This is a genomic window from Caballeronia sp. NCF2 (assembly GCF_023631205.1).
In the GTDB taxonomy this organism is placed as follows: Bacteria; Pseudomonadota; Gammaproteobacteria; order Burkholderiales; family Burkholderiaceae; genus Caballeronia; species Caballeronia zhejiangensis.
Map to the genome: position 1 here is coordinate 1 of NZ_JALQDN010000045.1, position 115343 is coordinate 115343.

Sequence of the window (115343 nt, forward strand, 5' to 3'; positions counted from 1 at the left end):
ACGTGTGCCCGAAGGGGCTCAACCCGACCAAGGCGATCGGCAAGATCAAGGAATTGATGGTGCGACGGGCGGTTTGAAATGGACGAATCTCACCAGTCCGACCCTCTTCGCCGCGCGCGCCTTCGTTGGCGCGCAAGGCGCGGCCTGCTGGAAAACGATCTGATCTTCGATCGTTTCTTCAGCCGATATGAGCATGACCTCAGCGACGCCGACGTGGCCGCATTGACCCGCCTGCTGGAGCTGAGCGACAACGAACTGATGGACTTGCTGCTGGCGCGCACGGAGCCTGAAGGCGACCTGGCGACGCCGGACGTAACCCGCTTGCTGGAAATGCTGCGCACCGTGTGATTCCAGCAGGAATTCGCGGAGTTTTGCAAAATAGGCCTGTTGCACTGCACACAGGCCGATAAAACAGTTTTGCCGCGCAGCTTCCGTCGTGCAAATTATCGAAAACCTGTATCCATACTTCGATTGAGGATGTGCTATGACCCCGTCAGATGTTAAAGCCACGCTATCGTTCAGCGACAACTCGCCGAGCGTCGAAATGCCGATCTACAAGGGCACGATGGGCCCGGACGTGATCGACATCCGCAAGTTGTACGGTCAGACCGGCAAGTTCACGTATGACCCGGGCTTCATGTCGACGGCGGCGTGCAATTCGGCGATCACGTATATCGACGGCGACAAGGGCGAACTGCTGTATCGCGGCTACCCGATCGAGCAACTGGCCGTGAACGCGGACTTCCTCGAAACGTGCTATCTGCTGCTGAAGGGCGAACTGCCGAACGAGGCGCAGAACAAGGAATTCGTGGACACCGTCACGCGTCACACGATGGTGCACGAGCAGATGCACTTCTTCTTCCGCGGCTTCCGTCGCGACGCGCACCCGATGGCCGTGCTGACGGCTGCGGTCGGCGCGCTGTCGGCGTTCTATCACGACTCGCTGAACATCAACGATCCGCGTCACCGTGAAGTCTCCGCGATCCGCATGATCGCGAAGCTGCCGACGCTCGTCGCGATGGCGTACAAGTTCAGCATCGGTCAGCCGTTCGTGTATCCGAAGAACGAACTGTCGTACAGCGCGAACTTCATGCACATGATGTTCTCGAACCCGTGCGAAGAGTACAAGGTCAACGACGTGCTCGTGCGCGCTCTCGACCGTATTCTGATCCTGCACGCGGACCACGAGCAGAACGCGTCGACGTCGACGGTGCGTCTCGCGGGTTCGTCGGGTGCGAATCCGTTCGCGTGTATCGCAGCCGGCATCGCATGTCTGTGGGGTCCGGCGCACGGCGGCGCGAACGAAGCCGCGCTGAACATGCTCGAAGAGATCGGCTCGGTCGACAACATTCCTGAGTTCATCAAGCAGGTGAAGGACAAGAACTCGGGCGTGAAGCTGATGGGCTTCGGACACCGCGTGTACAAGAACTACGACCCGCGCGCGAAGCTGATGCGCGAGACGTGCCACGAAGTGCTGAACGAACTCGGCCTGCACGACGACCCGCTCTTCAAGCTCGCGATGGAACTTGAAAAGATCGCGCTGGAAGACGAATACTTCGTGTCGCGCAAGCTGTATCCGAACGTCGACTTCTACTCGGGCATCGTGCAGCGCGCGCTGGGCATTCCGACGTCGATGTTCACCTGCATCTTCGCGATGGCTCGTACGGTCGGCTGGATCGCGCAGTGGAACGAGATGATCGCCGATCCTGAGCAGAAGATCGGCCGTCCGCGTCAGCTGTTCATCGGCCAGACGCCGCGTGAAGCGAAGCCGCTGGCAAAGCGCTAAGCTGATCGAGTTTTAGTTGTATCGAAGCCCCGGCGAGAAATCGCCGGGGCTTTTGCTTTTTGCTCGGCGCGCGCAGAGACGGCGCCGGATTCAATCCGCGAACACCTCCTGCAAGGTATGAAGCGCGTCGGTCAGCGTGTTGTCCGCGATGCTGCCTTCCCGCTTGATGAGCCGCAGCTTGTCCACCGTGCGAATCTGATCCAGAAGAATCAATCCCTGCTTCCGCTTGAAAGCAATGGGAATGCGGAAAGGCGCAGGCTTTCCCTTCGACGACATCGGCGCGACGATGACCGTGCGCAGATGGTCGTGCATCTCCGGCGGCGACACCACTACGCACGGACGCGTTTTCTGAATTTCGCTGCCCAAGGTGGGATCGAGCGCGACCGACCAGACTTCTCCACGCACTACCATTCGAGCTCCCCGTCGTCGTCGTTGCCGAATTCGCCCATGACGAGTCCGTCCTCGCCGCTTTGCGCAATCAGCTTGCTGGCTTCGGCCCAACCTTGACGCGCTTTGTCGCGAGGCCGACGCAGGACGATCGCGTCGTTCTCGACCTCCATGTCGACCTCGTTCTCCAAGCCCAATTGCGCGAGCAGCGGCTTGGGAATCAGGATGCCCTGGGAGTTGCCCATTTTTCTGATGGTGGTTCGCATGTCGTCGACTACTGAAGAGTATGGAAGCACGATGTTATTACCTGTCGAAAGGGCCGTCAATACAATGTTATTACTGCGCGGATCGTGAGCGCTGACGACAGCCTATTGCGCGCATCGTGCGGCGAACATTCGGCCAAATGGCATAGGATCTAAGGACAGCGTCGCGATGCGCTCGAGGTTCAGCCGGGTAGTCGTCATCCGGGTACTGGAACCACTACAATAACTATATGTTTTTAATGGGTTTTTCCCGTATCCTAGTATCCAATTCTCATCGGATGGTGGCATAATCGATTCACGAGCCGTACACCGATAAATCCCCGCAGTCACACACGAAAGCGCTCACCATGGCACAGACTCTCTACGACAAACTGTGGAATACGCACGTTGTCCACACGGAAGAGGACGGCACCTCGATCCTCTACATCGACCGTCACCTGCTGCACGAAGTGACGAGCCCGCAGGCCTTCGAGGGCCTGAAGCTGGCCGAGCGCCCGGTGTGGCGCATCAGCGCGAATCTGGCGGTGTCCGATCACAACGTGCCGACGACCGACCGCTCGCACGGCATCGCCGATCCGGTTTCGAAGCTGCAAGTCGATACGCTCGACCAGAACTGCGACGCCTTCGGCATCACGCAGTTCAAGATGAACGACCTGCGTCAGGGCATCGTGCACATCATCGGGCCGGAGCAGGGCGCGACGCTGCCGGGCATGACCATCGTCTGCGGCGATTCGCACACGTCCACGCACGGCGCGTTCGGCGCGCTGGCGCACGGCATCGGCACGTCGGAGGTTGAGCACGTGCTCGCGACGCAAACGCTGTTGCAGAAGAAGAGCAAGAACATGCTCGTGAAGGTCGAAGGCCAATTGCCGCGCGGATGCACGGCGAAGGACATCGTGCTCGCGATCATCGGCAAGATCGGCACGGCGGGCGGCACGGGCTACGCGATGGAATTCGGCGGCTCGACCATCCGCGCGCTCACGATGGAAGGCCGCATGACCGTCTGCAACATGGCGATCGAAGCGGGCGCGCGCGCCGGCATGGTCGCGGTCGACGACACGACCATCAACTATCTGAAGGACCGTCCGTACTCGCCGCAGGGCGTCGAGTGGAATCAGGCGGTCGAATACTGGCGTCAGTTCAAGTCCGATGACGGCGCGCACTTCGATCGCGTCGTCGAGCTGAATGCCGCCGAGATCGTGCCGCAAGTGACGTGGGGCACGTCGCCGGAAATGGTGACGTCGATCGACGGCCGCGTGCCCGATCCCGACAAGGAAAAAGATCCCGTCAAGCGCGACGCGATGGAACGCGCGCTGAGTTATATGGCATTGCAGCCGAACACGCCGATCGAATCGATCAAGCCGGACAAGATTTTCATCGGCTCGTGCACGAATGCGCGCATCGAAGACTTGCGCGCCGCCGCGTACGTCGTGAAGTCGCTGGGCAAGCGCGTCGCGTCGAACATTCGCCTGGCGATGGTCGTGCCGGGATCGGGTCTCGTGAAGGCGCAAGCCGAACGCGAAGGCCTCGACAAGATCTTCACGAACGCCGGCTTCGAATGGCGCGAGCCGGGCTGCTCGATGTGCCTCGCGATGAACGCCGACCGCCTGGAAGCGGGGGAGCGCTGCGCATCGACGTCGAACCGCAACTTCGAAGGCCGTCAGGGCGCGGGCGGACGCACGCATCTCGTGAGCCCCGCGATGGCCGCCGCCGCCGCGATCGAAGGCCATTTCGTCGACGTACGCAAGCTCGCTTAATCGATCGGGACACTGAGAAAGATCATGGAAAAATTCATTGTGCACAGCGGCCTCGTCGCGCCGCTCGATCGCGAGAACGTCGACACGGACGCGATCATCCCGAAGCAGTTCCTGAAGTCGATCAAGCGCACCGGCTTCGGTCCCAACGCGTTCGATGAATGGCGTTATCTCGACGTCGGTGAGCCCGGACAGGACAACAGCAAGCGTCCGCTCAACCCGGATTTCGTGCTGAATCAGCCGCGTTATCAAGGCGCGTCGATTCTGCTCACGCGCAAGAATTTCGGCTGCGGCAGCTCACGCGAACACGCGCCGTGGGCGCTCGATCAATACGGCTTTCGCGCGATCATCGCGCCGAGCTTCGCGGACATCTTCTACAACAACTGTTTCAAGAACGGTCTCCTGCCGGTCGTGCTGACGGAGCAGCAGGTCGACAAGCTGTTTAACGAGACCTACGCGTTCGTTGGTTTCCAGTTGACGATCGATCTCGAAGCGCAAGTCGTGCGTACCGGCGACGGCACCGAGTATGCGTTCGAAGTGCCGGGCTTTCGCAAGTATTGCTTGCTGAACGGCTTCGACGACATCGGTCTCACGCTGCGTCATGCGGACAAGATCAAGCAATATGAGGCCGAACGCCTCGCGAAGCAGCCGTGGCTGAATAACCGGCTCGTTGGATAACCGCGCATAAAGGAAGCGAAAGATGAAAATTGCAGTTCTCCCCGGCGACGGCATCGGTCCCGAAATCACCGCCGAAGCGGTCAAAGTCCTGAACGCGCTCGGCGAGAAGTTCGAGCTGGAAGAGGCGCCGGTCGGCGGCGCGGGCTACGAGGCGAAGGGGCACCCGCTGCCCGATTCCACTCTGGCGCTCGCGAAGGAAGCCGATGCGATCCTGTTCGGCGCCGTCGGCGACTGGAAGTACGACAAGCTCGAACGCGCGCTGCGTCCCGAGCAGGCGATTCTCGGCCTGCGCAAGCATCTGCAACTGTTCGCGAACTTCCGTCCGGCGATCTGCTATCCGCAATTGACGGGCGCGTCGTCGTTGAAGCCGGAGATCGTATCGGGTCTCGACATCCTGATCGTCCGCGAATTGAACGGCGACATCTATTTCGGCGCGCCGCGCGGCTTGCGAGAAGCCCCGGACGGCCCGTTCGCGGGCGCGAAGGAAGGCTTCGACACGATGCGCTATTCCGAGCCCGAAGTGCGCCGCATCGCGCACGTCGCGTTTGCCGCCGCGCAAAAGCGCCAGAAGAAGCTGACGAGCGTCGACAAGGCGAACGTGCTCGAAACGTCGCAATTGTGGCGCGACACGATGATCGACGTCGCGAAGGAATATCCGGATGTCGAGCTGTCGCACATGTACGTCGACAACGCCGCGATGCAGCTCGTGAAGGCGCCGAAAGCGTTCGACGTCGTCGTGACCGGCAACATGTTCGGCGACATTCTGTCGGACGAAGCGGCGATGCTCACCGGCTCCATCGGCATGCTGCCGTCCGCGTCGCTCGACAAGAACAACAAGGGCCTGTACGAGCCGTCGCACGGTTCGGCGCCGGACATCGCGGGCAAGGGCGTGGCGAATCCGCTCGCGACCATTCTTTCGGCGGCCATGATGCTGCGCTACTCGCTCGGCAAGACGGAGCAGGCGGATCGCATCGAAAGCGCGGTGAAGAAAGTGCTCGAGCAGGGCTACCGCACCGGCGATATCGCGACGGCGGACGGCAAGGTTGTCGGCACGAAGGAAATGGGCGACGCGGTGCTGAAGGCGCTGTAATCGCGAGAAAGACGATCGGCGCGCTGAAGCATTAAAGCGGCCGATCGTCTCTTTTTACCGATGTTCGCGCACGATCCGCCCGATTTTCACGCATCTGCAGCATGACGCCGTCGAAAACGTCCGGTTATCGTGTATATTGCTTTGCTATGGCGAAGAACTCTCAATTCTCTCTGGATTCCATCGGACGCGGCTCAAAGTCGCTCGCGACGGAACTCGCCATCAGCACGCGCATCGTGGCCACTCGAGCCACGGCTAAAACGCGCATTACGAAAATCTCCATCAAAGCGATCACGATTCGCTGATCGTCCCTCGTGTCCGAGCGTCTTCCCCGCGCGGCCACGCCGGGTAAAGATGCGGGGAAGCGTCCACAGTTAAAGGTTAGTCATGAACGTAGGTCTCGTTGGTTGGCGCGGTATGGTCGGCAGCGTCCTGATGCAGCGCATGCAGCAGGAAGGCGATTTCGACTTGATCGAACCGGTGTTTTTCAGCACCAGCAATGCGGGCGGCAACGCGCCGTCGTTCGCCAAAAACGAGACGAAGCTCAAAGACGCAACGAGCATCGACGACCTGAAAAAGTGCGACGCCATCATCACGTGCCAGGGCGGCGACTACACCAACGAGGTGTATCCGAAGCTGCGCGCGGCGGGCTGGAAGGGCTACTGGATCGACGCGGCGTCGGCGCTGCGCATGAAGGACGACGCGGTCATCATTCTCGATCCGGTCAACCTGGACGTCATCAAGGATTCGCTCGTGAAGGGCGGCCGCGACTTCATCGGCGGCAACTGCACGGTCAGCCTCATGCTGATGGCGCTCGGCGGCCTGTTCCGCGAGAACCTCGTCGAATGGACGACGGCGATGACCTATCAGGCCGCGTCGGGCGCGGGCGCGCAGAACATGCGCGAGCTGCTTCAGCAAATGGGCGTGCTCTACGGTTCGGCGAAGGAAGACCTGGCGGATCCGTCGTCGGCGATTCTCGACATCGACCGCCGCGTGCTCGCCGCGATGAACGGCGAGCGCATGCCCGTCGACAACTTCGGCGTGCCGCTCGCGGGCTCGCTGATTCCGTGGATCGACAAGGATCTCGGCAACGGCATGTCGAAGGAAGAGTGGAAGGGCGGCGCGGAAACCAACAAGATCCTCGGCAAGCCGGCAATGGGTATGCCGGGCTCGATTCCCGTCGACGGCCTCTGCGTGCGTATCGGCGCGATGCGCTGCCACTCGCAGGCGCTCACCATCAAGCTGACGAAGGACGTGCCGCTCGACGAAGTGCACGGCATTCTCGCGTCGGCGAATGACTGGGTGAAGGTCGTGCCGAACGAGCGCGAAGCATCGATTCGCGATCTGTCGCCCGCGGTCGTCACGGGCACGCTGACGGTGCCGGTTGGCCGTCTGCGCAAGCTCGCGATGGGCGGCGAATATCTGTCGGCGTTCACGGTCGGCGATCAACTCTTGTGGGGCGCCGCCGAGCCGCTGCGCCGCATGCTGCGCATTCTGCTCGACAAGTAAAGTAAACTACGCGCCTGAAGCGCGTGTCTTGCTCGAAAGCGTCGCGTTTCACGCGGCGCTTTTTTGTTTTTGTGGAGCTTTGTTGCAACGCCGTGTTTATCGAGCGGTCTTCGCTTTATGTTTCAATTTTTGCCGCACCCGGAGCCTCAATGATCCATCGAACTCGCCGGTCTTTCGTTTCGTCATCGCGTGCGGCGCTCGCCGCGGCAAGTCTCGCCGCATGCGCGATGTTCTGGGCGAATCCCGGCGATGCGCTCGCGCAGGCCTCCGCCGCCACCGGGCAAACCTACGCGGTCAAGCCGGGACAATCGTTGAGCGATGTCGCCGGCGAACTCACAGGATCCAAAGATCGCGACGTCCGCGCGAAAGCCGCGCGTGCCCTGTTCGACGCCAATCCGAGCGCCTTCAGCAGCCACGACATCAACAAGCTGAAACTCGGCGCGGTGCTGAACGTGCCCGCCGATCTGAGCGGCGCGCCGCCGGCCGCAGCGTCGGCGCCCGAGGCGCAGCAGACCGCGCCCGCCGAAACGTCCGCGCCTGCGTCTTCGTCGGCGGATACCGCCACACCGGCGCCGGAGAGCGCGGCGCCCGCATCGGCTGCGGAGCCGCAAGCCAGTGCGACGGCGGCGCCGGAGCGTGCGACGCCGGAGGCCGCATCGGCAATCGCCGCGCCCGCAAGCGCGCCCGCCACGGCCGCACCGGAACCGGCCAGCCGCAGCGGCGTGGCAGCGGCGACCATCGGTCTGTCGCCCTTCATCATCGCGATCGTGATCGTCGTGATCGGCGTCCTGCTGCTCAGAATGCGGCGCAAGAAGCGAGCAGTCGCGACGAACGACAACGACGTCGATCGCGCGCCCCGTACGTTCGCAAGTCTTGAAGAAGCCCAGGCCGACGCCGACGCCCGCAACGAAGCGCTGCGCAAGGCGCGCGAGGCGGCGGCCGGTGCCCAAGGCAAGTCGCCGGCGCGCGATCAGTCCGGACTGGCTGCGGCCGCCGCGAGCATCGGCAACGCTGAAGTAGCCCAGACGCCCGTCGCTCCGTCCGAAGATGCGTTGCCGCCGACGACCGAGGCAAAGCCGTCGACCGCGGCGGATGAAGCACTCGTCGAGGCGAACCGCTCGCAACCGGAAGAGCCGTTCGTTCCGGTTGCGCCGGCTGCACGTCATCCCGATTTCGTACCGCCAGCCAGCGAACCGGACACCCACGAACAGCGTGAGCAGCATGCGCGCGAGATCGAAGCGCGCGAAGCGGCGCGCCGGGAAGCCGAGAAATGGGAAGTCGAAGAGCGCGAAGCCGCGGCACGCCAGGCCGCCGCGCGCGAGGCCGAGGAGCGTGAAATCCGGGCGCGCGAAGCCGCCGCGCGGGAAGCACTCGCACGCGAGCAGGCCGGTCATGCCGGCGCGGATCGCGAGGCCGAATTGCGTCAGGTCACCGAACGCGAAGAGCTGGCGCGTGAGAACGCGGCACGCGAGATCATCGCGCGCGAGGCGGAACTGCGCGAACTTCAGGCGCGCGCCGCCGAAGAGCAAGCCGCAGAGCAACGCGCCGCCGAGCAGCGCGACATCGAAGAACTGGCAGCGCGCGAGGCGGAAAAATCCGGCATCGCGCCGGACGAAGAGCCGGTGCTCGCGCATCGCTTCCCAATGCCGAAGTTCCCCCAGGACGCAATCCAGGCGCTCGGTTCGCTCGAAATGGAACTGCCGCCGCGTCTGGAACTGACGATCAAGCCGCCCGGCGCGACCGGACCGGAGACGGCTGCATCGTCGCTGAAAAATCCGCCGCTCGAGACGCCTCCCGCAGCGCTGGAACAGCCGCCTGGCGGCACGCAGCCAATCCAGCAGGCGCCGTTCATGCCGCAGCCGGTGGCGCATTTCGAAGCAGCGCGGCAAGGCCAGTCGCAAGCCCAGTCCGTTGCGTCTCAAATCGAAGCGGGTACGGCGGGCGCGGCATCGGTCGCTGGCCTGGGCGCGACAAAATTCGGCCCGCTCAGTCTCGATTTCGATCTCGGGCCGACGTCGAACGCGACGGAGGCTTTGCCTGCCCTGACGCCGGGCCAACTGGCGACCATCGCGCGCAATAAGCTCGAATTGGCAGCCGAATACATCGAACTGGGCGACCTTTCGGGCGCGCGCACGTTGCTCCAGGAAGTGATCGAATCGAACGATCCGGCGACGCGCCAGCAGGCCGCCACGCTCTTGTCGACGCTTGCACCGCATTCCTGAGATGCGTATCGCTTTAGGGATTCAGTACGACGGCGCGGCGTTTTGCGGTTGGCAGTCGCAGCCGCACGGGAAGACGGTCCAGAACGAACTGGAGCGCGCGCTCGCGCAATTCGCGCAGACGCCGCTTCCGACCGTCGTCGCCGGGCGCACCGATACGGGCGTGCACGGTCTCGGTCAGGTCGTGCATTTCGATACCGCTCTGGATCGCGCCGAGTTTTCGTGGGTGCGCGGCACGAATGCGTTCCTGCCCGACACCGTCGCGGTGCAATGGGCGAAGCCGATGCCCGACGATTTCCACGCGCGCTTCGCGGCTTTCGAACGCACTTATTTCTACGTTCTTTACGTCAATCCGGTGCGTTCGCCCATGCTCGCGAAACGCGCGGGCTGGGTGCACACGCCGCTCGACGTGGCAGCGATGCGCGATTCGGTCGCGTGCCTGATCGGCGAGCACGATTTTTCGTCGTTCCGCGCCGCCGATTGCCAGTCGAAAACGCCAGTCAAGCATCTTTATCAGATCGATGTACGCGAGCAGGGCGACTTCGTCCACTTTCGCTTTCGCGCCAACGCGTTTTTGCATCACATGGTGCGCAATCTGATGGGATGCCTCGTCGCGATCGGACGGGGCCGTCATCCATCGTCGTGGATGGCGGACGTGCTCGCCGCCCGCGACCGCCGCGCTGCCGCGCCGACTTTCATGCCCGACGGACTGTATCTGGCCGAGGTCGGCTATCCTGAACACTTCGCGGTGCCGCCGCCGCATATCGCCAGCATGCCCTGGAGCGCCATTTGGGCAGAGCCGAAATGACAGACCGAGATTTGCATCGCACCCGCATCAAGCTATGCGGACTTTCGCGCGTCGAGGACGTGCAGCACGCCGTCGCGCTGGGCGCGGACGCCGTGGGTTTCGTGTTCTATCCGCCGAGCCCGCGTTCGGTGAGCGTCGCACAGGCCGTCGAACTGGCGCGGCACGTGCCGCCGCTCGTGTCGGCGGTCGGGCTTTTCGTCAATGCGACGCCCGAATGGATTCGCGAAGTCACGTCGAACGTGCCGCTCTCGCTGCTGCAGTTTCACGGCGACGAAACGCCGGAACAATGCGAGGCGCTGGCATCGATTGCGGGTTTATCCTATTGGCGCGCATTGCGAATTGGGTCTGATGCGTCCACAAGCCATTTGATAGAATCGTCTCTCAAGTTCAAAGCCGCAGGCGGCCTTTTACTCGACGCGCTCGTCGAGGGCTTCGGCGGCGGTGGAAAGGTATTCGATTGGTCACTTATCCCAACAGATCTCGGGCATCGGGCCGTTTTGAGTGGTGGGTTGAACACGCAAAACGTCAGTGACGCCATTCGGCGTGTGCGCCCGTACGCGGTCGATGTCTCGAGCGGCATCGAACTGCCGGGCGCCAAGGGCGTGAAGGATCCCGCCCGAATGGCGGCGTTCGTGCGCGCGGTGCGCGAGGCGGACGCCGGGTGAATCGAACGTGGGCCGCGCTGCCGGCTACGTAACCGAGAGAGTGACGCAATGTACAACTTGCCAGACGAAAGAGGCCATTTCGGCCAATATGGAGGCGTGTTCGTCTCCGAAACCCTCATCCATGCACTTGACGAATTGCGCGTCGCGTATGACGCGGCACGTCAGGATCCCGAATTCATCGCCGAGTACGAGTACGAGCTCAAGCATTACGTGGGTCGGCCGTCGCCGATTTATCACGCGAAGCGCTGGAGCGAGATGCTTGGCGGCGCGCAGCTCTATCTGAAGCGCGAAGACCTGAATCACACGGGCGCGCACAAGGTGAATAACGTGATCGGCCAGGCGCTGCTCGCCCGCAAGATGGGCAAGCCGCGCGTGATTGCCGAAACCGGCGCGGGCCAGCACGGCGTGGCGACGGCGACCATTGCCGCGCGATTCGGCATGGAGTGCGTGGTCTACATGGGCGCGGAAGACGTGCGTCGTCAGGCGGCGAACGTCTATCGGATGAAGCTGCTCGGCGCAACGGTCGTGCCGGTCGAATCCGGGTCGAAGACGCTCAAGGACGCGCTCAACGAAGCCATGCGTGACTGGGTGACGAACGTCGAAAACACGTTCTACATCATCGGCACGGTGGCGGGGCCGCATCCTTACCCGATGATGGTGCGCGACTTCCAGCGCGTGATCGGCGACGAATGTCGCGTGCAGATGCCCGAAATGGCCGGTCGCCAGCCTGATGCCGTGATCGCGTGCGTCGGCGGCGGGTCGAACGCGATGGGCATCTTTTATCCGTACATCGACGATAAAGACGTCAGATTGATTGGCGTCGAAGCGGCGGGCGACGGCATCGACACCGGGCGCCACGCGGCGTCGCTGATGGGCGGCAGCCCGGGGGTGCTGCACGGCAATCGCACGTATCTGCTGCAGGACGAAAACGGGCAGATCATCGAAACGCATTCGGTGTCGGCGGGGCTCGACTATCCGGGCGTCGGTCCGGAACACGCGTGGCTGAAGGACGCGGGACGCGCGGAATACGTCGGCATCACCGATGACGAAGCGCTCAAGGCCTTCCACGACTGCTGCCGGATCGAGGGCATCATCCCCGCGCTGGAATCGAGCCACGCGCTCGCTTATGGCGCGAAGCTCGCGAAGACGTTGCCGCGCGACAAGGTGTTGCTCGTCAATCTGTCCGGCCGGGGCGACAAGGACATGCATACGGTCGCCGAGCGATCGGGCATTCAGTTCTGAGCCTCAGATAGATGCGCAACGTCATCGACGAGCCGTTGTCCGTCGGCGCCCTGCAGGGCGCCGGCAGCGACATCCGCAACCGCGACTTCTTGGCCGATGCCGAGAATATTCCCGACGCGTCGATCGATCTGATCGTCGCGGATCCGCCTTATGGTCTGGGCAAGGACTACGGGAACGACTCGGACATGTTGTCCGGCGACGCTTTTCTCGAGTGGACTTATCGCTGGCTCGATCTCGCGATTCCGAAGCTCAAGCCGAGCGGTTCGCTGTATATCTTTTGCACCTGGCAGTATTCGCCCGAACTGTTCGTGTTCCTCAAGCGCCGCCTTTTGATGATCAACGAGATCGTCTGGGACCGTCGCGTGCCGAGCATGGGCGGAACGACGCGAAAATTCACGTCAGTGCACGACAACATCGGCTATTTCGCGGTATCGAAGGACTACTACTTCGATCTCGATCCGGTGCGCATCCCTTACGACGCAGAAACGAAAAAGGCGCGTTCGCGGAAGATTTTCGAAGGCAGCAAGTGGCTCGAACTGGGGTACAACCCGAAGGATGTCTGGTCCGTGTCGCGTCTGCATCGGCAGCACGCGGAGCGGGTGGATCATCCGACGCAAAAGCCGCTGGAGATCGTCGAGCGCATGGTGCTCGCGAGCTGTCCGCCGGGTGGGCGCGTGCTCGATCCGTTCATGGGCAGCGGCACGACGGCGGTCGCGTGCGCACGTCATGGCCGGCAATTCACGGGCTACGAGATCAACCCGGATTACTGCGCGATCGCCGAAAGCCGCATTGCCGAAGCGCGCGCTGCACGGCTCGAGCCGGCAGAGCCCGCCCGCGTTCGACGCAAGACACTCGTCGCGACCGGCACCGCCGCCCAAGCCGAATAGCGTCTTTTTCGCTGCTGATCGCGTCAAATGCATTCAAATGCGTCCGACGCCAACGAATACGACTAAGAGAAATCTCATGTCCCGCATCAAGAATACTTTTGCGGCGCTCGCCGCACAGGGCAAGAAAGGGCTGATTCCGTTCATCACCGCGGGCGACCCGAATCCGGAACAAACCGTCGAGTTCATGCACGCGCTGGCGAAGGGCGGCGCGGACGTCATCGAACTGGGCGTGCCGTTCTCCGATCCGATGGCCGACGGCCCCGTCATCCAGCGTTCGTCGGAGCGGGCGCTCGCGCGCGGCGTGACGCTCAAGCGCGTGCTCGCCGACGTCGCGCGTTTCCGCGAAACCGACGACAAAACGCCCGTCGTGCTGATGGGTTACGCGAATCCGATCGAGCGCATGGGCGCCGACGCGTTCGCGAAAGCTGCGAAGGAAGCGGGCGTCGACGGCGTACTGGTGGTCGATTACCCGCCCGAGGAAGCGGAGAGCTTCGGCACGTCGATGCGCGCCGCCGGCATCGATCCGATCTTCCTGCTCGCGCCGACATCGACGGACGAGCGCGTCGCGGCGGTCGGCAAGATCGCGAGCGGCTATGTCTACTACGTATCGCTGAAAGGCGTGACCGGCGCGGCAAATCTGGACGTTTCCAGCATCGCGAGTAAAATCCCGGCCATCAAGTCGCGTGTGCCCCTGCCGGTCGGTGTCGGTTTCGGCATTCGCGACGCCCAGACCGCGCGCGCCGTCGCCGATGTCGCGGACGCCGTCGTCATCGGCAGCCGCCTCGTGCAGCTGCTCGAAGACGCGAAGCCGGACACCGCGGCCGCGTCGCTGACGAGCTTCATCGCCGAAATTCGTCAGGCGCTCGACGCCGCACAGTAAAATACGCGCCGCCGCGGGCCGCCCGATTCGGGCGTGCGCCGCGCGGCAACCGATCAGTCAAGGAAAAACGATGAGCTGGCTCGACAAACTGCTGCCGCCGAAGATCAAGCAAACCGATCCCAAAAGCCGCAAGGGCATTCCCGAGGGCCTTTGGGTGAAGTGTCCGTCGTGCGAAGCGGTGCTGTATCGCAACGACGTCGAGGCGAATCTGCACGTATGCCCGAAGTGCAGCCATCACATGCGAATCGGCGCGCGCGAGCGGCTCGACCGCCTGCTCGATCCGGAAGGCCGCTATGAAATCGGCCAGGAAGTCGTCCCGGTCGACGCGCTGAAGTTCAAGGACAGCCGCAAGTATCCGGATCGCATCAAGGAAGCGATGGAAGATACGGACGAGACCGACGCCATGGTCGTCATGGGCGGCGCGATCCACACGATTCCGTGTGTCGTCGCGTGCTTCGAATTCTCGTTCATGGGCGGATCGATGGGCTCGGTGGTCGGCGAGCGCTTCGTGCGCGGCGCGCGCAACGCGCTGGAGCAGAACGTGCCGTTCATCTGCTTCACGGCCTCGGGCGGCGCGCGCATGCAGGAAAGCCTGCTTTCGCTCATGCAGATGGCCAAAACCACTGCGCTTCTGACCAAACTCGCGGACGCGAAGCTGCCGTTCATTTCCGTGCTGACCGACCCGACGATGGGCGGTGTGTCTGCATCGTTCGCGTTCCTGGGCGATGTCGTGATTGCCGAGCCGAAGGCGCTGATCGGCTTTGCCGGCCCGCGCGTGATCGAGCAGACCGTGCGCGAAAAGCTCCCGGAAGGTTTCCAGCGCGCCGAGTTCCTGCTGACGAAGGGCGCGGTCGACATGATCGTGGATCGCCGCAAGATGCGCGAAGAAATCGCCCAATTGATGGCGCTGATGACGCGGCAACCCGCCGATTCCGTCGCCTGACCCGAATGTACGTAGCGCCGCGCCGCGCGTGAACCCCGCGAGGTTCCGCGCGGCGCTTTTGTTTTTGCGATCTCGAAAATGAACACATTCCCGACTCTCGACGCCTGGCTCGCCCATCTGGAAGCGGCGCATCCGGTCGGCATCGACATGGGCCTCGCGCGCATCGGCAAGGTGAAGGATGCGCTTGGCCTGCGTTTCGACTGCCCGGTCATCACCGTCGGCGGCACGAACGGCAAGGGCTCGACCTGCGCGATCATCGAAACGATCTTGCTGCGCGCGGGGTATCGCGTCGGTTGCCATACGTCGCCGCATCTGCTGACGTTCAACGAGCGCGCGCGCATCGACGGCGCAGAGGCGAGCGACGCCGATCTGCTCGAACATTTCGCGGCCGTGGAAAAGGCGCGCGCCAGCCTGCCCGAGCCGGTTTCGCTGACGTACTTCGAGTTCACAACGCTTGCGATCCTGCATCTCTTCGCGTCGCGCAAGCTCGACGCGGTGATTCTCGAAGTCGGGCTGGGCGGGCGTCTCGACGCGGTGAATATCGTCGATACGGATTGTGCTGTGATCACGAGCATCGACATCGACCATACGGACTATCTCGGCGACACGCGCGAAAAAATTGGCTTCGAAAAAGCGGGCATATTCCGGACGGGCAAGCCGGCAGTGTGCGGAGATCCGTCGCCGCCGCAGACTCTCATCGAACATGCCGAGGCGATCGGCGCGGACCTGTGGCTCGTCGGACGCGATTTCCGCTACGAAGCCCAGCCGGGCAACGAGCGCCAGCAATGGAGTTATATCGGGCGCGAGCAGCGGCGCTCGGCGCTGGCCTATCCGGCGCTGCGCGGCGCGAATCAGCTCATCAACACGTCGGCGGCGCTGGCCGCGCTCGAAGCGCTGCGCGACCGTCTGCCGGTTTCGGCGCAGGACATTCGCCTTGGCCTTGCGAACGTCGAATTGCCGGGACGCTTCCAGGTGCTGCCGGGCAAGCCGCAAATCATTCTCGACGTTGCGCACAATCCTCACGCAGCCGCCGTGTTGTCGCAAAATCTCGGCAACATGGGCTACTTTCCGTACACTTACGCGGTGTTCGGCGCGATGGGCGACAAGGACATCGAAGGCGTCGTGAAGCAACTCAAGGGCGAGATCGATCACTGGAACGTGACCGCGCTGCCCACGCCGCGCGCCGCGTCGGCGGAGCAACTGGAACACGCATTGCGCGACGCCGGTGTCAACGACAGCGCCGACAGCAGCGTTTCTCGCTTTGAAACACCCGCGGCGGCTTTTCAAGATGCGTTAAGCCGGGCGTCTGAAAATGATAGAATTTTGGTTTTCGGCAGTTTCTACACGGTAGCCGGCGTCATGGCCTACCGTCGAATGCAGCATAACTAGCAGCATCATTGAGACGGTCGGCCGTCAGCACCAAGCGATACATGGGACTCTTTTCGTTCGGCAAGAAAGACGACTCCGGTCGCGACGCATATTCCGATTCATCGCGCGGCTCGCGTCACACCGTCCGCACGGAACGCCGCACGCGCAGATCCGAGCGCACCGACGCCGACGCGATGATGCTCGATCCCACCCTGCCCGAGAAGCAGCGCGCGCGCCGCAGGCTCGTCGGGGCGATCGCGCTGGTGCTCGCCGCCGTCATCTTCCTGCCGATGGTGCTCGATTCGCGTCCGAAGCCCGTCACCGACGACATTTCCATTGATATTCCCAACCGCCCGGCGCCCGCCGCGAAGCAGTCGCGCGACGCCAACGACGCCGACACGCAAGCCGGTGTCGCGCACGACGCGCCGTCGGGTGCGTCGGGCAGTGTTTCCGCCGGCGTGACGCAGCCGCAAGCCGCGGCACCTGCCGCAACGGCAAAGCCCGAGCCGAAGCCGGAAGCGAAGCCTGACGCGAAAGCCGAAGCCAAGCCGGAAGCGAAGCCGTCGAAGCCCGCAGCCGTGGCGAGCCAGAACGCGAAGCCGCAAGCGGCCGAGCCTTCCGAACAAGCCAACGCAAATACCGCGGCGAACGCCGCGGCAGGCGCGGCGAACACGCCGTCGTCGCCGGCGGGCAGCCGCTTCGTGCTGCAGATCGGCCAGTTCGACGACGAAACCGCCGCGCAGAATTGGGTCAACAAGTTGAAGTCCGCGGGTGTGCCCGCATATCTCGAACATCGCAAGCAGTCGGACGGCGCGACCAAGTCGCTGTTGCGCGCGGGGCCGTTCCCGGATCGCGCGTCGGCGCAGGCCGCGCTCGTGAAGGTGCGGCAGGCCGGCCTGGGCGGCGGCACCCGGGCATCGAACTAAGCCGGCTCGATGTTCACCGCTTTTGACTACGCCGTGATGGCCGTGATCGGCCTGTCCGCGCTGCGCGGCATGTGGCGCGGCCTGTTGGCCGAAGCGTTCGGTCTGGTCGGCTGGGTCGCCGCCATTCTGATCGCGGGACGGTTCGTCGGGCTCGTCGTGCCGTATATCCCGTCGACGTGGCCCGGCGGCGCGCTTACGCAGTGGCTCGTGGCGTTCGTGCTGGTGGTCGGGGCGGTGCTGCTCGTATCGAGCGTGCTGTCGGCGCTATTGACGCGCATCACGGAAGTCACCGGCCTGCGCGGCGTGGACCGCTCGTTGGGCTTGCTGTTCGGCCTCGTCAGAGGGGCTATATTGGTAGTTATTCTGGTCGCCCTGGCTGGCCTGACCGAACTGCCTCAGAAAGATTTTTGGCGCAATGCGCTGCTGCGGCCGATGGCCGAGCAAGGCGTGCGCGAATTGAAACCGCTGCTCCCCGATACGCTCGCCGCGTATGTGCACGTCGCTCCCGAACCGGGCGGCCTGGCGCCCAACGCCGCACAATAGACGAACGGCCGGCTACACGAGGAACGCGCGACGGCTCGAAGACGCTTCGCCCCGGCCACGTCACGGCCAGTTTTTGAGAGAAGCGTCGAAGAGATCCGGGCAACGCCTTGTCTACCCGTTTCGACTCTTTGAAGGACCATGCCATGTGCGGCATCGTAGGTGTAGTTTCCCAAAGTCCCGTCAATCAGCTGATCTATGACAGCTTGCTCCTGCTCCAGCATCGCGGACAGGACGCGGCGGGCATCGCCACGGCGAACGGCAATAACTTCCACATGCACAAAGCCAACGGCATGGTGCGCGACGTGTTCCGCACGCGCAACATGCGCAGTCTGCCGGGCAACGTCGGCATCGGCCAGGTGCGGTATCCGACCGCCGGGTCCGCATCGAGCGAGGAAGAAGCGCAACCGTTCTACGTGAATGCGCCGTTCGGCATCATCCTCGCGCATAACGGCAATCTGACGAACTGGATGCAGCTGAAGGACGAGATGTTCCGCATCGACCGCCGGCACATCAACACCGCATCCGACACCGAAGTGCTGCTCAACGTCTTCGCGCACGAACTGCAGCTCGCGAGCTCGGGCCTGCAACTCGATGCGACCGCGCTGTGGAAAGCCGTCGCGGGCGTGCATCGCCGTGTGAAGGGCTCGTACGCGATCGTCTCGCTGATCGCGGGCTACGGTCTCGTCGCGTTCCGCGATCCGTTCGGCATTCGTCCGCTTGTGCTCGGCAAGCTCGAAACGTCGACGGGCGTCGAGTGGATGGTCGCGTCGGAATCGGTGGCGATCGAAGGCATCGGCTTCGAATTCGTGCGCGATGTCGAACCGGGCGAAGCGATTTTCATCGACGCGGAAGGCAATCTGCACAGCCACCAATGCGCCGAGAAGCCCGAGCTCAATCCGTGCATTTTCGAGCTCGTGTATCTCGCGCGTCCGGATTCGTGCCTCGACGGCGTGCCGGTCTACAACGCGCGTCTGCGCATGGGCGATTACCTCGCCGAGAAAATCAAGCGCGTGCTGCCGGATGTGCCGATCGACGTCGTCATGCCGATTCCCGACTCGTCGCGCCCCGCCGCGATGCAGGTCGCCGCGAAGCTCGGCGTGGAGTATCGCGAAGGCTTCTTCAAGAACCGCTACGTGGGCCGCACCTTCATCATGCCGGGTCAGGCGGTGCGCAAGAAATCGGTGCGTCAGAAGCTCAACGCGATGGGCATCGAGTTCAAAGGCAAGAACGTGCTGATCGTCGACGATTCCATCGTGCGCGGCACGACCTCGCATGAAATCGTGCAGATGGCCCGCGATGCCGGCGCGAACAAAGTGATCTTCGCGTCCGCCGCGCCGCCGGTGAAGTTCCCGAACGTGTACGGCATCGACATGCCGACGCGCGGCGAACTCGTTGCGCACGGCCGCAGCGATGAGGAAGTCGCACGCATGATCGGCGCGGATTATCTCGTCTATCAGGACGTGGAAGACCTGAAGAACGCGATCCGCGACATCAATCCGGCGTTGAAGGAATTCGAAGCGTCGTGCTTCGACGGCAACTACATCACTGGCGACGTGACGACCGATTATCTCGATCGCATCGAGTCCGCACGTCTTGCGCCGCAATCGCAGTCGGATCGCGATGCTGCGAGCGACGCGCAAGAGGGCGGCATGGCGCGCTCACAGTTGCATTTGCAACTATCGGTCGAGTAAGTTTTCGGCGCTTCGAACGAGCCCGCTTCGTCTGCAAGGACCAAGCGGGCTTTTTTGCGTCTCGAGCCTTCGAGCTTCTGCTTTTCGAGCGCGGCGGAAGCGGCCAAGCGCTTGCGTGGGTGCTGTCGAATGGCATGGAGACGCTCGGGTTGCGCGTCGAGAAGCAATCGGCGAATGCGCTCGAAATCGCGCGCTATCACGCATCCGTCATACGCGCCGGTCTGTCGCGTGAATCGGATGAACCGCCGTTGCGCCATTGCCCCGGCGAGATGCCGAAGCGTTTCGAGAACGCATGCGTGAACGCGCTTTGATCGGCGAAACCGACATCGAGCGCGATATCGGTGAGCGACGCGCGCGAGTCGGCGAGCAACGTCAACGCGGTGTCGAGCCGCAGCCGATGCAGATAGCGATGCGGCGTCTCGCCGAACGCTTCGTTGAAGAGCTGATGAAAGCGCCGCATGCCGAAGCCGCAATGCGCGGCGAGATCGGCGATACGCAGCGGCGCCGATAGTTGCGAACGCAACCATCGGTCGATGCGCGCGAAATCGAGGCCGCGCATCGCGTCGATGGAATCGTCGGTGTCGTGCATCAGCGCGCCGCACAGATGCGCAGCCGCTTGCCATGCGAAGCGGTCCGCGAGATGCGCATCCGCGAGATGCGCGCGACGGGCGACATCGGCGACGGCTTGCGTGATGCGCGGATCGATGACGATCGCGCGCGCCCGTTCGAAGTAGCGCTCGGGCACCGCGACGGACGTGGCGGGCAGATCGAGCACGAGCTGGCGATTGTCGCCCTCGGCCCAGTAATCGTGGCGCGCGCCCGCCGGGATGATCCACGCACCCCTGCAATCGATGCGTGCGCCGTTGCCGTCGACGGCCATCTCCATCGACCCGTCGAGGCCGAGCACGATCTGATGAAAGTCGTGCACGTCCGACGCCTGCGCCGCCTCATAGCGGCGCAACGACACGGCAGGACGATGAAGCGGCGCGCTCATGCGGAAAACGCTCAGACGTCGAGCAGTTCCACTTCGAACACGAGCGTGGCGTTGGGCGGAATCACGCCGCCCGCGCCGCGCGCGCCGTAGCCGAGTTGCGGCGGAATCGTGAGACGGCGCACGCCGCCCACTTTCATGCCCTGCACGCCTTCGTCCCAGCCCTTGATGACCATGCCGCCGCCCAGCACGAAGGCGAAGGGGTCGTTGCGGTCCTTGCTCGAATCGAACTTCTGGCCGTCCGTGAGCCAGCCCGTGTAGTGCACGCTGACGGTCTTGCCGGCGACGGCTTCAGTGCCTTCGCCAACGGTGACGTCTTCGTATTTGAGACCGGAATCGGTCGTGACAGTCGACATGGTTGCTCCCTGGTTGCCCGGTCATCGGCGATGGATGAACCGGTGGTCGAAACCGACATTGTAGAACGTCGCAGGGAAGCGGGCGGCGCCCGGAAGCGCCGCGTCGATTACAGATGACGGCTGTGCGGCCCGAAGCGCGAACCGATGCGTGTGCCGATTTCCGGCCTTACGTGCCGGCCGATCGCGGTGCCGATCGACGCGCCGTCTTGCGAATCATGCATCGCGGCGGCGGCGGCCTGATCGCCGATCTGCTGCCTTGCGATCTTCAGCGCGCGCACGCGGACATAGGCCATCGCGACGAGCGTCCACGGCGCGAGATAGGCGAACTCGGGCACGGACACCATCATCATCGTCCAGGTCGCGGCGCAGCACTGGCGCAGCGCCATGCCGCGCGGATCCCAGTCGAGCTTGAACGCGGGGTACAGCATCAACGCGCTGATGAAGACCGTGCCGATGATGCCGGTATTGACGAGCAGCGTCGAGAAGAGATCGGTCGAGCGCACATAGCCGAAGCCGATGCCGAAGAGCTTATTGAGCGGCGCGAGATCGAGCCACAGTTGCATCGAGTGAAGGAACAGCAGACTGCGGTCGGAGCCCGACTCGGTCTTCGCTTCGAGCTTGTCGGTCACCATCTGCTTGAAGAGCTCGGCGATGTAATCCTGCAGCAGATACCCGATCACGCACAGCACGAAAAGTCCGATCAGCGCCTTCACCGGGTTGATGCCGAGCTTGCGCACGCGGATCAGCGAATACACCGCATAGCCGATCAGCACCGTCGACGAAGTGGTCATCAGAAGCGACAGTCCGATCACCCACACCGGCCAGCGCACGCGCGACGTCGCGTTGAAGTAGACCCAGAACGGGAAGATGGACATGGCGTACATCGACGGCTCGCCTGTCAGCGCTTTCAAGCGCTGGATCGGAAAGCCTTTGATGTCGATCTGCTGGAAGGAACTGCCGTTCACCGTGCCGTCCGAACGCACGATGCCCTTGCCGAACTGATCGCCGAATGCGCGGTTCGAGATGAAGTCGCCCGGCTGTCCCGTCGCGATGAAGTACGCCACTTCGTAAATGCCGTAAATCGCGAGCAGCGTGACGGCCGCGAGAATCCACTGATCCCAGGTCGGCTTGTAATAGTGGTACACATACGCCGCATAGAGCACGACCGCCGCCACGTAAAGCGACTGCGTAAACATGCTCTTGCGCATGATGAACGTGAGGGGATCGGTGTCGTCGACGAGCGAGATCTTGCTGAAGTCGGGATCGAAGGGCGCCATGACGTCCGCGAGCTGGGAGGTGCAGACCATCAGCAGCCAGACCGCGATCGCCGCGATCACGAAGTGCATCCAGTTCTTGCGCGCGCGCCCGCCGAACAGCAGCACGAGCGGCACGGACAGGAAGCACATCAGATAGCCGATCGTCGTGCCCTGAATCGATGGCATGACGAGAAACGACGTCACCGGCATCGCGAAGGCCCAGATTCGGTAGTAGAGGTCGGTCAGCGACGCTTTATCTTTCATCATCGAAGGGTAGGATGCGCCCGCTTCATGACGGGCTGTCGTTCGTTATCGGGAGCAAAACGCCTGCCGGATCGATCGTCGGCACGCTCACACTCTGGGCCGGAGCGTCGCCAGGAGCGCGAGCAGGATCACGAGCGCGGAACGCAGCGACACGAGCGGCGCGCGCCGGATGACGACCGGTTCTTGCACGGGCGGCGGCAACTGCCGCTCGGGTCGCGCCTTTCGCACGCGATGAAAATCGCAATGCGGACACACGCTCAACGTCGCGCCCACTTGCCTGCGGCAACGCGGGCAGTGCACGAGCCGATGCCCGAATGAAAAATGTCCGCTCATATGCGTCTCTCTCATCGACCCGGTTGACGACGTGCTTACATCGAAAGTCCGTGCAGATTCCACCGTTACAACGTGAAGCGCCGCGTGACAGGCACGCGGCGCGATGCTTCATCCGCTGCGCTCGATTATGCGCCGCGGTTAGGTCATCGACTTGAACGTGCTCGTATATGCCGCCGCGTAACCATAACTGCGGCGATTGCTCGGGCGTCGCGGAATCGCGTTGAAGACCGAGCCGACGAGCCTGCCGCCCGAACGCTGCACCTTCTTCACGGTTTCCTCGATCTCTTCCTCGCTCTGGATGCCGGAGCGCAGCACGAGCACGGTCGAACCCGCATCGCTCGCCACGATCGCCGCGTCGGTGACGACGAGGAACGGCGGCGTATCGACGATCACGAGGTCGAACTGATCGCTCATGCGCGCGAGCATGTTGCGGAAGCCCGGCATCATCAAAAGTTCGGAAGGATTCTCCGGATAGCCGCCGCACGACATGAACGACAGTCCCGGCACGCCGACATAACGGATCGCATCGCCGAGCGCGAGTTCGCCCTTCAGCACTTCCGAGAGACCGCCCGGATTCGACTGCTTGAAGAACGATGCGATGTGGCCGCGCCGCATGTCGCCGTCGATCAGCAGCACGCGCAGGCCGATTTCCGCGAGCAGCACCGAAAGATTCGCCGCGACGAAGCTCTTGCCCGCGGACGGAATCGGGCCCGTCAGCATCACGATATTATTCGGCGCATTGGCGAGATCGCGATACAGCTCGGTACGCACCGCACGCAGCGCCTCGACGGCCGGATCGTGCGGGAAGCGCGTCGCCAGCACGCGGGCGTCGCGGTCCGTGTCGGCGACGTGCGGCATCGCGAACGCGTCGTGCTCTGGCAGATGAATATGCGGCAACGCCTTCGGCGCGCCGCCGTCCTGAGCGCCGGAGTAGGTGAGCGGCGCGTGCTCCACGGGCGATACGGCAATCTCGTGATCGAGCATCGCCTGCTGACGGCTATACAGCACTTCGCCCAGTACCGGCACCGAAAGACGGCGCTCGACGAACATCGGATCGGTCACACCGATCATCGCGTGGCGGCGCAGGAAGATGAAGAACGTGCCGATGAAAAAGCCGAGACCCGTGCCCGCGGCGATCACGAGCGCCTTGTTCGGTTTCACCGGACGATACGGACGCAGCGCGTTATCGACGATATGCGCGCCGCCGCTCGTGCTTGCGCGGCGCACGGACAGCTCTTGCGCCTTGTTCACCATCCCCATGTAGATGGTTTCGGCCACGCGCGCATCGCGCGTGAGCGTCGCGTTCTGGCGCTCGGACGAGGGCATGCTGTCGAAGCGCTGCTGAATCTGCTTGTTCGATGCTTCGAGCTCCGCGATCTGCTGATCGAGATTGACGACTTGCGGGCTGGTGGGCTGGAAACGCTGCAAGAGTTGCGTGCGTTGCAGCTTGAGCGTCGCGAGTTGCTGCATCGACGTGATGCTGCCTTGCAGATAGGCCTGCGCTTCGTTGAGCGGCGTCACCGATTGCGACTTCGAACGGAACGCGCTCAAGTTGCTTTCCGCGCGACGCAGATCGCTTTCGAGGCGCGGCAATTCTCCGCGAATGAATTCGAGCGTCTTCGTGTCGTTGGCCTGACGCGCGTGCACGGCTGCCGTCAGATACGCCTGGCCGAGCGCGTTCGCGACATCGGCGGTCAGCGCGGGATCGTCGGCGTTGAACGTGATCTGCACGACGCCCGTGTCTTTCGCGGACTCGGCGACCTTCATCGTCTTCTTCATCATCGCGATCGCGTCGAGCGTGTTGAGGCGCGTCACGTCGAAGTGCACGCCCGGATGACCGAGCGCGCTATTGACGAGAATGGACACGCCGTTCGCCGATGCCGGACGACCGATCGTGCCACGCACGAGCACCGCGCCGTCGGGGTCGCGGAGTTCGTACTGGTTGTTGTCGAGCAGAACGAAGTCGAGCTTCTGGTCTTCGAGCGAAGGCGGCACATCGAGGCGGCCGATCTGCAGCGACTCGCCGCCCCATCCGTACGAATCCATGCCGAACCATGCCGGGGAGAGATGTCCCTTCTTCGCGAACAACGAAGCGATCTGACCGAGCACCGGGAACGTGTCCGGCTTGACCTTGATGTCGAAGTGGAACTGTTTCACGACCGGTTCGAGCACGGAGCGGCTCTGCATCACGGAGATTTCCGCGGGCGCGAGCTGCGTGGCCGTGGGTTGAGCCTGCTGCATCTGCGCCTGGTTTTGCGGCGCGATGCCGAGCGCGTTCGGATCAGGTGGATCGACCCGCACCACGACATCCGACGAATAGATGGGCGTGGCAAGAAACGCATAGGCGGTCGCGAGCGCGGCCGTGATCCCGATGAACAGGAACAGCATGCCAAGGTGATCGCGCAGGAGCCTGAGCATGTCGCCCGCGGTGAATTCGCCGTCGTCCTTGCCAGGGCGCGAGGATCCGGAGTTGACATAGAGGGTGTTCAATGGCGCGTCCTCAGTTCGATAAGTCGATAAGTTGAGCGTTGTTTCCCGGGCCGAGAAAAAACAGAAAGCCCGCGCGACATGTCCGCGGTACGTCTTACGTGTTATTTGATCCGGCGCAGGGCCGTCGGAACTTCCAGACAGACTAAAGACGCGAAAGGCTCTTAAAAGCGGGCGAAGCGCGCGATGCTTCGAGTTCGCGTGACGAAGCGCGTTGGCTCGTCGGAGTGCGATATTCCTTGGAAGCACACTCCGTGCCTCGGAACCGCGTCTCGGGATTCGGCGGATGAAACTCGCGAAGCCCTACGAATCGCTTGCTGTAAAACGATACGTTGAGTCCGGAAAAAACGGTGCTGAATCTATCTTCCGGACACAAACTGCATGCGTCTGTTATGTAGCGAACGTTGCGGGCGTCATAAGGGTGGGGTCCCCCGTTGCGCAAGCCCATTTTCACGCGATAATCGCAAGTTCCGCCCATACTTCATTCGTAACACGAATAGATTGCGGTTTCATGGCATCGGATTGGCCTTGATGAAGTCGCGCACCGTATTGAAGCGCGATTTGCGCGTTTTACCGTCATCGTGGATCACGCCGTAGTTGCCATCGCCGCCAAAGCGCTGATCGTCGTATAGCTCGTACAACGTCACGTTCTGGATGTTGTAGGTCTTCGCGAGCGACACGAATCCCTTCAATGCGTCCTTGCCGATGAGATAGCCCCCCGGGTCCGCGTGCGTGGGCCGCACGCCGTACTCGGTGATCCAGATCGGCTTGCCATAACTGTCGCGCAGGCGTTCGAGCACGTTGACCTTCTTGTCGCCCGCCGCCGTGATCGAACCCATGTTCGAATACCAATGCCATGCAGTGATATCCCACTGCGGAATCGGATGGCCGCGCGAGCCGTCGGGCTGCGTGCCCGCATACAGCATGTCCGTGAAGCCGTAATGCAGCCAGCTGAACGACGTCAGCAGGATCTTCGCGTCGGGATTCGTCTCACGTATGCCTTTGATCAGACCGAGGATCGAGCCGCGCGCTTTCATGAACATCGCGTTGTCGTAGTCCTGCGGATGCTCGCCGCTGCGATCCGAGCCGAGTATCGACCAGTTGTCGTATTCGTTGCCGACCTGGTAGTACGTTACGAGTCCCTTCAGCACGCTTCCCGCCGTCTTGCCGAGCGCATAGCCTCGCTCGAAAGTTTCCTGCTCGTTCGCGCGCTTTTCCGGCTCGAAGGGCGTGACGAGCGCGAGTACGCCGATGCATTGCTTCGCCGCCGCGCGCGCGAAATCCGCCACCATATGCGCGCTTCGTTCACTCGATACATCCTGCGCATACATCGTGACGCCGAGATCGCGGAGCTGTGAAATCTGCAAGTCGTAATCGCTCGTGCCGTAGGCGCCGTGATGTTCCAGATGTCCCGCGATGCCGTAGAACACACCCGTCGATCCGTTTCCGCACGCGATCCTGGGCGTCGCGCTGCTCACGGCGTCCGCCTTGTGCGTTGCCGAGTGCTTGCTGGAATAGGCGTCGGACGTGCCGCTGCGCGCATAGATCAGAACGGATGCGCAGCACAGCGCACCGAAGAGCGAGACGGCAGCCACCAGAGTTCGCATCGACATTCGGCCCTCATGTAAGCGCGCGCCGTGCTTCGGCGGGCGCGTGGGAATGATGTGACGTCGTTGCCATCATGGCTTGTCGATGAACTGCATCAGCAAGCGGGCGCTTTCCGTCCACCGGAAGCGCTCGGCATGCGCGAGGCCGCGACGTCTCAGGTCTTCGCTCAGTTCAGGCGAATCCAGCAGCTCGCGCAACTTGTTCGAAATGTCTTCGACCGAGTACGGGTCGCAATAGATCGATGCATCGCCGCACGTTTCCGGCAATGCGGCCGCGCGTCCGACGAGTGTCGGGCAACCGTTGCGCATGGCTTCGAGCGGCGGAATGCCAAAGCCTTCGTAGATTGAAGGATAGAGGAAGCACGCCGCATTCTGGTAGAGCGCCCGCAGTTTTTCGTCGCTGACATAGCCCGCCTGCTTGATGTTCGGCGCGCTCGACAGATCGTGCGCCTTGCCGAAGATCGCGGCGTTCTTCATGCCGACGATCACGAGATCGATCGACGGATCGCTCAGACGCATGAACGCCTCGACGAGGCGCTTGAAGTTCTTCGTCGGATTCATGCTGCTCACGGCGAGCACGTAACGCCGCTTCGTGAGCTTGAGCTCGTCGATCACCGAAAGATCGGGCGTGATCTGATCGAGGTGATCGGCCGCGAGCGGCACCACGCCGATACGCTCCGCCGGCACGCCGACATGATGCGCGAGCCGGTCGCGCGAGAACTTCGAATTCGTCAGCACGCAGCTCGACGTGCGCGCGAGAATCCAGAACATCACGTGATACCAGGTGCGAAACTTCCACGAAAAATGCGCGGGCGTATCGAACACCGCGGCATCGTGCATGTAGATGATCTGGTTCGGGCGGAAGATGGAACCCGAGTTCGAAAGATTCACGATACGCGAGCGCCCCGCGAAGAGCGGCAGGACGATCTGCTCCCAGAAGACGCCCTTGCCGAAGCCGAGCTTGACGGTCTGAACGCCTTGCACGGGATCGAGTCCGTCCTGCGGCGGCACCGCGAGCGTCACATGCGAGCCTTGCGGCAACTTTCCTAGCGCGGCGACGAGTTCGCGCGCGACGCGTTGCACGCCGGTGGTCTTCTGGCTCGTGAAGCGGCCGTTATAGACGAGCTTGTTCGTGGCGATTGTCGTATCCATGTGCAGGGCGTCAGAACTGTGAATCGGAGCTGGTTTCATACGATGCAACCTCATTCGCGCCGAGCGGCTCGCGCGTGGGCTTGTCGGAGCCGAACTCGTACATCGAAAGCCATTGACGGAAGATCGCGTCCATCGAGAAGCGCTTGCTTGCGGATGCTCTCGCTGCGGCCCCCATGCGTGCGCGCAACGACGGGTCATCGCGCAACATCGCGATGTACTTCGCCATATCCTCCATGTTCGATGCAACGAAGCCGGTCACGCCGTGCTGCACGACATCGCGATTGCCGACCACGTCGGTGACGACGGCGGGAATGCCCGCGACCTGCGCCTCGATGAGTGCGATAGGCATGCCTTCCCACCGGGACGTCTGCACATAGATATCGAGCCCAGCCGTGAGTTCGAGCGCCCGATCGCGCGTGACCCAGCCGCTGCACGCGACGGCATCCTTCGGCGTGCCGGCGGGCAATTCGGTTTCGTTGCCGCCGATCCACAGGAAGCGCACCGAAGGGTTGGACAACTCGCTCGCGAGCTTCACGAACGCTTCATGGTTCTTTTGAAACATCGCACGGCCGCTCATGCCGATGACGATGCCGCCCGCGTTCGTGTCGACGCGCGGCGGAATCTCCGGAACGTTCACGCCGTTTTCGATCATGCGGGCACGTCGCGCATGCATCTTCGTTTCGATCTCGGAGAGCTCGCTTTTCGAACACGCGACGATGGTGCCGCCGAGCTTCGCGGCGATGCGCTCGAAGCTCAGATAAGCAAACTGCTTCGCGGGCGACACGTCGCGGCGCAGGAACGCGAGACCGTGCGGCGAATAGAACACGCGTGCGCGCGGCGCGGCGATGCGCGCGGCCGCGCGTCCGAGAACGCCCGCCTTCGACGAATGCAGATGGATCACCGATGGATCGCACTCCTTCAACTTGCGGACGAGGCTCCAGAGACTCGTCAGGTCATTCTTCACGCTCACTTCGCGGAACATGCTGACGTAGGTTAGCTTTACTGCCGGATGGAAGAGCTTGGCGAAATTATTGGGTGTTTCTTGCCGGATCGAATGAAGGATCGTTACGCCGACGCCAGCGGCCGCCGCGCGATTGGAAAGCTGCGTCAGCATGGACAGTACACCGCCGCCGAAGGCTTCGGTGATATGGACGATCTCTTTCATATTCAACTCTTCGAATGGCGTTGCGCCGAGCGCCCGCGGCGATACGCAATGAGAAGGAATGGTCTAGTCGTTATGGAAAATGACGTGACACGTTCACGCAGGGCGAACGCATCCGAAGCGGCGGTTTATGGCCACTTCGAGGAACGCGTCAAAAAGCCGGGATATGCATGGCGAGTACTAATCGCACGATTTGAATACGCGTCCGAAAAGCACACACGAGATCCGGCATAGCATTACTCGTTCCTTGCGCACGGGGATGCCAAGAGCCCCGTCAAGCCTGATGACAAGCCTGGATTTACCTGCCGCAAGCTCCCGGACCAATCAGCTTTGGTCGGATGGGCGCCCCGATGTCGGTCTTTTTTGGAAACATCGTGAAGTCAGCGAAATCGTGCTGACGAATACGGAAAATAAAGCTTATTTGGCGGCCGCAGCATTCTGCTGAGCTATCGCCGTCTCGCAAATCTGCAGAAGGATCTGCAGATCCTTGAGCGGTACCGCGACCGACTGCATGCGCAGGCTCTCGGCCTGATCGGCCAGCCTTTGTACATGCTCGACCGACATTTCTTCTGTTTCCATTCTGCAGGCTCTCTTAATTAAATGCTGCTCATACCATTAAGATAACGACTCGACCTGCATAGGTCGGTTCGTTGACTCACATACTTAAATGCAACTTTGGAGTAGAGCGCAAGTCGAAAGCATCCGCTGCGCTCTTCGGGTGCAAAACAAAGCTTTGTTAAAGCGCGTGATTCGATAAATGCGTTACCAATTAGAATCACTTGTTACTGTTTTTAACACGCCAGTTTCACATTTATGGAAAAGCGAATATGCAGCCTGGGAAAGCTTATTAGCTACGACGTATTTCCCCATAGGGTTCACGTCGTTTCAGACCCGGCACTTCCTCCCGCGATCGGGCGCTGACGCTTGAGCAACGGCACGCCTTGCAGATGCAGCGTGAAGGCCATGGCCGCAGCAACCAGCGTCTCGACGATCAGCACCGTAGCCGCCGCGCCTTGCTCGCCGAAGAGCTTCGCCAGCACGGCAAGCAAGCTGAAATTCAGTACCGCGGAGGCCATCAGCACGCGGCTGAACTGTGCCTTCATGCCGAGCGGCAGCATCGTCTGAACACCGAACAGATCCGTCAGGCCGACCATCAACGGCACGAATGCCATCCAGCGCAACACCTCTACGGTAGGCAAGAACTTCGGCCCATACAAGAGTTTTACTGCAAGCGGCGCGCCGAAGAAGATGCACACCGAGATCAGCGACACGATCAGGCCTTGCACGACGAACATCTTGCGCAGGAATGCAAACGCATCATCCTTTGCGTGATGCATGAGAAAGCTCACGCGCGGATAGGCCGCGGTCTTGAGCGGCTGAAGCATGTTCAACGCGGCACGGATCAGCTTGTCGGCCGCGGCGAAATAACCTGCTGCAACATTACCCGAAATAAATGTCAGGAGCACGATGTTGCTCGATGCATAGATGTCGACGATCGACGTCGCCATGAATACGCTCCATCCGTCCTTCAGACGAACGACGATGGTACGGAGCGACACGCGCACGAAGTCGAGCTCGCGCCGCAGATAAAGGTACGTGCAAATCGCGATGCCCGACAGCAGCGGCACCAGAGCATTGACGGCCATCGCCTTATGGACATCGTCATGCTCGCGCACGAAGAGATACATCGCAGGAATGCTGAGGGCACGTCCGATGAATACGAACAGGCTCAACATGCCGAGATCTTCGATGCCCTGAAAGTACCACGTCGGAATTAACATTGCACCGACTGCCTGACCATAGCCGATGAGAAGCAACTCGCGGTTCTCTTGCAGATAAGGTACGACCGACGTCAGCGCGATGACAACGAAGAAGCCAGCTAATGCAAGCGCGGCCTGCGTGACGATGGTTTCCCAGAACAGCTTCGAGCGCATTTCGCGGCTCTGACGATTGATCGAGATCTTCGGCGTCGCGGTCAGCGAAAAGCTGTAATTGGTGATTGAGATGAAGTATGCGGTGAAGGCGAGGCCGAACGAAAGGCGTCCGTATTCGCTGGGGCCGAGGACGCGTGCGAGCCATGGCAGCGTCAGCAACGGTGCGAGGTATGTGGATACCTGCAGCGTCATCAATATCGTGAAGTTCTTTCGAAATGAAGCCATTGAACGGTTTTTCCCCGGCTTTAGCGCAGCTTGATTTTATGACTATGACGCAGGGCTACGAACCCTGCATGCTCGCCCGTTACGGGCGGGCCATTGCGTGACAACGCATGAAGCGATTAGTTTCGCTCGTACGTATTGCCGTCAATGCGGCGCGGGCCAAAGAGGTCTGCGCACTTGTGCCTTGGCCTGGCATCAAGCGCGCTGAAGTTGAACGAAATGCGCCGGTTCCGGACCGTCGTACACTTCCGGAGAGTGCGCTGTCTGTGCGACAGAAGCTATTTAACAAGGAAAACCCGTATTTGTCAGTGGGTTTGCACACGTAACACGATGATCGGATGCGATCGTTCGATTGAAATTTTCGCGAAGTGCTGGTAAGCGAAAGGCGCGTGAACCACGAGGCCTTCCCTTCCGACACATGACGTGTCGCAATAGTTCGCCGATAGCATCTTGTGCGAGCGTCGAATGAAAACGCATGCGCATGATGCCGAATCGGTCGTGCACGCGAATTGCTGCGAGCGGCGCAGCGGAGCGCGTTGCGCACCGCTGCCGCAGGCGTGGTAGGCGCTCACATATAATGACTTGCAAGGTTTCTCGCGCGTCCTCGTTCGTCAGGCCAATACGCGCACTGCTACTACGCATCCAGCTTCCGCGACATCAACCGCAACACCGATACACCAAGGATCCACAACCGTGACAACGTCTTTTTCCAGTACGGTCGAACCCGAAGGCGACAAGTCCTTCGATGCGGCCGTCGCAGGAAACGACGGCGTGCTGGTGCTCGACGCCGCCCAGCGATGCCTCTCCGCCGACTCCGTTCTCGCTCATCTCTTCGATCTCGATCCCGCCGCGCTGAACGGCCGCGCACTCGCCGACACGCCGTTGCCGCGGCCGCTCACTGCGGTGCTCGCCGAGGCTGCCGATGCCGCGCTCGCAGGCAACGGCACGCGTCGCGCGCATGTGAGCTTCGGCGAAGACGACGCGCGGCGCGCCTTCTCGATCATCGCGCTGCCGGGCCCGGATTGCGTGACGCTGATCGTATCGCCGGCGAACGCGCCGGACGGCGAGCCCAGCGCAAAGGATCGCATCGCGCATCTGCGAGCCGAGGCTGCGCTTTTCATGCGCGATCATGTGCTGTCGGTCGTATCGCACGATTTGCGCGGCCCGCTCAACGCAATTCATAGCTGGGGTTATGTGCTGGAGCGCAAGGTCGACGCCAACGATGCCGCCGCGCAGCGCGCGCTCGCGGGCATTCGCTCGGGCGTCGAGCAACAGGTGAAGCTCATCGAGCAATCGGTCGATACGACGCGCGCCGAGACCAAGGCGCTACAGGTCGCGCTCGCGCCGGTCGCGTTGCGACCACTTCTGGAAAAGAGCGCGGCGCTCGCGCGTGCCGGCGTCGCGCGCGCGCGTGACGTGACGATCGACATCGATTCGCCGCTCGCGGAAGAACAAGTCGAAGGCGATGGCGAACGTCTGTTGCAGACGCTCTGGCTCATGCTCGCGTTCGCCGCCGAAGCGAGTCCCGCGGGCGCGACGGTGCGTGTGTCGAGCAACGTCGAGGGCAGCATGTGGCGCACGGACGTGCAATTCACGGCATCGGCACAGGCGCTCAGCGATACGGCCTCGCCGCACGTGCTCGAAGCGTTCGCGCGGCGTCAGGCGCTCGAGCCGCGCGAAGGCGGACGCATCGCATGGGGCCTCGCATTGTGCAAGCGCGTGTCGGAGGCGCATGGCGGCGCGTTCGAGCACAGCGATATCGCCGACAACGCCGAAGTGACGTTATCGGTGCGCGTGCCGGTCGCGGGCATGTAATTGACTTTCGATCAGCTGTCACCCATATACTGACGCTTTCCACTTTCGAAGAGAGTTGCTTTGGCTCAGGTTGTCGCGCTGATCGGCGCATTGTTGCTCGTCGCGTTGAATGGTTTCTTCGTCGCGGCGGAGTTCGGGCTCGTCAAGCTGCGGGCCACGCGCGTCAAGGCCTTGGCACGCACCAATGGCTTGCCTGGCCGACTGCTCGCAAAGGTGCACGGGCAGCTCGACGCTTATCTTTCCGCATGTCAGCTCGGCATCACGCTGGCATCGCTCGGACTCGGCTGGATCGGTGAGCCCGCGTTCGCGGCGCTGCTTCATCCGCTCTTTGCACTGCTCGGCGTCGAGTCGGAGAAGCTGATCGACTCGATCTCGCTCTTCTTCGCGTTTTCCGTCATTTCGTTCCTGCATATCGTCGTTGGCGAACTGGCGCCGAAGTCGTGGGCCATCCGTCGCGCGGAACAGGTGGGCCTGTGGCTTGCCACGCCGCTATATGGCTTTTACTGGCTGATGTATCCGTTCATCTGGGTGCTGAATACGAGCGCGAACTTCGTGCTGCGTCTTTTCGGCATTTCGGCCGAACATGGTCACGACGCGCATTACTCCACGGACGAGCTCAAGCTGATCCTGCGCGGGCGCCGTCATGGCGGCGGCTCCTCGTATAACGAGGACGAGTGGAATACGATCGCGCATTCGCTCGATTTTAGTCGCATGACGGTGTCGGATCTGATGCGTCCGGCGCACGAGCTGGTCGGCTTGCGCAATGATCTGCCGATGCGCGACAACCTCGCCGTGATCGCGCGGCATCGTTTCTCGCGCTATCCGCTTTTCGCCGATGCGTCGGGCGAGCGCGTGATCGGCATGATCCATCTGAAGGACCTTCTGCTTTCAGGCGATGGCGGCGCGCGTGGCATCCACTTCAACTTTTCGAAGGATGCGGTCGGGAAGATCGACAAGCTTTCGCGTCATGTGCGGCCGGTGCAGTACGTTGCGCCGAATCTGTCGGCGCTCGAGCTGTTTCGGCGCTTTCGCAAGGGCGCGCCGCATCTGGCGATCGTTGGGCGCAAGGGCGCGAAGCCTATCGGTTTCATCACGCTCGATAACCTGCTTGGCGCGCTCGTGGGGCAGATTCACGACGAGTTTCGTCAGGGCGATGCCGATTGGTCGCGCATGGATGACGGCACGTTGATGGGCAAGGGCAGCTTGCCGGTTGTTTCGCTCGAGCGCGCGTTGGGGATCGATATCGATGAAGGACGCGCGGAGTCGGTTGGCGGGCTCGTTATCAATGCTTTGGGCGATTTGCCCAGTGAAGGGCAGCGGGTGGAGTTCGATCGGTTCGATATCGTCGTGAAGAAGATGAAGGGGCCGAGGATTGTGCTGGTTCGGGTGTATCCGCGGGAGGAGGCGCTTGAGGAAGCGGAATGACCTTTTTGGGTTTTTCTTCGCTTTCGCTAGTGATTTCGCCGGATCCCGTTGTCGTGTCGGTCTATTAGCACTGCCCCTGTGCGGGGCGGCACTCACTTTCTTTGCTGCTGCAAAGAAAGTAAGCAAAGAAAGCAGCTCCCGATACGCCCGCGGTCACACGCAATTTGGGTAGTCCTCTCGTCCATCGTGGGCTGCCTAGAGAGTGCCCTCATAGGCCCCATCGGGCTTGGCTCGCGCACGGTCTGTCACATCGCACCACACAACAAGCTGGTTCAGCACCAAATAGCTCCAGCCCGCTTCGCGGCCGATGGGTCAATCGGGGATGCATGTGCTTCTCTACTAACGTCTCCATCTCACCGCGCGTGGATCACGCCGGTTTCTCTTGCAGACCCGGCGGCAGCGCGTAGCGCTGTGCCGAAGCTATTTCGTGCTGAACCAGCGCGCTCGAAGTTATTGGGCGGCGGACCGCGCGCGATCCAAGCCCCGTTATTGTGATGAGGGCACTCTTTAGGCGAGTGCCACCGTGGACGAGAGGACTACCCAAATTGCGTGTGACCGCGGGCTTAACGAGCTGCTTTCTTTGCTTACTTTCTTTGCAGCAGCAAAGAAAGTGAGTGCCGCCCCGCACAGGGGCAGTGCTAATAGACCGACGCGAAACCGGGATCCGGCGACAAGCGAAAGCAAGAGCGAAAGCAAAAGAAAAAGCGAAAGCAACAAGCGAAAGCGAAAAGCAGAAACCTAAGCCTTAGGCACCCCTTCCTCAACAAGCAAAGCCACCGGCATAACCCCAAGCGCATCGCGCAAAAACAACCTCGCCCCATCGGCTTTAGGCGCACTAGGACTGAGCCAGTCAAACAAAGCCCTTGAATGCAGCGCTTCTGGCAACACGATGGCGGTATCGCCCCAACGCTCGGCCTCGACAAGCGGCACGTCGCGCCCGACGTCCAGCAGCGGCGCTGCAAGCCGCGTCGCAACAACGACAGCAAACGCGCTCCCCGCATGCCGCGCATACGCAATCACGCGCCCCGCATGCTCGCCCTCGACCTCGAGCGGCAAATACTCGCCCTGCGCAAACAACGACTCGCAATGCTTGCGCAATGCCAAAGCTCGCCGCACGATTGCAAGCTTGACGCGCCCATCGCGCCAGTTCGCCAATTGCTCCGAAGGCGGCCCTTGCTCTTCGATCTCGAGAAGCCACTTGCGACGCAACTCATAATCGACAGGCCGACGATTGTCCGGATCGACAAGACTGAAATCCCACAACTCCGTGCCCTGATAAAGGTCCGGCACGCCCGGCGACGTGAGCCGCAAAAGCGTTTGCTGAAAGCTGTTGATCGCGCCGAGCGGTCCGAGCCGCGTGATGAACGCCGATAACTCACGCAGAAAGCCATCGCGGCGCTGCGGCGCGACGATATCGAACAGAAAGTCCCTGCACGCGTTCTCATACGCTTCGTCGGGTGCAAACCAGCTCGTGCGCGTCTTCGACTCGCGCAGCGCCTTCAGTTGCCATCCGGCGACACGTTCGGCGAGTTCGCGAACGCCCGCTTCGTCATCGGGCGCGAGTGTGGTCGGCCAGCATCCGACGAGCGTCTGATACAGCATCGCTTCCGCCGCCGGCCCCGGCGCCCAGTCGTCGATACCGGTGGTTTCGCCATGTCCGCCGCTCGGGCCGCGTCGCAATGGTGTGTTCAACGTCGACCATTGCCTGAGCGTCGCGGCCCATTCGTCGGGAATTTCGCTCAATGCAGCGATGCGCGCGCGCACGTCCTCGCCACGCTTGTGATCGTGCGTCGCCGTGCAAAGCATCGCGTGCGGAAACGCATCGAGGCGTTCGCGATTGCCCGCGTGAAACGCATCGACGGACAACGCGAACTCGCCCGGATCGGCGCCCACTTCGTTGCGCGAAATCAGCCGTCCGTAGCGATAACACGCCGTATCCTCGACCGCCTTCGCCGCCACGGGCGATGTCAGCTGCGAGAACAGCGTCTGCGCCGCGCGACGCTGCGAGCCGCTCGACGACGGGGGATTCGGCCCCGCCTGCGCCTGATTGCGATCGCGCTCACGTTCGCGATTGCGCTCCGCCGCGCGATCCCGGCCGCGTTCGGGACGGTCGTTGCGTTCGCCACGCTCGGGCTGCGGCAGTTCATCGGGCAGCTTGCCGCCGAGCCATTGCGCGACCTGATCCAGCACCACATGGTCCGCACGCGCGAGCACCGCGCGCGCGGCTTCGAGCGCCTGCGCGAAAAAGTGCTCGTCATCGGGGCTGCGCACGCCGCCCACGGGATAGATGCGATACACCGGAAACTGCACGACGAGTTCCGCGACCGCGCGCCGTATCGACGTGAATGTGAAATCGCGCGTGGTCTGCGCATCGCGTGCAATGCGATGCAGCGCGCGCGTCACGCGATCCAGTTCCGCCGCAAGATTCTCCGCGAGGATCTTGCGGCGCGCGGCGAGCGCTTCGTCGGCGAAGCATGCGCTCTTGCCCGTGATCTCGGCCCAAAGCGCGGCAAGCGGCTCCGCGCCCGCCGGATCGTGCAGCAGCGCGCCGACGTCGTTCATGAAGTCGTAACCGGTCGTGCCATCGACCTGCCAGTCGCGGCGCAACGGCTCGCCGCGCGCAAGAATCTTTTCGACGACGAAATACGTGCGCCCATTGCCATGCCGCAACGCCTCGGGCCGTTCCGCCGCCAACTCTTCGAGCCGCGCGCGCAGGCGCTGGCAATACTCGCGCGGTTCGGCGAGACCATCGACGTGATCGACGCGCACACCATCGATCAGACCTTCGGTGAAGAGCCGGAACACGAGCGCATGCGATGCCTCGAACACTTCAGGCCGCTCGACGCGCACGCCGCCGAGCGTGCTCACATCGAAGAAACGCCGCCAGTTCACTTCGTCCGCGGCGGTGCGCCACCATGCCAGCCGATAATGCTGGCGCTCCAGCAGCCGATGCAGCCGGTCGCGACCCGCCGACGTATCCGGCGAATGCGCCGCGAGAATCGCCTCGATCGCGGCCTGGCCGCCTTCCGTCTGCGCGATGGTGATGAGCGCGGTGCGCGCATCGGCGGCGCGCGGCTGATCGGCGGGCTGCGTCGTCAGGCCGACGAAGCGTTGCGCGAGCTCGGGCGCTTCCTGGAACACGGCGGGGTAATCGACCGGACAGACTGGAAACACGTTCGAGTAATACTCGATGACGAAGCGCCCTTCATCCGCGCGATACGCGAGCTTGATCTTGCCGCCCTGCAACTCGTCGCCGTAAGACGCGCCGAGAAACGGCGCGAGCACCTTGCCGCGCAAGGCGGGATCGGGCGAATGCCAGTCGACGTCGAAGAAGCGCGCATGCGCGGCATGCCGTCCCCATTCGAGGATGTCCTGCCACCACGCGTTCTCCGAGCCGCCCACGCCCATGTGATTCGGCACGATATCGACGATCAGTCCCATCTCGTGCGCGCGCAGCTTCTCGACGAAGCGCCGCAGGCCGTCCTCGCCGCCCAGTTCGGGATTGACCGCCGTGTAGTCCACGACGTCGTAGCCGTGCGTGGAGCCGGCGGTCGCGGTCGTGATCGGCGAGACGTACGCGTGACTCACGCCGAGCAGCGCGAAGTAGTCCACGAGCGCGGCGGCATCGTCGAAAGTGAAGCCCTTGTGAAGCTGAAGCCTGAGCGTGGAACGCGGTACGGTCATGGTGATTCGGGTTTCGATTTGGGTTCGTTCGGTTGCGCGGAACGCTTGCGCGCGGCATCGACGGCGAGCAGGCGATCGGCGAAGGCATCGTCGAGAAACAGTTCGTCGACGGGCCGCGTGATGCGCCTTCTCCAGTTCGGATGCTCGTCGATGGAGCCGGGCAGATTCGGCTGCTCCACGAGCGCGAGCAAATCTTCGAGCGGATAGGTGACGAGCGGCGCGGGCGTCGCGGCGACGAAGGCGAGCGCCTCGTCGACGGGCGCATTGTCGATATCGGGCGCCTCCACGTCATCCGGTGCGATGCCCGCGTCCTGAAACGCGCGCCACAGATGCGCGCGATCTTCGCCGCGTTCCTCGAGCGCGGCTTCGACGGCATCGCGACCATCGGCGCGCGCCATCGTCTGGCCGATCTTCGAGCGCCACACGATGTCCTCGCCGCGCCACCATCCGGTGACGGTCGGCAGATCGTGCGTCGTCGTCGTCGCGGTGACGCCGCTGTCCCATTCGCGCGGCGGTTTGAAGCCCGGCCCGTCCACTTCGCGCTCGAACCACAGCACACGAATGCCAAGCAAGCCGTGCTCCTGCAAGCGCTCGGTAAAGCCGGGCGGCACGGTGCCGAGATCCTCGCCGACGACGATCGCGCGATGCCGCCACGATTCGAGCGCGATCAGCCGCAGCATGTCCTCGAGCGGATAGCGCAGATACGCGCCGTCCTTCGCGCTTTCGCCTTCGGGCACGAGCCACAGCCGGCGCAAGCCGAGTATGTGATCGATGCGGATGCCGCCCGCACATTTGAACGCGCAACGCAGCATGTCGATGAACGCGGCGAAGCCTTGCGTACGCATCGCGCGCGGCGAGAACGTCGTGAGTCCCCACGATTGCCCGGCCTGGTTGAATAGATCCGGCGGCGCGCCGACCGACACGCCCGTGAGCATTTCATCGCGATACGACCATGCGTGGCTGCCCGCGCTGTCGCAACCGACGGCGAGATCCGCGACGAGCCCGACCGCCATGCCCGCATCGCGCGCGGCGTGTTGTGCGTGCAGGAGTCCCTTCGCGGCAAGCCATTGCGTGAAGAGATAAAAATCGACCTCGCGGCGATGCGCATCGGCGAATTCCGTCACCGCGTCGCTGCGCGGATCGCGCAACGCTTCGGGCCAGTTGCGCCAGTGACCTTCGCCGTTTTGCGCGATCTGCGCGGCCTGCAGCGCTTCGAAGCGCGCATGGTCTTCGAGCGGACGTCCGCCTTCCTCGACGAATGCGGCGAAGTCTTTCGCGAAGGGCGAATCGCGATCTTCGGAAAACGCGTCGAAGAGGGCGCGCAGAATCGCGAGGCGCGCGTTCGATGCGCGCGGCCAGTCGATCAGCGTCAGTCCTTCGAGTTCGGCGAGTTCCTTCGCGACGCCCGCTTTGTCGATCGCGGCGCGCGCGGCAGGCGCACCGAGCACCGCGGCAGGATCGACGTGCGCGATGTTGAGAAAGAGCCGCGACGACGGCGAATACGGGCTGAACTTGTTCGGCTCTGCGCTGAACATCGCGTGCATCGGGCTGATCGCGACGGCATGTCCGCCGCGCTTCGCAGTTTGCGTCGCGAGCGATGCGAGCGCGGTGAAATCGCCGATGCCGCCGTCGCCGTCACGCCGCAAGCCATACACTTGCGCCGCGACGCCCCACAGCGGCGGCGCCTTCGCCGCATCTTCGTGCAGCGTGCGCCACGCATCGTCGATGGTGTAGCAGCGCGCGGGCGCGACCGCGAGCGTCGTGCGATGGTCGTTGATGACGAGCGTGTGATAGCCCGGCTCCGCGATCGGCGAGAGCAGCGCGGTCTCGCCCTTCGGCGACGTGAAGCGCCCGTCGATCACTTCGCCGCTTTCGAGTTCGATGCGATAGCGCGCGCCCTGTTTCGCCGCCGACACCGGCAGCGCGATGCCGCGATCCACTTCGGCGGTGATGAGCGGCGGCAGCTTGCGGCCGCTCATTTCGGCATCGACGGCGTTCATGCTCTGCTTGATCTGCGCGGCGTTGCCACACGGCAGGCCGAGCTTTTCGAGCAGAATGCGCAGCGTCGTTTCAGGCACGCGCTGCGTGTTCTTGTGCGCGTCCTGCCATTCGATCTCGAAGCCCGCGCGCTCCGCGAGCGCCTCGATGCTGCTCACGGAACGCGTGGCGCCCGTCTGGGTCGTTTTCGTCGCGGCGGCGTTCACGAGACTTTTCCTTCCGCGGATGCCGGTTCGAAGCGGCGCGCGTCGTGCGCAATCGCATATTCGTTCACTTCGCCGGTGATCCACGCGAGGAACGTGCGAGCGCCGAGTTCGCCGTTACGCACGCGATCCTGCGCGCGCGCCGGCGTCTCGAAGATGATCTTGCCCGGCGGCTGCTTGTCGAGCGCGACAGCCGCGTCGCCGAGATTGAGCGCGATGGAGAGCGTTTCGCCGTCGCCGAGCTTCCAGCGCGCGACGAGCGCCTTGTCGCCGAGCACGTCCGCGCCGAGCGCTTTGGCGCCCTTCAGACGCGGCGTGATGAGCTTCGCGCGCACCGTCAACGCCGATCGATAGAAGTGCAGCCATTCGAGCCGGTCTTCTTCGTCCTGCTTGTCGCTGATCTTCGGCGAGGACATGTCGAACGTTTTCTCGTCGTTCGGATCGGGAATCTGCGCGCGGCGCTTTTCGTCGGTGAATGCGGAGAACTTCGCGAATTCCTTGCGACGGCCTTCGCGCACCGCATCGGCGAGTTGATCGTGATAGTCGGTGAAGAAGAGGAACGGCTGCCTCGATCCGTATTGCTCTTCCATGAAAAGCAGCGGAATCTGCGGCGAAAGCAGCAGAAGGCCGGTTGCGGCGAAGAGCGATTCGTCGTCGGTCAATGCGCGCAGGCGATCGCCCATCGCGCGATTGCCGATCTGATCGTGGTTCTGCAGGAACGCGACGAAGCGCGTGGGCGACAGATGCGCGCTCGGTTCGCCGCGCGGCTTGCCGTCATGAATCGGCGACGGATCGCCCTGATACGCGAAGCCTTCGCTGAGAATGCGCGCGAGCTTTTCGATCGGCTTGTCGGAATACGCGCCGTAGTAGCTCTCGTCCTCGCCGGTCAGCAGAACGTGCAGCGTGTTGTGCGCGTCGTCGTTCCATTGCGCGTCGAAATGCGTTTCCAGCAGATTCGCCGTGTTGTGCTCGTTCTCGAGCACGAGATGTACATGACGCCCCGCCTCGACGGAACTGCGGATGCGATGCGCCAGTTCGCGCAGCCATTCGTCATCGTTGATCGCGTGCACCGCGTCGAGGCGCAGGCCATCGAAACGATATTCGTTGAGCCAGTACAGGGCATTGTCGAAGAAAAAGTCGCGCACTTGCGGGCGCTCGAAGTCGATCGCCGGGCCCCACGGCGTGTTCACGCCTTCGCGGAAGAAGGTTTTCGCATACGCGTGCAGATAATTGCCGTCTGGTCCGAAGTGGTTATAGACGACATCGAGAAAGACCATCAGGCCGAGACCGTGCGCGGTGTCGACGAGCCTCTTCAGATCTTCGGGACGGCCATACGCCGAGTCAGGCGCGTAGGGCAACACGCCGTCGTAGCCCCAGTTGCGCGTGCCGGAGAAATCGTTGAGCGGCATCAGCTCGATGGCCGTCACGCCGAGTTGCGCGAGTTCGGGCAGGCGCGCGGTGACGCCCGCGAAACCGCCCATCGCGCCGACGTGCAGTTCGTAAAGCACGGTTTCTTCCCACGGCCGGCCGTGCCAGTTCGTGTGCGTCCATCGATACGCGCGCGGGTCGATGACTTCGCTCGGTCCATGCACGTCCTGCGGCTGATAGCGCGAGGCGGGATCGGGCACGGCGAGGTCCTCGTCGAGCCGATAGCGATACAGCGTGCCCGCGCCGCCATCGGCTTCGGCTTCGAACCAACCGTCGCCGGTCGGCTGCATGTCGACGCGTTCGGGCGTGCCGCCCGCGCGCAGGATTTCCACTTGCACGGCATCGCGCGATGGCGCCCAGAAACGAAAGCGCGTGCGCGGATTGTCGCGTGCGGCGCCCGTTAGATGAGCGCCGAAAGGAAGGCAATACGCATATTGATGCTTGTGCGGATCGATCGGACGTTCGGACATGATTTCCTGCCTCTAATGCTGCGGTGGACTGCGTATGGGTTGTGCGTCAGTGAGGCGAATCGATCTCGGAATCGCGATGCGAGGGCATCGTGCCCGGATCGGGCGGCAATGCCGTCAGAAGACGCGGCCCCTGATGCGCGCCCGCCATCCAGACCGCTTGCCAGTCGGCATCGCCGGTCGGCTCGGCCAGCATCACCACGACGCTGTGCGCGGCCACTTCCAACTCGCTGCCGACGAGAGGCCGCGTCACCGAATCGGGCTCCGCGCTATCCAAGAGCACGTTCCATTCCAAGTGCGGCGCGGGCGGTGTGAACACGAGCGTTTGCGACGATGCATTGAACATGAGCAGCAGCACGTCGATTTCACCGTCGACGCCCGGGCCCGCGCGCCGCAGCGTGAGCGCGCGGCCTTCCGGATCCTGCCATGCTTCGATCGCGAGCGCGTTGCCGCGTTCATCGAACCAACTGACATCGTAGAGTCCCGGCAGCACTTCGCGGTCGCCGTAAAGGAAGCGCGTTTCGCGCAACACCGGGTAGTTTTTGCGCAGTGCAATAACTTTCGCGACGAACTCCGTCATCTCGACGCCGGCGGGGCTTTGCGCCGCGTCCCAGTCGATCCACGAAATCTCGTTGTCCTGGCAATAGGCATTGTTGTTGCCCTGCTGCGTGCGGCCGAATTCGTCGCCGCCGAGAAGCATCGGCGTGCCGAGCGAGAGCAGCGTCGTCGCGATCATCGAGCGGGCGAGACGCGCGCGCACTTCGAGAATCGCGGGATCGTCGGTCGGACCTTCGATGCCCCAGTTCGCGCTGCAATTCTCGTTGTGGCCGTCGTTGTTGCCTTCCTGATTCGCTTCGTTGTGCTTGTGCGAATACGCGGTGACGTCCGCAAGCGTGAAGCCGTCGTGCGACGCGACGAAGTTCACCGACGCCCATGGTTTCCTGAAGCGCCGGTTGAAAAGTTCCGCCGAGCCGGTGAGACGCGCGGCGAGATCGGGGCGCATGCCGGCATCGCCGCGCCAGAAACGCCGGACGCCATCGCGATACTTGTCGTTCCATTCCGCGAAGCCCGGCGGATGATTGCCGACCTGATAGCCGTCCGGCCCGATATCCCACGGCTCGGAGATGAGCTTGCGCGTGGAGAGAACGGGATCCTGGCGCACGGCATCGAAGAAGCCCGAGCCGGGATCGAAGCCGTGGCCTTCGCGGCCGAGCGTGACGCCGAGATCGAAGCGGAAGCCGTCGATGTTGAACGCCGTGCACCAGTAGCGCAGCGAGTCCATCACCATCTGCAAGACGCGCGGATGCGACAGATTCACCGTATTGCCGCAGCCGGTTTCGTTGATGTAGTGACGTTCGTCGCCGGGAATGAGGCGGTAGTAGCTTGCGTTGTCGAGTCCGCGCCACGAGACGGTCGGGCCGAGTTCGTTGCCTTCGCAAGTGTGGTTATAGACGACGTCGAGAATCACTTCGATGCCCGCCGCGTGCAGTTGACGTACGGCGATACGCATTTCGTTGAGCCGATGCGTCGACAGATAGGAAGGCTCGGGCGCGAAGAACGCGGCGGTGTTGTAGCCCCAGTAATTCCTGAGACTGCGTTCGACGAGAAAGCGGTCGTTGAGAAACGCGTGCACCGGAAGAAATTCGACGGCGGTGATGCCGAGCTTCTGCAAGTGCTCGATGAACCAAGGCGACGATAGCGCGGCGAAGGTGCCGCGTTCGTGCTGGCGGATGTCGTGGCGCATCATCGATGCACCGCGCACGTGCGTTTCGTAGACGATGGTTTCGCCCCAGGGCGTGTCGGGGCGCACGTCGCGCGACCAGTCGAAGGCGTCGTCGGTGACGATGCATTTGGGCATCGCGGGTGCGGAGTCGCGGCGATCCATCGACATGTCGAGGCGATTCGAATGCACGCGATAGCCGAAGAGGGCGTCGGACCATCGCCAGGGGCCGACGAGCTTTTTCGCGTAGGGATCGAGCAGCAGCTTGTGGGGATTGAAGCGATGACCTTGCTGCGGCTGATACGGGCCATGCGCGCGAAAGCCGTAGACGGTGCCGGGGTGCGCGCCGGGGAGATAGCCGTGCCAGATTTCGTCGGTGCACTCGGGCAGGTCGAAGCGCATCAGTTCCTTGCGGCCGGTGCTGTCGAAGAGACATACCTCGATGCGATGAGCGTTCGATGAGAACACCGCGAAGTTGACGCCCAGACCGTCCCAGTTGGCTCCGAGCGGGTAGGGCGCGCCCGGGAGCAACTTGTCGGGGAGTGCATTTGCCATGTTGGCGCATCCTTTTGGGGTTTTTCTGCCTTTGCTGTTTCCTGCTCTTGCTCTTCGTATTGCTTGCGCTTCTATGGAATCCCGGTTTCTTAGTGGTCTATCAGCACTGCCCCTGTGCGGGGCAACGCTGATAGACCGACGCGATTACGGGATCCGGCGAAAAAAAAGACCATCAATCGGCCCGCAACACGATGGTTGCCAACGGCGGTAATGTCAACGCCGCCGACTGCTCCCTCCCATGACTCGGATAGTCGTCCGTATGAATCACCCCGCCATTCCCCATATTCGACCCGCCATAAATGGAAGCATCGGAGTTGAACACTTCGCTCCACCGCCCGCGCCGCGGCAACCCGATCCGATAAGCCAGACGAGGCACCGGCGTCATATTGCACACCACGACGACATCGCGCCCTTCGGCATCCGTACGCCGATACGCATAAACGCTATTCGCGTTGTCATCCCCGACGAGCCATTCGAAGCCGCGCGAATCGCTATCCAGCTTGTGCAACGCCGGCTCGCTCGTATAGAGATGATTCAGATCGCGCACGAGCTTCTGCAACCCGCCATGCATCGAATCATCGAGCAGATGCCAATGCGGCGATTCATCGTGATTGAACTCCGCGAACTGGCCGAACTCTCCGCCCATGAACAACAGCTTCTTGCCCGGATGCGTCCACATGAAGCCGAAGTAAGCGCGCAGATTGGCGAACTTCTGCCACCGGTCGCCCGGCATCTTGTTGATCAAAGACCCCTTGCCATGCACGACTTCATCGTGCGACAAAGGCAAGACGAAGCGCTCGGAATACGCATAGACCATCCCGAACGTGTACAGATGATGGTGATACTGCCGATACACCGGATCTTCCTGCATGTAGTGCAGCGTGTCGTGCATCCAGCCCATGTTCCACTTGAAGTCGAAGCCGAGTCCGCCGCTCTCGACATTCGCCGTCACGCCCGGCCATGCAGTCGATTCCTCCGCAACCGTGATCGCGCCCGGAATCTGCCGCACTTCATGATTCAGCCGCTTCAGGAACGCAATCGATTCGAGATTCTCTCGCCCGCCGTAAATGTTCGGCACCCACTCGCCGGCCTTGCGCGAATAGTCGCGATACAGCATCGACGCAACCGCATCGACACGCAAGCCATCGACGTGATAGCGCTTCAGCCACGCCAGCCCCGATGCGATCAGGAACGCGCTCACCTCGTTGCGGCCGAGGTTGTAGATCATCGTGTTCCAGTCCTGGTGATAACCCTCGCGCGGGTCGGCGTGCTCGTACAAAGGCGTGCCGTCGAACTGCACGAGACCGTGCGCGTCGTTCGGAAAATGCGCCGGCACCCAGTCGATGATGACGCCGAGCCCCGCCTCGTGCGCGCGATTCACGAACTCCGCGAACTGCTCCGGCGTGCCGAAGCGCGCGGACGGCGCGAACTGCCCGAGCGGCTGATAACCCCACGAACCGCCGAACGGATGCTCCGCGATCGGCATGAATTCGAGGTGCGTGAAGCCCATGCCCTTCGCATACGGAATCAGACGCTCGGCCAGCTCGTGCCAGTTCATGCCGCGATTGTCTTCCTCCGGCACGCGCAGCCACGACTCGGCATGCGCCTCGTAAATGGTGATCGGCGATTGCGGCGTCTGCTTGCCGCCGCGCGTGTTCATCCACTCGGCGTCGGTCCATGCGTAATGATCGATCGCATCGGCATCCGCGACGACCGATGCCGTCGACGGCGGCTTCTCGCTCTGCATCGCGCACGGATCGGCCTTGAGCGGCAGCGTATGACCGTCGCGCGTGACGATCTCGTACTTGTAACGCGTGCCCGCGCCGATGCCCGGAATGAACAGCTCCCACACGCCTGCGTTGTGACGCAGGCGCATCGGATGGCGCCGCCCATCCCATGTGTTGAAGTCGCCGACCACCGAGACGCGCCGAGCATTCGGCGCCCACACCGCGAAGCGCACGCCCGCGACGCCGCCATGCGTGATGGGCCGCGAGCCGAGGCATTCGAGCACCGCATACGGATCGGCTTGCGAGAGACGGTGGAGCCATTCGTCGCTGAGCACAGGGCCGAACGAATACGTGTCGTGCGTTTCCTGCGGCGTGCCGTGCCAGTCGATCTTCAGGCGATACGCCGCCGGCCTCGTGACGAAGCCCGCGTAAAGCCCCGCATCGTGGATGCGCGCGAGCGAGCCGAGATGCTCGCCGTTGCCCGCATCCGCGACGCTTACTGACGATGCGCCCGGCAGGAACACGCGCACGACGTGCCCCAGATCGGTTTCGTGCAGGCCGAGCATCGAGAAGGCATCGGGATGCCGGGCCTCGACGAGTGCGTCGATATCGAGCGGATTGAGGCCGTGCGCCGGGTTCCTGGTATCCGCCGGATCGCTACGAGTGTTCATGGTGAGTTCCATCCGGATTGTCCTTGTTGGCTCCGAATACGGGTCGCGTGCCCGGAGCGGGCGGCTCGCCCGTATCTCCCAGCAGGCGGCTCGCGAGCGACGCGAGACCCCGCAACGGAAGGCCGATCCAGGTCGGCCGGTTCGCTGCTTCGTAGCGGATTTCGTAAGCGGCCTTCTCGATCAGGAAAAGATCGAGCAACGGCTGAAACACGTCTTCGGCCGCGATCGTTTCGGGCGACGTGGCGATCGCCCCGGTGTACTCCCGCAAAAAGCTCTCCTCGGCGAACGCGCGCAGGCGTTCGAACAGCGCCCGCTTGCGATCCGCCGTCTGCGCGGGCGCGTTTTCCGTCGTCGATTGCGCTGCCGCGCTCGCATACGACAGCGAACGCAACAGGCCCGCGACGTCGCGCAGCGGACTCGTCTTTTTGCGGCGTTCGTCGAGCGGTCGCGCGGGCTCGCCTTCGAAGTCGATGAGATACGCATCGCCTTGCGCCATCAGCACCTGGCCCAGGTGGAAATCGCCGTGGATGCGGATGCACAACGCATCGGCATCGGGCGCGACGAGCTTCTTGACCGTATCGACGAGCAGTTCGCGCCGGTCGAGCAGGCTTTGCGCGAGGAAACGGTCGTGCTCGTTGAATTCGCCGATCTTCTGCGCGAGGATGTCGAGCGCCGATTCGAGCAGCTTCAGCGTGCCGTCGATCCAGCCCTCGACGTCCTCGGCCGATGCGCGCTGCGGCGAGAACGCTTCGTCTTCCGTCGGCGATGCGAGCGCGACGTGCAGTTCGCCCAGCCGCTTGCCGATGATGCCCGCGATGTTGCCGTAGCCCGCTAAACCTTCCGCCTGCGCGTCGCGTTCCTGCGCGTGCTCTTCGGATTCGACCGCGACCGCGAGCTCATCGACGGTGCGGCGCAGATAGTCGAGCGCGTAGTTCCACGCATCGCCCTGATTGTCGATGTAACCCTGCAGGATGATGAGCGTATGCGGCACGCCCTGCGGATCGACGCGCACGACTTCGCCGTAGAGCGGGCCGGTGTTCGCGTAGCCGAGTTGCGTCAGATAGCGGCTCATTTCCGCTTCGGGGTGAATGCCGCCCACGACGCGACGCACGAGCTTGAGCACGATCTTGTCGCCGATCACGAGCGAGCTGTTGCTCTGTTCGGCGGCGAGCCAGCGGATCTCGGGCGGATCGGCGGGATAGAGATTGAGCGTGTCGAAGAGCTCGGTCGGAATGAAGCGGATCTCGCTCTTTTGCACCGTCGGCACGACCGCGCGCTCCTTGAGCTTGCGGATCACGCCATAGGTGAATTGCGGCACCGAGAACGCATCGGTCAAATGCCCGATGTTGCGGTTGCGCCGCACGCGCGCGAGCGCGAGCTGCATGTAGAGCGGCGACGTCGTCTCCGTGCCCCACGCGATCGACAGCGGCAACACGTAGCGCTCGCAATGATCGCCGACATCGGCTTCGATCTCGGTGAACGCGAAGCCCGCGCCTTCGATCGTGGTCAGCGCGGCGAGGCGCACCGCATGCAGCTTCTGATCCTTCGATGCGAACCAGCGGCGCTTGCTCAGATAGTTCGGCAGCACTTCCGATTCGAGCAGCCGCACGTTTTCCGGCGTCGGGCCGGTCTGGCCGGCGCGAATCACCATCGTGACGAACTCGGGCAATTGCTCGGACGGCGCCTGCGCCCACGCGGGCCGCATGTTGCCCGGGCAAAGCTGGAACCACAGGAAGCCGTAGGGCGGGAACGTGAGCAGATACGTGAGCTTGCCGATAGCCGGGAACGGCGAATCGGCGGTCATTTCGAGCGGCACGGAGCCGTCGAATTCCGACAGATCCAGCTCCACCGCTTGCGGCGCACGCGAAAGATTCGCGACGCACAGGATCGGCGGCTCGCCTTCGAGTTCGCGCAGATACGCGAGGATCTTGCGATTCGCGGGCCGCAAGAAGCGGATCGTGCCGCGGCCGAACGCATGCTTCGAGCGGCGCACCGCGAGCATCTTGCGCGTCCAGTTCAGCAGCGAATGCGGATCGCGGCTTTGCGATTCGACGTTCACCGCGTCATAGCCGTAGAGCGAGCCCATCACGGGCGGCAGCACGAGTTGCTCGGGATCGGCGCGCGAGAAACCGCCGTTGCGGTCGGACGACCATTGCATCGGCGTGCGCACGCCGTCGCGATCGCCCAAGTGGATGTTGTCGCCCATGCCGAGCTCGTCGCCGTAATAGATCACGGGCGTGCCGGGCATCGACAGCAGCAGCGAATTGATGAGCTCGATGCGGCGCCGGTCGCGTTCCATCAGCGGCGCGAGACGGCGGCGAATGCCGAGGTTCAGGCGCGCGCGGCGATCGCTCGCGTATGTGTTCCACAAGTAGTCGCGCTCGGAGTCGGTGACCATTTCGAGCGTGAGTTCATCGTGATTGCGCAGGAAGATCGCCCATTGATTGGTTTCGGCGAGGTCCGGCGTCTGCCGCATGATGTCCGTGATCGGGAAGCGATCCTCGCTCGCGATCGACATATAGATGCGCGGCATCAGCGGGAAGTGGAACGCCATGTGGCATTCGTCTTCGTCGCCGAAGTATTCCTTCACGTCTTCCGGCCACTGATTCGCTTCCGCGAGCAGCATGCGGTTCGGATACTCCGCGTCGATGGTGGCGCGAATCTTTTTGAGGATCTGGTGCGTCTCGGGCAGATTCTCGTTGTTCGTGCCTTCGCGCTCGACGAGATACGGCACCGCGTCCAGCCGCAGCCCGTCGATGCCCATGTCGAGCCAGAAGCGCATCACGGAGAGCACTTCCTTGATGACCGCCGGGTTATCGAAGTTCAGGTCGGGCTGATGCGCGTAGAAGCGATGCCAGTAATACTGGCCCGCGACCGGATCGTGCGTCCAGTTCGAAGGTTCCGAGTCGATGAAGATGATGCGCGTCTCTTCGTACTTCTTGTCCGTGTCGGACCACACGTAGTAGTTGCGATGATTCGATCCCGGCTTCGCATGACGCGCGCGCTGAAACCACGGATGCTGATCCGACGTGTGATTGATGACCAGTTCGGTGATCACGCGTATGCCGCGCGCGTGCGCTTCCTGAATGAAGCGCTTGACGTCCGCGATCGTGCCGTAGTCCGGATGCACGTTGCGATAGTCGGCGATGTCGTAGCCGTCGTCGCGGCGCGGCGACGGATAGAACGGCAGCAGCCAGATCGCATCGACGCCCAGCTCCGCGATGTAGTCGAGCTTCGCGAGCAGGCCGGGAAAATCGCCGATGCCGTCGTTGTTCGCATCGAAGAAAGACTTGATGTGAACCTGATAGATGATCGCGTCCTTGTACCAAAGCGGATCGTCGTTGAGAATCGACGCCTTCTTGTTGCGCTTCACCCTTGTATCCACGTTTCGCTCCAATGTTCTTGGTGTGCTTTCGTACGTCGATGAATCACGCTGCGTCAGGCTGCGGCTTCGGCAAACCCCATGTCGGCGATATGCGCCAGATCGCGAATGGCAGCGAATGCGGATTGAGCCGCACATGCTGGCGCCGTCCGCGCCATTCGAATTGCTCGCCCGTCACCTGATCCTCGACCGCGATCGCGTCCCACTCATGCACGCCCCAGCGTTCGAGCGTCTGCCACGGCAGTTCGATATCCGCGCCTTGCTCGTTGAACGGATCGAGGTTGATCGCGACGAGCACGACGTTGTCGCGCGACGCGTTCGCCTTTTCGAAGAACAGGATGTGATCGTTATGCGCGGGCAGGAAGTTGACGCCCAAATGCGTCTGCAACGCGGGATTCGCGCGGCGGATGCGATTGAGCGCGGTGATTTCCGTGACGATGTTGCCGGGCCGGTTCCAGTCCCACGCCTTCAGTTCGTACTTCTCGGAGTCGAGATACTCCTCGCTGTTCGGCAGCGCCGCCGATTCGCACAGCTCGAAGCCGCTATACACGCCCCACAATCCGGATAGCGTGGCCGCCAGCGCCGCGCGAATCACGAAACCCGGCCGTCCGGAGCTTTGCAGGAAGCGCGGATTGATATCCGGCGTGTTCACGAAGAAGTTCGGGCGGAAGAATTCCTTCGCATCGGTCTGCGTGAGATCGTGCATGTACTCGAGAAAATCGCGCTTGCTCTCGCGCCAGGTGAAGTACGTGTACGACTGCGAGAAGCCGAGCTTCGCGAGACGGTTCATCACGCGCGGCCGCGTGAACGCTTCGGCGAGGAAGATGACATCGGGATGGCGCGCGCGCACGTCGCCGATCACCCATTCCCAAAACGGGAAGGGCTTCGTATGCGGATTGTCGACGCGGAAGATTCGCACGCCCGCCGCGATCCAGTGCAGGAACACGTCGCGCAACGCGAGCCACAGATCGGGTTTCGCGTCCTGCGCGTAGAAGTCCGGATTCACGATGTCCTGATACTTCTTCGGCGGATTTTCCGCATAACGCAGCGTGCCGTCGGGACGCCATGCGAACCACGTCGGATGCTCCTTGAGCCACGGATGATCCGGCGAGCATTGCACCGCGAAGTCGAGCGCGATCTCGAGCCCGTGTTCGTGCGCGGCTTCGAGCATGCGCTTGAAGTCGTCGAGATTGCCGAGTTCGGGATGCAGCGCGTCGTGGCCGCCTTCCTTGCCGCCGATCGCATATGGGCTGCCGACATCGCCCGGCTGCGCGGTCAGCGAGTTGTTCTTGCCCTTGCGGTTCGCGACGCCGATCGGATGGATCGGCGGAAAGTACAGCACGTCGAAGCCCATCTCGCGGATGCGCGGCAGCTTGCCGATCACGTCGATGAACGTGCCGTGACGATTCACGTCGTCGCTCATGGAACGCGGGAAGATCTCGTACCAGCTCGCGAAGCGCGCGGCGGCGCGTTCCGAATCGATGCGGTACACGACCGGATCGCGCGACAGGAACGGACGATGCCGCGCCGCTGCAACGGCTTTCGCGGTCGCGCTCGCGAGCACGAGTTCGAGCTTGCGCGCGTCGTCGGCCTTCGTGAATTCCTTGACGATCGCTTCGAGCGGCGCGCTGTCGCTGTCGGCATCGTCGGAGGTTTTGACTTCGGCGAGGATCAGCGCGAACAGATGCTTCGCTTCCTCGACTTCGAGCTCCACCGTCTGACCGGCCTTCAGCTTCTTCTGCATGTGATCGACGAGCGACGCGTAATCGTCGCGCCACGCCATCACGACGAATTCATGGCGGCCCACGCGTTCGAGCGGAATGCGCGTGCTCCACAGATCGAGGCCGGCGGGCTGCACGGCGGTCATCGGCGCTTCGTGCCACTCGGTTTCATCGGCGGCGCGCCATTGCACGGCGGCGGCGATCTTGTCGTGGCCTTCCGCGAAGATCGCTGCCTGAATCTCCACCGCCTCGCCGACGATGCGCTTCGCCGGAAAGCGTCCGTGATCGACCGAAGGCGTCACGCTCTCGATCGACACGCGCGGCGCGGCGATCGCCTCGGCGACGGACTTCTTGTCGGCGGCCTTCGCGCCGCGCTTCACTTGCGGCTGCGCGAGCAGGATGAACGGCTCGGCTTCCGCGCGATACAGGCGCACTTCGCCCGCCTTGAGCGTGAAGGGCGCGAGGCGCTCGGGCTTGCCCATCGTGTCGTCGATCAGCGCGAAGCGCGTGTAGTTGCCCGGCACCGATTCGAGCAGATGCAACGTATCGACGTGCACGGGCGCGACGAGATCGGGATTGATGACGGCGAGCACGGCGTCGCTGCTATGGCGCAGATCGCCGCCATCCGCGCGAATCAGCGCCGCGTAGGGCGTGCCCGCCCCCGTCAGCGCGCGCAGTTCGCCGACGCTCGCGAGCGTGCCGACGTTGCGCTGCAACTCGTTCGCACGCCGGATGCGCGCGGTGAGATCGATGCGCTTCTCGCTCTTCGCACGCTCGTATTCCGCCGCGATGCCGTATTGCGGCGACATCGGCAGGGCGACGCCGTATTCGAAGCCCATCGGCACCATGATGCCGGTGCCGAGCGCGGCGGCGGTGTCGAGCGCGCGCGTGTAGGCGCGTTCGACGAGCGCGGTGTCGCTCGTATCAGCGAGATCGCTGATGAGCCGCGCGCCGAACGGATCTTCCGGAAACGCGATGGGCGGTGCGATGCGCGACAGCGCCGCGTGCTCGTCGAAGAGCCACGCGCTCTTGAAGTCCCACCAGCGCGTCGATGCGAACACGGCGTCGAAACCGGCGTCGGCGAGACCGTGCAGATCATGCCGCGTGACGCCGACGGTCCACGCGAGCCAGCGCGTCTCCGGATGCTTTTCGCGCACCGCCGCGCCGAGCCTGCGCCACACATGCGCGGGCACCGCGTCCGGCGCATCGAAGCGAAACCCGCCCACGCCCGCATCGGCGAGCAGGTTCAGCTCGCGCGCCCACCATTCGGTCAGATGATGCGCGGCCTCGCCATCGGCGAAATTCGCCCACGCGACGTCGCGCTGACGCGGCGGCTTGCGCGGATCGAGGCGCGCATCCGCGCTTTCGAACGGCTGAAACCAGTGCTTGTTGTCCTGATAGAGCCCGCCTTCGGCGCTCACGCGGTCGATCACGATATCGACGAGCAGCGTGAGCTTGTGCTTTTTCGCGGCGTCGGCGAGCTGGCGCAGGCCGTCGGATGCGCTCGCATCGGATTCGAAGACGGAATGCAGCCGATGATGATCGGCGACCGCCTCGCGATGCCCGTTGCTGCCGGGCGTGAACGGCGAGCCGATCAGGACGTGATCGAAGCCGAGCCCTGCCGCGTGCTCGAACTGGGCGGGCCAGTTCGCGAGCGGGCCGACGAGCAGGGGATCGATGAAGTAGATACGCGGCGCGTACGCATGAGGAGCTTGATGGTTTTCCATCGTTCGTCTTTTCCAGAGTCGTCCTGCGGTGGCGGGGATGCGGGCATCAATCGCGATCACGCTCACGGGCCAAACTGGCTGAAGAGCTGGTCCGCGCGTCACGAATCACGCGAACTCTCAGGCGGAACTCAGATTACACCTTGGCGCCGGATTTCGACGCCTGCCTGGCCGCGTTGTCGCGATGCACCGTGCATCGAATGCCTTCTTGCATCACGGTGGGCGCCACGGTCCCCAAGTGATTTCCTTCGGGCTCATGCACGGGCGGGACAGCACGTTGCGTGCCGCGCCCGGTTCGAACCCTGGTCGTTACTATGGAGCAACTGCCGCCGGCACGCTCACGCGGTGCGCGCCATCGAATGCGCGTCCTGTGCCCGTGCGGGCGTCGGCATGACATCGGCCACGCGGCGCGCACGCAATGCGGTGCGGCTCGGACGCGCGCCGCTCAGGCCGACGTACAGTGCGACCATCGTCGTCACGGCTTCGTTCCATCCGAAATCGCAGGACATCGCGTTGCGCTGCAACGCGCGCCACACTTGCGGACGCATGTAGGCGTCGAGCGCGCGGCTCGCGGCGTAGACGATATCGTCCGCGCGTTCGCCATCGAAGAGAAAGCCGGTGGGCGCGTGCGAGGAGCGCGGCGCGGGGACCGGCGCGACAGGCAGATCATGCGTGCCGTCGCGCAGCCACGCCGATGGACGGAGCACGTCGCGCATGCCGTGCAGTTCGTTTTGCGCCGCATCGACGATCGTGTCGGCGAGGCCGCCCACGCGCGATGCGACCGGCAGCGTGCCGTAGCGCATCGCATACATCTGCGTGAGGCCGCACGGCTCGAAGCGGCTGCCGTGCAGAAGGATGTCCGCGCCCGCGTGCAGGGCATGGGCGCGCCGTTCGTCGTATCCGATATGCACGCCCACGCGATCCGGCCATTCCTGCGCGAGCTTCCTGAAACCGGCTTCGATATGCGCCTCGCCCTTGCCGATCACGGCGAGCTGCAGACGCGGATGTCGCGCGAGCAGACGCGGCAGCGCATCCAGCACGACATCGGCGAGTTTCTGACCGGTCATGCGGCTGCCGATCGCCATCAGCGGCGCGAACGGATCGACGGGCAAGCCGAACATGCGTTGCAGCGCGCGCTTGCACGCGTGCTTGCCGCGCATATCGTCGAAGGAATAGGTGCGTTCGATGAGCGGATCGGCGGCGGGATTCCACGTTTCTTCGTCGATGCCGTTCACGACGCCCGACAGCTTGTCGGCGCAGCTTTGCAGCACGCCTTCCATCAGATGACCGAAGCGCTGCGTGAGAATTTCGCGCGCGTAAGTTTCGGAGACGGTCGTTACGCGATCGGCGTGGACGATGCCCGCTTTCATCAGACTCAATGCGCCATAGAACTCGATGCTCTTCGGGTCGCTCAACGCATGCACGAGCCACTTTTCCGGCACGCCGAGCGACGCACCAAGCGAGAGCGCGTAGTTGCCCTGGAATGCGAGATTGTGGATCGTGAATACGCTCTTTGCGTGCACGTCCGCGTGCTTCATCAGCAGCGGCGTCAGGCCCGTGTGCCAGTCGTGTGCATGAACGATGTCCGGCTTCTTCACGCCGCGCACGCCTTGCGCGATCCGCACCGCGGCGGCGGAAAGCGTCGCGAAGCGAAGCGCGTTGTCCTGATAGTCGCGGCCCTGTTCGTCCTGATAAAGCCCGTCGCGCGCGTAGAGCGTGTCGCAGCGCAGCAGCAGAACCGGCACGCCGGTATCGGGCATGCGGCCGCGCAGCAGCGCCGCGTCGCCGCCGGGCAGGCCGGTGAGCGTGCCGATCTTGCTCAGGCCTTCGGCTTGGGCAATAGCGTTCGGATAGGCGGGAAGCAGGATGGTGGCATCGACGCCGGCTTCGCGCAGCGCGGCAGCATAGGCGCTGACCATATCGCCGAGTCCGCCGGTCTTGGCGAGCGGGACGGCTTCGGAGGCGACCAGCAGAACGTTCAAAGGCAAAATGGGCTCTCCTGTGCATGCGGAACGCACGAGCGCGAGGCCGCGCGAGCGAGTGCTGATCCGGGTTTCTTCTGATTGGGCTGGCGCAATGCAGCAATCGCTGTGCCACCGAGCGGGGGCGTGTGTGCGCTGCGGCACGTTCATTTCCGCCTATGGCACGACGAGACCGCCGGCGCCCCCGTCCCGCAGAGCAAGAAAGGCACGAACGTGCCGCGTGTAAAACTGACTGCGGCGCGCGCCGCGTTTTTACACGGCGCGTTCGATGAGCCGTTCGTCGAGCTTATGGCGCGCGCGTGACAGCGTCGTTTCAGCCGCCGACCATGCTCGCGGCGATGTTGATCGAAAGCCCGAGCACCGCGAGATTGAAGAAGAACGACAGCACCGATTGCGCGAGCGCCGTGCGGCGCGCCGACGTCGATGCAAGCGCGATATCGGCGGTCTGCGACGCGACCGCGATCGTGAAGGAGAAGTAGAGGAAGTCCCAGTAACCCGGCTTCAGATGACGGTCGGGAAATCTCAGCGCGGTATCGTTGTCCGGCGACTGATAGTAGTGCCGCGCGTAGTGGAGCGTGAACATCGTCGGGATCAGGAACCATGCGCCGAGCATCGTCGCGCCGGTGAGCACGTAATGCAGCACCGCGCCGGCGCCCATGTGCTTCGCGGTCGACAGCTCGACGACGATCGCCACGATGCTCGCAATCGCCGCGACGCTCACGACCATCAGCACGGTCGCGGCGTTTTCGTCTTCGCGCTCGGCCAGTTCCTGCACGTCGCTCTGGCGCGCGGACGCCATCTTCACCCAGATGAGCGCGAGGTAGAGCCACACGGCCGAGTCCCAGCCGATCAGCGCGCGCGCCGTCGGCCGCACGTGCGCCGGAACCAAAGCGGCGGCGACGCAACCAACAGCCAGGCCGATCAGCGCGCGCGGCCGGTTGCGCAGTACGGGCGGGAAGATCGGCTTCATTTCGTTTTGTCCGCATGTGAGGCAGGCATCGCCCGACGCTGCGATTATTGCCCGATCGCCTTTCAACAAGCTGAGTGCCAGAGATGACGTCGTTTGCGATGCGAAGGGGAATCATGGCGGGCGCGTGCGCGCTGCTCGTGCCGGCGCGCGCTCAGGAACCGCCCGCGAGCGGAATCGGCGCGTTTCTCGCCGTGTCGATGAAACTCACCGGCCGCACGCACTTCGATCCGCTTCTCGCCGAACGCGTGCACGCGGCGCTTGCCCGGCACGATGCGGACTTCGCCGCGAAGATCGCCGCGCTCGACAAGTGGATCGCGACGCACGGCGGCACGCCCACCGACATCATCACCGCCGCGCTCGAAGCCACGCGTCCCGAGCTTGCGAAGACGGTCGGCAGCGTGATGCGCGCGTGGTATCTCGGCGTCGTCGGCGAGCCGCCGCATGTCGAAGTCGTTGCGTACGAACGCGCACTGATGTTCGATCCCGTCGGCGACATGCTCACGGTTCCCTCATACTGCCGCGGCGAGCCGGCCGACTGGGCGAAGAAGCCCTGAGCGCCGCGCATCGCCATTCAAGACAAGGGCACGCGCATGGCGGGTTCCACTTCGGCGGACGTCGTGGTCGTCGGCTCGGGCGTGGCGGGCAGTCTCGTCGCGTACCGGCTGGCGAAAGCGGGCGCGTCGGTGATTCTGCTCGAAGCCGGGCCGCGTCTTGCGCGCTGGCAGATCGTCGAGAACTTTCGCCGCGCCGCCGACAAGCGCGATCTCTGCGCGCCGTATCCGCTCGCGCGTCACGCGCCGCGCCCCGAGCCGATGAATCCCGGCGCCTATCTCGTCGATCGCGGCGCGACGCCGTACCAGCCGCAATATCTGCGGCTCGTCGGCGGGACGACGTGGCATTGGGCCGGCGCGGCGTGGCGCCTTTTGCCTTCTGACTTTCGCGTGAAAACGCTGTACGGCGTCGGGCGCGACTGGCCGTTTCCCTACGAGACGCTCGAACCGTGGTACGGGCAGGCCGAAGCCGATCTGGGCGTCGCGGGACCGGACATCGATCTCGGCTCGCCGCGCTCGACACCTTATCCGATGGACGCGCTGCCGCTCTCGTGGATGGACCGGCGCGTCGCCGAGGTGCTCGGCGCGCAGTCGTATCGCGTGGTGCCCGAGCCGATGGCGCGCAACAGCCGTCCGTACGACGCGCGCCCCGCGTGCTGCGGCAACAACAATTGCATGCCGATTTGTCCGATCGGCGCGCTGTATCACGCAGCGTCGCACGCCGACAAGGCCGAACGCGCGGGCGCGGCGCTCGTCGCGCAGGCGGTCGCGTATCGCATCGAGGCGAACGATCGCGGCGAGATCGTCGCGATCCATTGCAAGGACCCGAACGGCCTCTCGACGCGCGTGACCGGCAGGCGCTTCGTCATCGCGGCGAACGGCATCGAGACGCCCAAGCTGCTTCTGATGTCGACGTCCGCGCGGTTTCCGAAGGGCATCGGCAACGGCTCGGATCAGGTCGGGCGCAATCTGATGGATCATCCCGCCGCGAGCGTCAGCTTTCTCGCCAACGAGGCGCTGTGGCCGGGACGCGGGCCAGTGGAGATGTCGTCGATCGTCGATTTCCGCGACGGGCCGTTTCGCGCGCAGCAGGCGGCGAAGAAGCTGCATCTGTCGAACGCGGCGCCGACGCTCGCCGTCACCCGGAATCTGCTGGATAAAGGGCTGACCGGCGGCGAGCTCGACCGGCAGATTCGCGAGCAATGCGCGCGCAGGCTCACGTTCGGCAGCTTTCACGAGCAACTGCCGTCGAGCGAAAATCGCGTGATGCTGTCGGCGCAAAAGGACGCGCTCGGCTTGCCGCGACCGGAAATCGCGTATTCGATCGACGATTACGTGCGCAAGAGCGCCGCCGACACGCACGCGCAGTTCGCGCGCATCGCCGGGATTTTCGAGGGCACGGAAATCGAGCACGACGATTCGCTCGGCGCGAGCAGCCACATCATGGGCACGGCGATCATGGGCCGCGATCCGAACGATTCCGTCGTCGATGACGAATGCCGCGCGCACGATCATCCGAACCTGTTCATCGCCGGGAGCGCGGTGATGCCCGCGGGCGGCTCCGTCAACTGCACGCTGACGATCGCGGCGTTGTCGCTGCGGCTCGCCGGCACGATCGAGGCGTCCCTGCGATGAAGGCGCGGCTCGCGTGCCTGATCGTTCTGCTGGCGTGCGCGTCCGGCGCCGCCCAGGCGCAAACCAGAGTCGAGCAAGGCGAATACCTCGTGCGCGCGGGCGGCTGCATGAGCTGCCATACCGCCCGCTCGGAATCCGCGCGGCCGTTCGCGGGCGGCAGGCCGATCCCGACGCCGTTCGGCGACGTGTTCGCGCCGAACATCACGAGCGATCGCGAAACGGGCATCGGCGCATGGACCGACGCGCAGTTCATCCGCGCGATGCGCGAGGGCATCGGCAGGAACGGCGAGCGGCTTTATCCCGCGTTTCCGTACACGTCGTACACGCTGCTTTCCGACGCCGATCTGCTCGCGATGCGCGCCTATCTCGCGACCGTGCCGCCCGTGCGGTCCGCGACGCCGCGCAACACGCTCGCGTTTCCGTTCGATCAGCGCTGGCTCATGGCGCTGTGGAATCTTCTCGAGTTTTCGCCGCGGCGCTTCGTGCCCGATCCGTCGAAGAGCGCGGAGTGGAATCGCGGCGCGTATCTCGTCGAAGGGCTCGGGCATTGCGGCGAGTGCCACACGCCGCGCAACCGCATCGGCGGGCTGATGGGGAGCAAGCGGCTTGCCGGGGCGACGGTCGCGGGATGGCAGGCGGGCAATCTGACGCCGGATCGCGTCGCGGGCATCGGCGCGTGGCGCGACGACGAACTGCTGCGCTTTCTGTCGACGGGCGCCGCGCCCGGCCGTGCCTATGCGCTCGGACCGATGGCCGAAGTCGTCGCGACTGGCACGCAGCATCTGACGCCCGCGGATCTGCGTTCGATGATCGTGTATCTGCGCGCCGTGCCGCCCGTCGCGGCGAAAGACGCGCGCGTGAGCGACCCGGCGCGGGCGGACACGACATCGATCGATTCGGAAGGCGCGCGTCTTTACGCCGCCGCGTGCGCCAGTTGCCATGGCGCGACAGGCGAGGGCAGCAAGCCGTTTCCGCCGCTCGCGCGTGATGGCGGCGCGGCGGCGGCGAGCAATCTCGTTCTCGTGATCCTGCGCGGCGTGAATCGCAAGACCCGCGATGCGCACGCGCTGATGCCCGCATTCGACGCGCAATTCACCGACGAGCAGATCGCCGTTCTGAGCAACTTCGTGACGCGTCAATTCGGCGATCCACGCGCGTCGATCGATGCGAAAGCCGTCGCGCGGCTTCGCGTCATCGGGCAATAACTGCGTTGCAAAAAGGTCGGGAACAGCACTTTTTACGTCGACCGGACGCGCCCCGGTAACGCCGCTGTAACGAGTGTGCGCGCGGCTTGCGTATTGCTTGCAAAAGCGATCCACCCCGCACACGGCGTCATTGACGAGCGCTATCATCGGCGCATGAATGGTCCTACCTATCCTATCGTCTGCAGGCATCCCGCCAATGATCTCGGCCGCGATTTCGTGGTCGGGGATCTGCACGGCTGCGTCGATGCGCTGCGTTATCTTCTGCACGAAATCGGTTTCGACGGCGCGCGGGACAGGCTGTTCTCCGTCGGCGATCTGGTCGATCGCGGCACGGATTCGCTCGCGGCCATCGATCTCATCGACAAGCCGTGGTTTTATCCCGTGCTCGGCAATCACGAGGATGCGCTGATCGCGGTCGCGACCGGCGCGATGCGCCGTCAATCGTGGTACGCGATCGGCGGCGCGTGGGCTGAAACCGTGCCCGACGATCAGCTTGCCGCGCTCGCCGCGCGGCTCTCGACGCTGCCGCTCGTGCGGATCGTCGGCGAGGGCGAGCGGCGCTTCAACGTGCTGCACGCGGAGTTCTTCGGCAACGACGCCGAACTCGATGCCGGCGACTATCACGAAGACGTCCGCGGGCAGATCCTTTGGGGCCGCAGCCTTGCGCTCGGTCACGCGGACCCCGGGCTGCAATTCGGCCTGTCGCCCACTTACTGCGGCCATACGCCGACGCGCGCGGTGAAGCAGATCGGCTCGCAGATTTACATCGATACGTGCGCGTTCGCGCCCGAAGGCCGGCTCACGATCGTGCAGGCCGGCACCGACGAGCGCTGGTCCGTAAAAGAGCGCTGGGCGTCGTCCGAAGGCGCGCGCGAACTCGCGCTGCCGTGACTCCGGTGCAACGCGGCACGCACGTTGCTCGAATCTTCGCCATCGATAGAAGACCAATCAGGCGAGGCGCGCGGTGGCGAAAATCGGAACGAACAACGAGACAGGCGGCGGGGCCGGCGACCGCCTGACGGCCGACGTGCAGGGCTGCCCGGATGATTTGCCGCCCGGCCTGCGCTACGTGGACGATTCGCGGCGCGGCTATACGCGCGAATGGATCGACGGCGCGTTCGCGTACTTCAACACGCAGGGCAAGCGCATCGACGACGAAGCCGAGATTCGCCGCATCAACGCGCTCGCGATTCCGCCCGCTTACACCGATGTGTGGATTTGCCCCGACTCGCGCGGCCATCTCCAGGCGACCGGACGCGATGCGCGCGGTCGCAAGCAATATCGCTATCACCCGCAATGGCGCGAAACGCGCGACGCGAACAAGTACGAACGCATGCTCGCGTTTTCCGCGGTGCTGCCGAAACTGCGCTCGCGGGTTACGCGCGATCTGGCGCTCGACGGCATGCCGCGCGACAAGGTGCTCGCGACCGTGGTGCGTCTGCTCGATACGACGCTGATCCGCGTCGGCAGCGAGGAATACGCGCGCGAAAACCGCTCGTACGGACTGACGACGTTGAGAAAGCGGCATCTGAAAGTGTCGGCGGGAACGTTGCGGTTCAAGTTTCGCGGCAAGAGCGGCATCGAGCACGATGTCGCCGTGAGCGACGCGCGGGTCGCGCGCATCGTCAAGCGCTGCATGGATCTGCCGGGGCAGGATCTCTTCCAGTATCTCGATGAGGACGGCGAGCGCCATTCGGTCTCTTCATCCGACATCAACGAATATCTGCGCGAGATCACCGGCGCGGATTTCACGGCGAAGGATTACCGGACGTGGGCGGGCAGCGTGTTCGCGCTCGCGGCGCTGAGAAAGCTGAAATGGGAGACGGTGACCGAGGCGCGCAAGCATGTCGTCGGCACGGTGAAGGAAGTCGCGCAACTGCTGCGCAATACGCCCGCCGTGTGCCGCAAATGCTATGTGCATCCGGCCGTGATCGAGGCGTTCGAAGCCGGCGAGCTCGCCGAATCGATGCCCGCGTCGCGCCGTCACGGTCTCAAGACCGATGAAGCCGCGCTCGCGATCTTCCTCGAAAAGGAAGCGAAACGCCGCACGCGCGAGGCGGCGCGCAAGAACCGCAAGGGCGCGACGCCAGGCGACGCGCGCCTGACCCGGCTGCTCGGCGAATCGAGCCGCAAGGCGCGCGCGGGTGCGCTGAAATCGAGCGGCAAGAACGCGGCGTCGCAGGCGCTCGAGCAGGTCGGCAAGAAAGCGGCGAGAAAGGCGGCGCGCCCGGCGTCGAAGAAGCTCTCGCGCACGCGCACCGAAACGGCTGTGGCGATCGGCTCGGGAAGGTGAAACGTTTGCCCGTTCAGCCGACCTGATTCAGCTCGAACACGTAGTCGATCGCCTCGCCGTTCCAGTTGTATTCGAGATACGCCGCGTGCCGGCAGTCGCGCAGCATCGTCGTGCGCAGGGCGGCGAGGCATTCGCCCTGCGGATCGCGCACCGAGGGATACACGATCCCCGGCGCACCGGCCGCCCGCACCGCGCGTCCGAGCGCCTTGCCCGGGCCGTAGTCGTCCGGCGCGAGGATGCGCGGATCGAGGCCCGTTCGCGCGATCGCGTCGCCGCGCAGATCGACGACATCGCCGTGCGCCCGCACTGTGTAGAGACGCATCTGCTGGCGCGTCGGCGCTTCGTTCGTCGCGGCGAGAAAAAGCCCGGAGTGATAGCGCGTTTCCGCGATCGCCGTCTGCCGGTCGCGGCCGCAGTAAAAGACGCCGTAGCTGCCGTCCGAGAAACGGCTGCCGTTCGGATTCAGATGCGTGAACGCCGCCATGATCGGCCCGCAGCCCGGCCCGAAACAGCGCTCTTCCGCGGGCACGAGATCGAGTTCGCCGATTTCGGTGCGCAGGCGGTCGTTCGTCATCGCCTCCAGTGCGTAGAGCGCTTCGAAATCCTGCGGTGACGCCACGCGATCGAAGAGATTGACGGCAGGAAAGCGCGTGGGAATCACGCGATACGCCGGCGACCAGTCGAGCAGACTGTGCGGCCACTGTTCGCGCCAGTTCGGTGTGTCCTTGCTGAATGCAATTCCCATCACGCCCAGCCGCCTCGCATCGCGTCGAGATATTGGCGCACGGCAACGAGATCGCTGATATTGCCCGCCAGCAGCCGATCGAGCGCCGGACGCCCGCCGAACGGCGGCGCGGCATTGGGGCGGCGGATCCAGGTATCGGCGGCTTTCGGATCGGGGAGAAGGATTTGCAGCGCCTTGTAGATGCCGAGAATCAGCGAAAGGCGCTCGAGCGTGTCGCGAGCGAGGCGGGCGGATTCGGGGTCCTGCTTCCATTTGAAATAGGTGGAGCGCCCCGGCGAGCCGAGCAGCGTGATCTGCTCCTCGGCGGATAGCGCCCAGTCGCGGGCGATATTGAAGAAGGCGCGTAGACCGGCAGCGGATAGATCACCCGAATCCAGCGCCGGACGCGGCACCGGACGGCCGGCCGACGCATGTTCGGCGCGTGCGGCGTTGGGCATGTCGTTAAGTCTCCAAAGGAACTTTGCAATAATATTAGTCCACATTTGGATTAATGCAAGCCCGCCATGCGCTTTTTGACTCGAAGCGCCGGATCAGTCTTCGTCGTCGGTCGGGCCGTAGCGGCGGCCCGGTACGTGGGATTTGAGCGCATCGGCGATTTGCGACGGCGTGCAGTCGGCGGGAAAGACGCGTCGCTGCACGCGCTGGTCGGTCTTCGACGCCCATTCGACCATTCGGTAAGGCGCGCCCCACGGCGGCTCGACCGGCAGGGAAAGACGGCATTCGCGCAGGGTGAGCGCGTATTGTTTGCGCATCGTCGGAGCGAGATTGGCGAAGCTGCGGCGCGCGGCGGTGTTGGCTGGCATGGCACGTTCCTCACGGTGATGGCTCGGCCGTCCGGTGCGGACGGCGGCAACGGAGCCGGATCGCGAGACGAGTGTGTCGGCGCAGAATTAAGAGGGACTTAATCGCGCGCGACGCCGCATCGATGCGCGGCAAAACGCCGCTGCGAGCCGCCGAAGGCCGATGCATGCGCCGGTCAAGAGGCGCTTCGGCATTTTCGCCACGACGCGCGCCGCCTGTTTGCCGCGGCGTCGGCTTACTGTATATTCGTACAGCTTGTCCGCAACAGGAGCTCGCCGATGAACCCACGCAACGATCCGCTCGAAGCCGCTGCGCTCGAACGTTTCATGCGCGCGACGCGCGCGGTCAACGCGGCGTTCGACGCCACGCGCGGCGAGCCGGATTTCGAGCGGGACGGGCGCTCCGTCGCGCGCTCGATCGAGCGTCTCGACGCCGCGTTGCTCGAGCTGGAAACATCCGAGCAGACGCTCGACGCCATCCTCTCGCGCAGAGCGGGCCACTAACCGTTGGAGCGAATCACTTGAAGCGCGTATTCCTGATCGTCGTTCTTCTGATCGGCTCGTCGTCGCTTTTTGCGGCCGAGCGCTACACGGAAGTCTGGAATCCTCCCGAAGCACAGTCCGTCAAGGGCAAGAGCAAGACGCACGCGGCGCCGCAGACGGCAGCCAAAAAGAAGCACAAGAGCGCCACGTCCGTGAAGCAGGTCGCCGATAAAGCCGCTATCGAACAGGCGCCGGTCACGCCGCGTTCGAAGGCATCGTCGCCGAAGCAGAGCGAGCCGGTCATCCCGCGCAAGATCGAGCCGAACGGCCAAGTGATGCGCGTCTAGACCGCGGCCGCAATCGACAAAAAGGGGCGTCCCGCCGGGAGCGCCCCTTTTTTCTTACGCGGCCAACAGCAGCCGCGCGATGTCACAACCGACCCATCAGCAACAGAACGATCACTACGATCAGCACGACGCCGACGATCCCGCTCGGCCCGTAGCCCCAACTGCGGCTGTGCGGCCAGGAAGGAATGGCGCCGATCAAGAGCAGGATCAGGATGATCAGCAGTATGGTTCCGATCGTCATTTCGACTTCTCCTTATTCAAATGATCGCGTGACGGATCGGCGTCCGGCGCAGCCTCCCAACTGTCATCGACAGTCATGCGCCGAAGGAGCGGCGGTTCGTGGCCGCCGGCACGATCAGTCTTGCGATCGACGACTGCATATGAGCAATGGCCGTGCCAGTAGCGACGAAAGCCCGCGGCATCAGGCATTGCGGGCAGTGAGCGAACGTGCGCCAGCGCAGACGAAAGTCGAAAAGGAGAGGCGAAACGAGGCGGGGCGGGCAAAACTTGCACGGCGCGCGAAAGCCTTCGCGCGCCGCTTTTTACGCAAGCGATCCGCTCAGAATAGGCCGCGGAACGCCCAGAACAGCAGGCCCGCGAGCGCGATCGAAACCGGCAGCGTCAGGATCCACGCGAGCGCGAGGCTGCGCACGGTGCGCCATTGCAGGCCGGAGCCGTTCGCGGCCATCGTGCCCGCGACGCCCGACGACAGCACGTGCGTCGTGCTGACGGGCAAGCCGTAGACATCGGCGGCGCCGATGGTCAGCATCGCGACGAGTTCCGCCGACGCGCCTTGTCCGTACGTCAGATGCGTCTTGCCGATGCGCTCGCCGACCGTCACGACGATCCGCTTCCACCCGACCATCGTGCCCAATCCGAGCGCGACGGCGACGGCGACCTTCACCCACGTCGGGATGAACTTCGTCGCGTGGTCGAGCTGCTTCTTGTAGTTGCCGAGCACGGCGTCGTCGTCCTTGGAAAAGGCGGGCGCTTTCTGCTTCTCCATGATGCGCAGCGCCTCCGACGCGATGTACATCTCGTTGCGCACGTTGCGGACGTTGCCCTGCGGCACTTCGGCCATCGTTTGGCTCGGGCGGATCTGCGCTTCGATCGAGTCGACGACGCGCTTCAGCGACGCGATCGTGTCCGGCGCGAGCGTCTTCGTCTGCACGTATTTCTCGACCTGGGCGCGCGCGTCGGCGGCGGGCGGAGCGCCGTTGCTGTAGCGCTGCAATACGTCCGATGCGCTGCGGCTCACCGCGACGAACGTCTGCGTTTCGCTCGCCGTCACGGCCTTGTTCAGCGCGTAGGCGGTCGGCACGGTGCCGATCAGGATCAGCATGATGAGGCCCATGCCTTTCTGGCCATCGTTCGAGCCGTGCGCGAACGACACGCCCGTGCATGTCAGGATCAGCAGACAGCGGATCCAGAACGGCGGCGGCGTGTTCTTCTCCGGCTCTTTGTAGAGCGCGGGCACGCGCACGACGAGCTTCAGCACGTAAAGCAGAAAACCCGCGAGGATGAAGCCGACGAGCGGCGAAAACAGCAGCGACTTGCCGACGGACATCGCCTGGCTCCAGTCGACGCCCGACGTGCCGTTCGTGCCGTGCAACAACTGGTTCATGAGGCCGACGCCGATCACCGAGCCGATCAGCGTATGCGAACTCGACGACGGCAGGCCGAGCGCCCAGGTGCCGAGATTCCAGATGATCGCCGCGATGAGGAGCGCGAAGACCATCGCGAAGCCCTGCGAACTGCCGACGCCGATGATCAGTTCCACCGGCAGCAATTGCAGGATGCCGAACGCGACCGCGCCGCTCGAAATCAACACGCCGATGAAATTCCATGCTCCCGACCAGACTACCGCTAAGTTTGGCGTCAACGAGTGCGTGTAAATTACAGTGGCGACAGCATTCGCCGTGTCATGAAAACCGTTGACGAATTCGAAGCCGAGCGCAATCAGGAGCGCGACGCCGAGCAGAATGTATGGAAACGCCGACGATTCGCGAACCGGCGCGAGATCTTCGAGCAGATGCAGGACGCAGTACACCGCGCCCGCGCCGATGGCGAGCAGAAAGAGCAGTAGCGCGAGGCGTTGTCCGAGCGTGCGGCCCGTCTGGGATTGAGGAAAGGCAATCTGGTTCATGAACGCGTCCTTGGGGCTGGTCCTGCGCGAGGTCGTATCGGAAAGGTGAAAAAGCAGACGAGAAGCGTTTCAGAAGCTCAAATGGGCATGTTTCCCGGCGCATGTGTCGATTTCATGAATCGGGAAACGGCAGCCATTTCGTATGAATTGACGGGCGGCGTCAGATCGCCCGGGGAGACTTCATGACGATGTGGATCGAGGTGACGCTGCACGCGCATCGATCGGACGATGGAGCCGAGGACGCGCTGCATCGCGTGGCCGCATTCGCGGGCGCGGAACCCGTCCGGACGCGCTTCACGACGCGCGAGATTCCGCTGAAAACGCCGCGATGGCGGTTGTCGATCGAAACGCTCGAGGGCGCGCGCACGCTGTGCGCCGTGCAAAAAGAGAGCGTGCCGATGCCCGGCTTCACGCGCTATCGGACTTTCGCGCGGCCCGCGGGTGAGGATCTGGCGGCGTCGCTGATCGAATTCGCGCATGCCGACGACGCGCTCGCCGAGCCGCTCGCGAACGCGCATCGGGATATGGCGGCGGACTCGGAAGCCGGGCGCGAGATCGAACGCATCGAATGGCGCGTCGATGCCGGCGGCGCGGACATTCTCGCGTCGCTCGAAACTTCGGAAGGGGAACCGCCGATCTTGCGGCTCGCGGCGCCCGCGGTGAACGGCGCGCTGGACGCCGCCTTCGGGCTCGCGGGCGAGGTGATCGACGCCGCGCCGTTTTTCATCGCGCCGGACGACGAGCACGCATCGCAAGCGGAACCTGTGCATGCCGCGAAACTCGACCTGCCGCGCACGGCGACGCGCCGCGAAGCGTTCGTCGCCATCGCGGCGTCGGTGGCGGGGCAGTGGTTCGGCAACGCGGCCGCGTCGCGCGCGGGTCTGGGCGACGAGCACGTGCATCAGTTGCGCGTCGCGCAGCGTCGGCTGAAGACGCTGCTGAAGCTCTTTCGCGACGATATCGACGACACGTGGAATGCGCGCATCGCGCCCGATCTGAAGTGGTTCGGCGACCTGCTCGCCGATGCACGCGACTGGGACGTCTTCACCGACAGGACGCTGCCTGCCTACGCCGAATCGGACGACGACGCCACGCGCTGGCAACCGGTCATCGCCGCTGCGGACGTGAAGCGCCGCGTCGCGCGCGACAAGGTGCACGACGCGCTGGCGTCGAAGCGCCATGCACGCCTGATGCTCGCGTTCGTCGAATGGCTCGCGCGGTTCTCATCGCAGGAAGACGAGTCGCCGATGCGCTTTGTCAGCTTTGCCGAAAAACGCATCCGCAAGGACTACCGGCGTATCGCGCGCGCGCCCGATCTCGCGTCGCTCGAAGCGCATGAGCGGCATCGCGTCCGCATTCATGCGAAGCGCCTGCGATATGCGCTCGAATTCTTCCGCTCGGTGACGTCGCGGAGAACGCGTACCGACACGGCGAAGCTGCTCGGCGAATTGCAGACGGTGCTCGGCGAAGCAAACGATGCAGCCGTCGCCGCCGATCGGCTCGCGGCGCTCCCCGAAGCCACCGATTATCAGCGCGGTTTCGCGCGGGCCTGGGGTGCGGCGTCGGCGCGCAAGGACGCGCGCGAAGGCGAGCGGCTGCTGCGTTCGATGCACCGTCCGCGTGTGAAGGCATCGATATAATCCGTCCCATTGTTTCAGCACGATCACAGAGGCTAGAGATGAGTAAAACAGCACCGTCGAAGGTGCGCGATCCGCTGGAACTCGGTGGCTCCGTATGGCTGCGCAGCGGCACGGAGACGCTCGGGGGCGCGGCGCGCATTGCGCTTCTGGCCGCGATCCGCGACACGGGATCGATCACCGCCGCGGCGAAGGCCGTGGGCATGAGCTACAAGGGCGCGTGGGACGCCGTCGACACCATGAACAACCTTGCCGGCGAACCGCTCGTGACCAGCGCGGCGGGCGGCAAGGGCGGCGGCGGCACAACGCTCACGCCATCAGCGTTGCGTCTCATCGACACGTATCACGCGATCGAACGCGAGCATCGGAAATTTCTGGAACGGGCGGGCGCGGCCATCGAAGGCTTCGCCCACGATTGGGAACTGATCGGAAGATTGGGAATGAAAACAAGCGCACGCAACCAACTGGCCGGCAAGGTGACGAAGGTCACGCGTGGAGCGGTGAACGACGAAATCGAACTCGGCTTGCCCGGCGGGCAGACGATCGTCGCGGTCGTCACGCACGAGAGCACGCAGGCGCTGGGCCTGAAGGAAGGCAGCGATGCGTTCGCGCTTATCAAGGCGTCGTGGGTCATGCTGATGGAAGACACCGGCGCAAAGCTGTCGGCGCGCAACCAGTTGCGTGGCACGGTTGCCAGTCTGACGAAGGGCGCGGTGAACGCGGAGGTTTCGCTGTCGCTCGACGGCGGCACGACCATCACCGCGATCATCACGAACCAGAGCGCGGACACGCTCGGCCTGACGCAAGGTCAGAAGGCCGTTGCGGTGATCAAGGCGTCGAGCGTGATTATCGGCGTGAACGATTAAGGCATCATGCAATGAACGCAGCGGCCGCGTCAGGCGGCCGCGCGGTCGTCCTGCGGCAGTTCAGTGCGGCGTTCCGGCGCGCGAAATTTCTTCGACTTCCAGCTTGCCCGCACATACGGACGCTCATGGCCCGACAGCCCGAGCGCGATTTCCGTGATCCATTGCTGCGTCGGCACGGGCACGCCGTGCAGCGCCACGACGACCGCCGCGAGACTCGCGGCGACGGGCGCCGGCGCGAGCCTGCCGGACTCGGCGCGCCACGCGAACCACACGAACGCGAGCGCGACGACCGCGCCGAGCGCGCAACCAGCGACCACTTCCGATACCGAATGCGCGTCGAGCACGACGCGCGACACGCCCACCCATACGCCCAGCAACAGACCGAGCGCGACGCCGATGGCGCGCCACGCGCCGCGCGCGGGCAACAGCGCGACGAAAATCGCTACGGGCAGCACCGCTGTGGACATCAGCGCATGTCCGCTGACGCCGGTGAAGTCGAGATGGCGCACGCCGATACCCCAGCCGATAAACGCGATCTTGCTCAACGCGACGAGGCCGCTCGCCGCGCCGAGCAGTGCGAGCCACGCGACAGAATATTTCCATCGATAGCCGACGGCGAGCCATGCGGCGACGATGAGGGCCACCGGCCCCATCACGCCGACGCTGCCGAGCGCGGTCACGGAGATCCAAGCGGAAACGGGTAGGTCTACGGTCATTGGTTTTGTGGGAATAAGGGTTGCTGCAGTGCGGCAGCGGCGAGCGGGCCGTTCTGCCGGCGGCTGGCGCTTCGACACGCTGCCGCAAATTCGCTCCAGTATAACGCTTGGGAACATACTGAATTATCCGACATTGCTTAAAGCGAGTTGACGGTTACATCGCGTAACTATCGTCTAATTTTGGCTATCTTCGCGATTTGCTGTTAATTCATCCCGAGATCTGTGCGCTCGAGGCAGGTAATCCAGCCGTTTTGATGTTATTGTGCAATGCACAACACGGCGCGCGTTTTCGTCGCGCCATCCCATTGCATGAAGTGGAGGACCCAGCCGAAATGTCCAAAAGCCTTACCAAGCTCTGGTTGCGCGGCTTGAGACGCCTGGTCGCCGGCCAAGTCGAAGCGATCCGCACACCCAAGCCCCGTGCGGCGGCCAAGCCCGCGCGCGCGAAAACCGTCAAGTCGAAACTGAAATCGGGGGCGTCTGCGAAGGCGGCAACAGCGCCCCGCGCCAGCGCGCGTCCCGTGCCGCGCGAATCGCGTGTGCGTCCGCGCGCGTCGGCGTGGGCGCGCGGGAAGTGGGCGCGCTCGTATCATTCGGCCCCGCCGACGAGCGGCCGCTTCGTCAATCACATGTCCTACGCGCTCTATCTGCCGCCGAAAGCCGGGTCCGAGCCGGTTCCGCTCGTGGTCATGCTGCACGGTTGCAAGCAGAACGCCGACGAATTCGCGCAAGGCACGCGCATCAATCTGCTTGCCGATCGATACGGATTCGCGGTGCTGTATCCGGAGCAATCGAAGCACGATCACGCGCATCGCTGTTGGCGCTGGTATGACGATTCCGGTAGCGCCGGCGGTGGCGAAGCTGCGTCCGTCGTCTCGCTGGTGAACGCGATGGTCGAGCAGCACGATCTGGATCCGGAGCGCGTCTATCTCGCGGGCATGTCCGCCGGTGCGGGACTCGCGGCGCTGCTCGCCGTGCGTTATCCGCACGTGTTCGCGGCCGTCGGCCTGCACTCGGGCGTGGTGTTCGGCGAGGCGCGGTCGGCCATCGGCGCGATGGACGTCATGCGCCGCGGCGCGCGCAGCGATCCCGTCACGCTCATCGACGCGGCTGTCGACGTTCGCGATTATCCGGGCATGCCGGCGATCATCGTGCACGGAGAACTGGATTCGGTGGTCGCGGCCGCGAACGCCGAGCAGCTCGCCAAGCAGTTTCTGCGGCTGAACGGCTTCATCGACGCCGCAGGCAATCGCCGCGCGGGCGAGGCGCGCGAGGAAGCGCATCCGGATGGTGTCGTGACGGACTATTTCAAGAACGGCCGACGCGTGGTGAAGACGTCGATCGTGCGCGGCCTGGGCCATTCATGGGCCGGCGGCGACGATACCGTCGCTTTCCACTCGTCCAAAGGACCGGATTCTTCAGCGGTGATGTGGGAGTTTTTCAAGCACCAGCGGCGTCCGAGCGAGGCCGCGCGCGATGCGTACGTCGCCTGACGCCGGGCGCGCCGTGTTGCAGTTGTTGCAATTTAGTCTTTAGTATCAGCGTTCTAGCGATTAGGGCTGGCGTTGGATCAGGGATTACCCTATAATCCGCTTCATAGGTAGTAACCCCAGTATTCAAGCGAGGCCCACCATGTTCCTGCTCAGCCGTATTTTCCTGTTCCTGACCAAATCCGCCGATGAACGCGATCGCGCGCGCGACGACGCTTATCTCGCCGAAGCCACGGACATCTACGATCTCGAATATCGTATGAAGAAGCTGGATCAGCGTGCTACGGCGCGTCACCCGGCGTGGATGTCCAACTAAGCTCTGCCTTCGACGGTTCTGGAACATGCCGGCCTTTTAGGCCGGCATTTTTGTTTCCGCTCGCGTCGTCTCAGACGAGCTTCACGCGCACATCCACGTTGTTGCGTGTCGCGTTCGAGTACGGGCAAACCTTGTGTGCTGCATCGACCAATGCCTGAGCGTCGGGCGCGTCGAGGCCCGGCAGCGACACGCGCAGCTCGATATCGAGCTTGAATCCGCCTGCATCGTTGGGACCGACGCCCACGTCCGCCGTTACGCTTGTATCGGCCGGCACTGCGTGCTTTTGCTGACCCGCGACGAACTTCATCGCTGAGAGAAAGCAGGCGGAATAGCCCGCAGCGAACAATTGCTCGGGATTCGTACCCGGTGCGCCCGTTCCGCCCAGTTCCTTCGGCGCGCTCAACTTCACATTCAATTGCTCGTCCGAGGAAATGGCGCGGCCATCGCGTCCACCGGTGCTGGTTGCCGTCGCCTTGTACAGGATGCTCATCGTTTCTCTCCTTATGTTTCGGTTCTCAGATCAATACTGCGTTCACCACGGCGTAAATATATCGCGCTATTAATTAGTGTGCAAATTAAAATTCGACGATGGGGCCGTTAGCGTGTTGCTATCGGTTCGGATCAGCCGTCGATGTACTCGCCGAGGGAGGCGCGCAGCCGCACCAGATCGTTGCGCAGACGCAGCATCGCGTCGATGTCCGAACCGGAGGCGCAGTAGATTTCGCTGGGAATCGCGCGGGCGGCTTGTTTCAGCGCGGCGCCGGCGTCGGTCAGTCGGATGTGAACCTGGCGCTCGTCTTCCACGCCGCGCACGCGCTCGACGTAGCCCTGCGCTTCGAGACGCTTGAGAAGCGGTGTCATCGTCGCGGAATCGAGCGAGAGGCGCGCGGCGATTTCCTTGACCGTGAGGTCGTCGGATTCCCAAAGCACGAGCATCGCCAGGTATTGCGGATACGTCAGCCCGAGCTTCTCCAGCAGCGGCTTGTACGCCTTCGTCATCGCGAGCGAAGTCGAATAGAGCGCGAAGCACAGCTGCTGATCGAGTTCGAGCGGAAACTCAGGCAAAGCGTTTGACGAGGTCATGACAGAGGCGCGGCGAAAGGCCGGGATGGCCGATCTCGCTAGTGTACGTGCAATGCTTCGCGCACGAATCATCGCCGCGCCCGTTCGAAGAGCGCGGCATCCGGTCAAGCCTTGGGCGTGCCCGGCGCGTCGGGAATGTCCGGCGAATCGGGGGACTGCACGCCGAAACAGCCGCGATACGTCGCGTAAAACGAGCAATACAGCGCGGTCGTGACGATGATCGATGCCGGCATCAGCACCGCGAGCGCCATTTCCTGTCCCACGCCGAGCGCCTGCATCAGCGTGGTCAGGCCGAACGAGACCGCGAGCGCGATCACGATCCACAGCACGCCGTAAAAAATGAACGCGCCGCGATTGCGCCAGCACGAGACGAGGCTGAAGAACAGCGCCTTCGCGGGCGGCACGTCGTGCCACGCGACGAGGATCGGCGCGAACCAGAACAGCATCGCGATCGGGACATAGCACGCCATCGCGACGAGCACCGCGAGCGGACTGAAGCTCGCGGCAACCGTTTCCGGATCGCCGCTCGGGCCGTCGCCCATCATGATGCTGAGCAGCGTGCCGCCATCCACGAGCGCCGACGCCATGAAGATGACCATCATCGCGACGATGTACAGCGCGCCCAGCGCGAGCAGCCTGCGCGCGACGACGCTGCCGTACGAGCGGAATCCGTCGACGAGAATGGTCGGCCAGACGGGCTTGCCCGCGATCGTGTTGCGGCACGCCGCCATGAAGCCGACCGCGACCCCCGGAATGAACAGCAGCGGCAGCAACGGGCCGACGAGCGGCACACGGGAGATCAGCGTCATCACGAACAGATACGCGAAGAACACCGTGAGGAAGGCAAACGGGTTGCGGCGGAACAGCCAGATGCCCTGACGGAACCACACGTAGCCGGTCTTGGCCGGAACTTCGATCAGTCGCATGTTGCTGGTTATCGATTGGCGGGAGAAGCGGCTTTGACGCGTTCGCGCAGAATGCGTTCGAAATGGCCGGGATCGTGCGCTTTGAGCATTTGCGCTTCGCGCGGGCGATGAAAGTCGAAAAGGCGCGAGACCCAGAAGCGCATCGCGCCGGCGCGCAGCATGTCGTTCCAGTGACGCTCTTCGGCGGGCGTGAACGGACGCACCGTCTGATAGGCGCGCAGCATCGCATCGACGCGCGCGGGATCGAGCACGCCGGTGGCGAGATCGATGCACCAGTCGTTGACCGTTACGGCGACATCGAACAGCCACTTGTCGACGCCCGCGAAGTAGAAGTCGAAGAAACCGCCGAGGCGCGCGTGCCCGCGGCCGTGCGCGAACAGCACGTTGTCGCGGAACAGGTCGCAATGGCACGGGCCTTCCGGCAGCGACGCGTAATCCGCCGAGCCGAAAAATTCAGCCTGATGCGCGAGTTCGTCTTCGAACAATGCCCGCTGCTCGCCGCTTAAAAATTCGGCGATCGACGGCGCCTTCTGCTGCCACCATGAAAGGCTGCGCAGATTCGGCTGATGCTGCGCAAAGTCGCGCCCCGCGAGATGCATGCGCGCGAGCATCTGCCCCACTTCGATGCAATGCGCGGACGTCGGCGCGAGTTCGGGCGCGCCTTCGAGCTTCGTCACGATCGACGCGGGCTTGCCATGCAGCATGCCGAAGAGCGAGCCGTCGCGGCGCGGCATCGGATCGGGCACCGGCACGCGATGCGAAGCCAGATGGCGCATCAGATCGAGATAGAACGGCAGTTGCGCTGCCGTGAGATTCTCGAAGATCGTGAGCACGTACTCGCCGTGCGTCGTCGTGAGAAAGAAATTGCTGTTCTCGATGCCCGACTGGATGCCGCGAAATTCGACGACATCGCCGAGATCGTAGTCTTGCAGCCAGTCGCCGAGGTCGGCGTTGGTGACGGGAGTGAAGACGGCCATGCGGGAAACGTCGGTCAGGTTGGACGGCCAGGAAGAGGCCGGTGAACGGTGGCGCCGGGCATGCAGCCACGGTGCCGCGACCCGCCCGGAAAGAGCGGGTCCGAAGCCATCTTTAAGTGATCAGTAATGCAGGTTGATCGACGGCAGGCGCGTACTGGCCTTGCCGTTGTCGCGCACTTGCGGCGACGTGTCGGCGGGCGCGCTCATCTGATAGCGCGTGCCGAAATTGGAACGCACGTCGATTTCGACGGGCTTGCCCTTGTCGCGGAATTCGGTGATCTCGGTGCCGTTGGTGCTCAGCTCGTGATAGCTCGGTGTGCGCGGCGGCGAAATCTCGACTTTCGAGCTGACGTTCGCGGGCGGACGGTTGATGGATTTCAGATCGGGCAGGCCCGCCGCTTCTTCCGGCGACATTTTCTGCACCGCCGGTTGGGGTTCTGCGTTGGCGGCTTGCTGCGCCGGCTGCGCGAATGCGCCGAAGCTTGCTGCGGCGAGGACTGCCGCGGCGGCGGCGCAAAGGTGCGGCTTCATGATGGTTCTCCAGGCGATGGCCGGATTCTAACAAAACGGTTGCTGACTGAGCGGCGCGCGCGCAGCCAACGCCTTATTTTGCGCCGCTTTCGCGAAATTTGACTTCGAACGTCAAAAACGTGTTGCGAGGTGTGATCGCACGCACTCACGTGAGGAGGGACTTCATGGTCCGCACATTCTTCCGTGTTAATGTCGATTCATTACGAGGGCATCGAAGAAAGACACAAGATCATGACAAACGACCGGACTCAAAGCACGCAGGGCACGCCTGCCAACGATTTTCCGACCGAATCCTTCGAAGATCCCGCTGCGGCGGTCGCGCGTCTGTCGGCGATCTATGAAGCGAATACCGCATTTCTGCGCGATGCATTCGCGCGCTATCGCCGCAACGAGCAGTTCACGCATCGCGTGCGCGCGTGCTATCCGTTCGTGCGCGTGCGTACCGAGCTCAACTCGCAGATCGATTCCCGGCGCTCATATGGCTTCGTGGCGGGGCCGGGCATCTACGAAACGACGCTGACGCGTCCCGATCTTTTCGGCGATTACTATCGCGAGCAATTGCGACTGCTGACGAAGAACCATCACGTCGGGCTCGAAGTCGGTGTGTCGGCGCATCCCATTCCGATTCACTTCGCGTTCGCGGAAGGCATCCATCTCGAAGGCGATCTCGATCGCGACCGGCTGCTCGCGATGCGCAATATCTTCGATACGCCCGACCTCGCGCTGCTCGACGATCGCATCGTCAACGGCACGTACGAGCCGGGGCCGGGCGAGCCGCACCCGCTTGCGCTCTTCACGGCCGCGCGCGTCGATTTCTCGCTGCATCGGCTGAGGCATTACACGGCCACGTCGCCCACGCACTTCCAGAATTACGTGCTGTACACGAACTACCAGTTCTATATCGACGAGTTCGTGAAGCTCGGCCGCACGATGATGTCGCGCGCCGACGACGAGGAAACGCGCGCGTATCGCAGCGCGTATTCATCGTTCGTCGAACCGGGCGACGTCGTCACGTACAACGCGAATCTCGGCGAGCAGCCGGAGGAAGGCGCGCAGCCCGCGCGTCTGCCGCAGATGCCCGCGTATCACCTGAAACGCGCGGACGGCAGCGGCATCACGATGGTGAACATCGGCGTGGGGCCGTCGAACGCGAAGACGATCACGGATCACATCGCGGTGCTGCGTCCACATGCGTGGATCATGCTCGGACATTGCGCGGGGCTGCGCAATACGCAGCGTCTCGGCGATTACGTGCTGGCGCACGGCTATGTGCGCGAGGATCACGTTCTCGATGACGATCTGCCGCTTTGGGTGCCGGTGCCTGCGCTCGCGGAAGTGCAGGTTGCGCTGGAGCGCGCGGTGGCGCAGGTGACGCAGCTCGAAGGCGTCGAACTGAAGCGCGTGATGCGTACGGGCACCGTCGCGAGCGTCGATAACCGCAACTGGGAGTTGCGCGATCATCGCGAGCCGGTGCGGCGTTTGTCGCAAAGCCGCGCGGTGGCGCTCGATATGGAGAGTGCGACGATTGCGGCCAATGGATTCAGATTCCGCGTGCCGTACGGAACGCTGCTATGCGTGTCCGATAAGCCGCTGCACGGTGAATTGAAGCTGCCGGGAATGGCGGATCAGTTCTATCGCGCGCAGGTGGATCAGCACTTGCAAATCGGCGTCAAGGCGATGGAACTGCTGCGCGAGAATGGGTTGTCGAAGCTGCATTCGCGGAAGTTGCGCAGCTTCGCGGAAGTGGCGTTTCAATGATGCCTTCTGCGTGAGACGATGCGAGCGGTTCATGAAACCGCACGCATCGAGTCTCGATTAAAGATAGAACATCCGATCCTCATCCGACTTGCTCTCAGCCGGCTGTTCGACCGATTCCTCGCGATCCTCATAGAAGCGCAACACGGCTTCGAGCACCTGATCCGGATCGTCGATGACTTGCATCAGGTCGAGATCCTTTTCGCTGATGACGCCGTTGGTCAGCAACGTGTTCTTGAACCAGTCGAGCAGGCCGGCCCAGAACTCCGCGCCGACGAGCACGATGGGAACGTGACGTGACTTCTTCGTCTGGATGAGCGTGAGCACTTCCGCGAGCTCGTCCAGCGTACCGAAGCCGCCCGGCATCACCACGACCGCGTCCGAGTTCTTCACGAACGTGACCTTGCGCGTGAAGAAGTGACGGAAGCGGAGCGAAATGTCCTGCCACTGATTGCCCGATTGCTCGTGCGGCAACTCGATGTTCAAGCCGACCGAAGGCGACTTGCCCGCGTGCGCGCCTTTATTCGCCGCTTCCATGATGCCCGGCCCGCCGCCGGATATGACGGCGAAGCCCGCGTCGGAGAATTTCTGCGCGATTTCGATCGTGAGCTGATAGTACGGCGACTCCGGTTTCAGACGCGCCGAACCATAGATGCTGATGGCAGGGCGGATCTCCGAGAGGTACTCGGTCGCCTCGATAAACTCTGCCATAATCGTGAACATCTGCCACGATGCGCGAGCCTTCTTGGCCGTCGCGCGCTCTTGATCTGCGAGCGATCGCAGACTCGGAATCACTTTTCTCTTGTTCATAATGCCTGAAGAACTAAGTCTTGAAGGTAAGACCCTGCTATTGGTCGACGGTTCTAGTTACTTGTACCGGGCCTACCATGCAATGCCGGACTTGCGAGGCCCCGACGGCGGGCCCACCGGCGCTCTGTATGGAATGATCAACATGCTGCGGCGCTTGCGGCGCGAAATCAATGCAGAGTATAGCGCGTGCGTATTTGATGCCAAAGGCAAGACTTTCCGCGACGACTGGTACGCCGACTACAAGGCCAACCGCCCTTCGATGCCCGAAGACCTCGCGAAGCAGATCGAGCCGATCCACGTCGCCGTGCGCGCGCTCGGCTGGCCGCTCGTGATGATCGAGCGCGTCGAGGCGGACGACGTCATCGGCACGCTCGCGGTCGAAGCCGAAAAGCGCGGCATGAAGGTGATCGTGTCGACGGGCGACAAGGATCTGGCTCAACTCGTGACGGATCATGTCACCCTCATCAATACGATGACCAACGAAACGCTCGACCGCGCCGGCGTGCTCACGAAGTTCGGCGTGCCACCGGAGCGCATCGTCGACTATCTGTCGCTCATCGGCGATACCGTCGACAACGTGCCGGGGGTCGAAAAATGCGGTCCCAAGACAGCGATCAAATGGCTCACGCAATACGAAACCCTTGATGGCATCGTAGAGCATGCGAACGAGATCAAGGGTGCGGTAGGAGACAATCTGCGCAAGGCTCTGGACTTCCTGCCGATGGCGCGAAAGCTCGTTACCGTGCACACGGAGTGCGACCTCACATCGCAAATCGAATCGATCGATGCGACGCTTCAATCGCGTCCCGAGTCGCGCGACGAACTGCGCGACGTGTTCCTGCGTCACGGCTTCAAGACGTGGCTGCGCGAAGTCGAAATCGCCGATGCCGTCGAAGGCCCGACCGATACGCCGCCCGCCGAAGTCACCGAAATCGTGCATCACTACGAGACGGTGCAGACATGGGAGCAGTTCGATGCGTGGCTCGAGCGCATCAATGAAGCGGAGCTCACATCGTTCGATAGCGAAACCACGTCGCTCGATCCGATGACCGCGCAGATCGTCGGCATGTCGTTCTCTGTCGAGCCGGGGCATGCGGCGTACATTCCGGTCGCGCATCGCGGGCCGGACGCGCCCGAGCAACTGCCGCGCGACGAAGTGCTCGCGAAACTCAAGCCGTGGCTCGAAGATGCATCGAAGAAAAAGGTCGGCCAGCATCTGAAGTACGACGAGCAGGTGCTCGCCAATTACGGCATCGAAATGCGCGGCGTCGAGCACGACACGCTGCTGCAATCGTACGTGCTGGAATCGCATCGTCCGCACGACATGGACAACCTCGCGTTGCGTCATCTCGGCGTGAAGACGATCAAGTACGAAGACGTCGCGGGTAAGGGCGCATCGCAGATCGGCTTCGATGAAGTGCCGCTCGACAAAGCCTCCGCGTATGCGGCCGAAGACGCCGATATCACGTTGCGTCTGCATCAGGCGCTCTATCCGCAAGTGGCGCAGGAGGAAGGCTTGTTGCGCGTGTATCGCGACATCGAAATGCCGACTTCGCGCGTGCTGCGCAAGATGGAACGAAACGGAGTCCTGATCGATCGCGAACGGCTCGAAGCGCAGAGCAACGAGATTGCGAAGCGGCTCATCGATTTGCAGGCGCAGGCGTACGAATTCGCGGGCGGCGAGTTCAATCTCGGCTCGCCGAAGCAAATCGGCCAGATCTTCTTCGAGAAGCTGCAATTGCCGGTCGTGAAGAAAACGCCGAGCGGCGCGCCTTCCACCGATGAAGAAGTGCTGCAGAAGCTCGCCGAAGACTATCCGCTGCCGAAGGTGCTGCTCGAGCATCGCGGGCTGTCCAAGCTCAAGTCCACTTACACGGACAAGCTGCCGCGCATGGTCAACGCATCGACGGGACGCGTGCATACGAACTATGCGCAGGCCGTCGCGGTGACGGGGCGTTTGTCGTCGAACGAGCCGAACTTGCAGAACATTCCGGTGCGAACGGGCGAAGGGCGGCGCATTCGCGAAGCGTTCATCGCATCGCCGGGCTGCAAGATCGTATCGGCGGATTACTCGCAGATCGAGCTGCGCATCATGGCGCACATTTCCGGCGACGAATCGCTGATGCGCGCGTTCAGGGAAGGCGAAGACGTGCACCGCGCGACGGCGTCGGAAGTGTTCGGCGTCACGCCGCTCGAAGTCGACAACGATCAGCGCCGCATCGCGAAGGTCATCAACTTCGGCCTGATCTATGGCATGAGCTCGTTCGGGCTCGCGTCGAATCTCGGCATCACACGCGATGCGGCGAAGCTTTATATCGACCGCTATTTCGCGCGTTATCCCGGCGTTGCCGCGTACATGGAAAATACGCGCGTGATCGCGAAGGCGAACGGCTTCGTCGAAACTGTGTTCGGCCGGCGTCTGTGGCTGCCCGAGATCAATGGCGGCAGCGGGCCGCGCCGTCAGGCGGCGGAGCGCGCGGCGATCAACGCGCCGATGCAGGGCACCGCCGCCGATCTCATCAAGCTCTCGATGATCGCGGTGCAGGACTGGCTCGAAGCGTCGGGCATCGGCGCGAAGATGATCATGCAGGTGCACGACGAACTCGTGCTCGAAGTGCCCGAAGAGGCGCTGCCCGAGGTCAGGAAGCGCTTACCTGAACTGATGTGCGGCGTCGCGAAGCTGAAAGTGCCGCTCGTCGCGGAAGTGGGCGTCGGCAACAACTGGGAAGAAGCGCACTGAAATTCCCGGTGCAAGGACATATGCGCGGATGTCGCATATGTCCGACATGTTGGTGACTCGCTTGTGACTGTCACCGAAGCTCCGCACAATGTTTCAATCGAGGAAGATAAGCACGAAGGCCGATCGAATATAAAAGCACAGGGAGAGTTCCATGCATCGCTTCATCATCATCGGCGGAGGCGCAGGCGGCCTCGAACTCGCAACTCGTCTCGGCGACCGTTTCGGCTCGACGGATTCCAAAACGCCGCCGAAAGCGCAAGTCACGCTCGTCGACCGAAACCCGACGCATATCTGGAAACCGCTCCTGCATGAAGTCGCGGCGGGCAGCATGGATCCCTTCACGCAGGAACTCGAATACGCGGCACAAGCCCTGTGGCACGGCTTCGAGTTTCAGCAGGGCGAACTCGTCGGACTGAATCGGGCGGCGAAGCGCATCACGATCGGCGCGTTGCGCGATGAAGAAGCCGGCGAACTGCTGCCCGAGCGCGAGTTGGAGTACGACACGCTCGTCATCGCGATCGGCAGCACGACGCATTTCTTCGGCGTCGAAGGCGCGCAGCAGAATTCGATCGCGCTCGATACCGTCGGTCAGGCGGAGCTCTTCCGCAAGCGCCTGATCGCGGCCTGCATGCGCGCGGAGCATTTCGCACCGGAACCCGTCGCGGCGGGCGTGGACGAAGTCGACGAAGAGCCCGGCGTCGATCCCGTGCCGCGCATTCAGGTGGCGATCGTCGGCGCGGGCGCGACGGGCGTCGAATTGTCGGCGGAATTGCGCAATACCGCGCAAGTGCTTTCCGCATACGGCTTGCACAAGCTCGATCCGAAGCACGATATCGGCATCGTGCTGATCGAGGCCGGGCCACGCATTCTGCCCGCATTGCAGGAACGCGTGTCCAGCGCGACGGCGGAACTGCTGACCAAGCTCGGCGTAAAGCTGATGACGGGCGAAACCGTCGCGCAGGTCTCGCGCGACACGATCCGCACGGCGAGCGGCAAGACGATTCGCGCGGATCTCACAGTCTGGGCGGCGGGCATCAAGGCGCCCGCGATTCTCAACAATCTCGACGGACTTCCGACCAATCGTCTCGGCCAGCTGGTCGTGCGCCGCACGCTGCAAACCGAAACCGACGAGAACGTCTTCGCGCTCGGCGATTGCGCCGCGTGTCCGTGGCCCGGCAACGAGCGCAACGTTCCGCCGCGCGCGCAGGCCGCGCATCAGCAGGCGAGCTTCCTTTTCAAGTCGTTCGAGCGGATGTTGCAGGGCAAGCCGTTGCCCGAGTACACGTATCGCGATTTCGGCTCGCTGGTGTCGCTCGGCCATTACAGCGCGGTCGGCAATCTGATGGGCGGGTTGATCGGCGGCAACATGCTGATCGAAGGCCTCTTCGCGCGCTTCATGTACATGTCGCTGTATCGCCTGCATGTGGCCGCGCTGCACGGCTATGCGCGCATGGTGCTCGATACTGTCGCGCACTGGCTGCGCCGTTCCACCGCCCCGCGTGTCAAGCTGCACTGACGGAACAGATCCGCTGCGCCGTTCGTTTAAAGCTGTTTAGAATGAGCGGCGCGCTTAATGCATAACGCGCGTTCATCGTCGTGCAGCGCCGCGCGTCGTGACGCCTTGATCGCGTCGCGCGGATTTCAACGATCCTCGCCGTCGCGCGATCGAGTACGCGCCGCGACGGCATTGCCGCGGGAGCTTCGTATGCTAGACCCTGAAGTCGACAGCCTCATTCCGCACGTCCCGTTCAACCGACGCAATTTCATCAAGGCGACCTTCGGCACCGGCTTCGCGGCCGCCGTGCTGCCGGTGTCCGCGCAAACCGTTCACACCGACAGCGATGGGCTGGAAGCCGGCGCCATCGGCATACGCGGCGCGGATGGCACGCTCGTGCCGGCGTATCGCGCGCAGCCCAAAGGCAAGACGCATTTGCCGGTCATCATCGTGATTCACGAGATTTTCGGCGTGCACGAGCATATCGCCGACGTCTGCCGGCGCTTCGCCAAGCAGGGTTATCTCGCCATCGCGCCGGATCTCTACACGCGTCAGGGCGATGCATCGGCCTACAAGTCGATGCAGCAGCTCAACGAACAACTCGTGTCGAAAGTGCCCGATGCACAAGTGATCTCCGACATCGATCAGACGGTCAAATGGGCGGGCGAGCATGGCGGCGATCCGAAGCGCGTCGGCATTACCGGGTTTTGCTGGGGCGGGCGCATCACCTGGCTCTATGCCGAGCACAATCCCAATGTGAAGGCGGCCGTGGCGTGGTACGGACGGCTCGTCGGCAACAAGACCGAGAACACGCCGGCCAATCCGATCGACCTCGCGAGCCAGCTCAAAGTGCCGGTGCTCGGCCTATATGGCCGGCAGGATCAGAGCATCCCGCAGGATACGATCGAGCAGATGAAACAGGCGCTCGCGAACGACCCGCCGCCCGCGAAAGACTCGCAGTTCGTCGTGTACGACGACGCGCCGCATGCGTTCTTCGCGGATTATCGGCCGAGCTATCGCAAAGCCGACGCCGAGGACGGATGGAAGCGCGCGCTCGCGTGGTTCCGCGAGCACGGCGTCAAATAACGGCGTTCACGGATTCGGGCCGGTCGCGACGGGCCGGCCCGGATCGGCGCTCCACTCGCTCCACGAGCCGGGATAGAGCGCCGCGCCGTGCAGGCCGGCGATCTCCATCGCGAGCGCGTTATGGCATGCCGTCACGCCCGAGCCGCATTGCAGGACGACGCGGTCCGCCGGCGTCGTGCCGACGAGCGAACCGAACGCCTCGCGCAGTTCGTGCGCGGTCTTGAAGCGGCCTTCCGCCGTCAGATTGTTCTTGAAAAAGTGATTCAGCGCGCCGGGAATGTGCCCGCCGACAGGATCGATCGTCTCATTCTCGCCGCGGTAACGATCGGCGGCGCGCGCATCGATCAGCAGATGATCGCGCGTGCCGATGCTGCGCTCGATCGCCGGGGCGTCGATCGTCACCTGAAGCGGCGCGCCGGCCTTGAACGTGCCCTGCCTCTTCGGCGGCACGGCGGTATCGAGCGGATTGCCCGCGGCTTCCCAGGCCTGCAGGCCGCCGTCGAGCAACGCGACGGAATCGTGCCCGAGCCAGCGCAGCAGCCACCAGAGACGCGCGGCGTACATGCCGCCGTGGGCATCGTACGCGACTACTTGCTGGCCCTCGTTCAGGCCGAAGCTGGCCAGTTTGGCGACGAGCGCGGCGCGCTCCGGCAGCGGATGACGCCCGTTCGTGCCCGTCTTGACGCCGGACAGATCTCGATCCAGATGAAGATAGTGCGCGCCGGGAATATGCCCTTGCGCATAGGCCGCTTCGCCGGATTCGCGCGCGGCCAGATCGAAGCGGCAATCGAAGACGAGCATGCTGCCGGGCGCGGCGGCGAGCCGTTCGGCGAGATTCGCCGCCGAGATGAGCGTGGTGTAGTGGGTGTGCGGCATGACGGCTCCTGTGCGTCGCTCATGTGCGAGACTTGAACCGTTAGTCTAAACAAAAAGGCGGGCCTGAAAGCCCGCCTTTTCGTAACTCTGGCCGAACGGCCTATATCAGATCGCGCCGAGCTGATGCCGCAAGAACTCGTGGAAGTGCTGCATGCCGGATTCCATCGGGCTCTGATACGGCCCGACCTGATTCTCGCCGCGCGACATCAGCGCGCGCCGGCCCGCGTCCATGCGCTCGCCGATTTCGTCGTCCTCACGCGCGGTTTCCATATACGCAGCGCGCTCGGCCTCGATGAACTCACGCTCAAAAAGCGCGATTTCCTCGGGGTAATAGAACTCGACGATGTTCGTCGTCTTCTGCGTGCCTTGTGGAATCAGCCACGACACGACCAGCACATGCGGATACCACTCGATCATCAGACCGGGGTAATACACCATCCAGATCGCACCGAACTCGGGCGGCGCGCCGTTGCGAAAGCGCAGGACTTCGTCGTGCCACTTGCGATACGTCGGGCTGCCCGGCTTTTCCAAGTTCTTGTGGACGCCCACGGTCTGGACGCTGTACCAGTCGCCGAATTCCCACTCGAGGTTGTCGCACGACACGAAGCTGCCGAGTCCCGGATGGAACGGCGCGACGTGATAGTCCTCGAGATAGACTTCGATGAACGTCTTCCAGTTGTAATTGCACTCGTGCACTTCGACGTGATCGAACATGAAGCCCGAAAAATCGAAGTGCTTTGCGGTGCCAAGCCGCGCGAGATCCGCGGCGACGTTGCGGCCCTCCGATTCGAAGAGCAGGCCTTGCCAGTTCTGCAGCGAAGTCTTGCCGAGGTTCAGGCAGGGCTTGTCCGCGAAATGCGGCGCGCCGAGCAGTTGACCGTTGAGATCGTAGGTCCAGCGATGCAGCGGGCAGACGATGTTGTCCGCGCTGCCGCGGCCATTGAGCATGATCGCCTGGCGATGGCGGCACACGTTGGACAGCAGTTCGATATTGTTCTGCTGATTGCGGACGAGCACGCGCCCTTCGCCTTCGCCCGGAAGCGCGAAATAGTTGCCCGCTTCGGGAACCATGAGTTCGTGCCCGACGTAGCGTGGACCTTGTTTGAAAAGTGTGTCGAGTTCGCGCGTAAGAAGCGCTTCGTCAAAGTAAGCCGTGACTGGCAGCTGACTGTGAATGGCGTTCAGCTGCAATGCATTGCTCAGATTGGACATTCCCACTCCCGTTAAGACGTGAAAGCAGTGAACAACCCAACCATCGAAGATTCGATTTAGGGAGCCCGCGATTATACCGAAATCCGCATCCTTGGGGTGCTTAAGGTCTTGATTTGGGTATAAATTGTCGCGAGAGTTCCTCGCAATCGTTGCGCCCGCGCGCTTGAATCGCACGTTCCTTCCCGATTGGCGGAGAATCCGGCAAAGCAATCTCGACGGTCCCGCGTGGACGGGATGCGGGTCGAAAATTTGGCTTTTGCCGTAGAATGTGCGACTTGGTTCCAAAAATTCAATTGCACATCCACGATTCATGGCGAAGACCGCTGTCCAGGAAACAGGCGAGCAAACCGGCGCAAGCGCACAGAGCGCGGACGCCGCCCCGCTTCCCGAGAATTACGAGGCGGCGCTGGCAGAACTCGAATCGCTCGTCGCGCGCATGGAAGAGGGCGCGCTGAGCCTCGAGGAATCGCTTGCGGCATACCGCCGCGGCGCAGCGCTTGTCGGCTTTTGCCAACAGCAACTCGAAAAAGTTGAGCAGCAGGTACGCGTTCTCGATGGCGAGACGCTCAAACCGTTGCCCGCCGAGGTGCAGCGCGCCACGCAGGGTGCCGGAGCGACGAACGACGACGGGGACGACGACCTATGACCTTCGAACAATGGATGCGCGCGACGCTCGATCGCGTCGAGACGGCGCTGGAACACTATCTTCCGGGCACGGACGTCGCGCCGGCGCGCCTGCACGAAGCCATGCGCTACGCGGTGCTGGGCGGCGGCAAGCGCGTGCGGCCCCTGCTCGTCCACGCGGCGGGCGAGCTGACCGGCGCGAGCGCGCAGGCCGTCGAAGCGGCGAGCGCGGCACTCGAAATGATCCACGTCTATTCGCTGGTGCATGACGATATGCCCGCCATGGATGACGACGCGTTGCGTCGCGGCAAGCCTACCGTACACATCCAATATGACGAAGCGACGGCACTGCTCGTCGGTGACGCGCTGCAATCGCAGGCGTTCGTCGCATTGACGGCGGAAGGCAACGGTTTGAGCGATGCCCAGCAAGCCGCGCTCGTGCGCGAGCTGGCGGTCGCGAGCGGCTCGCTCGGCATGGCGGGCGGTCAGGCGATCGACCTGGAAAGCGTCGGCCGCAAGCTGTCGCGCCCCGAGCTCGAGACGATGCATCGCAAGAAAACAGGTGCGCTGCTGCGCGCATCGGTCCGCATGGGCGCGCTCGCGGGCACGCATCCGGGCGCGGAAGCGCTGACGTCGCTGGATCGGTATGCGGCAGCGATCGGTCTCGCATTCCAGGTCGTCGACGACATCCTGGACGTCACCGCCGATTCCGCCACGCTCGGCAAGACCGCCGGCAAGGACGCGCAGCACGACAAGCCCACTTACGTATCGATCATCGGGCTCGATGCGTCGCGCGAACTCGCTGCGCAACTGGGCCGCGACGCGCACGCCGCGATCGAGCCGTTCGGCGCGCGCGGCCAGCGTCTCGCCGAGCTTGCCGACCTGGTCGTGAACCGGGTGAATTGATTGTTGAACGCGTGACGAACCCCACGGTGCGAAGAAAGAAACAATCGCACCGAACGAATCACGCCAGTTTTCCTAAAATGGGACGACGATGTACGACTTGCTGAAAACCATCGACGATCCGGACGATCTCCGCGCCCTCGATCGCCGCCAATTGCAACCGCTGGCCGACGAGCTGCGAGCCTACGTGCTCGATAGCGTGTCCCAGACGGGCGGCCATCTGTCGTCCAATCTGGGCACGGTGGAGCTGACCATCGCGTTGCACTATGTGTTCGATACGCCTAATGACCGCATCGTCTGGGACGTCGGTCATCAGACGTATCCGCACAAGATCCTGACCGGCCGCCGCGATCAGATGCCGGGGCTGCGCCAGCTCGGCGGCATCTCCGGTTTCCCGCGCCGCGCCGAATCCGAATACGACACCTTCGGCACCGCGCATTCGAGCACGTCGATTTCGGCTGCGCTCGGCATGGCGATCGCCAACAAGCTGCAGGGCGACAACCGCTTTTCGATCGCCGTGATCGGCGACGGCGCGATGACCGCGGGCATGGCCTTCGAAGCGATGAACAACGCGGGCGTCGCCGACGACGTGCCGCTGCTCGTCATCCTCAACGACAACGACATGTCGATTTCGCCGCCGGTCGGCGCGTTGAATCGCCATCTCGCGCGTCTGATGTCGGGCCGTTTCTACGCCGCCGCGCGCGCGGGCGTCGAACGCGTGCTGCGCCATGCGCCGCCCGTGCTCGATCTCGCGCGCAAGCTCGAAGAGCACGCGAAGGGCATGATCGTACCGGCCACGCTATTCGAGGAGTTCGGCTTCAACTACATCGGCCCGATCGACGGTCACGATCTCGATTCGCTGATCCCGACGCTGCAGAACATCAAGGAACTGCGCGGCCCGCAATTCCTGCACGTCGTCACTAAGAAAGGCCAGGGCTACAAGCTCGCGGAAGCCGATCCGGTGCTGTATCACGGTCCGGGCAAGTTCAATCCGGCTGAAGGCATCAAGCCGTCGACGGCGCCATCGAAGAAGACTTACACGCAGGTGTTCGGCGAATGGCTGTGCGACGCCGCAGCGCAAGACTCGCGCGTGGTCGGCATCACGCCGGCGATGCGCGAAGGCTCCGGCATGGTCGAGTTCGAGAAGCGCTTCCCGGACCGCTATTTCGATGTCGGCATCGCCGAACAGCACGCGGTGACCTTCGCGGGCGGCCTGGCCGCGGACGGCATGAAGCCGGTCGTCGCCATCTATTCGACCTTCCTGCAACGCGCGTATGACCAACTGATCCACGACGTCGCGCTGCAGAATCTGCCAGTCGTGTTCGCGATCGATCGCGCGGGCCTCGTCGGCGCGGACGGCGCGACGCACGCGGGCAACTACGATCTCGCGTTCCTGCGCTGCATCCCGAACATGACGGTGATGGCCGCGTCGGACGAAAACGAGTGCCGCCAGATGCTCTACACGGCGCTGCAGCAGCCGAACCCGACGGCCGTGCGCTATCCGCGCGGCGCGGGCACCGGCGTGGCGACGGTCAAGCAGATGACCGCGATTCCGGTCGGCAAGGGCGAGATTCGCCGCGAGTCGTCGCAAAAGCTGGGCTCGGGCAAGCGCATCGCGATTTGCGCGTTCGGCACGATGGTCGCGCCGTCGCTCGCCGCCGCCGAGGAACTGGATTTGACCGTCGCCAACATGCGCTTCGTGAAACCGGTCGACGCCGATCTGCTGCGCGAACTCGCCGCCACGCACGACGCGATCGTCACGATCGAAGAAGGCACGATCATGGGCGGCGCGGGTTCCGCGTGCGTCGAAGCGCTGCTTGCAAGCTCCATCGTGAAGCCCGTGCTGCAACTCGGCTTGCCGGACGTGTTCATCGATCACGGCGATCCGGCCAAGCTGCTGTCGAGCGTCGGACTGGACGCGGCTGGCATCGCCAAGTCGATTCGCGAGCGCTTTATCGACGCAATCGAAAGCGCCAACGCAGGGAAGCTGACGAAGCGCGTCGCCTGACGACGCTTCGCTCGAACGGCGCGCTCGGGGTGCGCCGTGCATCAACGCTTTGGCACACGGCGCGGGCATCGTCCCGCGCCGTGTGCGCTTGAACGTATCGACCCGCTCGCGTCTTGCGCGACGCGCGGCGCATAAGGACAAAACAAATGAATCAGATGAATCCCGCCTTCGTGATGCCCGACGTCCAGAGCACGCCCGACACGCGTCAGATCGCGATTCAGCGCGTCGGCGTCAAGGGCGTGCGCTATCCGCTGACGGTGCTGACGGAAGACGGGCTGAAGCCGACCGTCGGCGTATGGAACCTCGACGTGCATCTGCCCGCGGAACAGAAGGGCACGCACATGTCGCGTTTCGTCGCGTTGCTGGAAGAGAACCGGCTGCCGGTCGATCAGCACGCGCTGCGCGGATTGCTCTCGCTGATGCTGGCGAAGCTCGAAGCGCACTCCGGCCGTATCGAAGTGACGATGCCGTACTTCGTCATGAAGACCGCGCCGGTCTCGGGCGTGAAGAGCTTGCTGGACTACGAAGTGACGTTTATCGCCGAGCGGCGTGACGGCGACACGCGCATGTCGATCAAAGTGCTCGTGCCGGTGACGAGCCTGTGCCCGTGCTCGAAGAAAATCTCGCAGTACGGCGCGCACAACCAGCGCTCGCACGTCACGATCGCGGCGGAATTGGCCGACGAGATGCCGGTCGAGGAACTGATCCGCATCGCCGAGGAAGAGGCGTCGTGCGAACTGTGGGGCTTGCTGAAGCGTCCGGACGAGAAGTTCGTCACCGAGCGCGCGTATGAAAATCCGAAGTTCGTCGAGGACCTCGTGCGCGATGTCGCGACGCGCCTGAACGCCGACGCGCGCATCGTCGCCTATACGCTCGAAGCCGAGAACTTCGAGTCGATCCACAATCACAGTGCGTATGCCGTGATCGAGCGCGACAAGCGCCGCGACGCCTGAACGTCTAGGCAAGCGCCGTTTCCGCGGAAACGTGCGCTTCCCGCACCGATTCCACCACGAGCGACGCCAGCCGCTCGACGAGCGGCGAGCCCTTTCCCGACGCGCGATGCAGCGCGAGCGGAATCGACGGCAGCGCGGGCAAACCGCCTTCGCCGCCATCGAGCGGACGAACGGTCGACGGCAGGCCGTAGCTCGTTCGCACCGTCACGCCGAGTCCCGCCGCTGCCGCCGCCCACAGTCCGGACAGGCTCGGGCTCGTGAACGCCACACGCCATTTGATGCCCGCACGGTCGAGCGCCGCCGCCGCCGCGCTGTGGAAGAGACACGGCCGATCGAAAACGATGAGCGGCAAGGGCTCGTCGGCGTCGAAATGCCAGGGAACGGTCGATGACGCGATCCAGCGCATCGGCGGCGCGGCGATCGGCTCGGGCAGATTCGACGCCTGACTTTCATCCGGCACGCCCGCCGCACCCCACACGAGCGCGAGATCGAGCTGCGCGCCGCCGATGCGCTCCAGCAGTTCCGTATTGCGCGCGACGCGCGCTTCGATCCGCACTTTCGGGTGCGCTCGCGCGAAGCGTCCGAGCACATCGGGCAGCACGACTTCGCCGAAATCTTCCTGCAGACCGAGCCGGATCCAGCCTTCCAGATCGACGCCGCGAACCGCGACTGCGGCTTCGTCGTTCAGCTCGACGAGCCGCCGCGCGTAGTTGAGCATGACCTCGCCGGCATCGGTGAGTGCGAGCCCGCGTCCCGATTTGCGAAACAGCGGTGTGCCCGCCTGTTCTTCCAGCTTGTGAATCTGGGCGCTGACGGCGGACGTCGAACGCCCGACGCGATCGGCTGCTTTCGCGAAACTCCCGAGGTCCACGCCCGCGACGAAGCTGCGCAACACCGCGAGGTCGAAGGTTGTCTGGCTCATGATGACAGTCCCGATTTGATGAACGGTCCGTCGCAAACTTTGCGATTTTCAGGATGATGTTAAGCGTTCAAACTGGCCCCAGTCAACTTTTCGATGGACTGCGACATGGCCATTTCTCTCGCTTTGAACACCAAAACCGCACTCGGCGATGGACACCGCTGGAAAGTGCTCGGCGTGGGCGTCGCGGCGAACGCGAGCGTGTCGGCGGCGGCGACGGGCTTTCCGACGACCGCCGTCTGGGTGCGCGGCGCCTACCATCTGAGCAACGGGCAACTGGGCGTCGTGCTGGGCGCCCTAGGCTTGGGCGTCGCGCTGTCCGAATTGCCGTGGGGCGTTCTCACCGACAAGTGGGGCGACCGTCCCGTCCTGCTGACCGGTCTTTTTTCGACGGCCGCGGTGCTCGTCGCGATGACTTTGTTCGCGACGCCCGCGACGGCGAGCTTCGGCTGGCTCGTCTTCGCGATGTGCGCGCTCGGCCTGCTCGGCGGCAGCGTCAATGGGTCGAGCGGACGCGCGGTGATGGCGTGGTTCGGCGAAGGCGAGCGCGGCCTCGCGATGAGCATTCGCCAGACGGCTGTGCCGCTCGGCGGCGGCATCGGCGCGGCGTTGCTGCCGTGGCTCGCGTCGTCGCATGGTTTCGGGGCGGTATTCGGCGCGCTGGCCGCGATGTGCGCGCTGTCCGGCATTTTCGCCTGGCGCTGGCTTCACGAGCCGGCTGAAGCCGTTCATCGGGCGATTCGGAGCGCAGGCGCCGCGCCGCTGAAAAACGCGCTGGTCTGGCGCGTCGTGCTGGGCATCGGCATCTTGTGCGTGCCGCAGTTCGCGGTGCTGAGTTTCGCGACGATCTTCATGCACGACGCCGCGCACTTCGGCCTGACCGCGATCAGCACGACGATGGCCACGCTCCAGATCGGTGCGATCGCGATGCGCGTCTGGAGCGGCCGCCACACCGACCGGCACCGCAACCGCCGCACGTACCTGCGCGTATCGACGATCGTCGCGTGCGCGTCGTTCGTCGTGCTCGGTATCGCGACGGCGCTCGGCGCGGTCCATTGGCCCGTTTTGCTCGCGGCGATGCTGATTCTCGCGGGCGTCTGCGTGTCGGCATGGCACGGCGTCGCGTACACGGAACTGGCGACGCTCGCGGGCACCGAACGCGCGGGTACCGCGCTCGGCATGGCGAACACGGCGGTCTTTGTCGGCTTTTTCGTGACGCCGCTCGCCATTCCGCACGTGCTCGCGATCGGTTCCTGGCCGATGGTCTGGCTCGGGGCGGGCGTGTGCGCGTCGCTCGCGTGGCCGTTGTTTCCGAGGCCCGCGCGCGCTTAAACTGGCCGTCCACGTCATCACCACCACGCGGAGCGCATCTTGATTCTCATCGGCCAATACGATTCCCCGTTCGTGCGGCGCGTCGGCATCGCGTTGAAGCTCTACGACATGGCGTTCGAGCATCGCCCGTGGTCGGTGTTCGGCGACGCCGACAAGATCGCGCCGTACAACCCGCTGTGCCGCGTGCCGACGCTCGTGCTCGATTCCGGCGATACGCTCATCGAAAGCACGATGATCCTCGACTATCTCGACGCAGAGGCGGGCGATGCGCGCGCTTTGATTCCATCGGGCGGGCCGGAGCGACGTCAGGCGCTGAAGGTCTGCGCGCTCGCGACCGGTCTCGCCGACAAGGCCGTCGCGCTCGTCTACGAACGCGTGCTGCACAAGGAGAAATCGCAGGCGTGGCTCGATCGCTGCACGGGGCAGGTCGAGCGTGTGTTGAATGCGCTGGAAGCGGACCGCGCTGCGCGCGCGACGCCTTACTGGTTCGGCGATGCAATCGGCCACGCCGATATCGCCGTGGCCTGCGCGCTGCGCTTCGCGCGCGAGGCGCATCCGGAAATTTTCAGCTCGACGCGCTGGCCGACGCTCATCGGCCATAGCGATCGCTGCGAAACGTTGCCCGTCTTCAAGGCGATCGTGCAGCCGTTCAATCCGCCTCGATAAAGTGGCTCAGGCGCGCGCGAGCGACGTGAGATCCCAGCGCGGCTTCACGGTGAACGCGTAGTCGCGCACGGCCTGCTCCGGCCAGCGCGACAGGCGCAGCGCGCCCGCGAGCGCGATCATCGCGCCGTTGTCGGTGCATAGCGACAGGTCGGGATAATGCACGTCGAAGCGGCGCTTTTTCGCCGCCGCCGACAGCGCCTCGCGCAACTGCCGGTTCGCGCCGACGCCGCCCGCCACGACGAGCCGCTTCAACCCCGTTTTCTTCAGCGCGGCGAGCGATTTAGCGACGAGCACGTCCACGGCCGCATCGACGAAACCGCGCGCGAGATCGGCCTTGGCCTGCTCGCAGACGTTGTTGCCGAGCTTGCGGCTGTGCGTGAGCACGGCGGTTTTCAGGCCGCTGAAGCTGAAATCGAGATCGCCGGAATGGAGCATCGGACGCGGCAGCGCGACCGCGCCGGACGTGCCGAATTCCGCGAGCCGCGACACTTCCGGGCCGCCCGGATAGCCGAGGCCGAGCAGCTTCGCGGTCTTGTCGAAGGCTTCGCCGGCGGCGTCGTCGAGTGTTTCGCCGAGCGTCTCGTAGACGCCGACATCGGTCACGCGCATCAACTGCGTGTGTCCGCCGGACACGAGCAGCGCGACGAACGGAAAGGGCGGCGGCGCGTCGACGAGCAGCGGCGACAGCAAATGCCCTTCCAGATGATGGATGCCGACGGTCGGCTTGTCCCACGCCATCGCCAGCGCATTCGCGATGCTCGCGCCGACGAGCAGCGCCCCCGCGAGCCCCGGCCCTTGCGTGAACGCGATGGCGTCGATGTCGCCGCGCTGTGCGCCGGACTTGTCGAGCACTTCCTCCAGCAGCGGCAGCGCGCGGCGGATGTGATCGCGCGAAGCCAGTTCGGGCACGACGCCGCCGTAATCGCGATGCATCGCGATCTGCGAATGAAGGGCGTGCGAAAGCAGGCCGCGCTCGGTGTCGTAGAGTGCGAGGCCGGTTTCGTCGCAGGAGCTTTCGATGCCTAGAACTAGCATGGATTCAATGCGTTAGAGGAACAGAAAAGTATAGCAGCGGGCGTGATCGAGCGTGTCGAAGGTAAAATGCGCGCCATGGAATCCTTCGATATCGCCGTCATCGGCGCGGGCGCGGCCGGCATGATGTGCGCGGCCGTGGCCGCTCAATCCGGACGCCGCGTCGTCCTCATCGACCACGCAGAGCGTCTCGCCGAAAAAATCCGCATCTCCGGCGGCGGGCGCTGCAACTTCACGAACATCAACGCGCAGCCGGCCAACTTTCTGTCGGCGAATCCGCATTTTTGCCGCTCCGCGCTCGCCCGCTACACGCCGCGCGATTTTCTCGCGCTGCTCAAGCAATACCGCGTGAAGTGGCACGAGAAGCACAAGGGCCAGCTCTTCTGCGACGACTCCAGCGAGACCATCATCGACGTGCTCAAAAGCGAGTGCGATGCCGGTCGCGTCGCGTGGCGGCGTCCGGTCGCCGTGCATGAGGTCCGTCACGACGGCGCGCGTTTCGCGCTCGATACGAACGCGGGCGCGATCGGCGCGGCGGCGCTCGTGATCGCGACCGGCGGCCTGTCGATTCCGAAGATCGGCGCGACGGATTTCGGCTATCGCGTCGCCAAGCAGTTCGGCCACAAGCTCGTCGATACGCGTCCGGCGCTCGTGCCGCTCACGTTCACGTCCGCCGACTGGGCGCCGTTCGCGCAGCTGTCGGGGCTTTCGCTGCCGGTTCGCATCAGCACGGGCAAAGGCAAGACGCGCGGCGAATTCGACGAAGACTTGCTGCTCACGCATCGCGGCGTGTCAGGGCCGGGCGTGCTGCAGATTTCGAGCTACTGGAACACGTCGGAGCCGATTCACGTCGATCTGCTTCCCGACCTCGATCCGACCGCCATGCTGATCGAAGCCAAAGCCGGCTCGAAAAAGCAGATCGGCAATTTTCTGGCCGAGCACGTTCCCGCGCGTCTCGCGCACGCGTGGCTCGAAGCGCAGCGCGTGCCGGTCGACGCGCGCCTCGCCGATCTGCCGGATCGCACGCTGAAGGCGATCGGCGCATCGCTGTCGGACTGGACGCTCACGCCGAGCGGCACCGAAGGCTATCGCAAGGCGGAAGTCACGCGCGGCGGCGTCGACACGCGCGAGCTTTCATCCGCGACGATGATGAGCGAGCGCGTCGCGGGGCTCTATTTCATCGGCGAGGCGGTCGATGTCACCGGCTGGCTCGGCGGCTATAACTTCCAGTGGGCGTGGGCTTCGGGCGTCGCCGCGGGCAAGGCCGCCGCGGAGTACGCGCGAGACGCGGCGACGACCGCCTGAGGGCGTCCGTCCGGGGGTTTTGGCGAGTCTCGAAACGCGGACCCGTTTGCTATACTCGGACGGTCATCGGAGGATTCTCTCCGCTTTCCGCTGGCGCCAGGAAGGCTGTCTGCTAATCCCGCTTGAGGAGGCGTTCCCAAGCGGGTTTTTGCATTCGCGGGACCGCCGCGCGCCGGCCGGAATTCAAACTTTCGCAATTGCACCGGGTGAACGATGAGCCTCAAAGACCAGATCAACGACGACATGAAGACTGCCATGCGCGCGAAGGAAACCGAGCGTCTCGGCACGATTCGCCTGCTGCTCGCGGCAATCAAGCAGCGCGAAGTCGACGATCGCGTCACGCTCGACGACGCGGGCATCACCGCCGTCATCGACAAGATGATCAAGCAGCGCAAGGATTCGATCAGCCAGTTCGAAGCCGCGAGCCGCACCGATCTCGCCGACAAGGAGAAAGCGGAGCTGGCGGTGCTGGCGGCGTATATGCCCGAACAGCTTTCCGCCGAAGCGATCGCTGCCGAAGTCCAGGCAGCCGTCGCCGCGACCGGCGCCGCCGGGCCGCAGGACATGGGCAAGGTGATGGGCGTGCTGAAGCCGAAGCTCGCCGGCAAGGCCGACATGACCGCCGTCTCCGCGCAGGTGAAAGCCGCACTCGCCAAGTAACGTCCGCAGCTTTCGATCGGTGATTCCGCACGCTTTCCTGCAGGATTTGCTCAACCGCGTCGACATCGTCGACGTGGTGGGCCGCTACGTCCAGTTAAAAAAGGGCGGCGCGAATTTCATGGGCCTTTGCCCATTTCACAACGAGAAAAGCCCGTCGTTCACGGTCAGCCCGACCAAGCAGTTCTATCACTGCTTCGGCTGCGGCGCGCACGGCACCGCGATCGGCTTTCTGATGGAGCACACCGGGCTCACGTTTCCCGAGGCCGTGAAAGACCTGGCGCAAGGCGCCGGCCTGACGGTTCCGCAGGAGCCTTCCAACTCGTTCCGCGGTGGCGGCGGCGACAGCGCACCGAGCAAGGCGTTCAGCGTCGCGTTGACGGACGTCATGCAGACGGCGTGCGATTTCTATCGCAAGCAGTTGCGCGGCGCGCCGAACGCCATCGAATATCTGAAAAAGCGCGGCTTGACCGGTGAGGTCGCCGCGCGCTTCGGGCTCGGCTACGCGCCGGATGGCTGGCAGAACCTCGAGGCGGCCTTTCCCGATTATCGGGATGAAAACCTGGTCGAGTCGGGTTTGGTGATCGTCAGCGAAAAAACGGATTCTCAAGGACAGGCGCGACGTTACGATCGTTTTCGCGAACGCGTGATGTTCCCGATCCGCAATGTGAAGGGCAACGTGATCGGCTTCGGCGGGCGCGTGCTCGATGGTGGCGAGCCTAAATATCTGAACTCGCCGGAGACGCCGCTGTTCAGCAAGGGCAGCGAGCTGTACGGCCTGTTCGAAGCGCGCTTGGCGATTCGTGAACTGGGTTACGTGCTCGTCGTCGAAGGGTATATGGACGTCGTCGCGCTCGCTCAACTGGGTTTTGCGAACGCCGTGGCGACGCTCGGCACGGCGTGTACGCCGATCCACGTGCAGAAGCTGTTTCGTCAGACGGATACCGTCGTCTTCAGTTTCGACGGCGATTCGGCCGGGCGGCGAGCCGCGCGTCGCGCGCTGGAAGCGGCGCTGCCGCACGCTGCGGACAACCGGACCATCAAGTTCCTCTTTCTGCCGAAGGAGCACGATCCGGACAGCTACGTGCGCGAGTTCGGCACGGACGGGTTCGGCGAGCAGGTCGATCGCGCGATGCCGCTGTCGCAGTTCCTACTGAACGAGGTACTGAACGACAAGGAGCTGGAGCAGCCCGAAGGCCGAGCGAAAGCGCTCTTCGACGCTAAACCGCTGCTGCAGGCGCTGCCCGCAAACGCGTTGCGGGTGCAGATCCTGCATATGCTCGCGGACCGGCTCGACACGCCGTTCACCGAAATCGCCGCGCTATGCGACATCGATTCGCGCGCTGCGGCCGTCGCGCGGGCAAACGTGCCGAAGAGCGAGCGGCGCCGCGTCACCGGACAGGAACAGCGCGCGCTGCGCAATCTGGTGATGTATCCGGGCATCGCGGTTTCGCTCGATCAGGACAGCGAGCGCACCCTCGTAACGATGACCGAGCACGGCGAATTGTTCAGCGAAGTGATCTCGCACGCGCGCGAACTCGGCGATGCCGCGCAGTTCCAGTTGCTGTCGGAGATCTTGAGAAATGCAGCAAACGCGCCCACATACGACGATATCTTTCAGGAAATTCTCGCCTATGATGAAAACGTTCGCGATTTGCTGATGCGCGATCCGTCCGATGAGGACGCGGCGCAGCGAGTCGAGGAACAAAAGCGTCTGCTGGCGGAAGAATTGCAAGCAACAGTGGTGAAGCTGAGGCACGACAGCTACCGGGCGCGGCTGGATCAACTGGCGCGGCAATCGAGTCTGTCGGCGGAAGAGGTCGCGGAGTTCTCGGAGTTGTCGGCGAGAGTGGCGCAGATCAAGGCTGGGCGGGGCGCCGGCGCGGATGGCGCAAGGTGAGAATGCTATAATAAAAAGTTCAAGTGAATTGCTTTTTGTCAACTGTTCAGGCGCTTTCGTCGTTTTTTCACGGTAGATGGGCGGCAGCGGTCGAGCAGTTGGCAAAGGGCATGTGAAGTTGTTTGCAGAGGGAAGCGAAGCAGGAAGGCGCTGGCTGAATGGACCGTAGGCGACGAAGGTGGCACACGCCGCATAAGTCACACGAAACGGGCCGATAAGCACGCCGGCGAACAGACGGGCGCAAGGGAAGCGGCTGCTATCGAGGGTAGGGCGAGGAGACGATTCACACTCGTCCGAACCGCGATGGCGCCCCGGGCAGGGCACGCAGGACGAAGCAGCGTGCGCGTATTGGGTATTCACGGTTCCATCGGCTGTTGTCCAGCAGCCGCGAGTCGAGACTAAAGCCGGTATGGCGAACTCCATGACGAAAAAGCTGAACGATGTATCCGTCGAAGACGACGCAATGCAAAACGCAGAGTCTGGCGCCGCTCCTGCGGCGAAGGTCGAAAAGGCGAAGGCCCGCGATCGCCGCGCGAAGGAAAAAGCGCTGCTGAAGGACGCGTTCTCGTCGAGCGCGCCCGGCACCGTCGAGGAATTGGAAGAGCGGCGCGGCAAGCTGCGCGCGCTCATCAAGCTCGGCAAGGAGCGCGGCTTCCTCACCTACGGCGAGATCAACGACCACCTTCCGGACAACTTCACGGAAACCGAGGCGATCGAAGGCATCATCAGCACGTTCAATGACATGGGCGTGGCGGTGTACGAGCAAGCGCCCGATGCCGAAACGCTGCTGCTGAACGACAACGCGCCGAACGCGTCGTCCGACGACGAAGTCGAGGAAGAGGCCGAAGTCGCGCTTTCCACGGTTGATTCCGAATTCGGCCGCACGACCGATCCGGTCCGGATGTACATGCGCGAGATGGGCACCGTCGAACTGTTGACGCGCGAAGGCGAAATCGAGATCGCGAAGCGCATCGAAGACGGCCTCAAGCACATGGTCATGGCGATCTCCGCGTGCCCGACGACCATCGCCGACATTCTCGCGATGGCCGAGCGCGTGCAGAACGAGGAAGTGCGCGTCGATGAACTCGTCGACGGCCTGATCGATCCGAACGCGCAGGACACCGATGGCTTCTCCGAGCAGGAAGCGGAAGCGATCGAATCGGAAGAAGAAGAGACCGCGGAAGAGGGCGAAGAGGAAGAGGAAGAAGAGGACGACGGCAGCGCGCAGGCAAGCGCGAACGCCGCTCAACTCGAAGCACTCAAGCTCCAGTCGCTCGAGAAGTTCGCGCTCATCAGCGAATGGTTCGACAAGATGCGCCGCGCCTACGAGAAGGAAGGCTATAAATCGAAGGCATATCTGAAGGCGCAGGAAGCCATTCAGACGGAACTCATGAACATTCGCTTCACCGCGCGTACCGTCGAGCGCCTGTGCGATACGCTGCGCGCGCAAGTGGACGAAGTGCGTCAGGTCGAGCGGCAGATCCTGCATACGGTTGTCGACAAGTGCGGCATGCCGCGCGCCGAGTTCATCACGCGATTCCCCGGCAACGAGACGGATCTCGAATGGTCCGACAAGGTCGTCGCCGAGGGTCACGAGTACAGCGCGGTGCTGGAGCGCAATATTCCGGCGATCCGCGAGCAGCAGCAGCGTCTGCTGGATTTGCAGGCGCGCGTCGTTCTGCCGTTGAAGGATCTGAAGGAAACCAACCGTCAGATGGCGGCGGGCGAGTTGAAGGCGCGTCAGGCGAAGCGCGAAATGACGGAGGCGAATCTGCGCCTCGTGATTTCCATCGCGAAGAAGTACACGAATCGTGGCCTGCAGTTCCTCGATCTGATCCAGGAAGGCAACATTGGCTTGATGAAGGCGGTGGACAAGTTCGAATATCGTCGCGGCTACAAGTTTTCGACGTACGCGACGTGGTGGATTCGTCAGGCGATCACGCGTTCGATCGCGGATCAGGCGCGCACCATTCGCATTCCGGTCCACATGATCGAAACGATCAACAAGATGAACCGTATTTCGCGGCAGATCTTGCAGGAGACCGGGCTCGAGCCGGATCCGGCGACGCTCGCCGAGAAGATGGAAATGCCCGAGGACAAGATCCGCAAGATCATGAAGATCGCGAAGGAGCCGATCTCCATGGAAACGCCGATCGGCGACGACGACGATTCGCATCTCGGCGATTTCATCGAGGATACGAACACGGTGGCGCCGTCCGATGCCGCGCTGCATGCATCGATGCGCGACGTCGTGAAGGACGTGCTCGATTCGCTGACGCCGCGCGAGGCGAAGGTGCTGCGCATGCGGTTCGGGATCGAGATGAGCACGGATCACACGCTGGAAGAGGTCGGCAAGCAGTTCGACGTGACGCGTGAGCGGATTCGCCAGATCGAGGCGAAGGCGCTGCGCAAGCTGCGGCATCCGAGCCGGTCGGACAAGTTGAAGTCGTTCCTCGAAGGCAACTGACGGGACTTGTTTTGAGAGGCGTTGTGAGGCAAACTCGCTACCCTTCGTAGTCGCCTCGCGCAATGTTCTGAAGTGACAGAAAGCGCCGTTTGCGGCGCTTTCTTTTTGCACGCTCTGCCTGCACAGGGCCGGAAGCTTAACTGGTATAAGCTGTCGACTCATAATCGACCGATAGTGGGTTCGAGCCCCACCCGGCCCACCAGCACTTGCTCAAAAGTATCAGGGGGTTAGCGGATTTGCGTCCCTGATAAGGCGCTTTCGGGGACACTCGGGGACAAAGTGGGTCACGTGACCCACTCGGGCTTTTTGACACTCGCGCATCTCACCGCCGCCGGTTCAAGAGACGTTCACGCTTGCCGATACGCTTGAGCATATTTGCGAGATCGCCGAGGAGCGCGGCGTGCTATGCCTGTCGAGCGAATGCAGAACGATATGCAGGTACTGGCAGCAAAACATAGCGGGCGCTGTGTTTCGAAGCACTATACCGATGCGCAAACGTCTCTGCTTTGGCAGTGCGAAGAAGGACATCGCTGGCGTGCCAAGCTCGGTAAGGTCAACAGAAGCCGGTGTCCGGTGTGTGCCCTCGATCGCAAGCGTCTGGGCATTGGAAACACGCACGAAATTTGCCGCAGGTTACGGCGGAAAGTGCCTGTCCGACGATTACACAAACAATAGTGTCCTATTGCGCTGGGAATGTGCAAAGGGGCATACGTGGCAGGCGAAGCCCGTGAAGATCATGATCGGCCATTGGTGCCGGACCTGTGCGGTCGAACGGACACGTCTAGGCGTTGAGAAGATGCACGACGCCGCTGCGATGCACGGTGGCAAGTGTTTGTCGGAGACCGACGTCAACACCATCACGCCGTTGGAATGGCAATGCATGGACGGGCATACCTGGAGTGCAAGGCCCGAGAGCATCATTCGGACCGGAAGCTGCTGTCCGGTGTGCCGAGCGGTGAAAATAGCGCAGGCCGGAAAAATCCGGCTTAAATTTGAAGAAGGTTTCGAAGGGCAAAGTCCCGATTCTGCTGTGAAGAGTCCGGATTGGTTCTCTGATGGCCCTGGTGGGTCAAACGCGGTGACGCTTGCGGGTCAGGGGCGATCTCGCCCCTGACAGCTCAGCCAACTCAGCCCAGGCAATACACCCTCGAAACCGTCCCCCGAAACAACGCCTGACGTTCCTCAGCACTTGCCTGTGAAGTCAATCGCTTGAACGCGTTCCAGCCGTTACTGAACGGGTAAGAACCCTTATCGACCGGAAAATTGCTTTCGAACATGCAGCGATCCGCGCCGAACGCTTCGATGCAGGTCAGCATCCACGGCTTCCAGGCTTCGGACAATTCAATCGATGAAGGTGGCCGCTCACCTTTTTCGAAGTCGAAACCGTTGATACGCATTCCGAGTCCGCCCACCTTCACATAAACGTTCGGCAACCGCGCAAGTTCGCGCATCGAACGCGACCATGCATCGAAGACCTCCTTGCGCTGATCCGCGTAGCTGGCGATTCTGACCACTCCCCCACAGTGATTGACGATGAACGGCGTGTCGGGATTTGCCTTCGCCAAATCGAACAATTCGGGAAGCTGAGGGAAAAACAGCCATGCGTCGTAGGAGAGGCCCAAGGCTTTCAACTGCGCGACGCCCGCACGATAACCGGAGTCGAGCAGAAGCCCGCGAGGAACTGCCGAAAGCGGGTTCACTAGCGTGGCGTCCGCATCCCAGGTTACGAGGTGCCGTACACCGCGCAAGCGGCCGTCGCCGGCCTCGAGTTCCGCTTCGAGTACGTTTCGCACGGCAGCGCCGCGACGGAGATCCGCGTATCCGACGATGCCCTTCGCTACCTGCGGCTTCTCTTCCTGCATCGGCGCGGTGACTTGAGCCACATACTCCACTTCGCCGATCGGCCGCATCGGTTCCGGACCCGTGGTGCGGTACCGCGTAAGCGCCTGCATGAAGACAGACGCGGTAATGTTGTGCCCGGACCGTGCATCCTCGAGATACTCGTCGAGCAAATACGTCCAACCCGGGCGCTCATAAAAGTGGTGATGCGCGTCGATGATCGGCATCTCCGGTTCGAGCGCCGCTTCCGTTCCGGATGCAAGCCACTCTGCCCGAACCGGCAGGTAATTGCTGGTCGTACTCATACTGCGCGTTTCCTCTTTGGCGAATGCGTGGCGCACGCTCAGCGCGGGCATCGCGATGGATGCGGCGACCGCGCCAAGCAGCCGGCGCCGGTGAATCGATTGAAGAGTTTGCATGGTCACTTTCCCTTGTTGAACGCGTAGAGGGAAAGCGTCAGCAACGTCGTGAACGCGAGTACGACGGCCAGACCGATCATGCCCGCGGTGAACGTGCCGAAACTATCCTTCAGATAGCCGACCAGATACGGACCGGCAAAGCCGCCCAGCGCGCCGATGGAGTTGATCAGCGCCAGTCCGCCGGCGGCCGCCTGACCCGACAGGAACCGGGCAGGCAGCGTGTAGAAAATCGTTCGGCCTGCGATGGTGCCGATCAACGCCAGCGTGATGCCCGTCAACGCAGGCACCAGTTGCTGAAAATATGTCGAGATGCCGAGCGCGACCGCGCCGATGAAAAGACCAGCCGCGAGGTTGGCGATATGGCCACCGCGGCGATCGACGCGCTTCGCCCACCACAAGAGCGCGACGGTCGCGAAGAAATACGGCACCGCCGATACCCAGCCCGTCTGCGTCACGCTCATGCCGTGCGCCTTGAGCATCTGCGGCAGCCATATGCCGATGCCGTAGGAGCCCATCGTGAAGCCGAAGGAAATCATCGCGAGGATGTACATCCGCACATCTTTGAGCGCTGCGCCGAAATCCTTTTTCTTCTGGCTCGCAGCGCCCTCGCGATCGAACGCGCTTTGCAGCGCCTGACGCTCCTCGGGCGAGAGCCACTTCGCATCGGCGGGTTTGTCCGCGAGCATCTTCAGGACGAAGAAGCCGAGAATGCACGCCGGCAGGCCTTCGACGATAAACATCCATTTCCATCCGGCAAGGCCGAGCAAGCCGTCCATCTTCAGCAGCCAGGTCGACAGCGGTCCGCCCACTAGCGACGAAAGCGGCGTCGAGACCGTGAACCATGCGAGCACCCGAGTGCGATAACTGGCCGGAAACCACACTGCGAGGAAGAAGATCACGCCAGGGAAGAATCCGGCCTCGCCGATTCCCAGCAGAAGACGAATCACGTAGAAGCTCGTCGGTCCAACCGCGAGCGCCGTCGCGGCGGCGAAGAAGCCCCACGTCATCATGATGCGCGCGAGCCATCGCCGGGCGCCGAAGCGATACAGCGCCAGGTTGCTCGGCACTTCGCACAGGCAATAACCCGCGAACATGATGCCCGCGCCCCAGCCGAACTGCGTCGCGGTCAAGCCGAGGTCGCGGTTCATCGTCAGCGCGGCGAACCCGACGCTGGTGCGATCGAGATAGTTGAAGAAATAGGCGAGCGCAAGCAAGGGGATGAAACGCCACGCGGCCTTTCTGACGGCCTGCTGTTCGAGCGTCGTATCGACCGCGCTCTCGGCCGTCATGTTCGATGAAATGGATGTCATGCTTCGTCTCCGGACGGAACACCCAACGCGCGGGCTCATGCCGGCCTACGCGAAGCGGCGTTCCTTTTATGCTGTTGTGCTCAGGCGCTCGCCAGTTCGTTGGCGGAGGGACTGGAAGGATCGTGGGAAAAGGCCGCCTGGCACTTCACGATGCCGGCGTCCGCCAACTGCCTCAGGTCTTCCGATGAGTAACCCAGCTCCAGAAGCAGCGCCTGCGTGTCCTGACCCAGCGAAGGTGGACCTGCGCGAAGCCGCAGACGCTCGCCGCCAAGGGTCAAAGGCAGCAATGCGGTCTTCGTCTGTACTGCTTTGCCCGCGCCGCTTGCGTCGGATGGCAGGGTGACATCGGCAAGTCCGTCCGTTGCGAGCAGATGCGGATCGTCGAAAAGATCCTGCGGCTTCGTGATCGGCGCGTACGGCAGCCCGCAGCGCTCGAAGATGGCGCCGATCTCGGCAGCAGTGAACGCTTCCATGTGGGCGCGAAGCCGCGGCATCAGCCATTCGCGGGCTTGCACGCGCTGATTGTTGCTGGCGATACGCGCGTCGGCCTTCAGATCGTCGAGGCCGAAGGCATCGCAGAAGAGCGCCCATTGCGTATCGGAGACGACCGCCAGGAAGATCTGATCGCCGTTCTTCACCGAAAAGACGTCATAGACTGCCCAGGCCGAAATGCGGCTTGGCATCGGCGCGGCGGTTTGTCCCGTCACGGCGTATTGCATCATGTGCTGCGCCACGAGAAACACGTTGTTCTCGAACAGGGCGCTCTGCACCTCTTGTCCGCGGCCGGTCCGCTCGCGTTGTGCCAGCGCCGCCATTGCGCCGATCGCGCCGAACATGCCGCCCATGATGTCGTTGACGCTCGTGCCTGCCCGCAAGGGTCTGCCTTCGGGACCGGTCATGTACGCGAGACCGCCCATCATCTGCACGACTTCGTCGAGCGCGGTGCGATGGTCGTAGGGACCGGGCAGGAAGCCCTTGTGCGACACATAGATCAGACGAGGATTGAGTCTGGACAAGGCCGAATAGCCGAGGCCGAGCTTGTCCACGGTGCCGCTCTTGAAGTTCTCGCTGAAGACATCGGCGTTCGCAAGCAGCTTGTGCACGATCTCCACACCGCGCGGGTCTTTCAGATCGACGGCGATGCTTTTCTTGTTGCGGTTGAACGTGCTGAAGAAGCCTGCTCCCGAGCCTCGCAGATTGCGGGTGCTGTCGCCGGTGATCGGCTCGACCTTGATCACTTCCGCGCCGAGGTCCGCCAGCACCATGCCGCACGTCGGCCCCATCACCATGTGCGTCATCTCTACGACGCGCACGCCGCTGTACGGCAAGGACTGATCCGATTGCACTTCGCTCATTGCGCCGCTCCCAACAAACAGCCTTCCGGCTGGGGCGCACTCGGCGCGCGCCCGTCTGCGTACGAGAAACCTTTCGGCAATCCCGCGTCCTGTACGTGTCCGTAGAGCGCTTCGCCCGGAAGCGCCTGTGCGAGGATCGAGCGCGCGGCAATGAGCTTGTCGATGTCTATGCCCGTGTCGTAGCCCATCGCCTCGAGCAGAAACGCGAGGTCTTCGGTAACGATGTTCCCCGTCGCGCCCGGCGCGTAGGGACAGCCGCCGAGGCCCGCCTGACTCGAATCGATCGTGGTGACGCCGGCATCGAGTGCCGCCACGACATTCGCCAGGCCTTGACCGCGCGTGTTGTGGAAATGAGCGCCGCCCGCCTTCGCGCCGACTTCCGATTGCAGCCGGCGAAACAGGCGGCGAACCTGAACGGGGTTGGCATAACCGCTCGTATCGGACAGGCCGATTTCGTCGACACCGCATTCGGCCATCGCGAGGCACATGCGCATCGTCTGGTCGTCGGTCACGGTGCCCGCGATCGTGCAGCCGAATGCGACCGATACACCCGCTTCGATTTCTGTTCCGGGGAACTGCTCATCGCGCAGCGCGACAATGCTGCGCACCTCATCGATCAACTGCGCGGTCGTTTTGCGGACATTAGCCAACGCGTGTTCATCGGTGACGGACACCGGCAACGTGACTTTATGGACGCCGGCTTCGAACGCGCTTTGCGAGCCGCGCAGGTTCGGCGCCAGTACAGCGACACGAAGGTCCGGAATGGATAACGCGTGAGCGACGACTTCGCGGATATCGGCCATTTGGGGCAGAAGTTTCGGCGGAACGAACGATCCCACTTCGATCTCCTTGAGTCCCGCTGCCGCCAGCGCGGATATCCATTCGAGTTTCGCGGACGTCGGCATGACGCTTCGGATGCTCTGCAAGCCGTCGCGCGGGCCGACTTCGCTGATCAGTATTCGGCGATGTGAGGCGCTCATTTCGCTCCTTGGTTCTGTCAGATAGACCTGTGTTTTGTTAGAGAGAACTTTAGGCGAAGATGTCTATCACTGAAAGCGGGGTTAACCCCGGATTTCAGAACTAGAGTTCTACCGGATAGAACTGTATAGTCGTGGAATTTGATTCGGGAGCGGTGCATGACCAAGGAAGACCAGCCGTCCGATACGAACGAGGCGTCGAGCGGCGTCGCCGTTCTTGACCGGGCGTTCGCCATACTCAATGCCTTCGGGCCGACCGACGACCGGCTGACCCTGACCGAGCTTTCACGCCGGACCGAGCTTTATAAGAGTACGGTTTTGAGACTGCTCGGCGCTTTGGAGCATGGCGGATTCATCCGGAAGTTGAGCGACGGGCAATACGCAATCGGTCATCAGCCGTTGCGGCTTGCGACGCTCTATCAGCGGTCGTTTCAGGTGGGGCCTGTGATCGAACCGTTGCTTCAGCAGTTGAGCCGGGACTTGGGCGAAACGGCCAGTTTCTACGTACGCCAGGGCGATCAACGTCTCGTGTTGTATCGCGTCGAACCTAGCCGCAGCGTTCGGGTATCGATTCGCGTCGGAGAGGAGTTCGCGATCGATAAGGGCGCCTCCGGCAAAGTCCTGCTCGCGTTCTCGGAGACACAGGATCCGCGCTGGCAAGAGATCCGCGAACGGCTATGGGCCACCTCGTTTGGCGAGAGGGATCCGGAAACGGCATCGGCCTCGGTGCCCGTGTTCGATTCGACCGGCGAGTTGCAGGGCGCGTTGACGCTTTCAGGACCAAAGGGCCGTTTCGATGCTCCGGCGGTTATCGATGCAGCATTGGCGATGTTGCTCGATAGCGCGCGGCGAGCGACCGTCGCACTGGGCGGAAACGGATCGAGATATGACGCGAGCATCGCGAGCTTCGTGAAAGCGCCGCCAGCCGCCGATGAAAGCGAGCGCTCTGCCTGAAGGACGGCAGTCACATGCTTTCACGCACACGCCGCACGGATGAAGTCGGGAATCTCGACGGCTTTCAGCTTTCCATCGGCTTGTTTGACACACAGCGCGCGCGTCGCGCGAAATTCGCAGATCAGCGTTTCACCGCGCACGATCCGATGCCGCTGAACGTAACGCGGCCGCATAGCACTTGCTAGATCGATCTACTTGCCTTAGAGTCTTTTGACCAGGCCGAGCGTGCCCTGACCGCCCCGCCCAGGTCGATGCACGAACAATCTGCTCGCCGATAACGCGACCCCGACGCGGCCGCCGCGCTCGGCCTCGCGGGCAAACGTGGCCCGCGTGATCCGCACGATGGCTGCGTCGACGGCGGCCCGATGATCCAACGTTTCTGAGGTGAACCATGCGTGAACTTAACGGGCGCGGCGATCTCTGCTGCATCAACACGGGCACGCTCGGCTATCGCGAGCCGATCGAAGTCACGGCCGGACGCATCGCCGAACAGGGCTTCGGCTGGATCACGCCGTGGCGTCAGGAAATCGACGAGAACAATCCGCAAGCAGCCGCCAGTGCGATCCGCGCGGCCGGCCTGAAGGTCGGCGCGTATTGCCGCACGGCGTATTTCGCGGCCAACGACGCCGCGGGCCGTCGCGCCGCGATCGACTCCAACCGCCGCGCACTGGAAACGGCAGCCGTGCTGGGCGCGCCGATGCTCGTCGCCGTCGTCGGCGGATTGCCGCCCGGTTCGCGCGATATCGACGATGCACGCGAGCAGATTCTCGACGGTCTCGCCGCCTTGCAGCCGACGATGAACGAAACAGGCGTGCGCGTCGCGCTCGAGCCCTTGCATCCGGTGTACGCGGCCGATCGCAGCCTGCTCAATACGCTCGACCAGGCGCTGGACTGGTGCGACCGGCTCGACCCGTCGCGCGAGGGAGGCTTCGGCGTGGCCATCGACGCTTACCATGTCTGGTGGGATCCGGCGCTGATGCCCGCCATCGCGCGCGCGGGCGACCGCATCCTCGCGCTGCACGTATGCGACTGGCTGGTCGAAACCCGCGATCCGTTGCAGGACCGCGGAATGATGGGCGATGGCGTCATCGATCTCAAGCGGCTGCGCGCGGCGGTGGAAGCCGCCGGTTACGACGGTCCCGTCGAAGTGGAGATTTTTTCCCGGCTCGACTGGTGGGCGCGCCCGGCCGACGAGACGTTGCGGATCTGCCGCGAGCGCCTGTTCGAGTGCTGTTGAGCATCAACGTCCGACGTAAATCGGCGGCCGCTTCTCGCTAAAACTGCGGATGCCCTCCGCGGCATCCTCGGTGCTCGCGGCGAGCGCGCCCGCCATCGCTTCGAGAGTCGAGCAGGTTTCCTCGCCGCTGGCGGCGTTGAGCAACTGTTTGGTCAGTTGCAGCGCCACCGGCGCGCGCGCCGTCATGTCCAGCGCCAGTCGATGCGCACGTTCCAGCACGCGGTCCTGCGGCACGACCTCGTGCACAAGGCCGCACGCCCGCGCGTCCGCGGCCGTCACGCGCGCGCCGCTCAAGGCGAGGTATTTTGCGTGGCTCGCGCCGGTCAGACGCACGAGCCGCTGCGTGCCCGACCAGCCGGGGCAAGTGGCAATCGATGCCTCCGGCAGCGCGAAACGGGCCTCTTCGGCCGCGATACGCACGTCGGCCGTGATCGCCAGTTCCAGCCCGCCGCCGAAGGCATGACCGTTGATCGCCGCGATCACGGGCTGACGCAGCCGCGCCCATTGGTCGAAGACCTGATGACCTCGCCGCACCCAGTGGCGCCACATGTCCAGCGGCCTGAGCGCGGCCCATTCGTTGATGTCCGCGCCGACGCAGAACGCCTTCACGCCGCCGCCCGCGAGGATGACGACGCGCGTCTCATCGTCGGCTTCGATCGCGCGGGCCGCATCTTCGAGTTGATCCAGCATGGCGGGCGTCAGCGCATTGAGCTTGTCCGGCCGGTTCAGCGTGACGATGGCGACAGCCGCATCGCGAACGATGGAAACGAAGCGATCAGTCATGGCGTCCTTCGCGAGGTTTGAGCCGGAGTCCGAAGGGCGCATCGGTGAAAAGCGCTGCATCCATCTGACGCAGATCCGAGGCGACCTTTAGCGCAACCTCGGCCTGATCCAGCATGTCGCGCTGCAAATCCACGCCGGGAGCGATCTCGCGCACGGTCAGCCCGTCATCGAGAAGATCGATGACGCAGCGTTCGGTCACGTAGGTCACGCGCTGCCCGCGCTCGCGCCCCACGCGGCCGCTGAACGTGATCTGCTCGGCCGTCCGGACGAACTTGCGCGTGCGGCCTTCCTTGACGATCGCGAGCCTGCCGCCGCCGACTTCCAGCTGCGCGCCCGCGGTGAAAAAGCCCGAGAACACGATGCGGCGCGCATGAGCGGTGATATCGACGAAACCGCCGCAGCCCGCCGTCAGATACGGTTTCGACGCGAGCCGGGAGACATTCACGCTGCCATCGGCGTCGACTTGCAGAAAGGACAGCAGTGCGATGTCGAAGCCGCCGCCCTGAAAATACGTGAACTGATTCGGCGACGCGACGATCGCGTCCGCGTTCGATGCGCAACCGAAAGCGAACCCGAGCAAAGGCATGCCGCCGACCGCGCCCTGTTCGATCGCCCACGTCACTTCGCCGTGCAAGCCTTCCTCGAGCAGGATGCGCGGGACATTGGCCGAAATGCCGAAGCCCAGATTGGCCGCGTACCCATGCGCGAGCTCCATCGCGGCGCGGCGGGCGATGACCTTCTCCGGTCCCCACGGCGTCGGCTCGAAGGAATCCATCGGAAGCGTGATTTCGCCGCTGATCGCGGGATCGTAGGGCGTCTGCGTGGTCTGCCACTGGTCCGGATCGACCACGACGTAATCGACCAGATTGCAGGGCACCCGCACGTCGTGCGGCCGCAGCGTGCCGGATTTCACCACGCGCTTGACCTGCGCGATCACGATGCCGCCGTTGTTGCGCGCGGCCAGCGCCTGATCGATGCCGCCCAGCAGCGCGCCTTCGTGTTCGTAGCCGAGATTGCCCGCTTCGTCGGCCGTGGTCGCGCGGATGATCGCCACGCGCGGCGCGATCGCCGGGAAGTAGAGCCAGTCATCGCCATCGAAGGACACCTTGCGCACGACCGGACGCGCGGCGGCGGCGGCGTTCATCGCGCAGCCCTGTAAATCGGGATCGACGAACGTGCCCATTCCGACCTTGGTCAGCACGCCGGGACGCTTCGCGGCGGCGTCGCGGTGCATGTCGAACAGGATGCCGCTCGGAATGTTGTAGGCCTCGATTTCGTTGTCGGCGATCATGCGCCAGATGTTCGGCATCGGCAGCGACGACGGGCCGCTCGGATACGAGCCCGCGAGCGTGCGCGCGAGCAGCCCGGGCCGGGCGAGATGATCGATGCCCTTGACGCCGTACATGTCGCCCGCGGCGATCGGGTTCAGCGTCGTGAGGTCGCGCGGCTGTCCCTCGCGCTCGAAGCGCTCGCCGATGGCCGCGAGAATCTTGTCGGGGCAGCCGAGCGCGCTGGACGAGCTGATGCTGACGACATCGCCGGTTCGCACGAGCCTGGCCGCCGCGTCCGCGGTAATGAGCTTTCTCATGTTTTTATCGATGAAGGTCGAACAGCGCTGCGCCGCGCTTCATCGCGTTGCGGGCGATGATGCCGCGATGAATCTCCGAGGTGCCGTCGAAGATGCGATAGACGCGCGCATCGCGGTAATAGCGTTCGATGGCCAGCTCCTTGCAGAAGCCCATGCCGCCGAAGACCTGCACCGCGCGATCGACGACGCGCCCAAGCGTCTCGGAAGCCTGCACCTTGACCATTGAAATCCAGTCGCGCGCGTCCTGTCCCGCGTCCATCATGCTCGCGGTGTTGAGCAGCATCAGCCGCGCCGCGTTGATCTCCATCACGCTGTCCGCGATGAGTTGCTGGATCATTTGAAAATCGCCGATGCGCGTGCCGAACTGCCGCCGTTCGCCGGCGTACTCGATCATCATTTCGAGCACGTGCGTCGCCTTGCCGATGCCGCGCGCGCCGATCAACGCGAGGCGCACGCGGCCGAGCATGTTCATCGCGAGTTTGAAGCCTTCGCCCTGTCGTCCGATGAGGGCCATCGGCTCTAGCGGGACGTCGTCGAAGAAGAGTTCGTGGTGCGGCGTGCCGCGAAGACCCATCATCCGTTGATCGCGGCCGACAGTGAAACCCGGAAGATTCTTGTCGACCGCGAAGAGCGAGATTTCCTTCTCGCCGGTGCGGGCCGAGACGAGAAAGAAATCGCTCCATTGCGCATCGCTGATGAAGTGCTTGCTGCCGTTCAGCGCCCAGCCGAACGACGTCTTGCGCGCCGTGGTTTCGATGCCCTGGGCGTCCGAACCCGCGCCCGTTTCGGTGATCGCGAGGCCGCAGGTTCGCGCGCCGGCAATCGCCGGTTTCAGCCAGCGGTCGATCTGTTCGCCTTCGCAGGCGAGCAGCGCGTCGTAGACGTTGCCGAACGCGCGCCGCACGAGTATGTCGGAGCTGTGGCCGAACTGCTCCTCGCATAGCATCGAATCGACCGTGTTCAGTCCGCCGCCGCCGAGTTCGGCGGGCATGTTCACCGCATAAAGACCCAGCGCACGCGCCCGCGCCTGCAAGTCGCGGGCGATCTCGGGCGCGAGCGCGCCTTCCTCTTCCACTTGCTGTTCGAGCGGCTGCAACTCGGACCGGACGAAGCGGCGCGCGGTCTCGATCATCATTTTCTGCGTGTCGCTCAGCGTGAAGTCCATCGATCTCTCCGATTCGAGTTTTAGTCAGCACTGGTCGCGGCGACACGCAGCGACGGATGCAACGAGACTTCGAAGGGCATACGTTCGAGCACGTCGCGAACGAGGTCGACGCCCGGCGCGATTTCGATCAGCCGCAAGCCTTCGGGCGCGAGTTCGAAGACGGCACGCTCGGTGACGTAAAGCACTTGTTGGCCGTCCGCGCGGGCGCGCTTGCCGCTGAACGTGATGTGACGCACTTGCTCGACCAGCTTCGGGACCGCGCCGTGACGCCGGATGCGCACTTGCCCGTCTTCCAGCTCGACTTCAAGCCCCTTCGCCTCGAACGTGCCGCAAAAGACGACCTTGCGCGTGCGCTGCGTGATGTCGACGAAGCCGCCCGGCCCGACGATGTTCTCCCCCAGCCACGAGACGTTGACGTTGCCTTGCGCGTCGAGTTCGCCCATGCCGAGGAACGCGATATCGATGCCGCCGCCGCTGAACAGGTCGAACTGATCGGTGGACTTGAGGATCGCGCTCGCATGGCGCGTGGCGCCGAACAGATCGCCGCCCAGCAGTTCGCCGTTGTGCGATCCCTGCTCGATCACGGTCCAGCTGATGTCCACGCCTTCCGCATGCGCCACCGCGGGAATGCCATCGGGCAAACCGTAACCGAAGTTGACGCACGCGCCGGGTTCCAGCTCCTTCGCGGCGCGTTTCGCGATGATGTAGCGGATGCCCTCGGGCAGCGGCGGCGGCATGCGCGTGTCGGGCGCGGGCGCTTCGCCGCTGATGGCCGGATCGTAGTGCCCGCTGGTCGTCTGCTTCTGATCCGCGTACACGCAGATATCGTCGACGAGAACGCCCGGCACGGTGACCGCGCGCGCCGGCGTGATCGGCGTGGCGCATACGTCGCGCACCTGCGCGAACACGCGGCCGCCGCGGTTGTGCGCGGCGAGCGCGGCGGCGAAAGCGTCGATATCGGCCGGCTCTTCGCGCGATGTCAGATTGCCCTGCATGTCCGCCGTGGTGCCGCGCACGATCGCGAAGTCGATTTCGAAGGGCTTGTACCAGAGCAGTTCCTTGCCGCCCAGCGTGACGACTTCGACGAGATCGTCCCGCGCGCGCAGGTTGACGCGCCCGCCGCCGTGGCGCGGATCGGCGAAGGTATCGAGGCCGATGTGCGTGACGAGCCCGTGGCGGCCCGCGCCGGCTTCGCGGATCAGCGTCTGGATCACGCCGGCGGGCAGGGTGTAGGCCTCGATGCGTTCCTCGCGCGCGAGCTTCTGCATCGGCTTGGACCAGGTCCAGTGGCCGCCGATCACGCGCTTCACCATGCCTTCGTGCGCGAAGCGGCTGATGCCGCTCTTGACGCCGTCGCCGATGCCGAGGCCGTGGATCAGCGTGAGATCGCGCGGATGGCCCGTCGCGAGAAAGCGGCGCTCGATGGCTTCCGTGATGTGATCGGGTTCGACGAGTCCGCCGCCCGAGCCGCTCAATACGACGACCGCGCCGTCGAAGATCGCCGCCGCCATGAAATCCGCATCGGTCAGGTGTGCACGCTTCATTTCATCGGTTCTCGTTGTCCGTCCGTGCGCCCGCGCGGACCATCAGCACGTTGATTCCGTCCTGGATCAGCACGCCGTCCTGGTTGTGCACTTCGACCTGCAAACGCACGATGCCGCGATCGGAGCGGCGCGTCGGACGCTTGTCCAGCACGCGGATGCGCCCCTGGACGCGGTCGCCGATCAGCACCGGCTTGTGAAAGCGATACGTCCACTCGAGCGTCGCGACGGCGGCAAAGCGCGTCGCCGCGCGGTTCTTGAGGCCGTCGAGCATGGCGAGGCACAGCAGACCGTGCGCGACGCGGCCGGGAAAGCCGACATCGCGGGCGAATTCGTCGTCCATGTGGACATCGAAGAAATCGCCCGAGATGCCCGCGAACTGCACGACATGGCTTTCGGTGACCACGATGCCCGACGTCGTGAAGCCGAGGCCGGGCTCGATCTCGTCGAAGAGCAGGGGATGGCTCATGCGGTTCCTTATCAGTCGAACTCGGGCGCATACGGCACCCGTTCGCGATTGACGATGCGGTAATTGGTGTCGTTCAGCGCGTCGATGCGATGCATGTCGATGCTCGACAGCGTGAAGTCCATCACGTCGAAGTTGGCCTCGATGTTCCTGCGCTGCGTCGACATCGTGTTGATCGGGACGCCTTTCTGGAGAATCCAGCGCAGCGCCACCTGCGCACCCGACTTGCCGTAGCGCGCACCGATTTCCTCGAAAAGCGGATAGTTGAAGATTTCGCCGCGCGCGACCGAGCAGTACGACGAAAGCGGAATGCCGGTCTCGATGGCGGTATCCATCAGCACACGCTGGTTCAAGAGCGGATGGAACTCGACCTGATTGGTGACGAGCGGCAGCGCGGTCGCGGCTTTCGCGGCGCGCATCATCGCGGCGTTGAAGTTGCTGACGCCGATATGACGCGTCAGGCCCGCGCGCGCCGCTTCTTCGAGGCGCCGCACGGAAGGCGCGACGTTGCCGTCCGCGGGCGGCCAGTGCAGCAGCAGGACGTCGGCCTGCTCGATCTTCAGCTTCTCGAGGCTTTCGCGCAGCGACGGCATGAAACGTTCGTCGGAATCGTTGGCGGGCGCGATCTTGGTCGTGATGCACAACTCGTCGCGCGGGATGCCGATCGCCCGCAGCGACGAGCCGACGCCGAGTTCGTTGTCGTAGAGCTGCGCGGTATCGATCGCGCGATAGCCGGTTTCGATCGCGTCCGTCAGCGCGTCGCGCAGTTGCTGTCCGTTGAGCGGCCAGGTGCCGAAAGATCGTTGATGCGTGCGTTGGAAAAGTATGTTCATGGCGTCGTGACATCAGAAGACGGCGGCCGTCTTCGCGAAAAAGGCGCGGATGCCGAGCTCCGCGTCGGGACTGGAGCGGACCGCGAGCGCGGCCGATGTATAGGCTGCGTGCGGATCGTCGTGGTCATCGACGATCAGCGCCTTGGCGAGCGCGGCGGCGCGCGGCGATACGCGGCACAGGCGCGCGGTCCATTCCTGCAACTGCGCTTCGACTTCCTGCGGCGCGCAGACCGCATTGACGATGCCCCACTGCAGCGCGGTCGATGCATCGATCTCCTGCGACAGCAGCACCGCTTCGAGCGCGCGCCCGCGGCCCGCGATGCGCTGCAAGCGGTCGCCGCCCTCCCAGCCGGGAATGGCGCCGATGGAAACTTCCGGAAAGCGCAGGCGCGCGCCGGTGCCAGCGAGCCGCAGATCGCAGCACAGCGCGAGTTCCAGGCCGCCGCCGAAGCACAGTCCTTCGATGACGGCCACGGTCGGGCAGCGCAGCCGCTCGAAGCGCCGGAACACCGCGTTG

At 63.6% G+C, this 115343-nt stretch carries 95 protein-coding genes, 1 tRNA gene and 2 pseudogenes (1 of these 98 running past the window's edge); 50 read left to right on the forward strand and 48 right to left on the reverse strand.

Features of this window, described 5'->3' with window-relative positions; translation table 11 throughout:
• From sdhB to gltA, 3 genes and pseudogenes are all read left to right on the forward strand, one after another.
• Window positions 1–77: pseudogene (gene sdhB / locus NCS02_RS14685) on the forward strand (succinate dehydrogenase iron-sulfur subunit); the annotation flags it as partial.
• Window position 78: 1 nt separating this feature from the next.
• On the forward strand, window positions 79–348 hold the full coding sequence (locus NCS02_RS14690) for an FAD assembly factor SdhE (RefSeq protein WP_008354055.1): 270 nt from the start codon (window positions 79–81) through the stop codon (window positions 346–348).
• A 136-nt stretch (window positions 349–484) separates the two neighbouring features.
• Entirely contained in the window at window positions 485–1786 is a 1302-nt protein-coding gene (gene gltA, locus NCS02_RS14695) for a citrate synthase (protein ID WP_008354054.1), read from the forward strand.
• 90 nt (window positions 1787–1876) lie between these two features.
• On the opposite strand, the gene NCS02_RS14700 is transcribed toward gltA, so the two are convergent.
• Together NCS02_RS14700 and NCS02_RS14705 are read right to left on the reverse strand one after the other, a co-directional pair.
• Complete coding sequence (locus NCS02_RS14700) at window positions 1877–2197, reverse strand: type II toxin-antitoxin system PemK/MazF family toxin (protein ID WP_008354052.1); 321 nt, start codon at window positions 2195–2197, stop codon at window positions 1877–1879.
• Entirely contained in the window at window positions 2191–2439 is a 249-nt protein-coding gene (locus NCS02_RS14705; RefSeq protein ID WP_008354051.1) for an AbrB/MazE/SpoVT family DNA-binding domain-containing protein, read from the reverse strand. Before NCS02_RS14705 ends, NCS02_RS14700 begins: the two co-directional genes overlap by 7 nt.
• A 344-nt stretch (window positions 2440–2783) precedes the next feature.
• Between NCS02_RS14705 and leuC the strand changes: the two genes are divergently transcribed.
• The 16 genes and pseudogenes from leuC to NCS02_RS14785 form a co-directional block, all read left to right on the forward strand.
• A complete protein-coding gene (gene leuC, locus NCS02_RS14710; RefSeq protein ID WP_008354050.1) occupies window positions 2784–4193 on the forward strand; it encodes a 3-isopropylmalate dehydratase large subunit in 1410 nt (469 codons plus the stop codon).
• A gap of 24 nt (window positions 4194–4217) precedes the next feature.
• Window positions 4218–4868, forward strand: coding sequence for a 3-isopropylmalate dehydratase small subunit (leuD, locus tag NCS02_RS14715; protein WP_008354049.1), 651 nt, complete (start codon window positions 4218–4220; stop codon window positions 4866–4868).
• Window positions 4869–4890: 22 nt separating this feature from the next.
• Window positions 4891–5958, forward strand: a complete 1068-nt coding sequence (leuB, locus tag NCS02_RS14720) for a 3-isopropylmalate dehydrogenase (RefSeq protein WP_008354048.1) — start codon at window positions 4891–4893, stop codon at window positions 5956–5958.
• A 384-nt stretch (window positions 5959–6342) separates the two neighbouring features.
• Window positions 6343–7464, forward strand: coding sequence for an aspartate-semialdehyde dehydrogenase (gene asd, locus NCS02_RS14725; RefSeq protein WP_175983184.1), 1122 nt, complete (start codon window positions 6343–6345; stop codon window positions 7462–7464).
• A 149-nt stretch (window positions 7465–7613) separates the two neighbouring features.
• Window positions 7614–9686, forward strand: a complete 2073-nt coding sequence (locus NCS02_RS14730) for a FimV/HubP family polar landmark protein (protein ID WP_250502716.1) — start codon at window positions 7614–7616, stop codon at window positions 9684–9686.
• 1 nt (window position 9687) lies between these two features.
• Window positions 9688–10491, forward strand: a complete 804-nt coding sequence (gene truA / locus NCS02_RS14735; protein ID WP_250435446.1) for a tRNA pseudouridine(38-40) synthase TruA — start codon at window positions 9688–9690, stop codon at window positions 10489–10491.
• Window positions 10488–11156 (forward strand): phosphoribosylanthranilate isomerase, encoded by a 669-nt coding sequence (locus NCS02_RS14740; protein ID WP_175983186.1) that lies wholly within the window; start codon window positions 10488–10490, stop codon window positions 11154–11156. The genes truA and NCS02_RS14740 overlap by 4 nt, the downstream gene beginning before the upstream one ends.
• 48 nt (window positions 11157–11204) lie before the next feature.
• Complete coding sequence (gene trpB / locus NCS02_RS14745) at window positions 11205–12398, forward strand: tryptophan synthase subunit beta (RefSeq protein ID WP_008354043.1); 1194 nt, start codon at window positions 11205–11207, stop codon at window positions 12396–12398.
• Window positions 12399–12409: 11 nt separating this feature from the next.
• Window positions 12410–13285 carry a DNA-methyltransferase gene (locus NCS02_RS14750; protein ID WP_175983187.1) on the forward strand — a complete coding sequence of 292 codons (876 nt, stop codon included), beginning with the start codon at window positions 12410–12412 and terminating at the stop codon, window positions 13283–13285.
• Window positions 13286–13361: 76 nt separating this feature from the next.
• Window positions 13362–14165, forward strand: coding sequence for a tryptophan synthase subunit alpha (gene trpA, locus NCS02_RS14755; protein ID WP_250502717.1), 804 nt, complete (start codon window positions 13362–13364; stop codon window positions 14163–14165).
• A 70-nt stretch (window positions 14166–14235) separates the two neighbouring features.
• Window positions 14236–15108, forward strand: a complete 873-nt coding sequence (gene accD / locus NCS02_RS14760; protein ID WP_008354039.1) for an acetyl-CoA carboxylase, carboxyltransferase subunit beta — start codon at window positions 14236–14238, stop codon at window positions 15106–15108.
• A gap of 78 nt (window positions 15109–15186) precedes the next feature.
• Entirely contained in the window at window positions 15187–16497 is a 1311-nt protein-coding gene (gene folC / locus NCS02_RS14765) for a bifunctional tetrahydrofolate synthase/dihydrofolate synthase (protein ID WP_175983189.1), read from the forward strand.
• 41 nt (window positions 16498–16538) lie between these two features.
• A complete protein-coding gene (locus NCS02_RS14770) occupies window positions 16539–17402 on the forward strand; it encodes an SPOR domain-containing protein (protein ID WP_250523218.1) in 864 nt (287 codons plus the stop codon).
• Between the two features lie 9 nt (window positions 17403–17411).
• The gene (locus tag NCS02_RS14775) at window positions 17412–17945 is read left to right on the forward strand and encodes a CvpA family protein (protein WP_008354036.1); all 534 of its coding nucleotides are present in this window, start codon (window positions 17412–17414) and stop codon (window positions 17943–17945) included.
• 143 nt (window positions 17946–18088) lie between these two features.
• Window positions 18089–19636, forward strand: a complete 1548-nt coding sequence (purF, locus tag NCS02_RS14780) for an amidophosphoribosyltransferase (protein ID WP_008354035.1) — start codon at window positions 18089–18091, stop codon at window positions 19634–19636.
• Between the two features lie 113 nt (window positions 19637–19749).
• A pseudogene (locus tag NCS02_RS14785) lies at window positions 19750–19851 on the forward strand (PLP-dependent transferase); the annotation flags it as partial.
• Here the strand turns inward: NCS02_RS14785 and NCS02_RS14790 are convergent.
• The 10 genes from NCS02_RS14790 to NCS02_RS14835 form a co-directional block, all read right to left on the reverse strand.
• Window positions 19833–20630, reverse strand: a complete 798-nt coding sequence (locus NCS02_RS14790; protein ID WP_250460453.1) for a helix-turn-helix transcriptional regulator — start codon at window positions 20628–20630, stop codon at window positions 19833–19835. The pseudogene NCS02_RS14785 and the gene NCS02_RS14790 overlap by 19 nt on opposite strands.
• An 11-nt stretch (window positions 20631–20641) precedes the next feature.
• Window positions 20642–20983, reverse strand: a complete 342-nt coding sequence (locus NCS02_RS14795; protein WP_008354031.1) for an FKBP-type peptidyl-prolyl cis-trans isomerase — start codon at window positions 20981–20983, stop codon at window positions 20642–20644.
• Between the two features lie 107 nt (window positions 20984–21090).
• Window positions 21091–22506, reverse strand: a complete 1416-nt coding sequence (locus NCS02_RS14800) for a hypothetical protein (RefSeq protein ID WP_008354030.1) — start codon at window positions 22504–22506, stop codon at window positions 21091–21093.
• Between the two features lie 84 nt (window positions 22507–22590).
• Complete coding sequence (locus tag NCS02_RS14805; protein ID WP_250502718.1) at window positions 22591–22836, reverse strand: hypothetical protein; 246 nt, start codon at window positions 22834–22836, stop codon at window positions 22591–22593.
• A gap of 138 nt (window positions 22837–22974) precedes the next feature.
• Window positions 22975–25326 carry a polysaccharide biosynthesis tyrosine autokinase gene (locus NCS02_RS14810; RefSeq protein WP_008354028.1) on the reverse strand — a complete coding sequence of 784 codons (2352 nt, stop codon included), beginning with the start codon at window positions 25324–25326 and terminating at the stop codon, window positions 22975–22977.
• 506 nt (window positions 25327–25832) lie between these two features.
• On the reverse strand, window positions 25833–26936 hold the full coding sequence (locus tag NCS02_RS14815; protein WP_250502719.1) for a glycosyl hydrolase: 1104 nt from the start codon (window positions 26934–26936) through the stop codon (window positions 25833–25835).
• A gap of 66 nt (window positions 26937–27002) precedes the next feature.
• Window positions 27003–28082 carry a glycosyltransferase family 4 protein gene (locus tag NCS02_RS14820; RefSeq protein WP_175983194.1) on the reverse strand — a complete coding sequence of 360 codons (1080 nt, stop codon included), beginning with the start codon at window positions 28080–28082 and terminating at the stop codon, window positions 27003–27005.
• A gap of 10 nt (window positions 28083–28092) precedes the next feature.
• Window positions 28093–29247 carry a glycosyltransferase gene (locus NCS02_RS14825; protein WP_008354025.1) on the reverse strand — a complete coding sequence of 385 codons (1155 nt, stop codon included), beginning with the start codon at window positions 29245–29247 and terminating at the stop codon, window positions 28093–28095.
• Between the two features lie 414 nt (window positions 29248–29661).
• Window positions 29662–29823: a hypothetical protein gene (locus tag NCS02_RS14830; protein WP_160297408.1), complete on the reverse strand. Its 162-nt coding sequence runs from the start codon at window positions 29821–29823 to the stop codon at window positions 29662–29664.
• 296 nt (window positions 29824–30119) lie between these two features.
• Window positions 30120–31403 (reverse strand): flippase, encoded by a 1284-nt coding sequence (locus NCS02_RS14835; protein WP_033536876.1) that lies wholly within the window; start codon window positions 31401–31403, stop codon window positions 30120–30122.
• A gap of 690 nt (window positions 31404–32093) precedes the next feature.
• On the opposite strand from NCS02_RS14835, the gene NCS02_RS14840 reads away from it, so the two are divergent.
• Together NCS02_RS14840 and NCS02_RS14845 are read left to right on the forward strand one after the other, a co-directional pair.
• Window positions 32094–33215, forward strand: a complete 1122-nt coding sequence (locus NCS02_RS14840) for a sensor histidine kinase (RefSeq protein WP_350029891.1) — start codon at window positions 32094–32096, stop codon at window positions 33213–33215.
• 60 nt (window positions 33216–33275) lie between these two features.
• Window positions 33276–34640 carry a hemolysin family protein gene (locus NCS02_RS14845; RefSeq protein WP_008354020.1) on the forward strand — a complete coding sequence of 455 codons (1365 nt, stop codon included), beginning with the start codon at window positions 33276–33278 and terminating at the stop codon, window positions 34638–34640.
• 738 nt (window positions 34641–35378) lie between these two features.
• Here NCS02_RS14845 and treY read toward each other — a convergent pair.
• The 9 genes from treY to NCS02_RS14890 form a co-directional block, all read right to left on the reverse strand.
• Window positions 35379–38324: a malto-oligosyltrehalose synthase gene (gene treY, locus NCS02_RS14850; RefSeq protein ID WP_250502720.1), complete on the reverse strand. Its 2946-nt coding sequence runs from the start codon at window positions 38322–38324 to the stop codon at window positions 35379–35381.
• Window positions 38321–40528: a 4-alpha-glucanotransferase gene (gene malQ / locus NCS02_RS14855; protein ID WP_250440378.1), complete on the reverse strand. Its 2208-nt coding sequence runs from the start codon at window positions 40526–40528 to the stop codon at window positions 38321–38323. Before malQ ends, treY begins: the two co-directional genes overlap by 4 nt.
• Window positions 40525–42423 carry a malto-oligosyltrehalose trehalohydrolase gene (treZ, locus tag NCS02_RS14860; protein ID WP_250502721.1) on the reverse strand — a complete coding sequence of 633 codons (1899 nt, stop codon included), beginning with the start codon at window positions 42421–42423 and terminating at the stop codon, window positions 40525–40527. Before treZ ends, malQ begins: the two co-directional genes overlap by 4 nt.
• A 46-nt stretch (window positions 42424–42469) precedes the next feature.
• Window positions 42470–44695: a glycogen debranching protein GlgX gene (glgX, locus tag NCS02_RS14865; protein WP_250502722.1), complete on the reverse strand. Its 2226-nt coding sequence runs from the start codon at window positions 44693–44695 to the stop codon at window positions 42470–42472.
• A gap of 172 nt (window positions 44696–44867) precedes the next feature.
• Complete coding sequence (glgB, locus tag NCS02_RS14870) at window positions 44868–47093, reverse strand: 1,4-alpha-glucan branching protein GlgB (protein WP_175982523.1); 2226 nt, start codon at window positions 47091–47093, stop codon at window positions 44868–44870.
• Window positions 47080–50490 carry a maltose alpha-D-glucosyltransferase gene (gene treS, locus NCS02_RS14875; RefSeq protein ID WP_051079077.1) on the reverse strand — a complete coding sequence of 1137 codons (3411 nt, stop codon included), beginning with the start codon at window positions 50488–50490 and terminating at the stop codon, window positions 47080–47082. Before treS ends, glgB begins: the two co-directional genes overlap by 14 nt.
• A 31-nt stretch (window positions 50491–50521) precedes the next feature.
• Entirely contained in the window at window positions 50522–53923 is a 3402-nt protein-coding gene (locus tag NCS02_RS14880) for a maltotransferase domain-containing protein (RefSeq protein ID WP_175982522.1), read from the reverse strand.
• Between the two features lie 335 nt (window positions 53924–54258).
• Complete coding sequence (glgA, locus tag NCS02_RS14885; RefSeq protein ID WP_250502723.1) at window positions 54259–55908, reverse strand: glycogen synthase GlgA; 1650 nt, start codon at window positions 55906–55908, stop codon at window positions 54259–54261.
• Between the two features lie 307 nt (window positions 55909–56215).
• Window positions 56216–56872 carry a DUF1345 domain-containing protein gene (locus tag NCS02_RS14890; RefSeq protein ID WP_008354009.1) on the reverse strand — a complete coding sequence of 219 codons (657 nt, stop codon included), beginning with the start codon at window positions 56870–56872 and terminating at the stop codon, window positions 56216–56218.
• A 98-nt stretch (window positions 56873–56970) separates the two neighbouring features.
• Here NCS02_RS14890 and NCS02_RS14895 point away from each other — a divergent pair, with 98 nt between their 5' ends.
• The 5 genes from NCS02_RS14895 (at window position 56971) to NCS02_RS14915 (ending at window position 62556) form a co-directional block, all read left to right on the forward strand.
• Window positions 56971–57426 (forward strand): sugar dehydrogenase complex small subunit, encoded by a 456-nt coding sequence (locus NCS02_RS14895; protein WP_250440385.1) that lies wholly within the window; start codon window positions 56971–56973, stop codon window positions 57424–57426.
• Between the two features lie 36 nt (window positions 57427–57462).
• A complete protein-coding gene (locus tag NCS02_RS14900; protein ID WP_250502725.1) occupies window positions 57463–59058 on the forward strand; it encodes a GMC family oxidoreductase in 1596 nt (531 codons plus the stop codon).
• Window positions 59055–60263 carry a cytochrome c gene (locus NCS02_RS14905; protein ID WP_250502726.1) on the forward strand — a complete coding sequence of 403 codons (1209 nt, stop codon included), beginning with the start codon at window positions 59055–59057 and terminating at the stop codon, window positions 60261–60263. The genes NCS02_RS14900 and NCS02_RS14905 overlap by 4 nt, the downstream gene beginning before the upstream one ends.
• Before the next feature lie 153 nt (window positions 60264–60416).
• Window positions 60417–61154 carry a metallophosphoesterase gene (locus NCS02_RS14910; RefSeq protein ID WP_081851854.1) on the forward strand — a complete coding sequence of 246 codons (738 nt, stop codon included), beginning with the start codon at window positions 60417–60419 and terminating at the stop codon, window positions 61152–61154.
• Window positions 61155–61227: 73 nt separating this feature from the next.
• Complete coding sequence (locus NCS02_RS14915; protein ID WP_250440393.1) at window positions 61228–62556, forward strand: DNA topoisomerase IB; 1329 nt, start codon at window positions 61228–61230, stop codon at window positions 62554–62556.
• Between the two features lie 13 nt (window positions 62557–62569).
• On the opposite strand, the gene NCS02_RS14920 is transcribed toward NCS02_RS14915, so the two are convergent.
• The 3 genes from NCS02_RS14920 to NCS02_RS14930 form a co-directional block, all read right to left on the reverse strand.
• Window positions 62570–63301 (reverse strand): RES family NAD+ phosphorylase, encoded by a 732-nt coding sequence (locus tag NCS02_RS14920; protein WP_175982516.1) that lies wholly within the window; start codon window positions 63299–63301, stop codon window positions 62570–62572.
• On the reverse strand, window positions 63301–63738 hold the full coding sequence (locus tag NCS02_RS14925; RefSeq protein WP_008353999.1) for an MbcA/ParS/Xre antitoxin family protein: 438 nt from the start codon (window positions 63736–63738) through the stop codon (window positions 63301–63303). The genes NCS02_RS14920 and NCS02_RS14925 overlap by 1 nt, the downstream gene beginning before the upstream one ends.
• Before the next feature lie 93 nt (window positions 63739–63831).
• The gene (locus NCS02_RS14930; protein WP_008353997.1) at window positions 63832–64104 is read right to left on the reverse strand and encodes a DUF2866 domain-containing protein; all 273 of its coding nucleotides are present in this window, start codon (window positions 64102–64104) and stop codon (window positions 63832–63834) included.
• Window positions 64105–64380: 276 nt separating this feature from the next.
• Here NCS02_RS14930 and NCS02_RS14935 point away from each other — a divergent pair, with 276 nt between their 5' ends.
• Window positions 64381–64605, forward strand: coding sequence for a hypothetical protein (locus NCS02_RS14935; RefSeq protein ID WP_008353996.1), 225 nt, complete (start codon window positions 64381–64383; stop codon window positions 64603–64605).
• A 17-nt stretch (window positions 64606–64622) separates the two neighbouring features.
• On the forward strand, window positions 64623–64931 hold the full coding sequence (locus NCS02_RS14940; RefSeq protein WP_008353995.1) for a hypothetical protein: 309 nt from the start codon (window positions 64623–64625) through the stop codon (window positions 64929–64931).
• A gap of 82 nt (window positions 64932–65013) precedes the next feature.
• Here NCS02_RS14940 and NCS02_RS14945 read toward each other — a convergent pair whose 3' ends face one another.
• Both NCS02_RS14945 and NCS02_RS14950 read right to left on the reverse strand, forming a co-directional pair.
• Entirely contained in the window at window positions 65014–65172 is a 159-nt protein-coding gene (locus tag NCS02_RS14945; protein WP_008353994.1) for a DUF3309 family protein, read from the reverse strand.
• 318 nt (window positions 65173–65490) lie between these two features.
• Window positions 65491–67077 (reverse strand): inorganic phosphate transporter, encoded by a 1587-nt coding sequence (locus NCS02_RS14950; protein WP_175982513.1) that lies wholly within the window; start codon window positions 67075–67077, stop codon window positions 65491–65493.
• Between the two features lie 182 nt (window positions 67078–67259).
• Here NCS02_RS14950 and NCS02_RS14955 point away from each other — a divergent pair, with 182 nt between their 5' ends.
• Both NCS02_RS14955 and NCS02_RS14960 read left to right on the forward strand, forming a co-directional pair.
• Complete coding sequence (locus NCS02_RS14955) at window positions 67260–68717, forward strand: CHAD domain-containing protein (RefSeq protein WP_250502728.1); 1458 nt, start codon at window positions 67260–67262, stop codon at window positions 68715–68717.
• 38 nt (window positions 68718–68755) lie between these two features.
• Window positions 68756–69580, forward strand: a complete 825-nt coding sequence (locus tag NCS02_RS14960; protein WP_034471893.1) for a TOBE domain-containing protein — start codon at window positions 68756–68758, stop codon at window positions 69578–69580.
• Between the two features lie 29 nt (window positions 69581–69609).
• Here NCS02_RS14960 and NCS02_RS14965 read toward each other — a convergent pair whose 3' ends face one another.
• On the reverse strand, window positions 69610–70296 hold the full coding sequence (locus tag NCS02_RS14965; RefSeq protein ID WP_033536080.1) for a phosphatase PAP2 family protein: 687 nt from the start codon (window positions 70294–70296) through the stop codon (window positions 69610–69612).
• Between the two features lie 332 nt (window positions 70297–70628).
• Between NCS02_RS14965 and NCS02_RS14970 the strand changes: the two genes are divergently transcribed.
• Together NCS02_RS14970 and NCS02_RS14975 are read left to right on the forward strand one after the other, a co-directional pair.
• A complete protein-coding gene (locus tag NCS02_RS14970; RefSeq protein WP_008353987.1) occupies window positions 70629–71789 on the forward strand; it encodes an extracellular catalytic domain type 1 short-chain-length polyhydroxyalkanoate depolymerase in 1161 nt (386 codons plus the stop codon).
• 139 nt (window positions 71790–71928) lie between these two features.
• Complete coding sequence (locus NCS02_RS14975; protein ID WP_008353986.1) at window positions 71929–72102, forward strand: DUF3563 family protein; 174 nt, start codon at window positions 71929–71931, stop codon at window positions 72100–72102.
• A gap of 70 nt (window positions 72103–72172) precedes the next feature.
• On the opposite strand, the gene NCS02_RS14980 is transcribed toward NCS02_RS14975, so the two are convergent.
• From NCS02_RS14980 to NCS02_RS15000, 5 genes are all read right to left on the reverse strand, one after another.
• Window positions 72173–72592: an organic hydroperoxide resistance protein gene (locus NCS02_RS14980; RefSeq protein ID WP_250502729.1), complete on the reverse strand. Its 420-nt coding sequence runs from the start codon at window positions 72590–72592 to the stop codon at window positions 72173–72175.
• Between the two features lie 131 nt (window positions 72593–72723).
• A complete protein-coding gene (locus tag NCS02_RS14985) occupies window positions 72724–73185 on the reverse strand; it encodes a MarR family winged helix-turn-helix transcriptional regulator (RefSeq protein ID WP_250502730.1) in 462 nt (153 codons plus the stop codon).
• A 104-nt stretch (window positions 73186–73289) separates the two neighbouring features.
• The gene (locus tag NCS02_RS14990) at window positions 73290–74111 is read right to left on the reverse strand and encodes a BPSS1780 family membrane protein (RefSeq protein WP_008353981.1); all 822 of its coding nucleotides are present in this window, start codon (window positions 74109–74111) and stop codon (window positions 73290–73292) included.
• 8 nt (window positions 74112–74119) lie between these two features.
• A complete protein-coding gene (locus tag NCS02_RS14995; RefSeq protein ID WP_250502731.1) occupies window positions 74120–75088 on the reverse strand; it encodes a homoserine kinase in 969 nt (322 codons plus the stop codon).
• Window positions 75089–75208: 120 nt separating this feature from the next.
• The gene (locus tag NCS02_RS15000) at window positions 75209–75619 is read right to left on the reverse strand and encodes a hypothetical protein (protein ID WP_008353979.1); all 411 of its coding nucleotides are present in this window, start codon (window positions 75617–75619) and stop codon (window positions 75209–75211) included.
• Between the two features lie 231 nt (window positions 75620–75850).
• On the opposite strand from NCS02_RS15000, the gene NCS02_RS15005 reads away from it, so the two are divergent.
• On the forward strand, window positions 75851–77377 hold the full coding sequence (locus NCS02_RS15005; protein WP_008353978.1) for an AMP nucleosidase: 1527 nt from the start codon (window positions 75851–75853) through the stop codon (window positions 77375–77377).
• Window positions 77378–77434: 57 nt separating this feature from the next.
• Here NCS02_RS15005 and NCS02_RS15010 read toward each other — a convergent pair whose 3' ends face one another.
• Window positions 77435–78184, reverse strand: a complete 750-nt coding sequence (locus NCS02_RS15010; protein ID WP_008353977.1) for an LOG family protein — start codon at window positions 78182–78184, stop codon at window positions 77435–77437.
• Window position 78185: 1 nt separating this feature from the next.
• Between NCS02_RS15010 and polA the strand changes: the two genes are divergently transcribed.
• The 3 genes from polA (at window position 78186) to NCS02_RS15025 (ending at window position 83505) form a co-directional block, all read left to right on the forward strand.
• Window positions 78186–80924 (forward strand): DNA polymerase I, encoded by a 2739-nt coding sequence (gene polA / locus NCS02_RS15015; protein ID WP_250502732.1) that lies wholly within the window; start codon window positions 78186–78188, stop codon window positions 80922–80924.
• A gap of 151 nt (window positions 80925–81075) precedes the next feature.
• Window positions 81076–82440 carry an NAD(P)/FAD-dependent oxidoreductase gene (locus tag NCS02_RS15020; RefSeq protein WP_250435476.1) on the forward strand — a complete coding sequence of 455 codons (1365 nt, stop codon included), beginning with the start codon at window positions 81076–81078 and terminating at the stop codon, window positions 82438–82440.
• 189 nt (window positions 82441–82629) lie between these two features.
• The gene (locus NCS02_RS15025; RefSeq protein ID WP_175982507.1) at window positions 82630–83505 is read left to right on the forward strand and encodes a dienelactone hydrolase family protein; all 876 of its coding nucleotides are present in this window, start codon (window positions 82630–82632) and stop codon (window positions 83503–83505) included.
• Window positions 83506–83511: 6 nt separating this feature from the next.
• Here NCS02_RS15025 and NCS02_RS15030 read toward each other — a convergent pair whose 3' ends face one another.
• Together NCS02_RS15030 and NCS02_RS15035 are read right to left on the reverse strand one after the other, a co-directional pair.
• On the reverse strand, window positions 83512–84381 hold the full coding sequence (locus NCS02_RS15030) for a sulfurtransferase (protein ID WP_250523219.1): 870 nt from the start codon (window positions 84379–84381) through the stop codon (window positions 83512–83514).
• 105 nt (window positions 84382–84486) lie between these two features.
• Window positions 84487–85593, reverse strand: a complete 1107-nt coding sequence (locus tag NCS02_RS15035; RefSeq protein WP_008353970.1) for an aromatic ring-hydroxylating oxygenase subunit alpha — start codon at window positions 85591–85593, stop codon at window positions 84487–84489.
• A gap of 310 nt (window positions 85594–85903) precedes the next feature.
• Between NCS02_RS15035 and NCS02_RS15040 the strand changes: the two genes are divergently transcribed.
• The 4 genes from NCS02_RS15040 to folE2 all read left to right on the forward strand — a co-directional run bounded on the left by NCS02_RS15040 (window position 85904) and on the right by folE2 (window position 90081).
• Window positions 85904–86239: an exodeoxyribonuclease VII small subunit gene (locus NCS02_RS15040; protein ID WP_008353969.1), complete on the forward strand. Its 336-nt coding sequence runs from the start codon at window positions 85904–85906 to the stop codon at window positions 86237–86239.
• Window positions 86236–87123, forward strand: a complete 888-nt coding sequence (locus tag NCS02_RS15045; protein ID WP_008353968.1) for a polyprenyl synthetase family protein — start codon at window positions 86236–86238, stop codon at window positions 87121–87123. Before NCS02_RS15040 ends, NCS02_RS15045 begins: the two co-directional genes overlap by 4 nt.
• 88 nt (window positions 87124–87211) lie before the next feature.
• Window positions 87212–89128 (forward strand): 1-deoxy-D-xylulose-5-phosphate synthase, encoded by a 1917-nt coding sequence (dxs, locus tag NCS02_RS15050; RefSeq protein WP_250523220.1) that lies wholly within the window; start codon window positions 87212–87214, stop codon window positions 89126–89128.
• A gap of 146 nt (window positions 89129–89274) precedes the next feature.
• A complete protein-coding gene (folE2, locus tag NCS02_RS15055) occupies window positions 89275–90081 on the forward strand; it encodes a GTP cyclohydrolase FolE2 (RefSeq protein ID WP_175982504.1) in 807 nt (268 codons plus the stop codon).
• Window positions 90082–90085: 4 nt separating this feature from the next.
• On the opposite strand, the gene NCS02_RS15060 is transcribed toward folE2, so the two are convergent.
• A complete protein-coding gene (locus NCS02_RS15060) occupies window positions 90086–91003 on the reverse strand; it encodes a LysR substrate-binding domain-containing protein (protein WP_175982503.1) in 918 nt (305 codons plus the stop codon).
• A gap of 105 nt (window positions 91004–91108) precedes the next feature.
• Between NCS02_RS15060 and NCS02_RS15065 the strand changes: the two genes are divergently transcribed.
• Both NCS02_RS15065 and NCS02_RS15070 read left to right on the forward strand, forming a co-directional pair.
• The gene (locus NCS02_RS15065; protein ID WP_250502733.1) at window positions 91109–92332 is read left to right on the forward strand and encodes an MFS transporter; all 1224 of its coding nucleotides are present in this window, start codon (window positions 91109–91111) and stop codon (window positions 92330–92332) included.
• A gap of 39 nt (window positions 92333–92371) precedes the next feature.
• A complete protein-coding gene (locus tag NCS02_RS15070) occupies window positions 92372–92998 on the forward strand; it encodes a glutathione S-transferase family protein (RefSeq protein ID WP_175982501.1) in 627 nt (208 codons plus the stop codon).
• A gap of 6 nt (window positions 92999–93004) precedes the next feature.
• Here the strand turns inward: NCS02_RS15070 and tsaD are convergent, their stop codons facing one another.
• Window positions 93005–94033: a tRNA (adenosine(37)-N6)-threonylcarbamoyltransferase complex transferase subunit TsaD gene (gene tsaD / locus NCS02_RS15075; RefSeq protein WP_175982500.1), complete on the reverse strand. Its 1029-nt coding sequence runs from the start codon at window positions 94031–94033 to the stop codon at window positions 93005–93007.
• A 75-nt stretch (window positions 94034–94108) separates the two neighbouring features.
• Between tsaD and NCS02_RS15080 the strand changes: the two genes are divergently transcribed.
• From NCS02_RS15080 to NCS02_RS15105, 6 genes are all read left to right on the forward strand, one after another.
• Window positions 94109–95335, forward strand: a complete 1227-nt coding sequence (locus tag NCS02_RS15080; RefSeq protein ID WP_250502734.1) for a BaiN/RdsA family NAD(P)/FAD-dependent oxidoreductase — start codon at window positions 94109–94111, stop codon at window positions 95333–95335.
• A 213-nt stretch (window positions 95336–95548) separates the two neighbouring features.
• Window positions 95549–95995 carry a GatB/YqeY domain-containing protein gene (locus NCS02_RS15085; RefSeq protein ID WP_008353959.1) on the forward strand — a complete coding sequence of 149 codons (447 nt, stop codon included), beginning with the start codon at window positions 95549–95551 and terminating at the stop codon, window positions 95993–95995.
• Between the two features lie 19 nt (window positions 95996–96014).
• Window positions 96015–97892 (forward strand): DNA primase, encoded by a 1878-nt coding sequence (gene dnaG, locus NCS02_RS15090; protein WP_250523221.1) that lies wholly within the window; start codon window positions 96015–96017, stop codon window positions 97890–97892.
• Window positions 97893–98301: 409 nt separating this feature from the next.
• Window positions 98302–100359: an RNA polymerase sigma factor RpoD gene (gene rpoD, locus NCS02_RS15095; RefSeq protein WP_075583507.1), complete on the forward strand. Its 2058-nt coding sequence runs from the start codon at window positions 98302–98304 to the stop codon at window positions 100357–100359.
• Between the two features lie 125 nt (window positions 100360–100484).
• Window positions 100485–100561: transfer RNA gene (locus NCS02_RS15100), tRNA-Ile, on the forward strand.
• A 525-nt stretch (window positions 100562–101086) separates the two neighbouring features.
• Window positions 101087–101473, forward strand: a complete 387-nt coding sequence (locus NCS02_RS15105) for a zinc-ribbon domain-containing protein (protein WP_250459099.1) — start codon at window positions 101087–101089, stop codon at window positions 101471–101473.
• Window positions 101474–101486: 13 nt separating this feature from the next.
• Here the strand turns inward: NCS02_RS15105 and NCS02_RS15110 are convergent, their stop codons facing one another.
• From NCS02_RS15110 to NCS02_RS15125, 4 genes are all read right to left on the reverse strand, one after another.
• Window positions 101487–102617 carry an amidohydrolase family protein gene (locus NCS02_RS15110; protein ID WP_250502735.1) on the reverse strand — a complete coding sequence of 377 codons (1131 nt, stop codon included), beginning with the start codon at window positions 102615–102617 and terminating at the stop codon, window positions 101487–101489.
• A gap of 2 nt (window positions 102618–102619) precedes the next feature.
• Window positions 102620–103927: an MFS transporter gene (locus tag NCS02_RS15115; RefSeq protein ID WP_250502736.1), complete on the reverse strand. Its 1308-nt coding sequence runs from the start codon at window positions 103925–103927 to the stop codon at window positions 102620–102622.
• Window positions 103928–104007: 80 nt separating this feature from the next.
• Window positions 104008–105282 carry a CaiB/BaiF CoA transferase family protein gene (locus tag NCS02_RS15120; RefSeq protein WP_175982495.1) on the reverse strand — a complete coding sequence of 425 codons (1275 nt, stop codon included), beginning with the start codon at window positions 105280–105282 and terminating at the stop codon, window positions 104008–104010.
• A complete protein-coding gene (locus NCS02_RS15125; protein WP_250440411.1) occupies window positions 105279–106262 on the reverse strand; it encodes a hydroxymethylglutaryl-CoA lyase in 984 nt (327 codons plus the stop codon). Before NCS02_RS15125 ends, NCS02_RS15120 begins: the two co-directional genes overlap by 4 nt.
• Before the next feature lie 156 nt (window positions 106263–106418).
• Between NCS02_RS15125 and NCS02_RS15130 the strand changes: the two genes are divergently transcribed.
• Window positions 106419–107213 (forward strand): IclR family transcriptional regulator, encoded by a 795-nt coding sequence (locus tag NCS02_RS15130; RefSeq protein WP_250502737.1) that lies wholly within the window; start codon window positions 106419–106421, stop codon window positions 107211–107213.
• A gap of 391 nt (window positions 107214–107604) precedes the next feature.
• Complete coding sequence (locus NCS02_RS15135) at window positions 107605–108450, forward strand: sugar phosphate isomerase/epimerase family protein (RefSeq protein WP_008353948.1); 846 nt, start codon at window positions 107605–107607, stop codon at window positions 108448–108450.
• Window positions 108451–108453: 3 nt separating this feature from the next.
• On the opposite strand, the gene NCS02_RS15140 is transcribed toward NCS02_RS15135, so the two are convergent.
• The 7 genes in view from NCS02_RS15140 to NCS02_RS15170 are tightly spaced (at most 20 nt apart) and all read right to left on the reverse strand, a layout consistent with a single transcriptional unit that may run on beyond the window.
• On the reverse strand, window positions 108454–109233 hold the full coding sequence (locus tag NCS02_RS15140) for an enoyl-CoA hydratase/isomerase family protein (RefSeq protein ID WP_250502738.1): 780 nt from the start codon (window positions 109231–109233) through the stop codon (window positions 108454–108456).
• A complete protein-coding gene (locus NCS02_RS15145; protein ID WP_250523222.1) occupies window positions 109226–110821 on the reverse strand; it encodes an acyl CoA:acetate/3-ketoacid CoA transferase in 1596 nt (531 codons plus the stop codon). Before NCS02_RS15145 ends, NCS02_RS15140 begins: the two co-directional genes overlap by 8 nt.
• A gap of 4 nt (window positions 110822–110825) precedes the next feature.
• Complete coding sequence (locus NCS02_RS15150; RefSeq protein WP_008353943.1) at window positions 110826–111986, reverse strand: acyl-CoA dehydrogenase family protein; 1161 nt, start codon at window positions 111984–111986, stop codon at window positions 110826–110828.
• Between the two features lie 20 nt (window positions 111987–112006).
• Entirely contained in the window at window positions 112007–113530 is a 1524-nt protein-coding gene (locus NCS02_RS15155; protein WP_250435504.1) for an acyl CoA:acetate/3-ketoacid CoA transferase, read from the reverse strand.
• Between the two features lies 1 nt (window position 113531).
• Window positions 113532–113996, reverse strand: coding sequence for a MaoC family dehydratase (locus NCS02_RS15160; RefSeq protein ID WP_175982492.1), 465 nt, complete (start codon window positions 113994–113996; stop codon window positions 113532–113534).
• A gap of 11 nt (window positions 113997–114007) precedes the next feature.
• Entirely contained in the window at window positions 114008–114826 is an 819-nt protein-coding gene (locus NCS02_RS15165; protein ID WP_008353940.1) for an aldo/keto reductase, read from the reverse strand.
• A 12-nt stretch (window positions 114827–114838) separates the two neighbouring features.
• Window positions 114839–115343, reverse strand: the 3' portion of a protein-coding gene (locus NCS02_RS15170) for an enoyl-CoA hydratase/isomerase family protein (RefSeq protein ID WP_250502740.1). The gene runs 254 nt beyond the window's last position; only the last 505 of its 759 coding nucleotides appear in the window; the start codon falls outside the window, past its right edge — the gene reads right to left on this strand; the stop codon is at window positions 114839–114841.

What these genes read in the sequence shown, in the direction of transcription:
- leuB (WP_008354048.1), top strand. Translation starts at nt 4,891, where the DNA reads ATGAAAATTGCAGTTCTCCCCGGCGACGGCATCGGTCCCGAAATCACC.
- tsaD (WP_175982500.1), bottom strand. Translation starts at nt 94,033, where the DNA reads ATGCTAGTTCTAGGCATCGAAAGCTCCTGCGACGAAACCGGCCTCGCA.
- NCS02_RS14705 (WP_008354051.1), bottom strand. Translation starts at nt 2,439, where the DNA reads ATGCGAACCACCATCAGAAAAATGGGCAACTCCCAGGGCATCCTGATT.
- NCS02_RS15035 (WP_008353970.1), bottom strand. Translation starts at nt 85,593, where the DNA reads ATGTCCAATCTGAGCAATGCATTGCAGCTGAACGCCATTCACAGTCAG.
- NCS02_RS15150 (WP_008353943.1), bottom strand. Translation starts at nt 111,986, where the DNA reads ATGGACTTCACGCTGAGCGACACGCAGAAAATGATGATCGAGACCGCG.
- NCS02_RS14980 (WP_250502729.1), bottom strand. Translation starts at nt 72,592, where the DNA reads ATGAGCATCCTGTACAAGGCGACGGCAACCAGCACCGGTGGACGCGAT.
- NCS02_RS14985 (WP_250502730.1), bottom strand. Translation starts at nt 73,185, where the DNA reads ATGACCTCGTCAAACGCTTTGCCTGAGTTTCCGCTCGAACTCGATCAG.
- NCS02_RS14800 (WP_008354030.1), bottom strand. Translation starts at nt 22,506, where the DNA reads ATGATGAAAGATAAAGCGTCGCTGACCGACCTCTACTACCGAATCTGG.
- NCS02_RS14795 (WP_008354031.1), bottom strand. Translation starts at nt 20,983, where the DNA reads ATGTCGACTGTCACGACCGATTCCGGTCTCAAATACGAAGACGTCACC.
- NCS02_RS15065 (WP_250502733.1), top strand. Translation starts at nt 91,109, where the DNA reads ATGGCCATTTCTCTCGCTTTGAACACCAAAACCGCACTCGGCGATGGA.
- NCS02_RS14965 (WP_033536080.1), bottom strand. Translation starts at nt 70,296, where the DNA reads ATGACCGTAGACCTACCCGTTTCCGCTTGGATCTCCGTGACCGCGCTC.
- truA (WP_250435446.1), top strand. Translation starts at nt 9,688, where the DNA reads ATGCGTATCGCTTTAGGGATTCAGTACGACGGCGCGGCGTTTTGCGGT.
- NCS02_RS14920 (WP_175982516.1), bottom strand. Translation starts at nt 63,301, where the DNA reads ATGGGAATTGCATTCAGCAAGGACACACCGAACTGGCGCGAACAGTGG.
- NCS02_RS14910 (WP_081851854.1), top strand. Translation starts at nt 60,417, where the DNA reads ATGAATGGTCCTACCTATCCTATCGTCTGCAGGCATCCCGCCAATGAT.
- NCS02_RS15125 (WP_250440411.1), bottom strand. Translation starts at nt 106,262, where the DNA reads ATGAGCGCCTCACATCGCCGAATACTGATCAGCGAAGTCGGCCCGCGC.
- NCS02_RS14790 (WP_250460453.1), bottom strand. Translation starts at nt 20,630, where the DNA reads ATGAGCGCGCCGCTTCATCGTCCTGCCGTGTCGTTGCGCCGCTATGAG.
- treZ (WP_250502721.1), bottom strand. Translation starts at nt 42,423, where the DNA reads ATGTCCGAACGTCCGATCGATCCGCACAAGCATCAATATGCGTATTGC.
- NCS02_RS14690 (WP_008354055.1), top strand. Translation starts at nt 79, where the DNA reads ATGGACGAATCTCACCAGTCCGACCCTCTTCGCCGCGCGCGCCTTCGT.
- NCS02_RS14830 (WP_160297408.1), bottom strand. Translation starts at nt 29,823, where the DNA reads ATGGAAACAGAAGAAATGTCGGTCGAGCATGTACAAAGGCTGGCCGAT.
- NCS02_RS15060 (WP_175982503.1), bottom strand. Translation starts at nt 91,003, where the DNA reads ATGAGCCAGACAACCTTCGACCTCGCGGTGTTGCGCAGCTTCGTCGCG.
- leuD (WP_008354049.1), top strand. Translation starts at nt 4,218, where the DNA reads ATGGAAAAATTCATTGTGCACAGCGGCCTCGTCGCGCCGCTCGATCGC.
- NCS02_RS14700 (WP_008354052.1), bottom strand. Translation starts at nt 2,197, where the DNA reads ATGGTAGTGCGTGGAGAAGTCTGGTCGGTCGCGCTCGATCCCACCTTG.
- glgX (WP_250502722.1), bottom strand. Translation starts at nt 44,695, where the DNA reads ATGGCAAATGCACTCCCCGACAAGTTGCTCCCGGGCGCGCCCTACCCG.
- NCS02_RS15110 (WP_250502735.1), bottom strand. Translation starts at nt 102,617, where the DNA reads ATGCAAACTCTTCAATCGATTCACCGGCGCCGGCTGCTTGGCGCGGTC.
- NCS02_RS14895 (WP_250440385.1), top strand. Translation starts at nt 56,971, where the DNA reads ATGCGAAGGGGAATCATGGCGGGCGCGTGCGCGCTGCTCGTGCCGGCG.
- NCS02_RS14815 (WP_250502719.1), bottom strand. Translation starts at nt 26,936, where the DNA reads ATGTCGATGCGAACTCTGGTGGCTGCCGTCTCGCTCTTCGGTGCGCTG.
- NCS02_RS15000 (WP_008353979.1), bottom strand. Translation starts at nt 75,619, where the DNA reads ATGAAGCCGCACCTTTGCGCCGCCGCCGCGGCAGTCCTCGCCGCAGCA.
- glgB (WP_175982523.1), bottom strand. Translation starts at nt 47,093, where the DNA reads ATGAACACTCGTAGCGATCCGGCGGATACCAGGAACCCGGCGCACGGC.
- NCS02_RS14820 (WP_175983194.1), bottom strand. Translation starts at nt 28,082, where the DNA reads ATGGATACGACAATCGCCACGAACAAGCTCGTCTATAACGGCCGCTTC.
- NCS02_RS14960 (WP_034471893.1), top strand. Translation starts at nt 68,756, where the DNA reads ATGAGTAAAACAGCACCGTCGAAGGTGCGCGATCCGCTGGAACTCGGT.
- NCS02_RS15130 (WP_250502737.1), top strand. Translation starts at nt 106,419, where the DNA reads ATGACCAAGGAAGACCAGCCGTCCGATACGAACGAGGCGTCGAGCGGC.
- NCS02_RS14925 (WP_008353999.1), bottom strand. Translation starts at nt 63,738, where the DNA reads ATGCCCAACGCCGCACGCGCCGAACATGCGTCGGCCGGCCGTCCGGTG.
- NCS02_RS15120 (WP_175982495.1), bottom strand. Translation starts at nt 105,282, where the DNA reads ATGAGCGAAGTGCAATCGGATCAGTCCTTGCCGTACAGCGGCGTGCGC.
- NCS02_RS14950 (WP_175982513.1), bottom strand. Translation starts at nt 67,077, where the DNA reads ATGAACCAGATTGCCTTTCCTCAATCCCAGACGGGCCGCACGCTCGGA.
- NCS02_RS14730 (WP_250502716.1), top strand. Translation starts at nt 7,614, where the DNA reads ATGATCCATCGAACTCGCCGGTCTTTCGTTTCGTCATCGCGTGCGGCG.
- accD (WP_008354039.1), top strand. Translation starts at nt 14,236, where the DNA reads ATGAGCTGGCTCGACAAACTGCTGCCGCCGAAGATCAAGCAAACCGAT.
- NCS02_RS15025 (WP_175982507.1), top strand. Translation starts at nt 82,630, where the DNA reads ATGCTAGACCCTGAAGTCGACAGCCTCATTCCGCACGTCCCGTTCAAC.
- NCS02_RS14825 (WP_008354025.1), bottom strand. Translation starts at nt 29,247, where the DNA reads ATGAAAGAGATCGTCCATATCACCGAAGCCTTCGGCGGCGGTGTACTG.
- trpA (WP_250502717.1), top strand. Translation starts at nt 13,362, where the DNA reads ATGTCCCGCATCAAGAATACTTTTGCGGCGCTCGCCGCACAGGGCAAG.
- NCS02_RS14805 (WP_250502718.1), bottom strand. Translation starts at nt 22,836, where the DNA reads ATGAGCGGACATTTTTCATTCGGGCATCGGCTCGTGCACTGCCCGCGT.
- NCS02_RS15165 (WP_008353940.1), bottom strand. Translation starts at nt 114,826, where the DNA reads ATGAACATACTTTTCCAACGCACGCATCAACGATCTTTCGGCACCTGG.
- NCS02_RS14890 (WP_008354009.1), bottom strand. Translation starts at nt 56,872, where the DNA reads ATGAAGCCGATCTTCCCGCCCGTACTGCGCAACCGGCCGCGCGCGCTG.
- NCS02_RS15020 (WP_250435476.1), top strand. Translation starts at nt 81,076, where the DNA reads ATGCATCGCTTCATCATCATCGGCGGAGGCGCAGGCGGCCTCGAACTC.
- leuC (WP_008354050.1), top strand. Translation starts at nt 2,784, where the DNA reads ATGGCACAGACTCTCTACGACAAACTGTGGAATACGCACGTTGTCCAC.
- NCS02_RS15135 (WP_008353948.1), top strand. Translation starts at nt 107,605, where the DNA reads ATGCGTGAACTTAACGGGCGCGGCGATCTCTGCTGCATCAACACGGGC.
- NCS02_RS15040 (WP_008353969.1), top strand. Translation starts at nt 85,904, where the DNA reads ATGGCGAAGACCGCTGTCCAGGAAACAGGCGAGCAAACCGGCGCAAGC.
- trpB (WP_008354043.1), top strand. Translation starts at nt 11,205, where the DNA reads ATGTACAACTTGCCAGACGAAAGAGGCCATTTCGGCCAATATGGAGGC.
- asd (WP_175983184.1), top strand. Translation starts at nt 6,343, where the DNA reads ATGAACGTAGGTCTCGTTGGTTGGCGCGGTATGGTCGGCAGCGTCCTG.
- gltA (WP_008354054.1), top strand. Translation starts at nt 485, where the DNA reads ATGACCCCGTCAGATGTTAAAGCCACGCTATCGTTCAGCGACAACTCG.
- dxs (WP_250523220.1), top strand. Translation starts at nt 87,212, where the DNA reads ATGTACGACTTGCTGAAAACCATCGACGATCCGGACGATCTCCGCGCC.
- NCS02_RS14770 (WP_250523218.1), top strand. Translation starts at nt 16,539, where the DNA reads ATGGGACTCTTTTCGTTCGGCAAGAAAGACGACTCCGGTCGCGACGCA.
- NCS02_RS15085 (WP_008353959.1), top strand. Translation starts at nt 95,549, where the DNA reads ATGAGCCTCAAAGACCAGATCAACGACGACATGAAGACTGCCATGCGC.
- NCS02_RS14905 (WP_250502726.1), top strand. Translation starts at nt 59,055, where the DNA reads ATGAAGGCGCGGCTCGCGTGCCTGATCGTTCTGCTGGCGTGCGCGTCC.
- NCS02_RS14835 (WP_033536876.1), bottom strand. Translation starts at nt 31,403, where the DNA reads ATGGCTTCATTTCGAAAGAACTTCACGATATTGATGACGCTGCAGGTA.
- NCS02_RS15145 (WP_250523222.1), bottom strand. Translation starts at nt 110,821, where the DNA reads ATGAGAAAGCTCATTACCGCGGACGCGGCGGCCAGGCTCGTGCGAACC.
- NCS02_RS15115 (WP_250502736.1), bottom strand. Translation starts at nt 103,927, where the DNA reads ATGACATCCATTTCATCGAACATGACGGCCGAGAGCGCGGTCGATACG.
- NCS02_RS14775 (WP_008354036.1), top strand. Translation starts at nt 17,412, where the DNA reads ATGTTCACCGCTTTTGACTACGCCGTGATGGCCGTGATCGGCCTGTCC.
- NCS02_RS14750 (WP_175983187.1), top strand. Translation starts at nt 12,410, where the DNA reads ATGCGCAACGTCATCGACGAGCCGTTGTCCGTCGGCGCCCTGCAGGGC.
- NCS02_RS15160 (WP_175982492.1), bottom strand. Translation starts at nt 113,996, where the DNA reads ATGAGCCATCCCCTGCTCTTCGACGAGATCGAGCCCGGCCTCGGCTTC.
- NCS02_RS15045 (WP_008353968.1), top strand. Translation starts at nt 86,236, where the DNA reads ATGACCTTCGAACAATGGATGCGCGCGACGCTCGATCGCGTCGAGACG.
- NCS02_RS14975 (WP_008353986.1), top strand. Translation starts at nt 71,929, where the DNA reads ATGTTCCTGCTCAGCCGTATTTTCCTGTTCCTGACCAAATCCGCCGAT.
- NCS02_RS15140 (WP_250502738.1), bottom strand. Translation starts at nt 109,233, where the DNA reads ATGACTGATCGCTTCGTTTCCATCGTTCGCGATGCGGCTGTCGCCATC.
- rpoD (WP_075583507.1), top strand. Translation starts at nt 98,302, where the DNA reads ATGGCGAACTCCATGACGAAAAAGCTGAACGATGTATCCGTCGAAGAC.
- NCS02_RS14935 (WP_008353996.1), top strand. Translation starts at nt 64,381, where the DNA reads ATGAACCCACGCAACGATCCGCTCGAAGCCGCTGCGCTCGAACGTTTC.
- folE2 (WP_175982504.1), top strand. Translation starts at nt 89,275, where the DNA reads ATGAATCAGATGAATCCCGCCTTCGTGATGCCCGACGTCCAGAGCACG.
- treY (WP_250502720.1), bottom strand. Translation starts at nt 38,324, where the DNA reads ATGACCGTACCGCGTTCCACGCTCAGGCTTCAGCTTCACAAGGGCTTC.
- NCS02_RS14900 (WP_250502725.1), top strand. Translation starts at nt 57,463, where the DNA reads ATGGCGGGTTCCACTTCGGCGGACGTCGTGGTCGTCGGCTCGGGCGTG.
- NCS02_RS14995 (WP_250502731.1), bottom strand. Translation starts at nt 75,088, where the DNA reads ATGGCCGTCTTCACTCCCGTCACCAACGCCGACCTCGGCGACTGGCTG.
- NCS02_RS15005 (WP_008353978.1), top strand. Translation starts at nt 75,851, where the DNA reads ATGACAAACGACCGGACTCAAAGCACGCAGGGCACGCCTGCCAACGAT.
- NCS02_RS15030 (WP_250523219.1), bottom strand. Translation starts at nt 84,381, where the DNA reads ATGCCGCACACCCACTACACCACGCTCATCTCGGCGGCGAATCTCGCC.
- NCS02_RS14970 (WP_008353987.1), top strand. Translation starts at nt 70,629, where the DNA reads ATGTCCAAAAGCCTTACCAAGCTCTGGTTGCGCGGCTTGAGACGCCTG.
- folC (WP_175983189.1), top strand. Translation starts at nt 15,187, where the DNA reads ATGAACACATTCCCGACTCTCGACGCCTGGCTCGCCCATCTGGAAGCG.
- NCS02_RS14880 (WP_175982522.1), bottom strand. Translation starts at nt 53,923, where the DNA reads ATGGAAAACCATCAAGCTCCTCATGCGTACGCGCCGCGTATCTACTTC.
- NCS02_RS14930 (WP_008353997.1), bottom strand. Translation starts at nt 64,104, where the DNA reads ATGCCAGCCAACACCGCCGCGCGCCGCAGCTTCGCCAATCTCGCTCCG.
- NCS02_RS14955 (WP_250502728.1), top strand. Translation starts at nt 67,260, where the DNA reads ATGACGATGTGGATCGAGGTGACGCTGCACGCGCATCGATCGGACGAT.
- NCS02_RS15155 (WP_250435504.1), bottom strand. Translation starts at nt 113,530, where the DNA reads ATGAAGCGTGCACACCTGACCGATGCGGATTTCATGGCGGCGGCGATC.
- NCS02_RS14740 (WP_175983186.1), top strand. Translation starts at nt 10,488, where the DNA reads ATGACAGACCGAGATTTGCATCGCACCCGCATCAAGCTATGCGGACTT.
- NCS02_RS14990 (WP_008353981.1), bottom strand. Translation starts at nt 74,111, where the DNA reads ATGCGACTGATCGAAGTTCCGGCCAAGACCGGCTACGTGTGGTTCCGT.
- purF (WP_008354035.1), top strand. Translation starts at nt 18,089, where the DNA reads ATGTGCGGCATCGTAGGTGTAGTTTCCCAAAGTCCCGTCAATCAGCTG.
- NCS02_RS15010 (WP_008353977.1), bottom strand. Translation starts at nt 78,184, where the DNA reads ATGAACAAGAGAAAAGTGATTCCGAGTCTGCGATCGCTCGCAGATCAA.
- polA (WP_250502732.1), top strand. Translation starts at nt 78,186, where the DNA reads ATGCCTGAAGAACTAAGTCTTGAAGGTAAGACCCTGCTATTGGTCGAC.
- NCS02_RS15080 (WP_250502734.1), top strand. Translation starts at nt 94,109, where the DNA reads ATGGAATCCTTCGATATCGCCGTCATCGGCGCGGGCGCGGCCGGCATG.
- NCS02_RS14945 (WP_008353994.1), bottom strand. Translation starts at nt 65,172, where the DNA reads ATGACGATCGGAACCATACTGCTGATCATCCTGATCCTGCTCTTGATC.